General features: G+C 73.5%; 95 protein-coding genes and 2 pseudogenes (2 of these 97 running past the window's edge). 64 read left to right on the top strand and 33 right to left on the bottom strand.

Annotated elements, in window-relative coordinates; all coding sequences use genetic code 11:
* The 3 genes from HCN51_RS20295 to HCN51_RS20285 form a co-directional block, all read left to right on the top strand.
* Positions 1-863 carry the 3' portion of a LacI family DNA-binding transcriptional regulator gene (locus HCN51_RS20295; protein WP_080039100.1) on the top strand. 172 nt of this gene lie to the left of the window's left edge, so the window shows 863 of its 1,035 coding nt (coding positions 173-1,035); its start codon lies beyond the left edge, outside the window; the stop codon is at positions 861-863.
* Between the two features lie 8 nt (positions 864-871).
* Positions 872-1,867, top strand: coding sequence for a hydroxyacid dehydrogenase (locus HCN51_RS20290; RefSeq protein ID WP_346433719.1), 996 nt, complete (start codon positions 872-874; stop codon positions 1,865-1,867).
* 110 nt (positions 1,868-1,977) lie between these two features.
* Positions 1,978-3,564 (top strand): heparinase II/III domain-containing protein, encoded by a 1,587-nt coding sequence (locus HCN51_RS20285; protein ID WP_168011093.1) that lies wholly within the window; start codon positions 1,978-1,980, stop codon positions 3,562-3,564.
* Here the strand turns inward: HCN51_RS20285 and HCN51_RS20280 are convergent.
* Positions 3,554-5,014, bottom strand: coding sequence for an MFS transporter (locus HCN51_RS20280; RefSeq protein WP_346433718.1), 1,461 nt, complete (start codon positions 5,012-5,014; stop codon positions 3,554-3,556). The genes HCN51_RS20285 and HCN51_RS20280 overlap by 11 nt on opposite strands.
* Positions 5,015-5,141: 127 nt before the next feature.
* Between HCN51_RS20280 and HCN51_RS20275 the strand changes: the two genes are divergently transcribed.
* From HCN51_RS20275 to bla, 3 genes are all read left to right on the top strand, one after another.
* Positions 5,142-5,567: a MarR family winged helix-turn-helix transcriptional regulator gene (locus HCN51_RS20275; protein WP_168011092.1), complete on the top strand. Its 426-nt coding sequence runs from the start codon at positions 5,142-5,144 to the stop codon at positions 5,565-5,567.
* 30 nt (positions 5,568-5,597) lie between these two features.
* Positions 5,598-6,008: a hypothetical protein gene (locus tag HCN51_RS20270; protein ID WP_206067283.1), complete on the top strand. Its 411-nt coding sequence runs from the start codon at positions 5,598-5,600 to the stop codon at positions 6,006-6,008.
* A gap of 101 nt (positions 6,009-6,109) precedes the next feature.
* Positions 6,110-6,916: a class A beta-lactamase gene (bla, locus tag HCN51_RS20265; RefSeq protein ID WP_168011091.1), complete on the top strand. Its 807-nt coding sequence runs from the start codon at positions 6,110-6,112 to the stop codon at positions 6,914-6,916.
* Here bla and HCN51_RS20260 read toward each other — a convergent pair.
* Positions 6,900-7,886 (bottom strand): squalene cyclase, encoded by a 987-nt coding sequence (locus HCN51_RS20260; protein ID WP_168011090.1) that lies wholly within the window; start codon positions 7,884-7,886, stop codon positions 6,900-6,902. The genes bla and HCN51_RS20260 overlap by 17 nt on opposite strands.
* A gap of 10 nt (positions 7,887-7,896) precedes the next feature.
* On the opposite strand from HCN51_RS20260, the gene HCN51_RS20255 reads away from it, so the two are divergent.
* Positions 7,897-9,792, top strand: coding sequence for a hypothetical protein (locus HCN51_RS20255; protein WP_168011089.1), 1,896 nt, complete (start codon positions 7,897-7,899; stop codon positions 9,790-9,792).
* Positions 9,793-9,829: 37 nt separating this feature from the next.
* Here the strand turns inward: HCN51_RS20255 and HCN51_RS20250 are convergent, their stop codons facing one another.
* The 3 genes from HCN51_RS20250 to HCN51_RS20240 all read right to left on the bottom strand — a co-directional run bounded on the left by HCN51_RS20250 (position 9,830) and on the right by HCN51_RS20240 (position 13,383).
* Entirely contained in the window at positions 9,830-10,276 is a 447-nt protein-coding gene (locus HCN51_RS20250) for a MarR family winged helix-turn-helix transcriptional regulator (protein ID WP_080039088.1), read from the bottom strand.
* Positions 10,273-11,754, bottom strand: a complete 1,482-nt coding sequence (locus HCN51_RS20245; protein WP_168011088.1) for an MFS transporter — start codon at positions 11,752-11,754, stop codon at positions 10,273-10,275. The genes HCN51_RS20250 and HCN51_RS20245 overlap by 4 nt, the downstream gene beginning before the upstream one ends.
* Before the next feature lie 135 nt (positions 11,755-11,889).
* Positions 11,890-13,383, bottom strand: coding sequence for an alpha/beta fold hydrolase (locus tag HCN51_RS20240; RefSeq protein ID WP_168011087.1), 1,494 nt, complete (start codon positions 13,381-13,383; stop codon positions 11,890-11,892).
* A gap of 190 nt (positions 13,384-13,573) precedes the next feature.
* Here HCN51_RS20240 and HCN51_RS20235 point away from each other — a divergent pair, with 190 nt between their 5' ends.
* Positions 13,574-14,500 carry an NAD-dependent epimerase/dehydratase family protein gene (locus tag HCN51_RS20235; RefSeq protein WP_168011086.1) on the top strand — a complete coding sequence of 309 codons (927 nt, stop codon included), beginning with the start codon at positions 13,574-13,576 and terminating at the stop codon, positions 14,498-14,500.
* Between the two features lie 102 nt (positions 14,501-14,602).
* Here HCN51_RS20235 and HCN51_RS20230 read toward each other — a convergent pair whose 3' ends face one another.
* From HCN51_RS20230 to HCN51_RS20215, 5 genes are all read right to left on the bottom strand, one after another.
* Entirely contained in the window at positions 14,603-15,274 is a 672-nt protein-coding gene (locus HCN51_RS20230) for a hypothetical protein (protein ID WP_206067282.1), read from the bottom strand.
* A 137-nt stretch (positions 15,275-15,411) separates the two neighbouring features.
* Entirely contained in the window at positions 15,412-16,344 is a 933-nt protein-coding gene (locus HCN51_RS20225; protein WP_168011085.1) for a S66 peptidase family protein, read from the bottom strand.
* A complete protein-coding gene (locus HCN51_RS63005) occupies positions 16,341-16,532 on the bottom strand; it encodes an Lsr2 family DNA-binding protein (RefSeq protein ID WP_428981543.1) in 192 nt (63 codons plus the stop codon). The genes HCN51_RS20225 and HCN51_RS63005 overlap by 4 nt, the downstream gene beginning before the upstream one ends.
* 136 nt (positions 16,533-16,668) lie before the next feature.
* Positions 16,669-19,008, bottom strand: a complete 2,340-nt coding sequence (locus HCN51_RS20220) for a DUF4132 domain-containing protein (RefSeq protein ID WP_168011084.1) — start codon at positions 19,006-19,008, stop codon at positions 16,669-16,671.
* A 173-nt stretch (positions 19,009-19,181) separates the two neighbouring features.
* On the bottom strand, positions 19,182-19,586 hold the full coding sequence (locus HCN51_RS20215; protein ID WP_168011083.1) for a Rid family hydrolase: 405 nt from the start codon (positions 19,584-19,586) through the stop codon (positions 19,182-19,184).
* Positions 19,587-20,135: 549 nt separating this feature from the next.
* On the opposite strand from HCN51_RS20215, the pseudogene HCN51_RS20210 reads away from it, so the two are divergent.
* Positions 20,136-20,732, top strand: a pseudogene (locus tag HCN51_RS20210) (NmrA family NAD(P)-binding protein); the annotation flags it as partial.
* 251 nt (positions 20,733-20,983) lie between these two features.
* Here the strand turns inward: HCN51_RS20210 and HCN51_RS20205 are convergent.
* Complete coding sequence (locus HCN51_RS20205) at positions 20,984-21,865, bottom strand: SDR family oxidoreductase (protein ID WP_168011082.1); 882 nt, start codon at positions 21,863-21,865, stop codon at positions 20,984-20,986.
* An 84-nt stretch (positions 21,866-21,949) separates the two neighbouring features.
* Between HCN51_RS20205 and HCN51_RS20200 the strand changes: the two genes are divergently transcribed.
* Positions 21,950-22,528, top strand: coding sequence for a TetR/AcrR family transcriptional regulator (locus HCN51_RS20200; RefSeq protein ID WP_168011081.1), 579 nt, complete (start codon positions 21,950-21,952; stop codon positions 22,526-22,528).
* A gap of 86 nt (positions 22,529-22,614) precedes the next feature.
* Here HCN51_RS20200 and HCN51_RS20195 read toward each other — a convergent pair whose 3' ends face one another.
* The 6 genes from HCN51_RS20195 to HCN51_RS20170 form a co-directional block, all read right to left on the bottom strand.
* Positions 22,615-23,226 carry a hypothetical protein gene (locus tag HCN51_RS20195; protein WP_168011080.1) on the bottom strand — a complete coding sequence of 204 codons (612 nt, stop codon included), beginning with the start codon at positions 23,224-23,226 and terminating at the stop codon, positions 22,615-22,617.
* Between the two features lie 10 nt (positions 23,227-23,236).
* Positions 23,237-24,709, bottom strand: coding sequence for a multicopper oxidase family protein (locus HCN51_RS20190; protein WP_168011079.1), 1,473 nt, complete (start codon positions 24,707-24,709; stop codon positions 23,237-23,239).
* 7 nt (positions 24,710-24,716) lie between these two features.
* On the bottom strand, positions 24,717-25,181 hold the full coding sequence (locus HCN51_RS20185) for a COX15/CtaA family protein (protein WP_168011078.1): 465 nt from the start codon (positions 25,179-25,181) through the stop codon (positions 24,717-24,719).
* A 35-nt stretch (positions 25,182-25,216) separates the two neighbouring features.
* Positions 25,217-25,717, bottom strand: a complete 501-nt coding sequence (locus HCN51_RS20180; protein ID WP_168011077.1) for a hypothetical protein — start codon at positions 25,715-25,717, stop codon at positions 25,217-25,219.
* 257 nt (positions 25,718-25,974) lie between these two features.
* Positions 25,975-26,625, bottom strand: coding sequence for a response regulator (locus HCN51_RS20175; RefSeq protein WP_168011076.1), 651 nt, complete (start codon positions 26,623-26,625; stop codon positions 25,975-25,977).
* Positions 26,622-28,874, bottom strand: a complete 2,253-nt coding sequence (locus tag HCN51_RS20170) for a sensor histidine kinase (protein ID WP_168011075.1) — start codon at positions 28,872-28,874, stop codon at positions 26,622-26,624. The genes HCN51_RS20175 and HCN51_RS20170 overlap by 4 nt, the downstream gene beginning before the upstream one ends.
* Positions 28,875-29,301: 427 nt before the next feature.
* Here HCN51_RS20170 and HCN51_RS20165 point away from each other — a divergent pair, with 427 nt between their 5' ends.
* From HCN51_RS20165 to HCN51_RS20150, 4 genes are all read left to right on the top strand, one after another.
* Entirely contained in the window at positions 29,302-29,508 is a 207-nt protein-coding gene (locus tag HCN51_RS20165; protein WP_168011074.1) for a ferredoxin, read from the top strand.
* Positions 29,505-30,806, top strand: coding sequence for a cytochrome P450 (locus HCN51_RS20160; protein ID WP_168011073.1), 1,302 nt, complete (start codon positions 29,505-29,507; stop codon positions 30,804-30,806). The genes HCN51_RS20165 and HCN51_RS20160 overlap by 4 nt, the downstream gene beginning before the upstream one ends.
* Before the next feature lie 141 nt (positions 30,807-30,947).
* Positions 30,948-32,369, top strand: a complete 1,422-nt coding sequence (locus HCN51_RS20155) for an aldehyde dehydrogenase family protein (RefSeq protein WP_168011072.1) — start codon at positions 30,948-30,950, stop codon at positions 32,367-32,369.
* A gap of 18 nt (positions 32,370-32,387) precedes the next feature.
* Positions 32,388-33,455: a Zn-dependent alcohol dehydrogenase gene (locus HCN51_RS20150; RefSeq protein WP_168011071.1), complete on the top strand. Its 1,068-nt coding sequence runs from the start codon at positions 32,388-32,390 to the stop codon at positions 33,453-33,455.
* Positions 33,456-33,519: 64 nt separating this feature from the next.
* Here the strand turns inward: HCN51_RS20150 and HCN51_RS20145 are convergent, their stop codons facing one another.
* Together HCN51_RS20145 and HCN51_RS20140 are read right to left on the bottom strand one after the other, a co-directional pair.
* The gene (locus HCN51_RS20145; protein ID WP_168011070.1) at positions 33,520-33,783 is read right to left on the bottom strand and encodes a hypothetical protein; all 264 of its coding nucleotides are present in this window, start codon (positions 33,781-33,783) and stop codon (positions 33,520-33,522) included.
* 70 nt (positions 33,784-33,853) lie between these two features.
* Positions 33,854-34,552: a TetR/AcrR family transcriptional regulator gene (locus HCN51_RS20140; protein WP_168011069.1), complete on the bottom strand. Its 699-nt coding sequence runs from the start codon at positions 34,550-34,552 to the stop codon at positions 33,854-33,856.
* Positions 34,553-34,689: 137 nt separating this feature from the next.
* Here HCN51_RS20140 and HCN51_RS20135 point away from each other — a divergent pair, with 137 nt between their 5' ends.
* Positions 34,690-35,904, top strand: coding sequence for an oxygenase MpaB family protein (locus tag HCN51_RS20135; protein ID WP_168011068.1), 1,215 nt, complete (start codon positions 34,690-34,692; stop codon positions 35,902-35,904).
* 24 nt (positions 35,905-35,928) lie between these two features.
* On the opposite strand, the gene HCN51_RS20130 is transcribed toward HCN51_RS20135, so the two are convergent.
* Together HCN51_RS20130 and HCN51_RS20125 are read right to left on the bottom strand one after the other, a co-directional pair.
* Positions 35,929-37,131, bottom strand: a complete 1,203-nt coding sequence (locus HCN51_RS20130) for a cytochrome P450 (RefSeq protein WP_168011067.1) — start codon at positions 37,129-37,131, stop codon at positions 35,929-35,931.
* A gap of 66 nt (positions 37,132-37,197) precedes the next feature.
* Positions 37,198-37,752, bottom strand: coding sequence for a quercetin 2,3-dioxygenase (locus tag HCN51_RS20125; RefSeq protein WP_168011066.1), 555 nt, complete (start codon positions 37,750-37,752; stop codon positions 37,198-37,200).
* Positions 37,753-37,861: 109 nt separating this feature from the next.
* On the opposite strand from HCN51_RS20125, the gene HCN51_RS20120 reads away from it, so the two are divergent.
* The 5 genes from HCN51_RS20120 (at position 37,862) to HCN51_RS20100 (ending at position 45,020) form a co-directional block, all read left to right on the top strand.
* Entirely contained in the window at positions 37,862-38,323 is a 462-nt protein-coding gene (locus HCN51_RS20120) for a MarR family winged helix-turn-helix transcriptional regulator (protein WP_168011065.1), read from the top strand.
* 90 nt (positions 38,324-38,413) lie between these two features.
* Entirely contained in the window at positions 38,414-40,186 is a 1,773-nt protein-coding gene (locus HCN51_RS20115) for an ATP-binding protein (protein ID WP_346433717.1), read from the top strand.
* Positions 40,187-40,198: 12 nt separating this feature from the next.
* On the top strand, positions 40,199-41,350 hold the full coding sequence (locus tag HCN51_RS20110; RefSeq protein WP_168011064.1) for an exonuclease SbcCD subunit D: 1,152 nt from the start codon (positions 40,199-40,201) through the stop codon (positions 41,348-41,350).
* Complete coding sequence (locus HCN51_RS20105) at positions 41,350-44,037, top strand: AAA family ATPase (protein ID WP_168011063.1); 2,688 nt, start codon at positions 41,350-41,352, stop codon at positions 44,035-44,037. Before HCN51_RS20110 ends, HCN51_RS20105 begins: the two co-directional genes overlap by 1 nt.
* Complete coding sequence (locus HCN51_RS20100; RefSeq protein WP_168011062.1) at positions 44,034-45,020, top strand: hypothetical protein; 987 nt, start codon at positions 44,034-44,036, stop codon at positions 45,018-45,020. Before HCN51_RS20105 ends, HCN51_RS20100 begins: the two co-directional genes overlap by 4 nt.
* On the opposite strand, the gene HCN51_RS20095 is transcribed toward HCN51_RS20100, so the two are convergent.
* Positions 44,999-45,391 carry an STAS domain-containing protein gene (locus HCN51_RS20095; protein ID WP_168011061.1) on the bottom strand — a complete coding sequence of 131 codons (393 nt, stop codon included), beginning with the start codon at positions 45,389-45,391 and terminating at the stop codon, positions 44,999-45,001. The two genes, HCN51_RS20100 and HCN51_RS20095, sit on opposite strands and share 22 nt — an antisense overlap.
* A 104-nt stretch (positions 45,392-45,495) precedes the next feature.
* On the opposite strand from HCN51_RS20095, the gene HCN51_RS20090 reads away from it, so the two are divergent.
* From HCN51_RS20090 to HCN51_RS20025, 14 genes are all read left to right on the top strand, one after another.
* Positions 45,496-46,383 carry an SseB family protein gene (locus tag HCN51_RS20090; protein WP_168011060.1) on the top strand — a complete coding sequence of 296 codons (888 nt, stop codon included), beginning with the start codon at positions 45,496-45,498 and terminating at the stop codon, positions 46,381-46,383.
* On the top strand, positions 46,380-46,799 hold the full coding sequence (locus HCN51_RS20085; protein ID WP_168011059.1) for a hypothetical protein: 420 nt from the start codon (positions 46,380-46,382) through the stop codon (positions 46,797-46,799). The genes HCN51_RS20090 and HCN51_RS20085 overlap by 4 nt, the downstream gene beginning before the upstream one ends.
* A 123-nt stretch (positions 46,800-46,922) precedes the next feature.
* Positions 46,923-47,294 (top strand): YbaB/EbfC family nucleoid-associated protein, encoded by a 372-nt coding sequence (locus tag HCN51_RS20080; RefSeq protein WP_240973058.1) that lies wholly within the window; start codon positions 46,923-46,925, stop codon positions 47,292-47,294.
* On the top strand, positions 47,291-47,635 hold the full coding sequence (locus tag HCN51_RS20075; protein WP_080039059.1) for a hypothetical protein: 345 nt from the start codon (positions 47,291-47,293) through the stop codon (positions 47,633-47,635). The genes HCN51_RS20080 and HCN51_RS20075 overlap by 4 nt, the downstream gene beginning before the upstream one ends.
* Before the next feature lie 10 nt (positions 47,636-47,645).
* Entirely contained in the window at positions 47,646-57,887 is a 10,242-nt protein-coding gene (locus HCN51_RS20070; protein WP_168011057.1) for a WXG100-like domain-containing protein, read from the top strand.
* A gap of 27 nt (positions 57,888-57,914) precedes the next feature.
* Positions 57,915-58,439: a hypothetical protein gene (locus tag HCN51_RS20065; RefSeq protein WP_168011056.1), complete on the top strand. Its 525-nt coding sequence runs from the start codon at positions 57,915-57,917 to the stop codon at positions 58,437-58,439.
* Positions 58,432-58,983 (top strand): hypothetical protein, encoded by a 552-nt coding sequence (locus HCN51_RS20060; protein WP_168011055.1) that lies wholly within the window; start codon positions 58,432-58,434, stop codon positions 58,981-58,983. The genes HCN51_RS20065 and HCN51_RS20060 overlap by 8 nt, the downstream gene beginning before the upstream one ends.
* A 90-nt stretch (positions 58,984-59,073) precedes the next feature.
* Positions 59,074-59,958, top strand: a complete 885-nt coding sequence (locus HCN51_RS20055; protein ID WP_168011054.1) for an NfeD family protein — start codon at positions 59,074-59,076, stop codon at positions 59,956-59,958.
* Positions 59,955-60,707, top strand: a complete 753-nt coding sequence (locus HCN51_RS20050) for a vWA domain-containing protein (RefSeq protein ID WP_168011053.1) — start codon at positions 59,955-59,957, stop codon at positions 60,705-60,707. The genes HCN51_RS20055 and HCN51_RS20050 overlap by 4 nt, the downstream gene beginning before the upstream one ends.
* Complete coding sequence (locus HCN51_RS20045) at positions 60,700-61,503, top strand: PP2C family serine/threonine-protein phosphatase (RefSeq protein ID WP_168011052.1); 804 nt, start codon at positions 60,700-60,702, stop codon at positions 61,501-61,503. The genes HCN51_RS20050 and HCN51_RS20045 overlap by 8 nt, the downstream gene beginning before the upstream one ends.
* Positions 61,500-62,684: a protein kinase domain-containing protein gene (locus HCN51_RS20040; RefSeq protein WP_168011051.1), complete on the top strand. Its 1,185-nt coding sequence runs from the start codon at positions 61,500-61,502 to the stop codon at positions 62,682-62,684. Before HCN51_RS20045 ends, HCN51_RS20040 begins: the two co-directional genes overlap by 4 nt.
* 32 nt (positions 62,685-62,716) lie before the next feature.
* The gene (locus tag HCN51_RS20035) at positions 62,717-63,355 is read left to right on the top strand and encodes a 4Fe-4S cluster-binding domain-containing protein (RefSeq protein ID WP_168011050.1); all 639 of its coding nucleotides are present in this window, start codon (positions 62,717-62,719) and stop codon (positions 63,353-63,355) included.
* Positions 63,352-64,575, top strand: coding sequence for a hypothetical protein (locus HCN51_RS20030; RefSeq protein ID WP_168011049.1), 1,224 nt, complete (start codon positions 63,352-63,354; stop codon positions 64,573-64,575). The genes HCN51_RS20035 and HCN51_RS20030 overlap by 4 nt, the downstream gene beginning before the upstream one ends.
* On the top strand, positions 64,572-66,554 hold the full coding sequence (locus HCN51_RS20025) for an AAA family ATPase (protein WP_168011048.1): 1,983 nt from the start codon (positions 64,572-64,574) through the stop codon (positions 66,552-66,554). Before HCN51_RS20030 ends, HCN51_RS20025 begins: the two co-directional genes overlap by 4 nt.
* A 124-nt stretch (positions 66,555-66,678) precedes the next feature.
* Here the strand turns inward: HCN51_RS20025 and HCN51_RS20020 are convergent, their stop codons facing one another.
* Both HCN51_RS20020 and HCN51_RS20015 read right to left on the bottom strand, forming a co-directional pair.
* Positions 66,679-68,193 (bottom strand): hypothetical protein, encoded by a 1,515-nt coding sequence (locus HCN51_RS20020; RefSeq protein WP_168011047.1) that lies wholly within the window; start codon positions 68,191-68,193, stop codon positions 66,679-66,681.
* A gap of 122 nt (positions 68,194-68,315) precedes the next feature.
* Positions 68,316-69,380, bottom strand: a complete 1,065-nt coding sequence (locus HCN51_RS20015; protein ID WP_206067280.1) for a phosphotransferase family protein — start codon at positions 69,378-69,380, stop codon at positions 68,316-68,318.
* A 141-nt stretch (positions 69,381-69,521) separates the two neighbouring features.
* Here HCN51_RS20015 and HCN51_RS20010 point away from each other — a divergent pair, with 141 nt between their 5' ends.
* Positions 69,522-70,880, top strand: coding sequence for a lanthionine synthetase LanC family protein (locus HCN51_RS20010; protein ID WP_168011046.1), 1,359 nt, complete (start codon positions 69,522-69,524; stop codon positions 70,878-70,880).
* 18 nt (positions 70,881-70,898) lie between these two features.
* Here the strand turns inward: HCN51_RS20010 and HCN51_RS61410 are convergent, their stop codons facing one another.
* Positions 70,899-72,827: an Ig domain-containing protein gene (locus HCN51_RS61410; RefSeq protein ID WP_168011045.1), complete on the bottom strand. Its 1,929-nt coding sequence runs from the start codon at positions 72,825-72,827 to the stop codon at positions 70,899-70,901.
* 315 nt (positions 72,828-73,142) lie between these two features.
* On the opposite strand from HCN51_RS61410, the gene HCN51_RS20000 reads away from it, so the two are divergent.
* From HCN51_RS20000 to HCN51_RS19955, 9 genes and pseudogenes are all read left to right on the top strand, one after another.
* Positions 73,143-75,014, top strand: a complete 1,872-nt coding sequence (locus HCN51_RS20000; RefSeq protein ID WP_168011044.1) for a glycoside hydrolase family 127 protein — start codon at positions 73,143-73,145, stop codon at positions 75,012-75,014.
* A 39-nt stretch (positions 75,015-75,053) separates the two neighbouring features.
* Complete coding sequence (locus HCN51_RS19995) at positions 75,054-76,424, top strand: ABC transporter substrate-binding protein (RefSeq protein ID WP_168011043.1); 1,371 nt, start codon at positions 75,054-75,056, stop codon at positions 76,422-76,424.
* A gap of 1 nt (position 76,425) precedes the next feature.
* Complete coding sequence (locus tag HCN51_RS19990; RefSeq protein WP_168011042.1) at positions 76,426-77,349, top strand: carbohydrate ABC transporter permease; 924 nt, start codon at positions 76,426-76,428, stop codon at positions 77,347-77,349.
* Entirely contained in the window at positions 77,346-78,242 is an 897-nt protein-coding gene (locus HCN51_RS19985) for a carbohydrate ABC transporter permease (RefSeq protein WP_168011041.1), read from the top strand. The genes HCN51_RS19990 and HCN51_RS19985 overlap by 4 nt, the downstream gene beginning before the upstream one ends.
* 15 nt (positions 78,243-78,257) lie before the next feature.
* Positions 78,258-78,989, top strand: coding sequence for a methyltransferase domain-containing protein (locus HCN51_RS19980; RefSeq protein ID WP_168011040.1), 732 nt, complete (start codon positions 78,258-78,260; stop codon positions 78,987-78,989).
* A gap of 9 nt (positions 78,990-78,998) precedes the next feature.
* On the top strand, positions 78,999-79,718 hold the full coding sequence (locus tag HCN51_RS58135) for a hypothetical protein (protein WP_206067276.1): 720 nt from the start codon (positions 78,999-79,001) through the stop codon (positions 79,716-79,718).
* A 390-nt stretch (positions 79,719-80,108) separates the two neighbouring features.
* Positions 80,109-81,002 carry an SRPBCC family protein gene (locus tag HCN51_RS19965; protein WP_168011039.1) on the top strand — a complete coding sequence of 298 codons (894 nt, stop codon included), beginning with the start codon at positions 80,109-80,111 and terminating at the stop codon, positions 81,000-81,002.
* Positions 80,999-82,168 (top strand): zinc-dependent alcohol dehydrogenase, encoded by a 1,170-nt coding sequence (locus HCN51_RS19960; protein ID WP_168011164.1) that lies wholly within the window; start codon positions 80,999-81,001, stop codon positions 82,166-82,168. Before HCN51_RS19965 ends, HCN51_RS19960 begins: the two co-directional genes overlap by 4 nt.
* Before the next feature lie 60 nt (positions 82,169-82,228).
* Positions 82,229-82,477 (top strand): annotated as a pseudogene (locus HCN51_RS19955) (amidohydrolase family protein); the annotation flags it as partial.
* Here the strand turns inward: HCN51_RS19955 and HCN51_RS19950 are convergent.
* The 3 genes from HCN51_RS19950 to HCN51_RS19940 form a co-directional block, all read right to left on the bottom strand.
* Positions 82,457-84,322 (bottom strand): hypothetical protein, encoded by a 1,866-nt coding sequence (locus HCN51_RS19950; protein ID WP_168011038.1) that lies wholly within the window; start codon positions 84,320-84,322, stop codon positions 82,457-82,459. The pseudogene HCN51_RS19955 and the gene HCN51_RS19950 sit on opposite strands and share 21 nt — an antisense overlap.
* Positions 84,315-85,769, bottom strand: coding sequence for a hypothetical protein (locus tag HCN51_RS19945; RefSeq protein ID WP_168011037.1), 1,455 nt, complete (start codon positions 85,767-85,769; stop codon positions 84,315-84,317). Before HCN51_RS19945 ends, HCN51_RS19950 begins: the two co-directional genes overlap by 8 nt.
* Positions 85,770-85,958: 189 nt before the next feature.
* Positions 85,959-86,789, bottom strand: a complete 831-nt coding sequence (locus tag HCN51_RS19940) for a PaaX family transcriptional regulator C-terminal domain-containing protein (protein ID WP_168011036.1) — start codon at positions 86,787-86,789, stop codon at positions 85,959-85,961.
* A 196-nt stretch (positions 86,790-86,985) separates the two neighbouring features.
* Here HCN51_RS19940 and HCN51_RS19935 point away from each other — a divergent pair, with 196 nt between their 5' ends.
* From HCN51_RS19935 to HCN51_RS19865, 15 genes are all read left to right on the top strand, one after another.
* The gene (locus tag HCN51_RS19935) at positions 86,986-87,501 is read left to right on the top strand and encodes a flavin reductase family protein (RefSeq protein WP_168011035.1); all 516 of its coding nucleotides are present in this window, start codon (positions 86,986-86,988) and stop codon (positions 87,499-87,501) included.
* Positions 87,498-88,835, top strand: a complete 1,338-nt coding sequence (locus HCN51_RS19930) for an NtaA/DmoA family FMN-dependent monooxygenase (protein WP_168011034.1) — start codon at positions 87,498-87,500, stop codon at positions 88,833-88,835. The genes HCN51_RS19935 and HCN51_RS19930 overlap by 4 nt, the downstream gene beginning before the upstream one ends.
* Positions 88,832-90,007, top strand: coding sequence for an LLM class flavin-dependent oxidoreductase (locus HCN51_RS19925; protein ID WP_168011033.1), 1,176 nt, complete (start codon positions 88,832-88,834; stop codon positions 90,005-90,007). Before HCN51_RS19930 ends, HCN51_RS19925 begins: the two co-directional genes overlap by 4 nt.
* Entirely contained in the window at positions 90,004-91,041 is a 1,038-nt protein-coding gene (locus tag HCN51_RS19920) for an LLM class flavin-dependent oxidoreductase (RefSeq protein ID WP_168011032.1), read from the top strand. Before HCN51_RS19925 ends, HCN51_RS19920 begins: the two co-directional genes overlap by 4 nt.
* Positions 91,038-92,153: an LLM class flavin-dependent oxidoreductase gene (locus tag HCN51_RS19915; protein WP_168011031.1), complete on the top strand. Its 1,116-nt coding sequence runs from the start codon at positions 91,038-91,040 to the stop codon at positions 92,151-92,153. The genes HCN51_RS19920 and HCN51_RS19915 overlap by 4 nt, the downstream gene beginning before the upstream one ends.
* Positions 92,150-93,748: an ABC transporter substrate-binding protein gene (locus HCN51_RS19910; RefSeq protein WP_346433716.1), complete on the top strand. Its 1,599-nt coding sequence runs from the start codon at positions 92,150-92,152 to the stop codon at positions 93,746-93,748. Before HCN51_RS19915 ends, HCN51_RS19910 begins: the two co-directional genes overlap by 4 nt.
* Positions 93,745-94,701 (top strand): ABC transporter permease, encoded by a 957-nt coding sequence (locus HCN51_RS19905; protein ID WP_168011030.1) that lies wholly within the window; start codon positions 93,745-93,747, stop codon positions 94,699-94,701. The genes HCN51_RS19910 and HCN51_RS19905 overlap by 4 nt, the downstream gene beginning before the upstream one ends.
* 6 nt (positions 94,702-94,707) lie before the next feature.
* On the top strand, positions 94,708-95,490 hold the full coding sequence (locus HCN51_RS19900; RefSeq protein WP_168011029.1) for an ABC transporter permease: 783 nt from the start codon (positions 94,708-94,710) through the stop codon (positions 95,488-95,490).
* Positions 95,487-97,289, top strand: a complete 1,803-nt coding sequence (locus HCN51_RS19895; protein ID WP_168011028.1) for a dipeptide ABC transporter ATP-binding protein — start codon at positions 95,487-95,489, stop codon at positions 97,287-97,289. Before HCN51_RS19900 ends, HCN51_RS19895 begins: the two co-directional genes overlap by 4 nt.
* A gap of 67 nt (positions 97,290-97,356) precedes the next feature.
* Positions 97,357-98,118 carry a GntR family transcriptional regulator gene (locus HCN51_RS19890; protein WP_080039018.1) on the top strand — a complete coding sequence of 254 codons (762 nt, stop codon included), beginning with the start codon at positions 97,357-97,359 and terminating at the stop codon, positions 98,116-98,118.
* On the top strand, positions 98,109-98,336 hold the full coding sequence (locus HCN51_RS19885; RefSeq protein ID WP_080039017.1) for a 4Fe-4S dicluster domain-containing protein: 228 nt from the start codon (positions 98,109-98,111) through the stop codon (positions 98,334-98,336). Before HCN51_RS19890 ends, HCN51_RS19885 begins: the two co-directional genes overlap by 10 nt.
* A gap of 11 nt (positions 98,337-98,347) precedes the next feature.
* Positions 98,348-99,739, top strand: a complete 1,392-nt coding sequence (locus HCN51_RS19880) for an ABC transporter substrate-binding protein (RefSeq protein ID WP_206067275.1) — start codon at positions 98,348-98,350, stop codon at positions 99,737-99,739.
* Positions 99,736-100,638, top strand: coding sequence for an ABC transporter permease (locus HCN51_RS19875; protein ID WP_168011026.1), 903 nt, complete (start codon positions 99,736-99,738; stop codon positions 100,636-100,638). Before HCN51_RS19880 ends, HCN51_RS19875 begins: the two co-directional genes overlap by 4 nt.
* Positions 100,635-101,348, top strand: a complete 714-nt coding sequence (locus tag HCN51_RS19870) for an ATP-binding cassette domain-containing protein (protein ID WP_168011025.1) — start codon at positions 100,635-100,637, stop codon at positions 101,346-101,348. The genes HCN51_RS19875 and HCN51_RS19870 overlap by 4 nt, the downstream gene beginning before the upstream one ends.
* Positions 101,345-104,014: a fumarate reductase/succinate dehydrogenase flavoprotein subunit gene (locus HCN51_RS19865; protein WP_346433715.1), complete on the top strand. Its 2,670-nt coding sequence runs from the start codon at positions 101,345-101,347 to the stop codon at positions 104,012-104,014. Before HCN51_RS19870 ends, HCN51_RS19865 begins: the two co-directional genes overlap by 4 nt.
* Here the strand turns inward: HCN51_RS19865 and HCN51_RS19860 are convergent.
* From HCN51_RS19860 to HCN51_RS19850, 3 genes are all read right to left on the bottom strand, one after another.
* The gene (locus HCN51_RS19860) at positions 103,984-104,346 is read right to left on the bottom strand and encodes a hypothetical protein (RefSeq protein WP_168011024.1); all 363 of its coding nucleotides are present in this window, start codon (positions 104,344-104,346) and stop codon (positions 103,984-103,986) included. The genes HCN51_RS19865 and HCN51_RS19860 overlap by 31 nt on opposite strands.
* Positions 104,347-104,368: 22 nt before the next feature.
* Positions 104,369-104,668 (bottom strand): hypothetical protein, encoded by a 300-nt coding sequence (locus tag HCN51_RS19855; RefSeq protein WP_168011023.1) that lies wholly within the window; start codon positions 104,666-104,668, stop codon positions 104,369-104,371.
* Between the two features lie 445 nt (positions 104,669-105,113).
* The gene (locus HCN51_RS19850; protein ID WP_168011022.1) at positions 105,114-105,992 is read right to left on the bottom strand and encodes an alpha/beta fold hydrolase; all 879 of its coding nucleotides are present in this window, start codon (positions 105,990-105,992) and stop codon (positions 105,114-105,116) included.
* 57 nt (positions 105,993-106,049) lie between these two features.
* On the opposite strand from HCN51_RS19850, the gene HCN51_RS19845 reads away from it, so the two are divergent.
* The 3 genes from HCN51_RS19845 (at position 106,050) to HCN51_RS19835 (ending at position 108,514) form a co-directional block, all read left to right on the top strand.
* Positions 106,050-106,625, top strand: coding sequence for a CGNR zinc finger domain-containing protein (locus HCN51_RS19845; protein ID WP_168011021.1), 576 nt, complete (start codon positions 106,050-106,052; stop codon positions 106,623-106,625).
* Positions 106,626-106,766: 141 nt separating this feature from the next.
* Entirely contained in the window at positions 106,767-107,441 is a 675-nt protein-coding gene (locus HCN51_RS19840) for a ThuA domain-containing protein (protein WP_346433714.1), read from the top strand.
* The gene (locus HCN51_RS19835; RefSeq protein ID WP_168011020.1) at positions 107,426-108,514 is read left to right on the top strand and encodes a Gfo/Idh/MocA family protein; all 1,089 of its coding nucleotides are present in this window, start codon (positions 107,426-107,428) and stop codon (positions 108,512-108,514) included. The genes HCN51_RS19840 and HCN51_RS19835 overlap by 16 nt, the downstream gene beginning before the upstream one ends.
* A 189-nt stretch (positions 108,515-108,703) precedes the next feature.
* On the opposite strand, the gene HCN51_RS19830 is transcribed toward HCN51_RS19835, so the two are convergent.
* Both HCN51_RS19830 and HCN51_RS19825 read right to left on the bottom strand, forming a co-directional pair.
* A complete protein-coding gene (locus tag HCN51_RS19830; protein ID WP_168011019.1) occupies positions 108,704-110,314 on the bottom strand; it encodes an amidohydrolase in 1,611 nt (536 codons plus the stop codon).
* A gap of 36 nt (positions 110,315-110,350) precedes the next feature.
* The gene (locus tag HCN51_RS19825) at positions 110,351-111,628 is read right to left on the bottom strand and encodes an MFS transporter (protein ID WP_168011018.1); all 1,278 of its coding nucleotides are present in this window, start codon (positions 111,626-111,628) and stop codon (positions 110,351-110,353) included.
* 121 nt (positions 111,629-111,749) lie between these two features.
* Between HCN51_RS19825 and HCN51_RS19820 the strand changes: the two genes are divergently transcribed.
* Together HCN51_RS19820 and HCN51_RS19815 are read left to right on the top strand one after the other, a co-directional pair.
* Positions 111,750-113,348, top strand: a complete 1,599-nt coding sequence (locus HCN51_RS19820) for a PucR family transcriptional regulator ligand-binding domain-containing protein (RefSeq protein WP_168011017.1) — start codon at positions 111,750-111,752, stop codon at positions 113,346-113,348.
* Positions 113,349-113,392: 44 nt separating this feature from the next.
* A protein-coding gene (locus tag HCN51_RS19815; RefSeq protein ID WP_168011016.1) for a cytochrome P450 crosses the window boundary here: on the top strand, positions 113,393-114,099 show its 5' portion. 484 nt of this gene lie beyond the right edge of the window; the window shows 707 of its 1,191 coding nt (coding positions 1-707); its start codon is at positions 113,393-113,395; the stop codon falls past the right edge of the window.

Genomic DNA, 114,099 nt, shown 5'->3' with positions numbered 1-114,099 from the left:
CCCTGTCCGCGGCGCGGCCCGGCGCGATCGCGATCGTCGTCAACACCATCGCCGTCCCCTACTACGCGCTCATCGCCCAGGGCGTCGAGGACCAGGCCGCCCAGGAGGGCCGGCTGTCGCTCATCTGCACCACCGGCGGCGACAACGGCCGCGAGCTGTCCATCGTGCAGCTCCTGCGCGAGCAGCGCGCCGAGGCCGTCATCCTCGTCGGCAGCGTGATCGTGGACGAGGAGTACCGCAAGCGCATGACCGAGTACGCCCACGCGCTCGCCGCCGCCGGCTCCCGCCTCGTCCTGTGCGGCCGGCCGCCGCTGGGGGAGGGGGTGCCCGCCCTCGTCGTCGGCTTCGACAACACCGGCGGCGCGCACGCCGTCACCGCCCACCTGCTGTCGGCCGGCCACCGCAGGATCCTCTACCTCGGGGTACGTCCCGGCCACACCACCTCCGACACCCGCGTGGCCGGCTACCGCAGCGCCCTGGCCGAGCACGGCGTGGCGCTCGACCCGTCGCTGGAGGTCGAGGCCGAGTTCGACCGCGACGCCGGCTACGCCGCCATGAACCGCCGCCTGGCCGAGGGCCCGCCCGACTTCACCGCCGTCTTCGCCGGCAACGACCTCGTCGCAGCGGGAGCGATCCAATCGCTGCACGAGCACGGGCTGCGCGTCCCCCACGACATGTCGATCGTCGGCTACGACGACGTGCCGCCCGCCCAGGACCTGCACCTGACGACCGTGCACCTGCCGCACGACGAGCTGGGACGGGCGGCGGTACGGCTGGCGCTCGGCCGGGTCACGACCAGCCCGATGACGCTCGGCACCCATATCGTGGTCCGCGACTCGGTCAGGCCCCTCGGCCCCCGATGAGCCCACACGTGCTCCCCACGGTGGCTTTCGCCCTGCATCCGCCGCTGCTGCCCGAGCTGTTCCCCCTCGACCTGCGGCGCCGCCTGTCGCTGGTCGGACGGGTCCGCGAACGCGTGATCGACGCCTTCGACGGGCCCCTCGACGCCGACATCCTGATCACCGGATGGGGCTGCCCGCGCATCGACGCCGACGTCCTGGCCACCGCGCCCCGGCTGCGAGCGGTCGTCCACGCGGCAGGCAGCGTCAAGGGCCACCTGACGGCGGCGGTGTTCGAGCGCGGCATCGCGGTGTCGTCGGCCGCGCAGGCCAACGCGGTGCCGGTGGCCGAGTACGCGCTCGCCGTGCTGGTGCTGGCGGCCAAGCAGGCGTTCGCCCGGGCGCGGGCCTACTCGGCGGGCGCCTGGTCCGGCGACGCCCTGCCCGGCGTGGCCACCCCCGGCGAGCGCGTCGGGCTGGGCGGGGCGACCGTCGGGGTGATCGGGGCCTCGCGGGTGGGCCGTCTCGTCATCGGCGGGCTGCGCTCGTACGGGGCGCGGGTCCTGCTCAGCGACCCCTACGTGTCCGCCGAGGAGGCGGCGCGGCTGGGGGCGCGGGCCGTCCCGCTGGACGAGCTGTGCCGCGCGGCCGAGCTGGTCACCGTGCACGCGCCCGAGCTGCCGGAGACGCGCGGGCTGCTCGACGAGCGGCGGCTGGCGCTGCTGCGCGACGGGGCCGTGGTGGTCAACACCGCGCGCGGGGCGCTCATCGACACCGACGCGCTCGTGCGGCACTGCTCCGGCGGGCGCATCTCGGCCGTCCTCGACGTCACCGAGCCCGAGCCGCTGCCGGCCGGTCACCCGCTGCTCGGCCTGCCCAACGTGCTGGTCACCCCGCACATCAGCGGGGCCAGGGGGCGGGAGCTGCGGCGGCTGGGGGAGTTCGCGGTGGGGGAGGTCGAACGGCTCGCCCGCGGCCGGCCGCTGCGCGGCGCCGTCCGCGTCGCCGACCTCAACCGCATCGCCTGACCCCAGGAGCACGACCCATGTCCCCGTCCCATGCGCCGGTTCCCGAACACGAGGCTTGCGCCCCGTCTCGAGCGCGCCCGCCCGTTCCCGAGGAAGGCACGGAGCGGCTCGTGCGGGAGATCCGCGAGGAGGCCGAGCGGGCCCGCAGCACGCCCGCTCCCGAGCTGACCTTCACCCTGTGGCGGCGCTTCGCCGACACCGGCGACCGGCTGGCTCACGAGCGTGCCTACTTCGAGCGGCGCCGGCGCCTGGCCGCGTTGGCGCTCGCCCCCGGCCACACCCCCGACCCGGCATTGGACGACCTGCTGTGGTCCGTGTGCGACGAGTACACCTGGGTCCTGCCCGCGCACGAGCCGGACGACCGTCCCTTGGACACGTTCGTGGACCTGTTCGCCGCCGAGACCGCGCACGCCCTGGCCGAAATCGTCACCCTGCCGGGGCCGCGCATCGACGCGCGGGTCCGGGAGCGGGTGCGCGCGGAGGTGGACCGCCGGGTCCTGCGCCCCCTGTACGCGGGCGCGCCCCCGATGTGGTGGGAACGATCCGCTACGAACTGGGCGGCCGTCTGCGCGGGCGCCACCGGCATGGCCGCGCTCGCCCTGGACTCGCCCCACCTGCCCGAGCTGCTGTCCCGCCTGAGGGGCGCGATCGAGGCGTTCCTGGCGGGCACGGGCGCGGACGGCGCCTGCCTGGAGGGCCCCGACTACTGGTCCTACGGTTTCGGGTACTTCGTCTACTTCGCCGAAGCGCTGCGCGAGCGTACCGGCGAGGACCTGCTGGACGACCCGCACGTACGGGAGATGGCCGCCTACCCGGCCCGGGTCGATCTCGGCGGCGGCGCCCGCCCGGCGTTCGCCGACGCGCAGGGGCGCGGCGCGTACCCGGCCGGGCTGCTGTCCCGGCTGGCCGGCCGCCTCGGCGTCCCCGTCCCCGAGCCGGGGGTGCCGTCCTTCCACGACGACGCCTGCTACCGCTGGGCCCACCTGAGCCGCACGCTGCGGTGGTTCAGGGAGGTGCCGGGACGGCGGGCGGAGCCGTGCTCGTACCTGCCGGACGCCGCGATCGTCGTGGCCAGGGCGGGCACGACCGCGTTCGCCGCCAAGGGCGGCCACAACGACGAGCCGCACAACCACCTCGACCTCGGCCACTTCGTCCTGCACGCGCACGGCCGGACGGTGCTGGACGACCTCGGCGCCCCCGAGTACACCCGCGACTACTTCCGGGAGGGCCGCTACCGGGTGCCGCACGCCTCGGCGGAATGGCACTCGGTGCCGCTGATCGACGGCGCCGCCCAGCTGCCCGGCCGCGAGCGCCGCGCCGAGGTGCTGGCGTACGAGGAGAAGGGCGGGAACGTGACGTTCGCGCTGGACCTCACCGCCGCCTACGCCGGCCCGCACCGCTTCACCCGCACCTTCCACTGGCGGCCCGGCACGCTGGAGATCGTGGACGACTTCGGCCTCGCGGCCCCGGACGCGCTGGTGGAGGAGCTGTTCGTCTCGCGGGTGCGGCCCGTGACCGGCCTGGACACGGTCACCTGGGGGCCGGTCGAGCTGCGGGTGCCGCCTGGCTGGCGGGCGCGGGCCGAGGAGCGGCGGGTGCGCGGTCACGACGGCGCCGAGGAGAGCGTCCATCGGGTACGGCTGGCGGCCCGCGTCCCGCCGGGCGCGCACCGCTTCCGCTTCACCGTCAGGACGTGACCGCGTGCGGCGCCGGAGAGTCCGCGTGCTCGGGCCCCCTGCGGCGCCCCGGCAGGGCCATGGTGACCGCGGCGGCCATCAGCGCGGCGCCGCAGCCGATGAGCATCCCGGTGTGGAAGCCGGTCTCGGACGGCAGCGGATGCCCGCCGAAGTCGATGGTGAGCTGCGACAGCACGACGCCGATCACGGCGGCGGACGCGGTGGTGCCGATGGAGCGCATCAGCGTGTTGAAGCTGTTGGCCGCGCCGGTCTCCGACAGCGGCACGGCGCCCATGATGAGGGCGGGCATCGAGCCGTACGCGAAGCCGACGCCGACGCTGATGACGCACGTGATGACCAGCAGCCCCCACGGGGAGCCGAGCAGGATGAGGGACAGCCCGTACCCGAGCGCCATGACGAGGCTGCCGACGATGAGCGTGACCTTGGGACCACGCGCGGCCGACAGGCGGGCGCCGAGGGGCGAGCCGACCATCATCATCAGGCCGGACGGCGCCATCCACAGGCCCGCCGCCAGCATCGACTGGCCCAGGCCGTAGCCGGTGGCCGCCGGAAGCTGGAGGATCTGGATGACGATCAGCGCCTGGGCGTACATCGAGAAGCCGACCACGATCGAGGCCACGTTCGTCAGCAGCACCTGAGGCCGGGCGGTGACCCGCAGGTCCACCAGCGGGTCCCGCACCCGCAGCTCCCACCAGCCCCACGACGGCAGCAGGACGACCGCGGCGGCCAGCAGCCCGAGCGTGGTGCCGCTCGACCAGCCCCAGTCGGCGCCCTTGGAGACGCCGAGCAGCAGGCATACCAGGCCCGCGCCGAGGCCGAGCGCGCCGATGAGGTCGACGCGGCCCTTCGCCCTGGCCGGCGTGACCGGCACCAGCAGCCAGATCAGCACGGCCACGACCAGGCTCAGCGCCGCCGATCCCCAGAACAGCGCCCGCCAGCTCGCGTACTCGGCGACCGCCGCCGCCAGCGGCAGGCCGAGCGCGCCCCCGATGCCCATGGACGAGCTCATCAGCGCGATCGACGGGCCCAGCCGGTGCGGCGGCAGCACGTCCCGCAGGGCGCTGATGCCCAGCGGGATCATGCCCATGCCCATGCCCTGCAGCCCCCGCCCGATCACCATGGGGGCCAGGGAACCGGCGAAGGCGCAGATGACGCAGCCCACGACCAAGGGGAGCGAGCAGAGGAGCATCATGCGCCGCTTGCCGTACAGGTCGCCCAGCCGCCCCATCACGGGCGTCGTGACGGCTCCGGCGAGCAGCGTGACCGTGATCACCCAGGAGGCGTTCGAGGCCGTGGTGCCCAGCAGCGTGGGCAGCACACCGATCAGGGGCACGACCACGGTCTGCGACAGCGAGGCGACGATGCCCGCCACGGCCATCACGGTGACGATGCCGTGGGAACGGGTGCCGGATTCGCCGTCTGCGGCGCTGCCTGTGCCACTGTCTTCCACGCGGATCCCCCTCGACACTCTCGACGTTGGAAGCGCTGTGCACTCTACACATAATGTGTTACATGCACAGTTTGCGAGTTTGCGCCACATCGGCGGCACCCGCAACGGAGGGACAGAAGGACCCGGCATGGACAAGCCCACCCACCTGATCGAGTACGAGACGATGCTGCTCGGCCAGCACCGCCACCCCGACCGCAGCGCGTACATCCTGCTCAGCCGCATCCGGGTGGCGGGCATGATGTCGATCGGGCAGCTCAGCGAGGCCTTCCGCCTCGACGTGTCCACCCTCAACCGGCACACCTCCGCCCTGCTGCGCAAGGGCCTGGCCGAGCGCATCCCCGACCCCGACGGCGGGATCGCCCGCAAGTTCCGCCTCACCGAGGAGGGCGAGCGCTACCTCGACGCCGAACGCGCCAGGAACATCAACGGCCTGGAGAAGGTGCTGGCCGACTGGAGCGCCGAGGACGTGGCCGCCTTCGCCGCCTACCTCAGACGCTTCAACACCGACATCGAACGCCTCGCCGGCCACCCCTGGCCCCGCACCGACGTGTAGCACCCGGACCTGCGGGGTAGCCGTGGGCGCGTGACGCACGACTTCGGCTTCGCCTTCGAGGACCGCTACCGCCCGCTCCTCGCCGCACTCGGCATCCGCCCGTCCACCTGCCGCCTGACCCTGACGGACGAACTGCTGCGCGTCCGGTTCGGCCCCTGGCTGGTCCTCTCGCCCCGGCACAACGTCGCCGGCGCCGCCCTGTCCGGCCCGTACTCGCCGCTGAAGGCCATCGGCGTGCGCATCTCCCTGGCGGACGGCGGGCTGACGTTCGGCAGCAGCACGACGCAGGGGGTGTGCCTGCGCTTCCACCGCTCGGTGTCCGGCAGCGAACCCCTGGGCCTGCTCCGCCACCCGGCCCTGACCGTCACCGTCGAGGACCCGGCCCGCCTGATCGGCCTGCTCACCCAGGAGAGCCGCACCCCGTCCGACCAGCTCTCATAGGCGAACGGATATCGAGCGGCCGTCGATATCGCTATTGGACATGCTGGGATCATCTCTGCTTGAGTCCTGATCTTCGATTCCCGATGGACAGGACTTGTGACATGCCGGTGGTGGCCGTCGAGGAGGAGTTGCGGGCGCTGGAGGTGGCCTTCGAGGGGCGCATCGGTGCGTACGCCGTGGACACGGGCACCGGGAGGAGTGTGGCATACCGGGCGGGGGAGCGGTTTCCGTTGTTGTCCACGTTCAAGGCGCCCCTGTGCGCGGCGGTGCTGTGCCGGGCGCGTCGTGAGCGGGGCGGGTTGATGGGCAGGCGCCTGCGGTGGCGGGCCTGCGACATGACGCCCAACTCGCCGGTGACCGGGCGGCATCTTGAGGACGGGCTGACCGTGGCAGAGTTGTGTGCGGCGGCCGTCACGCGGAGCGATGGGACCGCGTCCAATCTGCTGATGGAGCTGATCGGCGGGCCTCGGGGGATGACGGCGTTCTTTCGCGGGCTGGGGGATCCGGTGTCGCGGGTGGATCGGTGGCATCCGGGGTTGAACGAGTGGGTGCCCGGGGATGAGCGTGACACCACCACGCCCGCGGCCATGGCGGGCGTGCTGCGGGCGCTCGCGGTCGGCGGTGCTCTGCATCCTGAGGATCGGGAGCGGCTGGTCGGGTGGCTGCTCGCGAGTCAGGTCGGGGCGGGGCGGGTGCCGGCCGGGTTGCCCGCGGCGTGGACGGTCGGGCACAAGACCGGGACGAACTCGGACGGGTTCGGGGGCGGTCATGATGTGGCGGTCGTCTGGACGGAGGCGGGCGCCGCACCGATCGTCATGGCCGTCTACACCAACCGCACGCCTGGGCTGCCGACCGATGACTCCGTTCTTGCCAGGACCGCGAAAGTGCTGGTCAGGGCTCTCGGCTAGCGTGCTTGTCCCACCAGTCGAGGACGCGGGTGCCGTACAGGGTGAGCCATTTCGAGGGCTCGCCCGCCGGTACGTCCACCTCGAACCACACCGTGCCGGGGAGCCTGCCGGCCTGTGTCCAGGTGCCGTCGGGGCGGCGGGCGGCGCGGACGAGGTCGATGGCCTCGGCCATGCGCGGGTCGGGTGGGGTGCCGTCGAGCAGGGACGCGCGGCGGAAGTAGTCGGCGGCGTTGAGGACGCTGTAGAACCAGCGGAACGGGTAGGCGAAGCGGTCCACCCACGGCGCCACCGGCTCGCCCGTGGACAGGCGGCGGAACAGGCCGCGGCGCAGCAGGTACTCCTCGCCGGAGCGGCGGGCGGCGCGCACCGCCTCCTCGCCGCCGCCGGTGGCGCTGTCGTAGGTGAGCAGGCCCTTGAGGGAGTTCAGTGTCGAGTGGAACGAGGAGCGGGTGGCGCCCTCCACCCATTCGCAGTTCCAGCCGCCGTCGGGCAGCTGGTGCTCGACGAACCAGCCGGGCAGGCGGGAGACGTCGGCGCCGAGCCACAGGCCGTTCTCCAGCGTCCAGGCGTTGATGCAGCAGTCGACCTCGCCGCCCCAGTACGGCAGGTCGTCGTACTCCCAGCGGCTGTTCTTGGCGAGCAGGTCGGCCGTGCCGCGCAGGGCGGAGGCGTCGAGGCCCCATTCGCGCAGGGTGTTGAGCGTCCACGTCGTCGCCGTCCAGGGCTGGGCGTTGTCCTGGGTGGCGGCCGGGTCGGCGAAGTCGAAGCCGGCGGGGAAGAACGCGCCGCCCGCCCACTGGCCGTCGGGGTCCTGGAGGGCGAGCAGGCGCGCGCCGAAGCCTTCGGTCGCGACCTTCGCCCGGGTCGCCTCCCACACCTGCGGCGGCTCGTGCAGCAGGTCACGCTCGACCTGCCAGCGCAGCGCCGGATCGGAGTCGCGAAGCCATGGGATCAGGGCGTCGGGGACCATGATGCGGAGTATGCCACCTTTCCGGGCCCGCGCCCCGGCCCAAGGCCGGGCGGCCTGCCCGGCCCCGGAGACCTCGTGGTCAACAGCCCGCGTGCTGCGCAAGCTGGAGATGATGGTGCCGCCCGACGTGGTCGCCACGCTCACGATCACGCCGCTGACCGCCAACGCGCTCGGCTCGCTCAGCCGGCTGATCGACATCGCCGTGGCGTTCGAGCACAACCCGACCGTCGCGATGCGCGCGGCCGACCTCATGATGGACGAGATCGGCGTCATCCTCGCCGCGGCCGGCAACTACACCCGCCCCGACTACCAGGACGCCATGCGGGCGATCCTGCTGGAGCGGGCGCCCAGCATCGCCAAGGACGCCGGCAAGCGCGTCCAGCTCGACAGCCACCTCATGACCAGCGGCATGGACGCCCTCGCCACGGCGCTGTCGATCGCACTGGGCACGCGCGACCGCGACCAGGTCTCCCGCCCCACCGAGAAGATCGACTATTTCGAGACCGGGCTGCTGCTCGGCAAGCTCAAGAAGGGCCAGACGGTCGCGCCGCGCGACGACGTCCTGGTCGCCGCGCTCAACCCGAGCACGCCGTTCAACACGCCCGACCCGGGCCGGCTCGTCGCCGACGTGCTCAAGGCCCTGCAGACCCGCGAGAAGGACGACCCGCCGTTCGCGCTGATCCTCGACAGCACCATCGAGACCGCCGCGCCCGGCGGCGGCACCCAGCTCGACACCGTGCTCGGCGGGCTGAAGGACGCCGTCGCCGACGGCCGGCTCGAGATCTTCCTGTGCAAGAGCTTCCAGAAGTACGCCTCGTTCGGCACCGGCAAGGTGGCCGCCGGGGATCTCACGCTGCTGTCGAAGCCGGGCGCCCGGCCGTCCGGGTCGACGCGCGCCCAGGCGATGCTGCACGAGGCCGACCTCGACCTCGCCCGCCACGACGAGGCGCAGCTCGTGGTGCACATGCTCAAGCACGGCCACCGCGACGAGCTGGCGCTGGTCGCCGACGCCGCCGAGAACGCCCGGTTCGTGGACGCGTTCTGCTGGCCGATCGACCCGTCGGATCCGGCCCAGGGATCCACGTACGTGGACGGCATCCCGCTGCTCCTGCGCTCGACGCCCACCGGCAAGGTGGACGCCCTGTTCAAGAACCTCGTCCAGATCGACCAGCGCGACAGCTTCTCGTTCCTGCGCACCTCCTACGTCGGCGGCATCCCCGGCCCCTGGGAGTCGCCGTCGCCGCAGGACGGGTGGTACGTGCGGATCAACCCCGGCCACGAGTCGAAGGAGAGCATGGTCGAGTGCTTCTACGCGTTCGGCCACCTGACGACCAGCACGCCGCCGGGCGCGAAGGGCCCGGTGCCGGCCGGGGCGGACCTCGGCAACCTGCAGCTCAAGTCCGTGCGCGAGCACCTGGCCGCGCTGAACGGCGTGGCCGACGGCGACGACCCGGACCTCGCGCGGTTCCGTACCAACGTCATCGCCTCCTACTGCGCGTTCGCCCTGCAGAACGTGCGGCCCAGGGCGAGCGTGCTGCCGCTGCTGCTCGCGTTCTTCGCCCGTCCCATGGACGGCGTCACGATCGAGACCCGCCGCTATCTCGCCGGCGAGCTGCTGTCGCTGGCGCAGGCCAAGGACCTCGACCCGAAGACGTTGGGGGAGTGGAGCAACGCGGCCCGGGCCGTCCCGATGCCCGGCGCGATCGCCGCCGACGGCACCGCCGCCCTGTCGGCGCTGCGCCGGGCGGCGGCGGTGCTCCCGGCCTGGCAGCTCAAGCCGCTCGCCGAGAAGCTGCGGCTCAAGCTCGACGGCGACACGGAGGAGGCGACCCGGCTGCGCGGGTCGGGCGACGGGGTGCGGCTGCTCGCCCTGGTGGGCCAGGCACTCCGCCCGGACGCGACCTGACCGGCCTCATCACGACCGGCCATCACGATCGGCCCTTTCACGATCGGCTCGCGGGCTCCTCCGGGGTGCGGAGCCTGGCGATGATGCGGTCGAGGGCGGCCAGGTCGGCGGGGTCGAGGGCGAGCAGCGAGCGGGGCGGCCGGGCCAGGATGCGCTCGGCCTCCTCGGCGACGGCCGTGCCCGCCGGCGTCAGGGCGACGATCTTGCTGCGGCGGTCGCCGGGGGAGACGCTGCGGGTGACGTAGCCGCGCTGCTCCAGGTCGTCCACCATGAGCGTCGTGTACGGCTTGTCGGTGGACAGCTCCGCGGTCAGCTCCCGCATGGTCATCGGCCCGGCCAGCAGGCGGCGCAGCGCCTTGACGCGGAAGAAGCTCATGCCGAGCGTCTCGGCCACCTCCTTGCGGCGATCCTCCTGCCGCAGGACGAGGTCGTACATGCCGGACCAGACGCGGGCCACCGCCGCCTGGTCGGGGCTGTCGGTCATGAGGCGTCCGCCATTCTGTCGGGAGCGGGGGCCAGCCGTTCGGCGGTACGGACGGCGCTGCGCCGGGCCCAGCCGGTCGTGGTCAGGATACCGAGCAGAACGATCACCAGGCCGCACCCGGCGATGATCCGCCAGCCGATGTGGCTGGCCGCCGGGAACCCGGCCGCGAACGGCCCCACGACGGCCGAGGTGACCAGCGAGCCGATGACCGCGACGCCGAGCGACTGGCCGATCTGGCGGCTGGTCGAGGCCACGGCCGCCGCCACGCCGGCCTGGGCGCGCGGCATGCCGGACACGGCGGTGTTGGTGATCGGCGCGTTCACCGTGCCGAAGCCGAGGCCGAACAGCACGTACGCGACCATGAGCAGCCACGTCGGCGTGTCCGCCGACAGCGTCGTCATGATCAGGCCGCTGGCCCCCATGGCGGTGCCGGCCACGAGCAGCGGGACGCGCGGCCCGGCGTTCCCGACGATCCGGCCGGACAGGGGCGCGCAGAGCACGGTCAGGCCCGCCATGGGCAGCGTGTAGAGGCCGGCGTGCAGGGCGGACAGGCCCAGCACGTCCTGGAGGTAGAGGGTGTTGACGAACAGGAAGCCGGCCAGCGCGGCGAAGGCGCACACGGCGATGACGGTCGCGCCGGCGAACGGGGCGCTGCGGAAGAAGCGCAGGTCGATCAGGGGTTCGGCGCGGCGCAGCTCGTACGGTGCGAGGACGGCCAGCGCCAGCGCGGCGACCGCGAAGCAGCCCAGCGTGCGCGGCGAGCCCCAGCCGGCGGCGGGGGCCTCGATGAAGGCGTAGGTCAGGGTGGCCAGCAGCACGATGACCAGCACCTGCCCGACCGGGTCCACCCGGCGCGGGCGCGGCGCCCGCGACTCCGGCACGAACAGCGCGCACAGCACGAACGCGGCCACCCCGACCGGGATGTTGATCCAGAAGATCGCCTGCCAGCCGACCGAGCCCACCAGCGACCCGCCGACCAGCGGGCCCAGCGCCATGCTGATGCCGACCACGCCGCCCCACACGCCGATGGCCCGCGCGCGCTCGCGCGGCTCGGTGAACGTGTTGGTGATGATGGACATGGCGACGGGGTTGAGCATGGAGCCGCCGACGGCCTGCAGCGCCCGCGCCGCGACCAGCCAGCCGAGGCTGGGGGCGAGCGAGCACATGAGCGAGCCGAGCGTGAACAGCGTCAGCCCGGTCTGGAAGGTGCGGCGGCGGCCGATCCGGTCGCCGGTCGAGCCGGCCAGCATGAGCAGGCTTGCCAGCACCACCGTGTAGGCGTCGATGATCCACTGCAGGCCGGAGAAGGAGGCGTTCAGGTCGTGGCGGATGGCGGGCAGCGCGATGTTCACGATCGTGTTGTCCAGGCCCACGATGAACAGGCTCATGCAGCAGATGGCCAGGACGAGCAGGCGCCGGCGGGGGCTCAGCGCGGGGGCGGCCGCGGGCGGCGCGGTCGTCCGGCTTGTTATAGGCATATAACGATTATATTCGCATAACTAATGTTTTGTCGCCGGGGGCCGGCGACGGAGCCCCGCTCCGGCGGGGTGCGGGCGATCAAGAAGCGGGGGCGGGCGGGCAGCGGACGCCCCGCTCCGGCACGGTGAGCGCGATCAGGGAGCGGGGGCGGGCGGGCAGCGGACGCCCCGCTCCGGCACGGTGAGCGCGATGAGGTACGCGTCGATCGCCGCCGTGACGCAGCCCGTCATGCCGTAGACGCCGTGGCCCCAGCCCTCGTAGGTGAGCAGCACCGCGTTGGGGCCGAGCAGGCGGGCCACGTTCGACGCCCACGCGTACGGGGTGTCCGGGTCGTGCAGGGAGTTGGCCAGCAGCAGGGGAGTGCGGCCCGCGTACCGGGGCCGGTGCTGCGGGTTGCTGACCGGGTGGCCCTGGCAGATCGGCAGGTCGCCCATCGGCATCGGGTTGTAGCCCAGGTCCGGGGCGCGCCGGCCGGCGGCGGCCAGCACCTCGGCGTACTCCTCATGGTCGCGCACCGACAGGTCGTGGTCCTCGCAGAGGGTCGCGGTCGGCAACTCGGCGACGTCCCCGCCCAGCAGCCGCTTCAGCCAGGCGCCCAGCACCCCGCCCGGCGGCGCGCCGCCCGGCTGCGGCGGCAGGTCCGGCGGCACCCGCCCGCCGTCCAGGGCGCCCAGCACCCCGGCCAGCCGCTGCCACTCGGGGCCCTCGGTGAGCACCACGCCCAGCCATCGCAGGTTGTGCGCGGTCAGCGGGCCGCCGCCCGGGTAGGTCAGCTCGCCGCGCTCCGCCCGCCCGATCAGTGACCGCCACAACGCGCGGACGTCCCGCCCGTGCAGGACGCACTGCGCGTCCCGCCCGCACCAGGCCACGAACGCGTCGAAGGCGTCCTGGACACCGGCCGCCTCGCTCTCCTGGAACTCCCGGACGCCCAGGGTGTGGTCCATGCTGCTGTCCAGCACCATGGCCCGGACCCGGCCGGGGAAGAGCTCGGCGTACATCTGCTGCGCCAGCGTCCCGTACGAGACGCCGTAGGAGGTCAGCTTCTCCTCGCCGAGGGCGGCGCGGATCGCGTCCATGTCGCGGGCCACGCTCACCGAGTCCACGTGGTCGTAGAGCGGGCCGGTGCGCTCACGGCAGTCGGCGCGCAGCCGCCGGGTGTAGGCCGTCCAGCGGTCGTGGTCGGCCTGGCCGGTCATGATCGGGGGCGGCATCTCCCGGTACAGCGACGCCGAGCAGATCACCGCGTTGCTGCGGGCGACGCCACGGGGGTCGTAGCCGACGATGTCGAAGCGGCGCTGCACCTCCTCGCTGAAACCGGAGGGACGCAGCAGGTCGTCCACGCCCGAACCGCCCGGCCCGCCCGGGTTCGCCAGCAGCGACCCGATTCGCGCGCGTGGATCTTTCGCCCTGCGGCGGGCCAGCGCCAGATCCACGGTCGGGCCGTCCGGGTCCGCCCAGTCGACCGGCACGGCCAGCCGGCCGCACTCCACCTCGGGATCCTCCCGGCACGGCACCCAGACGATGACATCCCGCCGTCCGCGCGGGACCGTCGCGACCGCCGTCGAGACGGGCAGAAGGACCACCATCACCATGAGGACGGCGGCGAGCCTGGACAATCCCCGACGCACCCTGCTCCAAGCCTCGCAACGTTCCCGATCTGCTGATGAACGAATGTAACAGGCGGCCCGGGCCGGGATTCACGCCACGGCGACGGCCACGGGGGCGTTTGCCGTTCCGGCAACGGAAACCGGGCCCGCGCCCGCCCGGCCACCACGATGGGCAGCCCGTACGCACGACCAAGCAGGAGCACCCACACCCATGCACGTCTTCGTCACCGGAGCGAGTGGCTACATCGGCGGCGCCGTCGCCACCCGCCTCCTCCAGGCCGGCCACACCGTCACCGGCCTCACCCGCGACGCGGCCCACGCTCACGCCCTCACCCGGCTCGGCGTCCAGCCCGTGATCGGAAGCCTGGACGACGCCGCCCTGCTCGCCCAGCACGCCCGCCACGCCGACGCGGTCGTCAACGCCGCCGACAGCGACCACCGCCAGGCGGCCGAAACCCTCGTCGCCGCCCTGGCCGGATCCGGCAAGCCGCTCGTCCACACCAGCGGTTCCAGCATCGTCGCCACCGGCACCACCGGCGACGCCACCGAAACGATCTTCGGGGACGACCTCCTCGACCCCGGCTCCACCTGGCAGCCAGGCCACCCCGTACGCCGGGCGCGCGTCGCCGTGGACCGCCTCGTCCTGGCCGCCGCGCGGCACGGCGTACGGACGGTGGTCCTGTGCCCCAGCCTGATCTACGGGGACGCGCGCGGCCTGCCCCGCGACAGCGTCCTGATCGCCGCCCTGGTCCGGCAGGCCCGCGCCGGCGGCGTGGTCCGGCACGTCGGCGCCGGGCGCAACATCTGGTCCACCGTGCACCTCGACGACGTCGCCGACCTGTACCTCCTCGCCCTGGAGCAGTCGCCGCCCGGCACGTTCTTCTTCGCCGAGAACGGCGAGGCGTCCTTCGCCGCGATCACCAGCGCCATCGCCCGCCGCCTCGGCCTGCCCGGCCCTCTTCCCTGGGAGCCGGGCTTGGCCGGCGACGTCTGGCACCCGGAGTTCGCCCGGCACGCCCTCGGCTCCAACAGCCGCGTCCGCGCCACCCGCGCCCGCGCCCTGCTCGGCTGGCGCCCCCGGCACCACTCGATCACCGACTGGCTCACCACCGCCGACCTGGGCGAGCGGGACCGGTGACGAGCGGGACCGATTCCCCGAGAGACCGGTGACGAGGCGAGCCGAGGCACGCTACCCGCGTCGCCATCGGCGTCACTCGTCGTTGTCGCTCATCCCTGTCGCTCATCCCTGCCGCTCATCGCTGTTGCTGTCGCCGTCGGGGCTCGCCGCCTCCCCGCCCCGCGTGATCTGCAGGGGCGCGGCGGCCGGCCCTCCAGTGAGCTCACGCCCCTGCCGCAGCGTGTATTCGAGCTGCCTGGCCAGCCGCGGCAGGCTCGCCGGCGGCAGGTACGCGTCCGCGCCCGCGTCGAGCAGCCGCCGGACCGGCCCGTGGTACTGGACGCCCAGCTCGTGATCCTCGATCTCGGTGATGACGACCCGCGCCTTCGGGAACATCGCCCGCAACGCCCCGATCAGCTGCGGGCTGCCCGGAGGCACCAGCAGCACGTCGGCCGTGGTGGGGGCGGCGTGCATGTCGAGCACCACGTAGTCCGCCCCGAGCTGGTCGGACAGCATGGTCCTGGCCGCGGCCGACAGCTCCATCGCGGTGGCCACCACCGTCACGCTGTCGTAGTCGACCGTCGGCTCATCGGTTTCCTCGTCCGCCGTGCCGGCCGTGGGATCGACGACGGTGCCCTGCACCACGGCGACCGTGCTGGAGATCGTCGCGATGGACGCGCCGTCCCGCGTGACGACCAGGCTCTCACCGGGCTCGAGGCCGTCGATGAGCTCCACGAGGTCCCCGGGAAGACCGGCGACGTCGAGATTCCGCGCCGCCCGCTTCCGGCTCACCACGCCGGGCACATCGGTCGCCCGCTGATCGCCCTGCTCGCGCGAAGCGTTCCGCTCAACAAGATGCCCCCATCAGCCCCGCCCTTCCTGACACCGTGATCCTGTTGGACGCTCCCGCACGATCATTGGTTCGAGCGCCGTCACCGCGCGGGCGGGCTCACCGTGAGGGTGCCGCTGCCGCTGCCGGTGTCGAGGTCGGCCATCGTCCCGAGAGCGACGGCGTGCGGATCCGGTCCGTGCCCGAACTCGAGACCGCCGAGCACGGGCACGCCGAGCGGAACGAGCCGGTCCCGCAGAACGTCGACGAGGTTCCACCCGCGATCGCTGTAGTCCGCGAACCCGGGAAACCGCCCCAGGACGACCCCCTGGAGACCGGCCAGGGCGCCGGCGCGGATGAGCTGGGTGAGCTGCCGGTCGATCACCCCCAGCCCCACCGTCCGCTCCGCCTCGACCAGCAGGATCGCCCCGGCGAGATCCGGCAGCCCGGCCCCGACCATCCCGGCCGTCGCCCCCAGCCACCCGCCCAGCAGCCGCCCCCGGGCCCGCCCAGGAACCTCGGCGGCGACCGAGAGCAGCCGCGGATTACGACGGTACGTGACAGGCTCGACGCCCGTGAGCACCTGCCGAACGGTCGCGATCGCATGAGGACCGACAAGACAGCCGTGGACGCCAGGCACCCGGCACCGACCCCAGATGGCCAGATGCAGGTACGTGATGTCACTGAACCCCACCAACGGCTTCGGATCCGCCCGGATGGCCTCGAAGTCGACCCCGTCCACGATTCGGTAGGCCCCCGCCCCGCCCCGCGTGGTGACGACCGCCCGCACCTCGGGATCGGCGAAGGCGGCATTGAGATCGGCCACCCGATCCGTGTCCCGCCCGGCCATGTAGCCGTGCCGGTCCAGGACATGCTCACCGACCTTGACCCGCAACCCCCAACCGCCCAGCAACCTGGTGAGGTCTTCGACATCGCGAGCGTCGGGAAAGCTGGCGGGGGAGACGAGCGCGACGTGGTCGCCGCTCTCCAGCCGCGGCCAGCGTGTCTCCGAGGGCTCGTGCCCTGCGCTCGTCATGGAAGCCCCACGATCATGTCTCCGACACGCCTCACGGCGATGATCTCCGGCCCTTCCGTCCGGAAGTGGTCCGCGGTCCCGAGCCGGCCACGCTCACTGGCCGGGTAGCCGTTGGCTTGCGCCCACTCCCGGACGGGGCCGTGCTTGGGGGAGGTCCCCCGGAGCGGGGTGAAATCGGCGCCGGACATGATCGGAAACTACCGTTGGAGGTGACGCCCTGTCTGCCCTGCGAGCGAGCCACCGTTCGTGCCGGAACCCCGCGAACCGTTCCCCCGAGGACTTCCGCGACATCACTGCTGATGAGACGGTGCCCGGGCGGGGCGTTCAGCCGAGCTGCCGGGTGATCGTCGGGTCGGTGATCGCCGTGTCGTCGGCCAGGAGGAACGCCTTCGACAGGATCACCGACAGGGTCCCGCCGTCGTCCTCGAACGGCAGGAACACCGATCCGGCCGCGCCGCCCCCGCCCGCCGGGACGATGCACAGGTAGGCATCGTTGGGCTCCATCAGGACGTTCGCCGACCCGAGATGGATTTTGTACGTCTTCAGATCCCCCCGGACGACAAGGAACCGGTCGGTCAGCTCCAGCCGGGAGGCGATCTTCAATCTCGGCAGCAGCCGCGCCAGCGCCTCGCGCCGGATCTTGGCCGTCCCCGTCAGCTCGCCGAAGCCGTGGGAGTGCCAATAACGTTCGTGGCCGACCAGCGCCTGCTCGTCGCGGGCGACCGAGGCCACGCCTACGGCGAGGTCGGCCTCGCGCAGGATCTCCGACAGCACCAGCGGCGGCAGATCGGCCATCGACGCCGGTCGCCCGTCGCGGTGGAAGGTGATGGCCTCAGTGGCGCACAGCAGGGGATCCCCGTACCCGGAGACGATGTGCAGGGCCCAGCGGGCCTGCCAGCCCGCCAGGTCGCGCACCACCTCCCCCTGGTCGCCGCCGTTGTCGTAGTCCCAGTCGCCGATGGAGCGGCCGGTCCAGCCGCGCTGGCCGAGCAGGGTCCGGGCCTGGCCGTAGCGCAGGACGTGGCCGGCGAAACGGTTGGAGAAGGTGCCGGTCCGCTGCTCGGCGGGGGTCAGCGGGTAGAGCTCGCGGAAGACCTGCTTGAACGGCTGGCGCACCCCGCTCTCGATGAGATGGTCGCGCCACGCCGCCACCTCGCCGGCGGTCGCGTGGATCGGGTGCCACAGCCCTGCCACGGCGTCGGGGGCGGGGCGGTGGCCGGCCAGTTCCCAGCCGCCGGCCGTCTTGACCGGCAGGGCAGCCGGGCCGCCGGCGATCTGCCAGACCAGGGCGCGGGCGTAGGGGCCGGTGACGGGATGGTCGAGGAAGTACTCGCTCACCTCGCGCCACTGCCACGTCCGTTCCTGGACGATCGCCTGCTCCAGGCGGAACCGCTCGGCCGCCTGCGCCAGCTTGAGCTCCTTCAGGACGGCCCGCAGGTCCGACAGCTCCGCCCGCAGCTCCTTCGGCAGCGACTTGACGGTCTTGCCCGCGGCGTTCACGTACCGCAGGGCAGGCACGCCGGCGCACAACCTGACCCGGTAGTCGCCGATCCGCTCCTCGCGGACGCCGTCGGCGTCCAGGCCGAAGGTGGGGACCGTCCGGTCGAGCAACTGCTCGCGGGTCAGCCCGTTCGCGGCGGCCACCGCGTCGAGGGCGAGGCTCAGATTCCTCTGTACGGACCTCGCGCGCACCTTCGCCTGGATCCTGGACAGCGGGACGATCACGTCGAGGCCGCCCCTGCGGGCCAGGACGCCGACGGCGGCGTTGGTGACGGGTTCGCAGCGGCAGGTGGAGCCCATCCCGTTGCTGCCGGTGCCGCACGTCATCGCGACGTCGGTGACGAGCGAGGTCACCCAGCGCTCGTCGATGACCTCGCAACTCCACAGGATGCCGCGCACCACGACGATGGTGTCCTCCCTGAGGAAGACCGTGTCCCGCCACTCGTTGTCGCCGTACCGGACGACCCAGTCTCCGCCCCGGTAGGCCGCCAGCCGCGTGAGCAGCTCACGGACCAGGGCGACCGCGCCGGGGGTGAGCATCCGCTCGGCGTTCCTGAGCCACCGGGCGCTGGGCCTGGTCGAGCGGGCGGTGTTCCAGTGGCGGAACAGCGGCAGCACCTCGGCCAGGCGCGCGCCGTACTCCTCGGCCAGCATGCGGGCGAAGGGGTCGGTGTCCCCGATCTCGGTCCGGACCACCCCGGCCGGGCCGTTCTCCGCGGGTTCGGTGAGCAGCTCGGTCACCTGCCCGGCCAGGAGCGCCCGCGCGTCCTTCAGCCCCGGCCCCGACGTCAGCCGGCGCAGCAGCTCGCGGCGCTGCCGGTGGTCGAACCGGCGGGCCGCCGCGAGCGGGATCCGGAACAGCTCCTCGTAGCGGGTGTGCCCCTGCCGCACCCAGTATCCTGCCCGCTCCATGAGGTGATGAGCTTCGAGGTAGGTGAAGTCGATGTCGCGCTCGGCCACCGACCGGACCATGCGCAGCACCCGCTCGTCGTAGTCGTGGCCGCCTTCCGGTCCCAGCCAGAGTCTCATCTGCGCGTACGTGCCGTAGACCCGCCAGTCGACGTCGGGACCGGGCTCGAGCCCCTGCTCGGTGAGCTCGTCGAACCGGAGGTAGGCGGCCCTCGTGGCCGGCTCCAGGTGGTCCCATCTGCCCGCTGACGTCATCACTCGGCTCCACTCATGATCGCAAACGCTGGGGGTGATCACGAATATCAGCCGGAACCGACAGTTCTCCCGTCACCGGCCGTCTGGGCGCGTCGAGGACGACAGCGAGCCGCGGTCCGCTCCCCACAAGAGCTTGGGACGGCCGGGCCCGGGTCTTGTGGGGAGCGGGCGGCTCAGTCGATGATCGCCGTGACTTCGGCCTCGACCAGGATGCCGGGTTCGAAGAGCACGTCCACCCCGATCAGCGCGGCCGGCGGCGTGGCGATGTCGAACTCGCGGGCCGCCTGCTCGACGCCCGCGTTGAAGGCGTCGTACATCTCCCTCTTCCAGCCCGCGGCGTACCAGGTGAAGCGGACGACGTCGTGGAACGTCGCCCCGGCCGCGTCCAGCGCCGCGGCGACGTTGCGGTAGACCTGGGCCACCTGGCCGGCGAGATCGCCCGGCGCCACCAGCTCGCCGTTCCCGTCCCAGGCGACCTGCCCCGCGATGTGGACCTGCCTGCTCCCGCTCGCAACCGCGACGTGGTGGTAGAGCGGAACCTGGACGTGCCCGTCAGGGTTGATGAGCGAAACAGCCACGAGAACTCCCGATCAGTCAGTTGGCGGAGGCCCCGGAAACGGCCTCCGTACTCTCTTGTGGTTACTGGGAAACCATAGGAGAGCGAACGCTGACGTGGAAGAACGCACTTTTCCGAAACCGGGGAACCTCATGGTGACCAAGCAGCTCGGCGGCCCGTATGCATTGAGCGCCGCGTATTCCCCAGGCGCGCGCTCTGCGGCGCTCCAGCCCGTGAGCAGGGCAGGGTAGGCGGTCGTCGCTCAGCCGTTGTGCAGCGGCCGCCCGCTCATCCGCCGCCATGGGGTGCTCTCAGACGGGCGCGATCGGGGAGGAAGACGAGCGTGGTCCGCACCTGCTGGAGAAGGTCGCCTGACGTGGTGATCGCTAGCCGGCGAGGCGGCGTGGTAGGCGCGCTGGCCGCAGGCGGGGCCGCAGGAGCGGGGTGGCCGCCCGGTGGCCCGCACCGGCAGCGGTGCGCCGCACTCGCCGCAGTGCCGCGGGGTTTCGTGACGCGGTGAGGAAGACGGGTCACGGAACGGGTCGGGTTTCGTGACGGTGCGGGCGTCGAGCAGGTCGTCTTCAGCATCGTCGCCTCCCTGTCCACCCCCACGCCCGCCTCCACCTCTTGCCCCGCACGGAGCGGGCGGGGCAAGAGGCTGATCGAGGAATACCTGCATGACCATGTGGCGCTGCCGACCGTGCTGCGCCCGGTCCGGTTCATGACGAACCATCTGGGCGTCGGCGCCGTCGCCATCGACGGCCTCTCGCCTGACGGCGTGCATCGCCACCTGTTCCCGCCGCACGAGCCCATGCAGGTCATCGCGCTGGAGGACATCGCCGAGTTCGCCGCGCTCGCCTTCGCGGACCCGGCCGGGTTCGCCGGGCGCACCCTGGAGCTCGCGGGTGACGAGCCGACCCCGGTCGAGGCCGCCGCCGCGATCGTCGCGGCCACCGGCCTGCCGATCCGGTACGAACAGATCACCGGCGACGACGCCGCCCGGCTCGGGCCGGAGGTCGCCGACACCATGAGGCACTGGCAGGCCGGTCACCGCTGGCACGCCGGCCTCGAGGCGCTGCGCGTCATCCATCCCGGCCTGCGCGCCGTGTCCGACTGGCTCGCCGAATCGGGCGCTTCCGCCATCCGCGCCCACCTTGCGGGGACCTGAGCCGCCCCGGGCCGCCATCCCGGCGCACCCCACAAGCGCTTGTCTCGCATACCCGGACGACCTGGTTCCACGGCCGCCGCGCGGTGGCGACCGGGGCACGATGAGGGCGTGGTGCCGGCCATCCCCGGACACGCCCCCATCCCCCCTGGCTTCTGATGGAGATCAGCCGCTGTGCCGCCGCACACGCGCGTCCTGACGGCTCCGATGGCCTACCACCAGACCGCGCCGGCCGCTCGGAGAGAATGCCCTGTTCAGGGCTGGATGTTCGCCAGATCCTCCAGGAGGCTGGGGTGTGTGGGTCGCCACCCGAGGGCCTGGCGGGTGTGGGCGCTGGAGGCGGGTTGGTCCATGGCGAAGATCGGGCCGAACGGGCCGAAGTTCTCCTGCGGCACCTGCTCGACCGGTAGTCCCAGTTGCCGGCCGATGACGGTCGCGATGTCGCGCACCGCGTCGCCCTCGTCGGCCACGGCGTGCCAGGTCGTTCCGGCGGGTGCCGACTCCAGAGCCAGGCGGAACACAACCGCCGCGTCGAGCGCGTGCACGGCGGGCCAGCGCTGGGTGCCGTCGCCGGGGTAGCCGGCGACGCCGGTGCGGCGCGCCTGGTCCGTCAGCAGGCCGGCGAATCCGCCCTTGCCCTGGTTGTGCACCGTGCGCGGCATGCGGACCGCCGTGGCGCGCACGCCGCGCGAGGCCAGATCCAGCAGTGCGTTGACCGAACGGCCGCGACCACCCACCGGTCCGTCGGTCGGCGCGGGATCGGCCTCGGTGGAGGGGCGGCCCGGCACCCAGGGCGTACCCGAGACCGTGACGATCGGGCGGTCGCTGCCGAGCAGTTCCTCACCCAGGACGGCCAGTGCGGCGCCCTCCTCGGCGATCGACCGCGCGAGGGCCTCGTCGGTGCTGTAGTCGCTGCCGAAGGCCAGGCTGATCACGCCGTCGGACTGCGCGGCGCCGGCGCGCAGGACGTCGAGGTCGGCCAGCTGCCCGCGCAGCACCTGGGCGCCGGCGTCGGTGAGGGCTTGCGCGGACTTGTCCGAACGGGCCAGCGCGAGGACGGTGTGGCCATGGGCGAGGAGTTCGGCGACGACGGCGGAGCCGATCGTGCCGGTGCCGCCGGTGACGAAAACGTGCATGAGTATCTCCCGGAGTGACGAGACCTTTGTCCCATCACCATACACAGTGACGGGACGCTTGTCCCATCACCTATGATGGGGTGCATGGCGCGATGGCAACCGGAGACGACCCAGCGACTCATCGTCGCGGCCGTGGACCTGTTCACCGAGCAGGGGTACGACGCCACCACGGTGGCGCAGATCGCCGAGCGCGCCGGCGTCACCAAGAGCACCTTCTTCCGGCACTTCTCGGACAAGCGCGAGCTGCTGGTCGCTGGCCAGGAGACCCTGAGCCGCCTGCTCGCCGAGGGAATCGCTGAGGCGCCCGCCGACGCCAGCCCCCTGCAGGCGGTCGCGGCCGGTCTCGAACGCGCATCCAGCGCCATGGGGCCGGCGAACCGCGAGCTCGGCCCCCGGCTGAGGGCGGCCATCGCGGCCAGCACCGAGCTCCAGGAGCGAGACGCGCTCAAGAGCGTCGGCCTGGCCGCCGCCATGACCGCCGCACTCGTCGCCCGCGGCGTCGCGGACCCTACCGCCCATCTCGCGGCCGAGCTGGGCGTCCTCGCCTTCAAGCGAGGTTACGCCCAGTGGTCGGAAAGCGACCGCGATGACCCGCGCGGGCTCGCCCACCACGCGCTGTCCGCCCTGCGGGACCTGCGTGCGGCAACGGCGTCGCTGGGCTGACCGGCCGCAGCCGACGATCACGTGCCATGGACGCGCGTCGGCGGGTGGAGGGCGAACGTCTCACGAGACACGGCGCTTGATCAGATTCACCTCTTCACGCCGAGCACCAGAACCCAGGCGGGGAACGCGGTCCAGACCACGACGCCAGGAACCGCACCGGCGGCCCAGGCCCAGGGCACGTCGAAGAGGCCGGTGACGAGGACGCCGGCTCCGTATGCGGCGACGGCGATCGGCAGCGCGATCACGATGGCGCGGCCGAGGCGGGTCACGGTCGGATGCAGGACGTGGGCGCGCGCGCCCACCACGCTGACCGCGCCGGCCCAGCACATGCTGACGACGCCGCTCACGCTCACGGGGACGACCACGGACTCGAATGCCAGCCTCTCGGCGACCAGCAGGACTTGCAGGACGACGATGGTGACGGCGGCGGCGAGGCCGATCCAGGTCCACGCGCGGACGCGCGCGTGGACGGGCATGAGGCGTCCCAGGGCCAGGATCACCGGCACGAGCGCGGCGTACTGGACTGCGACGAGCACGTCGTTGGCCAGGCCGAACCAGCCCTCGCCGGGGGTGTCGCCCCAGGGTCGCGCGGTGACGAAGAAGAGGATCAGGAAGGCGTTCGCCAGCAGGCCGATGACGCCGCCGGCCGCCGCCCATCCCCGCACCGGCGTGGGCAAGTGGAGAGTGACGCTGTTCATGGGGTGTCCTTCATTCTCGGGAGTTGCCGAGGGGGCCGCCGATGAGGAACGGCGTCGTGACGTTCTCGTACATGAGGTGGACGAGGAGCCCTTCCCGGGCGTGTGGCAGGTTGTGGCAGTGGTCGACCCAGATGCCGGGGTTGCCGGCGCGGAAGGCGATGTCGTAGGACTCGCCGTCCTCGACGTTCAGCGAGTCGATCCACCACGGGCTCCCGGTGGCGGGCACGCCGTCGCGGGACAGGACCAGGGCGTGGTGGCCGTGCAGGTGCATGGGGTGGACCTCGCCGCTGTCGTTGACGATCGTCATGCGGACCACGTCGCCCTCGGCGACCATGAACATCGGCACGTCCGGGTAGAGGCGGCCGTTGACGGTCCAGTAGAGGCCGGGGAGACCGTCGACGAAGCCCGGCCGGCGGCCCATCTCGTAGCGGAAGACGCGGTCCGGGCGGGCTGCGTCGAAGGTGACGGGGGCAGGGGTGCCGTAGGTGAGGAGGTCCAGCGTCACGGGCGGGCGTGCACGCGGCGGCACGGCGGGCACGCTGCCCGGGTGTGCGGCCAGAACCACCGACAGGGGGCCGCCGATCTGCATGCGGACGGGGGTGCCGACGGAGGGCATGGTCACCTCGACGTCGGCCCGGCCTCCGGACGTCACGAGGATCGCGGCCCGCCCGATCGGCCCAGGCCCGTGCAGGTCGGTGCCGTCGACGGCGACCAAGCGCGGCATGGCACCCGTGACCCACACCGGGATCGGCCCGTTGTCGGTGTTGATCACGCGTACCCGGGCCTTCGTGCCGGGCGGCGCCGGCACGGTGAGGTCGGACTCCGAGCCGTTGAGCGTGCGGATGCCGTTGTAGAGGTGGGTGAGCGCGACGACGTCCACGGTGGCGTCGGGCGCGCGCGCCGGCCGGATGATCAGGGCGCCGAGGAGCCCGCCGGCGACCTGCTCGTGGGAGAGCTGGTGGGAGTGGTACCAGAACGTTCCGATCTGGCGGGCGACGAACCGGTAGACGAACTCCTGGCCGACGCCGACCGCGTCCTGGGTGACACCGGCGACGCCGTCCTCGCCGCCCGGCACGTCGACGCCGTGCCAGTGCAGCGTGACCCCGCCGGGCACCGACTCGTTGATCAGCCTGACCTGGATGAGCTGCCCGGCCTCGGCCTGGATCTCGGGGCCGGGGGAACGGCCGTTGAGCGTGTAGCCGCCGACCTCGCGGCCCGACGCCAGCCGGACGCGTTGCTTGCGGGCGGTCAGCGTCACGTCGACGTCCGGCTCGCGCTGCCGCTCGGTGACCAGGGACGTGACGCTGCGGGTGCCGCCCTCGTGGTGGCCGTGCGCCTGCCCGCCGCTGTCCCGGTACCCCATCTCCATGATCGAGTACGCCGCCGGTAGCAGGCTGGCCCGCCACATCCAGGCGAGAGGGGCGACGACGGCCAGCGTCGCGGCGACCGCCGCGACGAGCCGCAGCCGGCGGGGGCGCGCCATGACCCGCTCAGGCCCGCTTCGCGGCGGGCGCGTCGGCGGGCGCGTCGGCGGCGGCGGGCCGCGCGCGGCGGGCGGCGTGCAGGCAGGCGGCGAACAGCAGCAGCGCGTTGAGCCCGTGCAGCGCGCCCATCCAGGGCAGGTCATGCCCCGAATAGCCCAGCATGGCCTGGACGGCGACCAGGCCCAGCACCAGCGCGGCGAACTTCACCCCGCCCGCCACTCGGGCGAAGAACGAGACGATCAGCAGGACGAGAGCGAGAACCGGGATCACCAGGCCCCCGTTGACGCCGTGCACGATGATGCCGATGACCTCCGGGAAGGCGAACTCCTCGCTCTCCATGACGGACTTGTCGAACACGTTGCCTTCCGTGACCCACTTGCCGAGTCCCGCGATGGCCAGAACGATCGCCATCGCCTGGATGGCGACCTCGGCCGCGATGACGTATGCGAGGATCTTGTACACGGTTCTCATGACGCGTGTCCCTTCGACGCGCAGGATCGGATCGCTCAGGTGACAGCTCGGGTGACAGCTCTGGTGACCAGGGCGGCGCCGAGCGGACCGGCGCCGAGGACGTAGGGAGCGCCCGGGTCGGCGGTGAGCGTGCCGAGCAGCGCGGCGACCGCGGCGATCAGGCTGATCGCCGGCGGCACCAGCCCGGCCCGCCCGGTCACGTACGCCAGTCCCGCCAGGCCAGCGGCGGCGCCGCAGACCAGGGCCAGGAGCAGGAGGGGGTGCGCCGCGAGCCATCGGCCGCCGGCCGCCCTGAGCGCCGCCTCCACTGTCCCCGCGGACGCGACGACGCCCAGCAGGGCCATGGCGGCGGCGGCCGATGGCTCGCGGCGGGCATGACCGGCGATGTCGCGGTAGACCAGGGCGGTCGCGACGACGGTGAGCCAGGCGCCGGCGCTCCAGATCAGGTCGCAGGACGGCGAACGCGTCAGGGACCCGATGAGGCAGGTCGCCGCCGCCGCCATCAGGCCGAGTCCGCTGGTCAGCTGCGTGCTCATGGCGGCCAGGATGGGCGGGCCCGCGTCCCGGCGTCACGGGACGGCCGTCCCAGCCGGTCCGGGAAACCGTGCCGGGACGAGGCGACCTGGCCGCCCCCAGGGGCCGGGGCACCCTGAGGGCTGGGCATCGCGAAGGGGAAGCGTGGAGGCGGCTGGTACAGGGAGCGCTACGGGGACAGGGAGTGCTACGGGGACAGGGAGCGCTACGGGGACAGGGAGTGCTACGGGGACAGGGAGTGCTACGGGGACAGGGAGTGCTACAGGGAATCGGCCGGGCCGCCGCCGAGCCCCGCCTCACGTGCCCGGACGATCGCGGCGGACCGGTCGGCCACGTGCAGCTTCGTCAGGACGTTGGAGACGTGGTTGCGCACGGTCTTGCCGCTCACGCCGAGGCGATGTGCGATCGCCGCGTTGCCCAGACCCCGGGCGACGAGCTCGAGCACCTCGTGCTCGCGCTCGGTGAGCTGCGGGAACGGCGACGCCGTCGCGGCACGCGCGAAATGGGCGAGCAACTGCGCGGCCACGCCGGCCCCGAAGACCGCCTCCCCACGGGCGACGGCGCGCACCGCGGCGACGATCTCCTCTCCGCCGGCGCCTTTGAGCGCGTACCCGTGGGCGCCCGCGCGCAGGGCGGCCAGCACGTTCGCGTCATCGTCGTACATCGTGAGGATCAGCGCGCGACTGGGCAGCCCGACGGCGCGCATGCGGGCGGTGACCGTGAGACCGTCGCCGCCGGGCATGTTGACGTCGAGCACGGCGACGTCGGGCCGGTGCTCGACGGCCAGGCTCAAGGCGTCCGCGCCGGTGGTGGCGACGCCCGCCACGGTCATGCCTGGCTCGGCGTCCAGCACCGCGCGCAGGCCGGAGACGAAGATGGGGTGGTCGTCGGCGAGAATCAGCCGGATCATCGGGCCCCTCCCGGAGTCGTCGGCAGAACGGCGTGCACGTGGGTGCCTCCGCCGGCCGGGGAGCGCGCCGACCAGGTCCCGCCCACCTCGGCGGCCCGTTCCCGCATGGATCGGAACCCGACACCGGGCGGCCGGTCGGGATCGAGCCCGCGGCCGTCGTCGCGCACCGTCACCTCGACGCCGCGCTCCGTCAGGGCGATCGTCGCGACGCAGCGGGCCGCCCCGCTGTGGCGCGCCGCGTTGGTGATCGCCTCGACGGCGATCCGGTACGCCGCCGTCTCCACCGCGGCGGGCAGCGCCGGCATCTCCTCGGGGCCGGCCACCTCGATCGACATGTCGCCCGCCAGGGGAGCCGCGCGGGCCCGGACCGCGCCGACGACGCCGAGCTCGTCCAGGGCCGGCGGGCGCAGTGCCTCGGCCAGCCGGCGCACGTCGGTCAGCGACGCGGCCGCCTCCGCTGAGATCTCGTCGAGGAGGTGACGCGCCACCGATCCGGGCGGCACGTCGCGGGCCGCGAGCCCGGCCTTGAGCCCGATCGCGGCGAGGGCCGGCCCCAGCCCGTCGTGGAGATCGCGGCGCAGCCGGCGGCGCTCGTCCTCCCGCGAGGCCACCACATCGGCACGGGAACGGACCAGATCCTCGTGCAGCCGTACCGCCTGGACCGCGGTTCCCACCTGCTGGGCCAGCGACCCGACCAGGTCGAGATCGAGGGGATCGAGAGGATCGTCGCGGTCGCGCGCCGAGATCCGCAGCCGCCCGATGAGCGTCCCGTGGTGACGCAGCGGCTCGGCGTGCACCGGACCGGCCGCCACGCCGTGCTGGGCGGCCGGGTGGCAGGTGCCCGCGGCGTCCACCAGGTCGATCGCCACGTACGGCACCCGCAGCGACCGGGCCACGGTCTCGACGATCGCGGGAAGCACATCGGCGGGCAACAGCACCGCCTGTAGCCGGGTGCCCAGGCGGGTCAGCGCCCCGGCGGGGTCGTGCCGGTCGCCGTACATCACCCGGTTGACCGTGCTCTGCGCCAGGTTGCGCAGCGGCGCCAGCGCGAGCGCCGCCCCGGCCGCGGTGAGCGCGGCGGCCACCGTGTGCGACAGCTTCAGACCGCCGGCCAGCAGCGCCACGACGGCCGCGTACCCGGCGGCCAGGATCGCGACCACGCTGGCGTAGACGAGGGACCGGTTCGCCAGCCGCTCGATGTCGAACAGCCGGTGCCGGCGCAACGCGACCCCGATGCCGGCCACGAACGGCAGCCCCGACAGCCCGAGCGCGCCCCACGGCAGCGGGTGCGCGTCGGCGATGAGTTGCGGCAGATGCCAGCCGGCGAGCCCGAGCGCGGTCGCGACGGCGCCGCCGCCCAGCAGCCAGCGCATCCGGCCGCGCATCAGCGGATCCGAGTTGCCGCGGTAGCTGAGGAACCCCCACACCGTGCCGGTGACCAGGGTCGCCGCCACGATCGCCGTCTGGCCGGTGTGGAGCAGGCCGAGCCAGGCGAGCGCGTCGGGCGCCGGCAGCGCGGCGACCCCGCACCACAGGGCCATCGCGGACGGCGGTGCGGCGTACGCGACGGCGATCGCCTTGCGGGTGCGAGCCGAATGGGGCCGGCAGGCCGCGAACGCGATCGCGAAGGCCGGCAGTGCTCCCCAGGAGATCGAGTACACCCCGATGGTGTTGAGGTGGAACAGCCACAGCTGGGGGCCGCCGGTGGCCAGGGCCAGGGCCGGGAGCCCCGCGACGACGGTGAGCGTGCTGCCCAGCAGGCCGGCGGCGAGCACGAGCAGCGGGGCGGTGGCGGGCTCGTCGGGCCGGCGGAGGTACAGCGCGGCGGCGAGCCCCGCGAGCGCGACGACGAAGAGGAGGTCGCCCCAGCCTTGCAGGATGAGCGGGTACGGGTCCGGGAGCGCCACCCGGACGGCCACGACGGTCGCCTCGTTCTCGCGTACGACGTCGTACAGGAGCGTCGTCCCCGGCAGCGGGCGGGCGACGGCACCGGGGCCGCCCGCGAGAGGACGCCCGGCGACGCCGGTGACCAGGTCGCCGGACCGCAGCCCGGATCCGGCGGCCGCGGCCGGGACGTCCACCGCCACGGCGCCGGGCCGCCAGCCCAGCAGCACCACGCTGCCGTCCGACGGCGCGTCCAGCCGGACCGCCGTCGCCATGACGCCCAGCACGACCAGGACGATCGCGACCGCCGCCGGAGCCGCGCGCCGGCGCCGCGCCGGAATCGTCCCTGATCGCCAGGCGGACATGAACTCATCGTCACCGACGTTCACACAGAACGCCATCACTCTGACGCCTACGGTTCTTGACCCTATGGCGGAGACGGCCGGGCGCCGGCTCCGGGCGGAGGGCCGGTGTCCGGACGCGGCGACGATGACAGTGTGTCCTGTTCCTGACCAGGACACGACGGACTGACTGTTTGCCGCCCGCGCGGACGCCTGCGAGATCCAGGATCGTGACGACGCCGGATGCCGGTGAACGCACAGCGCTCGACGCGGGTGCATCCAGCCCGGCTGTCGTCCTCAAGCCCCTCGGACACCGGCGATCGCGCCTCGGGGGACCCTTGACGGGACAAATGAACGCTTTTTTAATTCCTTCAGGGACGGAACCCAACCCCCCGAACGCTTGATCCCCGCCCTCGACCACCCAACCCCCAGTACAGACGGGAACGAGGCAATGAAGATCCGGATCGACTCCGAGCGTTGCCAAGGGCACGGCCGCTGTTACGACCTCGCCCCTGACCTGTTCGGCGAGGACGACGAAGGCTACGGCACCGTGCTGGGCAGCGGCGAGGTGGCCGCCGGCCAGGAGGGGGAGGCGCGCCTGGCGGTGGCCAACTGCCCTGAGAGGGCCGTCGAGGCCGAGAACGGAGCGGCTCTATGAGCGTGGACGACGGGCGGATCCGCCCGGCGGGCGTGGACGACCGCTTCGGCCCCGATCTCGACGAGGCGCGCAGGAACCGCCCGATCCCGGTGGCCAGCGAGATCGTCACCGACCCGGTCTCCGACTGGGCCGCCGACTTCTCCCACGTGGACCCGGTGTGGGCGGCGGACCCGTACCCGATCCAGGACGAGCTGCGGCAGCGCTGCCCGATCGCGCACACCGAGCGGTTCGGCGGCGTGTGGCTGCCGACCCGGTACGAGGACGTGGCGGCCATCGCCTACGACACCGACCGGTTCTCCTCGCGGGGGATCATCGTCAGCAACGTCCGGCCGCCGCGGGAGCTGGCGCCCATGGGCAGCGTGCCGCCGATCTCGTCCGATCCGCCGTTCCATCACGACGCCCGCAAGCTGCTGCTGCCCGCGTTCACCAAGAGCGCGGTGCGCAAGCAGGAGGAGGCGACGCGCGCGTACTGTCACGAGCTGATCGACGCGTTAGAGGGCCGGGACGTCGTGGACGGCGCGGGCGAGTACGCCCAGCACATCCCGGTACGGGTGATTGCGAACCTGCTGGGGCTGCCGGCGGAGGACGGGCCGCTGTTCCGCCGGTTCATCGAGACGTCGCTGGAGAGTGTGAACAAGCGGCCGGAGGAGCGCGCCGAGGGGTTCGCGGCGCTGGCGGACTACCTGCTGGCGCAGATCCGCGAGCACGTGGACCAGCCGCGCGACGACCTGATCACGTACCTGATCGACGCGGAGCTGCACGGGCGCAAGCTCGACCCCGACCACGTGCTGGGCACGATCATCCTGCTGCTCATCGCGGGCATCGACACGACGTGGAGCGCCATCGGCGCGTCGCTGTGGCACCTGGCCAGGACGCCGCGCGATCGGGAGCGGCTGGTGGCCGAGCCGGAGCTGCTGCCGACCGCGATGGAGGAGCTGCTGCGGGCGTACGCGCCGGTCACGATGGCGCGGCTGGTCAGGCAGGACATGCAGTGGAACGGCGTGGAGATGAAGGCCGACGACTGGGTGCTGCTGTCGTTCCCGGCGGCGAACCGGGATCCGGAGCACTTCGAGCGGGCCGATGAGGTGGTCATCGACCGGGAGGTCAACCGGCACGCGGCGTTCGGGCTGGGCATCCATCGTTGTGTGGGCTCGCATCTGGCGCGCATGGAGCTGAGGGTGGCGCTGGAGGTGTGGCTGGAGCGGGTGCCCGTCTTCTCCCTGGCGGATCCGGCGGCGGTGACGTGGGCGGCCAGCCAGGTCCGTGGCCCGCGCACGCTGCCCCTGCGCATCGGCTGACAGCAGCGGGATCCGCCGCCCCGCGCCCGGCCGACGCGGCGGGCGCGGCGGGGCCCTCAAGGTTCCGCGACTGGACGGTGCTGCGGCGTGGCTTCTAGAATCAAAATCTAGAATAATGCTCCTCCAAGCCGAGGGTGGGCCATGCCGCAGCGGATCTATGTCGATGGTGAGTGGGTGCCGGCGAGCGGCGGCGCCCCCATACCGGTGGTGAACCCCGCCACCGAGGAGCCCTTCGACGAGGTGCCGCGCGGCGGCCCCAAGGACGTCGCGCGCGCCGTCGAGGCCGCCGCCGCCGCGCTGCCCGCCTGGTCGGCCCGCCCCGCCGCCGAGCGGGCCGGGCTGTGCGCCGCCGTGGCCGCCGCGCTCGGGGAGCGCGCCGACGAGCTCACCGAGACGATCGTGAACGAGCTCGGCATGCCGATCAAGCTGACCCGGGCCATCCAGGTCGGCTCGCCGATCCGCACGTTCCTGTCGATGCCGGAGGTCGCCGCGGGCATCGCGTTCGAGGAGCCGATGGGCAACTCGGTCGTGTACCGCGACCCGGTCGGCGTCGTCGGCGCGATCACCCCCTGGAACTACCCGCTGCACCAGATCGCCGCCAAGGTGGCGCCCGCGCTGACCGCGGGCTGCACGGTGGTGCTCAAGCCCAGCGAGGTGACGCCGCTCGACGCGTTCGTGCTGGCCGAGGTGATGCACGACGTCGGCATCCCGGCCGGGGTGTTCAACGTCGTCTCCGGCACCGGGCCGGAGGCGGGGGAGGCGCTGGCGGCGCACCCGCTCGTGGACATGGTCTCGTTCACCGGCTCCACCCGCGCCGGGCGGCGGGTGGCCGAGCTGGCCGCCGCCGGGGTCCGGCGCACGGCGCTGGAGCTGGGCGGCAAGTCCGCCAACGTGCTCCTCGACGACCTCGACGACGCCGCGTTCGAGGACGCCGTGCGCAAGGGCGTGGCCGCCTGCTACCTGAACTCCGGCCAGACCTGCTCGGCCCTGACCCGGCTGCTGGTGCCGCGCGAGCGGCTGCACGACGCCGAGCGCGTCGCCGCCGGCGAGGCCGCCACGTACACGCCGGGCGACCCGCGCGACCCGGCCACCCGGCTCGGCCCGCTGGTCTCGGCCGTGCAGCGCGAGCGCGTCCGCGCGCACCTGCGCTCGGCCGCCGAGGACGGCGCGACCCTCCTCACCGGCGGCCCCGACGCGCCCGACGGGCTGGAACGCGGCTACTACGTGCGGCCCACCGTGATCACCGGCGTCGCCCCCGAGTCGCGCATCGCCCAGGAGGAGATCTTCGGCCCGGTCCTGGTCGTGCTGCCGTACGACGGGGAGGACGAGGCCGTGCGCATCGCCAACGGCACCGCGTACGGGCTGGCCGCCGGCGTGCGCGCCGCCGACCCCGGACGCGCCCGCCGCTTCGCCAGGCGGCTGCGGGCCGGGCAGATCCGGATCAACGACGGCGCCCACAACGGGCTGGCTCCGTTCGGCGGCTACAAGCACTCCGGGTACGGCCGCGAGTACGGCCGCTTCGGCCTGGAGGAGTTCCTGACCACCACGTCCGTCCAGCTCTGAGCCGGGGGAGAGCGACACATGCGAGGCGTCATCCTGCGTGAGACGGGCAAGCCCGTCGAGGTCACCGACGAGCTGGCCGTGCGCCCGCCGGGCCCGGGGGAGGTGCGGGTGCGGCTGCGCGCCGCCGGCGTCTGCCACTCCGACCTGTCGATGTGCGAGGGCCGCCTGCCCGCCCGGCTGCCGCTGGTGCCCGGGCACGAGGGCGCCGGGGTGGTGGTCGAGCTCGGCCCCGGCGTGAGCGGCCCGCCGGTCGGGACGCACGTCATCCTGTCGTGGATCCCGCCCTGCGGCGGCTGCGCCCTGTGCCTGGGCGGCCGGCCGAACCTGTGCGTCAGCGTCCGCCCGCCGTCGTCCACCGTGACGGTCGAAGGCGAGCCCGCCCACGCCGGCCTCGGCGTGGGCTGCTTCGCCGAGGAGACGGTGGTGGACGCGCGCGCCGCCATCCCGATCCCGGACGACGTGCCGTTCGACGTGGCCGCCGTGGTCGGCTGCGCGGTGCTGACCGGCGTCGGGGCCGTGATCAACACCGCGGAGGTACGTCCCGGCTCGTCGGTCCTGGTGATCGGCTGCGGCGGCGTCGGGATCAACGTCATCCAGGGCGCCCGGCTGGCCGCCGCCGCCCCCGTCCTGGCCGTGGACCAGGTGCCGGAGAAGCTGGAGGCCGCCCGGGCGTTCGGCGCCACGCACGTGGCCACACCGGACGAGCTCGGCGACGCGGTCCGCGAGCTCACCGGCGGGCTCGGGTTCGACTACGCCTTCGAGGTCGTGGGCCGCCCGGCGACGATCCGGCAGGCGTGGCAGGCCACCCGGCGCGGCGGCACCACCGTCGTGGTGGGCGCGGGCAGCCGCGACGACCTGGTCACCTTCAACGCGGCCGAGCTGTTCGCGACCGAGCGGCGGCTGACGGGCTGCCTGTACGGCTCCGGCGACGTCCGCACCGACTTCGGCCGCCTGCTGCGCCTGTGGCGGGCCGGCCGGCTCGACCTGGAGGGCCTGATCAGCCGCCGCATCACGCTGGACGAGGTGGGCGAGGCGTTCACGGCGATGGGCTCGGGCGACGTGATCCGGTCCCTGGTCATGTTCTGACCTGCGCCGTCGGGGGCCGGCATCGTCGGGGGCCGGCGCCGTCGGGGGCGGGCGCCGTCGCGGGCTACGAGGGCAGCCACGACGGCCACCACGGCAGGACGCAGTCGCCGGGCGTGCCCTCGGTGGCCACGTCGTACAGCACCATCGCCACCGGCCCGGCGACCGAGACGGTCACGCTGAGCGCCACCAGGACGGGCACCGGCCACACCCGCCCGGCCAGCGGCGGCAGCCGGGCCAGCAGGTGGAACGGCAGCGCGACGACCGCCGAGAGGCCGCAGCCGAACGTCCAGGAGGCGTCGCCCGCCCTCGGCAGTCGTCGAAGGATCACGGCGCCATCGAAGCAGACGCGTGTGGTGGCGCGGTGCGGCGCGGGTGCGGGTTGTGTGCAGATCGGCCGGTCAGTCCTCCGCGTGCAGCATCGGTACGAGGAAGCGGCGGGCGACAGCGGCGAGCTGGGTGTCGTCGTCGAGGTCGACGACCTGGCTGGGAATGGCCAGGAAGGAGGCGGAGACCCGGACCATCATCTCGGCCACCAGGTCGGTGTCGAGGCCGGCGGGCACGTGGCCGGCGCGTTGCTCGCGGCGGAGCTGGCCGGCGACGAACCGGCGGACGGTGGCGAGCGTCCGGCCGCCGTCGTTGATCATGGAGGGGACGAGGAGGTCCGGCTCCGCGGCGATGAGGCCGCCGATGAGCGGGTTGGAGCGGATCGCCCGCAGTGAGCTGACGAAGCCCAGCACCACCCGGTCGGCCGCGGTGCGGGCCTGCTCGATGTCGATGAGGAACCGGTCGAAGTAGCGGCGGAACTCCCGGCGGACGACCTGCTCGACCAGCAGGTCCTTGGTGGCGAAGCGGCGGTAGACGGTGATGCGGGAGACGCGCGCCCGCCGGGCGACGTCCTCCATGGTCGAGCGGCGGATCCCCATGCGGCAGAACTGCTCGTAGGCGGCGTCGAGGATGCGCGAGCGGGCCTCGTCGGCGTCGTCGACGCGCTCCACGGCGTCGAGGTACGCGCGATCCAGAAGGGATCCCGGGCCTGGCTCCGAGGGTGACATGAGCATGGACAGCGCGGAATCCACGACCACCTCCTGTGTCTTCATTCTGCCCCAGTCACCTCACGACGGCCGCTCCGTCTTGTGATGGGCGTCACGTTGTGCTCTCATGATACGCAGATGCACTTAGCGTTCCACCGTATCAAGCACGTGTTCCCGGCCTCGACCAGAGGAGGAGCGAAGGCATGGGCGAACTCAGCAGGCGCAACATGTTGAAGGCGGGCGGAGCGCTGGGCGCACTCGGTGCGCTGAGCATCGCGACTCCCGCGCACGCGTGGACGTGGTCGCCCACCGGCTCGGTGGCGGGCACCGGGGCCGGCCTCGACCCGCGCTGGGTGTGGGACGAGGAGGCCGACCCGCTGGTGGCCGCGCTGCTCGACAACGGCGACGTCCCCCGCGTCAACGAGCTGTTACGCGCCTGGACCAAGAACGGCCAGCCGCTGCCCGCCGGGCTGCCGGAGGACCTGCGCGCCTTCATGGAGCGCGCCCGTCAGCTGCCCGCCTGGGCCGACCAGGGCAAGCTGTCGCTCGCCGTCGAGTTCAACAAGAAGCGCGGCCTGTACCTCGGCCTCCTGTACGGGCTGGCCAGCGGCATGATGAGCACGGTCATCCCCAAGGAGGCCCGCGCCGTCTACTACTCGCAGGGCGGCGCGGACATGAAGGACCGCATCTCCAAGACCGCCAAGCTCGGCTACGACATCATGTCGCAGAACGCCTACCGCCCCGACGGCGAGATGATCGTCACCTGCGTCAAGACCCGGCTCGTGCACGCCGCCGTGCGGCACCTGCTGCCGCAGTCGCCGCACTGGCCGGACGTCGCCGACGAGGACATCCCGATCAGCCAGCGCGACATGATGGTGACCTGGCACAGCCTGCCCACGACCGTCATGCAGAAGCTGGCCGCGTGGAAGGTGCCCATCCCGGCGGGGGAGTCGGAGGCGTTCCTGCACTCCTGGCAGCTGTGCGCGCACATGCTCGGCATCAAGGACGAGTACATCCCCGCCTCCTGGGCCGAGGCGAACAGCCAGGCCGAGCAGGTGCTGACCCCCGTGCTGGCCCCGACGCCTGAGGGCGTCAAGCTCGCCGACATCCTGCTCGGCCTCGGCTCCTCCGTCGACGCCGGCATCCTCAGCAAGCCGATACTCGGCGCGTTCACCCGCTTCATGCTCGGCGACGAGATCGCCGGCTGGCTGAAGATCCCCCGGGAGCCGGTGTGGGACCCGCTGCTGCGGCTGTCCTGGAAGCCCTTCATCGCGGTCCGCGAGGGGCTGCTGCCCTTCCCGCTGGCGCCGGAGGCGTACTGGCTCTTCGACGAGTTCCTGCGCAAGGCGACCCTGCTCTTCCTGTCGGAGGCGCGGCCGATCAGCATCGAGATCCCGCAGACCAACCGGCCGTCCTGAGCCGCGCGCCGGACGACGGCGGGCTCACCAGGTGACCCAGACGTCCTCCAGCCCGCCCGACAGCAGGCCCTTGCGCAGGCGCAGGCCGTCCACACCGTCGCGCAGGGCGAGCGTGGGCAGGCGGCGGGTGAGCGTGCCGAGCACGACCTGCAGCTCCAGGCGGGCCAGCGGCTGGCCCAGGCAGTAGTGCGCGCCCGCGCCGAAGCTCAGGTGCTGGGCGGCGTTGGGCCGGCGCGGGTCGAACCGTTCGGGGTCCTCGAACCGGCGCGGGTCCCGGTTGGCGGCGGGCCGGCACGGGATGACGGTGGCGCCCGCCCGCACGGGGGCGCCGCCGAGTTCGAGGTCCTCGGCCGCGACGCGCGGAAAGCCGATCACGCTGAGCGTGGTGTCGAGGCGCAGGACCTCCTCCACGGTGCCCTGGATGAGCGCCGGGTCGTCGATCACCGCCTGGTAGCGCTCGCGCTCCGACAGGAGCATGGCCGCCATGATGGCGATCATGTTGGACGTCGTCTCGTGCCCGGCCAGCAGCAGCGCCCGCACGGTGGCGATGAGCTCCTGGTGGCTGAGCCGGCCGTCCTCGCTGTCGGAGATCTGGGTCAGCTCGCTCAGCAGGTCGTCGCCGGGGTCGGCGCGCCGGGCGTCCACGAGGTCGGAGACGTAGGAGTCGAACTCCTGGTAGGCCTGCTCCACCTCCTCCTGGCTGTAGCGGGTCAGCGTGAGCATGACCTGCGACCAGTGGGCGAACCGGTCCTGGTCGCGGCTCGGCGCGCCGACCAGGGCGCAGATGACGCGCACCGGCAGCGGCAGGGCGAGCTGGGCGGACAGGTTGGCCGGCGAGCCGGACTTGAGCAGGTCGTCCACGAGCTCGTCGGCCATCGCCTGCACGCGCGGGCGCCAGGTCTCCATCTTCTTGACGGTGAAGGAGCGCGTGAGCAGCCGCCGCCACCGCAGGTGCCCCTCGCCCTCGCGCATGTCGGTGCCGGACGCGGCGCGGTTGAAGATGCCGCCGTCGCGCGTGGTGGAGATGCGGGCGGCGTCGGGGCCGCCGCGGCGGAAGCGCTGGTCGGTCAGCGCGGTGCGCACGTCGTCGTAGCCGGTGAGCAGCTGCGCGGTGTCGCCGCTGGGCAGCCGCACGTGCGCGACCGGGCACTGCTCGCGCAGCTCGGCCCACTCGCGCGGCGGCTCCAGCGTGGCGTCACGGTCGAAGGGATAGTTCGGCGTGGTCATCGCGGCCCCCATGTCGTTGACAGCTCGGACCAACTTTAAGGCGCTTGCCTTAGTTAAGCCAGGGTTTCAGGTGTGCCACTCGTGATCGGGCAGGAAGCGCACGTCGTACCGCTGCGGGACGGTGCCGAACCGCTCCGGCGCGGGCACGTACGGCGTGGCGGGCAGGCCGTGCTCGTCGGTGGGCGTGCCGAGCGATTCGAAGAAGCGCTCGAACGTGCCGCCGGGCCCGGCGGCCACGCCGACGATCTGGCTGTGGTGACGCTCGATGCGGTAGGCGTGCGGGCAGTTCTTGGGGACGAAGCCGAAGTCGCCCGCGGTCAGCAGCTTCTCCTGCTGCGCCCCCTCCAGGTCCTCGACGAAGAGCCGCACCGCGCCCTGCGTGACGTAGAAGACCTCGTAGGTGCCGGCGTGCAGGTGCGCGGGGATGATCGTGCCTTTGGGGCCCTCGCAGGTGAAGAAGTTGAACGTGTTCTCGGTCTGCTCGCCGCCCGCGTAGATCGTGATCAGGTCGCCGAACAGGTGGGCGCGGTCGCCCATGCCCTTCTCGACGAAGTACGGCCGGCCGGGGCCGGGCGGCAGGTGGGAGCGGGTGCGGTAGGGGGTGGCGAATTCCATGGTCATGGGCGGGTGCTCTCCAGCCGGGATCGGGTTGTCAGGTAGCCTGACATTAGGAGGGATGGGAGACTCTGGCAAGACGCCGTACCGACGAGAGCCTGGAACGCACACCGACATGACGCAGCCGGCCCGCAACCTGCCGCAGCGCCTGGCCGAGGCCAGGCGCTGGTTCGACGACGGGCTCCTGGCCAGCATGGAGCGGGCCGGCGAGCGCCCGCTGACCATCGCGCAGGCGTGGGTGTTCGCCACCCTCGACGACACCGGCACCACCGTGTCCGAGCTGGCCCGGCGCATGGGCGTCACCCGGCAGAGCGCCCACCAGGCCGTGCACGGCCTCATCGCCGCGGGGCTCATGGAGCAGGTGCCCGACCCGTCCTCCGCCCGCGCCCGGCTGATCCGCACCACCGAAGAGGGACGGCGGGCGCACGAGCTGGCGCAGCGCTGCATCGCCGTCATGGAGGGCGTCCTGGCGAGCCGCCTCGGCGAGCAGGCGGCGGCGGCCCTGCGCGCGGCGCTCGAAACACCGTGGGGTGACCCGCCGCTCGTGACCGTCCCGCCCGACGGGCAAAAGCCTTAAATGATCAAATGAATGGGCGAAAGAACAATTTCCCGATAGTTAGGATTCAGCGGAAGGACGACGAGAAACCCCTGGGGCGGGAGCGCACTTGTGATCGAAAAGGCGGAGCCGGAGACTGACGGGGCCACCGCGTCGGGAGACGCGATCGGCCGGGTCCTCGGCACCCAGGCCGCCTCGCCGCTGTCGTTCTGGGTCGGCCTCAAGCCCGGCCGCGTCGTCCAGCTCGACGACGTCGTGGTCACCAGGCGCGACGCGCCCGGCTTCGGGCAGGTGCTGGTCGCCGGGGTGGTCTCCGCGGTCGAGGCCCGGCACGAGGGCGCCGCCTTCGCCTCCGACGTGTTCCTCATCGCCGACGGCGCGCTGCCCGCCGCCGTCGTCGAATGCGCCGAGGTCCGGGTCACCAGGGTCGAGCCCGAGGTGTTCGTCCCGCCGCTGCCCGGCGCGCCCGCCTACCGCGCCCAGGCCGGCGACCGCGACCAGGCGCTCTATTTCGACGTCATGGACCGGCGCGTCCCCATCGGGCTCGGGCGCGACGGCCGCCCGATGTACGTCAATTTCGATTTCCTCGACGGCACCCGCGGCGCGCACGTGTCGATCTCCGGCGTTTCCGGAGTGGCGACGAAGACGTCGTTCGCCACATTCCTGGTGTATTCCATTTTCCAGTCGGGCGTGCTCGGCGCGGAGGCCGCCAACACCAAAGCGCTGATCTTCTCCGTCAAAGGCGAGGACCTGCTCTTCCTCGACCACCCCAACACGCGCCTCGACGCCGCCGCCCGCGCCCAGTACGACCGGCTCGGCCTGCCCGCGGCCCCCTTCGGCAGCGTCCACGTCTTCGCCCCGCCCCGCCCCGGCGACCCCAACGCCGTCCCCGACGTGCAGGCCAGGACGCGGGCGGTCAGCGCCTACTACTGGACGCTGGCCGAGTTCTGCGCCGAGGAGCTGCTGCGGTTCGTCTTCACCGACGCCGACGACGAGCGGGCCCAGTACTCCCTGCTCGTCGGCCAGGTGGCGGCCCGCCTGCAGTCGTGGGCCGAGCCCGTCGGCGACGGCGGCGCCGTCCGTGTGCGCCGCCCCGACGGTGACGCCGGGCCGGTCTGCCGCACGTTCGCCGACCTCGTCGACTTCCTCGCCGGACAGCTCGCCGACGAGGGCAGCCGCGCCGCGTGGACCGGCGCCCCCACCCCGCTCGGCACCGTGAACGCGTTCCTGCGCCGGCTGCGCGCCGCCGTCCGGCCGCTGGCGCCGATCGTCCGCGGCGACCTGCCCGCCGGCCGGCCGCACGCGATCGGCACCTCCGGCGCCCAGGTCACGATCGTGGACCTGCACAACCTGCCCGACCGCGCCCAGCGGTTCGTGGTCGGCGTGACCCTGCGCGGCGAGTTCGCCCGCAAGGAGAGCGCCGGCACGGCCCGGCCGCTGCTGTTCGTCGTGCTGGACGAGCTGAACAAGTACGCGCCCCGCGAGGGCGAGTCGCCCATCAAGGAGATCCTGCTGGACGTCGCCGAGCGCGGCCGCTCCCTGGGCGTCATCCTCATCGGCGCCCAGCAGACCGCCTCCGAGGTGGAGCGGCGCATCGTGGCCAACTGCGCCGTCCGCGTCGCCGGCCGCCTCGACCCCGCCGAGGCCACCCGCCCCGAGTACGGCTGGCTGCCCGCCACCTCCAGGGAACGCGCCACGATCGCCCGGCCCGGCACCATGTTCGTCACCCAGCCGGAGATCCCCGTGCCGCTCGCGATCACCTTCCCGTTCCCCGCGTGGGCCACCCGCCCCGCCGAGGCCGGGCAGCGCCACCCCGTCACGACGGGGATCACCGACCCGTTCGCCGGGCTGCCCGGCGCCGACGACGACATCCCACCCTTCTAGAGGTCACCCCGCATGAAGATCCTGCACACCGCCGACTGGCACGTCGGCAAGGTACTCAAGGGCCGCCACCGCACCGACGAGCACCACGCGGTGCTGCGCGAGCTCGTCACGCTGGCCCGCGAGGAGGACGTGGACGCCGTCATCGTCGCCGGAGACCTCTTCGACACCTCCGCCCCCACCCCCGAGGCGCAGGCGCTCGTCCTCAACGCCGTGCTCGCCCTGCGCGAAGGCGGCCGCGACGTCGTGCTGCTCGCCGGCAACCACGACAACCCGCAACTCCTTGAGGTGTACCGGCCGGTGCTCGGCCGGCTCGGCATCCACGTCGTCGGCGCGTTCCGCCGCCCCGACCAGGGCGGCACGCTGTCCTTCACGGCCCGCTCCGGCGAGCCGGTCCGCCTGGCCGCCCTGCCGTTCCTGTCGCACCGGTACGTCGTCCGCGCCGCCGACGTGCTCACCGGCACCCCCGCCGAGCACAACCGCGACTACGCCGCCCGCGTCGCCGAGCTCGTCCAGGCGCTCACCGCCGGCTTCGACACCGGCACCGTCAACCTCGTCACCACGCACGGCACGCTGCCCAGCGGCCGGTTCGGCGGCGGCGAGCGCCGCGCCCAGTCCATCTTCTCCTACTACTTCGAGCCCACCGCGTTCCCCGCCACCACCCAGTACGCCGCCCTCGGCCACCTGCACCGGCGCCAGCAGATCCCCGGCCCCTGCCCCATCTGGTACAGCGGCTCCCCTCTCGCCGTCGACTTCGGCGAGGAGGACAACGCGCCCGGCGCGCTGCTCGTCACGGTCGAGCCGGGCCGGCCCGCCGCCGTCCGCGAGGCCACCATCTCCTCGGCCCGCGCGCTCGCCACCAGGACCGGCACCCTGGAGGAGCTGGAGGCCATGGCCGCCGACCTCGGCGACACCTGGCTGCGGGTGATCGTGGCCGAGAAACCGCGGCCCGGCCTGGCCGAGACCGTCCGCGAGATCCTGCCCACGGCGCTGGAGGTCAGCGTGCACGAGCGCTTCCAGCCCGTCCGCGACCCCCGCAGCACCGGGCCGGCCGGGGCCGCGCGCGGCCCGCGCGAGCTGTTCCGCGACTACCTGTCCGGCGCCGGACGCGACAACGCCCAGGTCGCCGCCCTGTTCGACCGGCTCTACGAGGAGGTGGGCGGCTGATGCGGCCGCTGCGCCTGCACCTCGACGACTTCGGCAGCTTCCGTGAGCCCGCCACCGTCGACTTCGCCGACGTCGACTACTTCGTCCTCGTCGGGCCGACCGGCGCCGGCAAGAGCACGCTCATCGACGCCATCTGCTTCGCCCTCTACGGCACCGTGCCGCGCTGGGGCAAGGAGAACGTCATCGCCCACGCCCTCGCCCCGTCCGCCGTCGCCGCCAAGGTGGCGCTCGTCTTCGAGACCGCCGGCCGCCGCTACGCCGTCGTCCGCGCGCTCAAACGGGACGCCAAGGGCAAGGTGCACACCGCCGAGGCCCGCCTGGAGGAGCTGCTGACCTCCGTGCCGGCGACGGCCGGCCTCGACGAGCTGATGAGCGCCGTCGCCCGGCCCCTCGCCGAAGGCGCCGCCGTCACCGCCGAGATCCAGCGGATCACCGGCCTCGAGTACAAGTTCTTCACCCAGTGCGTGGTGCTGCCGCAGGGCCGCTTCGCCGAGTTCCTGCACGCCCAGCCGCGCGAACGGCAGGACCTGCTGGTGCAGCTCCTCGACGCCGACGTCTACGAACGCGTCCGGCAGCGCGCCGTCCAGGAGGAGAGCGCCGCCGCGCAGGCCGCCGCGTTCGCCCGGGCACGGCTGGCCCGCCTCACCGACGCCGACGAGCCCGCCCAGCAGGCCGCCGAGGCCCGCCTCTCCTCGCTGCGCACCCTCGACGACCAGGTCAGAGGCTCCCTCGACACCCTCAGGAACGCGGCCGGCGAGATCCGCCGCCTCGCCGCCGAACGGGAGACCGCCCGCGAACGCGTCGCCGCCCTGGCCGCCCTCGCCCTGCCGCCCGAGGTGCCCACCCTCGCCGAGACCGTCCGCGCGGCGGCGTCGCAGGTGCGCGAGCACGCCGCCGGCGCCGAACGCGCCGAGGCGGCGGAGCGGCGGGCCGAGGACACGCTGGCCGCCCTCGACGATCCCGGCCTGCTGATGAGCCTGCTCAGCACCCTCGACGACCACGAACGCGCCGCCGCCGACCTGCGGGCCGTCGAGGAACGCGCCGCCCGGGCGCGCGCCGGCCTCCCGCCGCTCGCCGAACGCGCCCGCGCCGCCGAAACCGCGCTCGCCGAGGCCGAGCAGGCCAGAGACCGGCTGCGCGACGCCCACGCCGGCGCCGACCTGGCCCGCCGCCTGGTGGTCGGCCAGGACTGCCCCACCTGCCTGCGCCCCGTCGAACGGCTGCCCCACCACCCGGCCACGGCCGACCTGCGGGCCGCCGAACGGCACGTGAAAGCGTGCCGGGCCGAGGCCGACCAGGCCCGCGCCCGCCGCACGGAGGCGGACACCGAACTCCGCCACCTCGAACGCACGGCCGGAGAACTGGCCGAACGCGTCACCCGCACCGCCCACGACTTGGCCGCCCAGGCCGCCCCGCTCGTCACCGCCACGCAGCCGAACGGGGCCGGGCGGCGGGTTGATGCGGCGTTCGCGGATGGCGGCGCGGGTGGCCGGGGCGTTCCGTCTCCTGGTGTCGAGCGTGACGAGCTGGAGGGGCGGCTTGCGAGCGTGCGGGCGGCCGAGCGGCGGGCCGCCGAGCTGCGGCAGGCCGCCCGGGACGCGCGGGCGCGGCTTGCCGCCGCCACGCGGCGTGCCGAGGAGCTGGCCGGGAAGGCTGATCGGCTCTGGCGCGACCTGGAGGCGGCGCGGGACACCGTGGTGCCGCTCGGCGCGCCGCCCCTGGAGCGCGACGACCTCCACGACGCCTGGACGAGCCTGCTCGCCTGGCGCGACGAGGCCGCCGTCCGGGAGCGGGCCGCGCTGGAGGAGCGGGCCGGGCGCGTCGCCGAGGCCGAACGCCAGGCCCGCGCCCAGTGGTCCGAGGTGGTCGCCCGCCTGACGGCCCACGGCGTCCCGATCCCCGAAACGGCCGCCCACCCGGCCGGCCCGGCACACGGCGGCACCGCTGCCCCGCGCGGGCGCTCAAACGAGGGCGCGACCGGCCTCTCAAGCGAGGGCGCGAGCGGCCTCGGCGAGACGGCGAGCGGTGGGGCTCCTGATGAGGCGGCGGTCGCGCGGCTCGGGGAGGCGGTGGTGGCGGCGGTCGCGCGGGCGCAGGCACATCTCGCGAGGGTGCGGGAGAACCGGGCCGCCGCCAGGGAGCTGGACGAGCGGGCCAGGGCCGAGGAGGAGCGGGCCAGGGTGGCGAAGGAGCTGGCCCAGTGCCTGCGCGCGGACGCGTTCGAGCGCTGGCTGTGCACCGAGGCACTCGACCTGCTCGTCACCGCCGCCTCCGAGACCCTGCGCGAGCTGTCCGACGGCCAGTACGAGCTGGCACTCGGCGCGAGGAACGAGATCGAGGTCATCGACCACGCCGAGGCGGGCCTGCGCCGCAACGCCCGCACCCTGTCGGGCGGCGAGACGTTCCAGGCCGCGCTGGCCCTCGCCCTGGCCCTGTCGGACCAGGTGGCGGGGCTGTCGGCGACGGCGGCGCGCAGCCTCGACTCGCTCTTCCTGGACGAGGGCTTCGGCAGCCTCGACCCGGCCACCCTGGACACGGTCGCCACCACGCTCGAACGCCTGGCCGGCGGGCGCGAGCGCATGGTGGGCGTGGTGACGCACGTGCCGGCGCTGGCCGACCGCATCCCGGTCCGCTTCGAGGTCCGGCGCGATGCGAAGGGATCACACTTGCACAGGGCGACGGCATGACAACTCCTTTCACCGTTGATCCGTGGGACCCGGGTTACACGGCGGCTCTGAACGCGGAGGCGCTGGCCGAGCTGGACGCCACGAGCGCTCAGCTCGACCTGGACGTCGAGCTGCCCGCCGCCGCCTGGCGCCCGATTACCCCCGACCCGGCCACCGCACCGCCCAAGGTGCTGCTGATCAGCGACGGCGTGCGCCGCATCGAGGCCCGCCTGTGGACGCATGAGCCCGGCGCGGGCGGGGAGGCGGTGCCGGGGATCGCCGCGTCCTGCGCCGCCGGCATCGTCCGCTGCGTGCAAGGCGCCCCCGCCGAGGTCGTCGCCGTGGACGTGAGCCGTTCCCTGGTCACCGCGAACCCGTACGTGACGGACATCCTGACGACCGCCGGCCGCTACCGCGCCCGCCGCGCCCCGCGCTCGGGCATGGACGATCTGGTCCTGGCCCTGCAGAGCCATCTGACCCAGCTGGAGGTGGACCTCGCGATCCGGCACCGGGCCGAGGCGGGCGAGGAGGAGCTGCTGCTGGTGGACGGCCCGTTGCGGGGACGGACGCAGCTGCCCCGCACGGTCGGCTACATCAAGACGCACCACACGGCCTACCTCCCGGCCGCCCAGGCGGCGACGGTGGCGGGGCTGCGGCCCGGCCAGCGCACGCCGGTGTTCCTCATGGGGACGAGCTGGCGCCGCCACGCCTGGTACGTGCGGCTGCCCGCGCCGTCCGGCGTGCCGTGGGCGGGGGTGGTGCGCTGCGAGGCGGGCGCCGACCTGGGGCTCGACGCGCTGGTACGCCTGGCGGACTCGGTCACGCACGCCCTTCCGCCGCTGGCGGGCGTCGACTACAAGGACCCGCGGGCGCCGCAGAACCTCGTCCCGATCGGCGGCCTGGAGCGGCTGCTGCGTCACCGGCTGGGCGATGCCCGGCTGCTCTACCGGGCCCTGCGCGCCGCCGCCACCCGCGGGGAGCGTCACCCCGTGCCGGTGACGTGACCGGGCCCGGCCGCCTGGATGGCCGCCTCCACGGACGGCTCGACGTGGAAGAACCCGCGCAGCCCGGTGATCGCCAGGATGCGCTCGACGCGGGCGGGCAGGCTCGACAGGACGAGCGGGGAGCGCTGGGCGCGGCTCTGGTGCAGGAGGAGCACGAGCGCGCCGACGCCCATGGAGTCGCAGAACGTGAGCCCGCCCAGGTCGAGCACCACTCCCACGGTGGGGACGTCCTGCCAGGCGTCGCCGATCTGCCGGTGCAGCAGGTCGGCGCACCGGTAGTCGAGGTCGCCGCTGGCGTGGGCCACGAGCAGGCTCCCGTGCAGCCCGATCGAGATGGTGAGGCGCCGGGCGGGGTCGCTCTGTCCGGTCATGTGGCCTCCATCGTCGGTCCGATGGGAACGGGGAGCAACCCCTCCACGTCGCTCCGTACGTCATGAAGTCGCTACGTACCTGACGAAGGGGACAAAATGGGCGGATGACTGCCGATGATCAACCACCGGCCGGCCCGTTCGAGGAGCGGCTGTGGGCCGCGCACGAGGAGGGGCGGCAGGCGTTGTGCCTGAGCCTGCTGCGTGAGGCCGACCTGGCGCTGCCGATCAGCGCCGCCGCGGCGGCCGGTCTGGAGCCGCCCGCGTGGGCGACCGCCGACGGCGACGGGCGCACCTGGCTGCTCGCCTTCACCTCCGTCGAGGCCATGACGCTGGCCTCCGGCGGGGCCGCGACGCACTGCCGGGTCGCCTCGCTGACCGAGCTGGCCGCCGGCTGGCCCGACCTGCGATGGGGGCTGGCGGTCAACCCGGGGCTGCGGGTGTCGTTCCTGCTGGAGCCCGGCACGGTGGCGCGGCTCGCCGTGCCGACCATGGTGCAGGACCTCCGGATCGCGCCCGGCTCGGGCGTGCCGGTGGTGCAGAAGCTGATCGCCGCCGCCGACCTGCCGGAGCTGCTGGCCGCGAGCGAGCCGAGGGTGTCCGGCTACTGCCACCACGCGCTCGACGTCTCGCACATCGCCACCCCGGCGGTGCTCGCCGCCGTCCTGAACCAGCGCGAGCTGCTGACCGAGAGCGGGTCGCTGAACATCCTGCGCTGGCGTCCCGTCGGGCTGGAGCTCTACCGCACGCCGTACGGGGGCGCCGACGAGGAGGGCCGGGCGGCCGTGGCCGGCTGGGTCGTCGAGGAGCCGCCGTTCGTCGGCATGGGCCTGGTGCCCAGCGTCGACAACATCATCCGCGAGTACAAGGTGTACGGGGTCGGCCTGCCCCACGGCGCCGAGATCTGGGAGCTGACGATCGAGGGCACCGAGCACCGCCGCGCCATGTACCACGGCGACCTGCGCCGCTGGCTGCTCGTCGGGAGGCGGCCGTGACCTCCTGGCCATCCTCCTGGCACTCCTACCGTGCCCGCTGGCGCGGCGCCGACTATCCCGCCAGCCCCGAGCCGCACGCCCTGGAGCTGTGGGTACGGCTGCGCTCCGCCGAACCGCTCGACGGCTTCGAGGAGGTCGAGCCGGGCTGCCACGTCCGGACCGTCCCGGTGACCGAGTGCGAGTGGCTGCGATTCGTGACCGTCGTGTGCCGCTGGCGCGGCGAGCCGTTCCAGGTGCACGCCGAGCGGGACGGCCTGCTGCTGCTCGAATACCTCGGCGCGTCCGTGCACACCGCCCGCGAGCTGGGGCTGGAACGCGTGGAACGCGGCGTGTGGCGGGCCTGGGCGCCCAGGGGAGAGGTGGCGGAGCTCCGGGAGGAGGCCGTGCCCATCACCGCCGAAAATCATCACTTTTAGGCCAAGACCTTGTTTCCTGGTGTTCATGTGACGGAAACTGGCGCGTAAGGCCCATGTGGCGTAACAAGACGCGAATGTCGCGAGGGGGTTATGGGGGCAACGGAGCGTCCAGACGTGGCGGCGATGCGGGCGTACGCGGACGAGCTGCGCCAGATGTTCACCCGGCTGCAGGACGAGGGGCTGGAGCTGCACGCCAAGGCGAAGGCCGTCCAGGTCACCGAGACCTCGCCCGACGGCCTGGTCTCCGTCACCGTGGGGGCGCGCGGCGAGCTGATCCGCCTCGACCTCGACCCGCGCATCTACCGCCGCCCCGACGCCCGGGCCCTGGCCGACACCATCGCGGACACCGCGCGCAAGGCCGCCGCGAAGGCACAGGAGAACGTCATGCGGATCTTGGAGCCGGTGATCCCCGCCGACCAGTTCAAGGCGCACCTGGACGGTGACGTCGAGACCGTCCTGGCCCGGCTCGCCGACGACATGGGAGGCGGCCGGTGAAGGAGCCCTGGGACGGCACGTACGTCGCGCACACGATCGTCGACCGCGGCATGTCCGCGTGGTCGGCGACCGCCGACGAGGTCAGCAGGACGCTGCCCCGGCTGGCCGGCGAGGTCGAGACGCACCTGGCCGCGGCGCCCTGGGGCGGCGGCGCGGAGGGCCAGGCCTTCTACCAGGCGCACTTCCGCGAAGGCGGGCCCACCGAGATGATCAACCAGTGCAAGCGGCTGGCCGAGGAGATCGTGGACGCCGGCGACCGGCTGCGCAAGGCCATCGACAACACCCGGCAGACCGACGCCGACATCAGTTACGACGTCGCGCGCATGACGCGCGAGGTCTGAGAACGGGCCCATGGCGCATTCGGGGGACATCGGCGTCCGTACCAACGTCGCGGTGTCGGCGCAGCAGGAAGTCGTCGTCATCGACAGCGACGTGCAGCCCGTCTGGGAGACCGAGGCGCTGCCCGACTGGGTCGTCTACTGGCTGATCCCCATGCTGTCCGCCGGGCAGAAGTGGCCGGACGCCAGCGAGAGCGGCCTGTCCGGGCTGGCCCGCGCGTACGCCGTGCTGTGCGACGACTGCATCAAGTCCGCCGAGCCCGCCGGATCGGCCGCCCGCGTCATCGTGGCCGGCTGGGCCGCCCCCGCCACCACCGAATTCGTCAACCGGGCCCGCCAGCTCTACGGCACCGAAAGCGGCATCGTCGGCGTCAGCAGGAACGCCAGGGCCTACGCGCAGCAGGCCAACACCTTCGCCGTGGAGACGCAGTACTCCAAGCTCTCCATCAACGTGGCGTTCTGGGTGACCGTCGTCGCCATCGCGATCGCCATCATCGTCGCGTTCTTCAGCGCCGGCGCCTCCGCCGCGCTCATCGGCCCGTACGCCGCCGGGGCCCGCACCGCCATCAGCCGCATCCTCGTCCGGCTCGCCACGCTGGCCGGCCGGGAGATGGGCGCGGCCCGGCTGGCCAGGGTCGCCGCGCTGAGCGGCGCCACCGGGCGCGGGCTGCTCGTGCGGCTGATGGCCTCCCCGTTCGGCCGGGAGCTCGTCGAGGAGATCGGCGAGGAGTTCTTCATCGACTTCTGGGCGCAGAAGCAGCAGAAGGACATGGGCACGCGCGAGGACTTCGACTGGCGGCAGCTCGCCGCCACGAGCATCGGGGCCGCCGGCGGCGCGGGCGCCGGCACCGTGCTGGCCGGGCCCGTCTCGCGGGTCACCCGCGTCGTGCCCGGCTTCACCGGCCGCGCGCTGACGACGGGCCTGACGAACGTGTTCGCCTCGCCGGCGGGCAGCTTCCTCGGCAACGGCCTGGTGTACGGGCAGTGGCAGAACCCGTTCACGGCCGAGTCCATGATGGGCGCCTTCATGGGCGGCGTGGGGCGTACCGGGAGCATCAGCCCGTTCAACCCCGAGGTGGTCTCGGCGCTGGCGCATCCGCTGAGCACGCTCGCCGCCGCGCACGACGCCGCCGCCCGCTCCGACGCGGCCCGCGCCGGCGGCTCCGGCCCGTCCACGGGGCCCGCCGGGCCCGCCACGCCGGACGGCTCGCCCACCGGCCCGGACGGCAACCAGCCCGGCAGCGGGGTCCGCACCCCTGACCGGGTGATCATCCCGTCGCCGCGCACGTCCGGCACCCCGGCGCTCGCGGGGGCCGGCTCGCAGAGCGCGTCCGGCCGTCCCGGCGGGCTGCCGGACGGCGACCTGTCCACCCGCCGCCGCACCTCCTCCCCGGACCAGCCCGCCGCCACACCGGACCAGGACCAGGACCGGACCCAGGACGAGGAGACCCCGGCCGCCCGGCCCGCCGCCGCCACCGGCCCCGACCCGGCCGCTCCGTCCACCCGCCAGGCCCCGTCGGACACCACCGCCCGGACGGACGAGGACGGCACGACGGCGCAGCTCCCGGACTCCGACGACCAGGACACGACCGCCACGCCGCCGCAGGCCGCCACCACGCCGCAGGGCGACACATCACAGGGCAACGGGACCCAGGGCAACGGGATCCAGGACAACGGGACCCAGGACAACGCGTCTCAGGGCGACACGACGCCTCAGGGTGACGCGACGTCGCAGGGTGACGCGACGCAGAATGACGCGCCTCAGGGCGATCCGGCTCAGGGCGAGGCGACCCAGAGCGACGCGACGCCGCAGGCCGGGAACGACACTCGGAACCAGGCGTCCAGCCCCACCGCCGACACCACCACCGACACCACCACCGAGCCCGCCCAGACCACGAGCACCCAGGACGCCGCCCCGTCCCCGACCACGCCGACGGTCACGGCGGCCACGGGCCCGGCGCCGCTCAGGGCGCGCGCCGCGCTGCTGGAGGCGCTCGGCACGACCTTCCCCGACGCCGTGATCAGCCCCACCGGAGAGGTGCTCATCCCGCGCCCCGGCGGCCACCGCGTCCTGTCGAACGCGACCATGACCCGCATCCGCCGCACGCTGGACGCCCGCGCCGCCCGGACCGGCGCCCAGCCGGAGCTGGTGGTGGACGCGTCCGCGCTGCTGCTGCTCGCCGCCTCGGACGACACGCTGTCGTCCGACGCCCCCATCACGGAGCCCCCGGCCGCGCACACCAGCAAGCCGGGCACCGTCACCTCCCCGCCGATCGCCGGCACCCGGTACGTCACCGACAGCGGCCGCCCCACCGACGTCACCCTGGACGAGATCAAGCAGGCCACGGCCGACCTGCTCACCGACCACTTCCAGCACGCCGGCGAGCGGGTGGTGGCGCTGTCCTGGGCCGGTGACGTGCTGACGGTCACCACCGAGAACGGCACCCACCACTTCCGCCCCGTCCTGGGCGACCGCGGCCAGAAGGTGATGGCGGAGACGACGCTCAAGGCGGGCACGTCCACCGAGCCGCACGAGGTGAGCTTCGCCCCCCGCATCGCCACCGACCAGCTCCCCAGGGTCTGGCTGCACGAGATCACCGACACGATGCAGCACCGGGCGGCCGAGGGCCGGGGCCGCAGGCAGGGTGTGCTGCGCCGGATGCTGCCCGGCGGCACCACCCACCCGACCGGCGACGAGTGCGTGCCCGCCCGCCTCAACGAGCTGGCGTACCTGACGGACAAGTGGGAGCAGGCTCAGACGGTGCCGGAGCAGCGCCTGCTCGCCCTGGACATCGACGGCGTGCTGCACGACCTGCGCGCCCGCGGCGCCACGCCGCCGCCACCGCCCTGGGCGAACGGCCCGCAGAGCGAGCGGACCGGCCTGCGGACGGTCGCGCTCGGCCAGGACCCGAGCCCCGAGGACGCGCGGGAGCTCGCCAGGCGGCTGGAAGCCGCGCAGAAGGCTCTGAAGAAGCTGGCGGACAGCAAGAGGGCGAGCGCGAAGCAGGCCGGCAAGGAGGCCCGCGAGGCCAGGAAGGAGGCCGAGAAGGCGGGCAAGGAGCACGACAGCGGCGCCGCGCTGCGCGCCGACACGGCCGAGGCGAAGGCCCGCAGCCTGCGGGACAAGCAGGCCAGGCACAAGAGGATCGCCGCCGCGTACTCGGCCGCCCACAAGGCGGCGTCGCAGGCGAGGCAGGCGCACGAGCGGTACGCGCGGCTGCTGGCGGCGCTGCCGCAGGCTCCCGCGCAGGCCCCGCCAGGCCAGCTCGCCGTGGCCGCCCTCGCCGAGCGGGCCGCGGACGAGGCGGCCGCCGCGCACCGCCAGTACCTGGAGGCGCTGGACAGGGCGCTGCCCGACACCTTCTCCCTGCCCGAGTCGATGCCGACGGGCCGCCTGGCCCACCTGGACAGGCTCACCGACGCGGTCAACGAGGCCCTGAAGGGCAAGAACGTCGCCAAGCGGTTCACCCCGGACGAGCTGGAGAACTTCATCCGCGGCGACTTCCACAAGGTCGTCTCCGGCGACGGCCTGGTGCTGAACGTCGGCCATGGCAAGACCGCGGCCGAGCTGCGGCTCAAGCTCACCCTCGCCGACCTGGTCGAGGTGGCCGACCCGGCGGTGAAGGCGTCCCAGGTCACGGTCGGCATGTTCTACCAGACCGGGCAGACGTACACGGCGACGCAGTCGGGCAGCGCCGGCACCTCCGGCGACTTCAACAGCGGCGTGCTGGCGCCGCTCGTGCCGGACGGCACCTGGGCCAGGGCGGCGGCCGACACGGTCGCGGTCGGGGTCGGCGCGAGCGCCGGGCGTTCCTGGTCGGCCTCCGGCGGGTCCAGCATGTTCGAGCAGGGTGGCTCGGTCGCCGACAACCGCAGCGAGTCGCTGCTGTTCGACGCCACCGCCACGTGGACGGTGGAGCTGCGCACCGGAAAGGCGGGGCAGTGGCAGCACGCCGCCACCGTCGACTCCGGCAGCCCCGGCGACACCGCCACGCAGCGGATCTGGGTGTGGCACTCCTACGCCGACCGGACCTCGCGCGACCCGATCCGGATCGACGCGGGCAAGGAGAGCCCGAAGCCGCCCAACCAGGAGGTCATCAGCATGACCGGCCTGGAGGAGGCCCTCGACGCGATCGCCGCCGAGCTCGGCGGCGACTACACCAGGATCGGCACCAACGCCCGCCGGGACCTGCGCAAGTTCGTCACCCACGAGGTGCAGGCGCGCTTCCGGCGGACGCTGGAGGACGGCCTGCCGGTCACCCTGGCCGTGGACGGCGAGCCCGACGTGCGGATCACCGCCACCAGCGAGATCGTGCACGGCGAGACCAGGATGGTGGGCGCCGTGACGCCGGAGGCGCTGGAGGAGGAGGTGCTCACCGAGACCGCCACCTCGCCCAGCAGGACCGAGCACGGCGGGTCGATCGAGGGCAAGGTGTCGGCCGGCTTCAACGTCGAGTCGCTGCAGGGCGCCGACATCTTCGGCCCCCTGGGCGACTACCACCCCGACAGCGTCCGGCCCGAGGTCAAGGGCAGCCGGCCGGTGGCGCAGTCGTCGTCGTCCACGGCCAACGAGGCGGCCGTGCACCCGCAGGTGGACAAGCGGACCGGGCTGTCGCAGGCGTACCAGAAGGTGGCCAAGGTCACCTTCACGGTGGAGCGGCCGGGCAAGAAGCCGAAGAAGCTGGGGCCGTTCGACACCGAGCTGCTGCTGCGCCAGCAGGTGCTGGACGCCTTCCACGCCGGCGACCCCGTGCCGAAGAGCGCGCTGGTCCTGGTGAACGGCAAGCCGAAGCTCGACGCCGACGGCAACCCCGTGCTGAACGACGTCCCCCGGCGCAAGCCGGTCAAGGGGCGCAAGATGGAGCTGCCGCAGTGGCTCGGCGACGGCGCCCAGCAGATGCGCGGCGCCGGCCCGACCGACGTGCGCGAGGTCACGGGGCTGGAGGGGCTCAAGGAGCACGTCCTCGACAAGCTGGCCCACCATGGGCTGGTCGCCAAGAGCGTGGACGGGGTGCGCCGGTACTCCCGCAACCCGCTCATCCACGCCGCCCAGCTCTTCAACGAGGAAGAGGTCGAGGCGCACCTGGTCGAGAGCGCGATCCGCAGCGGCCTCGACCAGATGGCGCAGAGCGGTGTCCTCATCCCGCTCCAGATGCACGGCGTCAACGCCACCCCCGACGTGTACGCCCTGCAGATCGTCGTCCGGCAGGACTTCAGCGGCCGGGGCACCCCCAAGGGGCTGGTCAACAAGGTGCGCACGCACCTCGACATCGCCAGCGACACCTCAGGCCGGGGCATCAACCGGTCCAGGACGTACGGCGGCGGCGGCTCGGCCGTCAAGACCGACGGCCCGGGGGAGGGGCACGACGGCGTCTCGCACAAGGCGGGCCCGAACGCCGGCGGCGACCGGACGTACTCGGCCGGCACCAGCACCTCCAGCATGGTCAACAAGGTCGGCATGGAGGAGGACGGCAAGGAGAAGGTCACCGCCGGCCTGGAGACCAAGGCCACGGTCGAGGTCAACCTGGTGCACAACGGCAAGGTCCAGAAGCTCGTCAAGCCGCGCTCCGTCAGGGTGCTGATGATGGTGCCCGGCGACATGCTGCCGCGCGACGGCGGGCCCGACTTCACCGGCCCGATGGGCAGGCCGTCGAAGCGGCTCATGGAGGCCGCCACGCTGGAGCACTTCGACGGCGGCCGCGAGCTGGGCGACATCAAGGGCATCTGGCGGCTGCTGCCGCGCTCCCTGCGCGGCAAGGTGGCCCCGCTGGTGCAGCTCTGGCCCGTGCTGAGCCGCCACTTCCTCGCCTCCCACCTGTTCGAGGGCCCGATCACGCACGACCTCGTGCTCGACCCCAACGGCCCGGTGCCCGCGCGTACCTCGCTGGAGGTGCGCGGCGAGCTCGGCGAGGCCACCTTCGTCGACGTCGTGGACTCGGTGACCGGCCGCATCATGCTGGCCCTGCGCAGCGCGGGCATCTCCTGGGGCGGCTCGAACAACATCGCGTTCGGCCTGATGAACAGCCTCGCCGACGCCGACGACGGCGGCACCACCAGCGACTCCGGCTCGCTCTCGCTGCCGTCCCGCTCCCGCGTCAGGGCCCTGGCGACCGCGCTGCTGGCCATCTGGGGCACCGAGTTCCTGGGCATCTCGGTCGCCAGGAAGTACCGCTTCCAGGTGCCGGTGGACGTTCTCGTGAAGCTGCGCGCCAGCCGTGCCACCCCGATCGGGCAGCAGCTCGACGGGTGGAAGGGCGGCCAGCTGCGCAGCCACGGCAACGGGCTGTTCACCGTCCCCGAGCACGACGCGCTGCGCCTGTACGCCGAGGGCGACGTGACCCTGCCCGTGCCCGTGGTGGCCGACGCGGTCGAGCGTTTCCTCAACGGCGCCATGAAACTGCACCGCACCCTCGCGGTGCCGCTGGTCATGCGCTACGTCCAGGCCCGCGCCGAGGCGCTGGCCCGCGGCGAGAACGTCGGCATCGGCCGGGAGCACACCCCCGACAAGCTGCTCCAAGCGCTCGGTAAGGTCGCCGACCTCGGCCCGGCCGTCGCGCCCGCCGTCGCCGCCGCCACGGCCGCCCCCGACACCGCCGGAGCGCGCCTCGACGAGGCGCTCGACGCGGCCACGGCCCTGAACGAGCAGCTCAACGACGTCGTGATCGCCCCCCAGTACGAGCACGGCATGGGCACGAGCATGCCGCAGTCGTTCGTCGTGACCGACGGGCAGGGCAACGAGGTCGACGTCATGGAGGAGGTGCTCAGCGCGATCGACACCGCCGTGCCGGGCGCCGAGGACGGCACCCCGAACCTGCGCCGCCAGATCAGGGCCGACCTCAACGGCACCCGGCCGCAGGTCCACATCGACGAGATGTGGTCGCGGCGCGGGCTCGAGCGCGAGTACGACGTGCAGACCGGGCCGGACGTGGACTCCGTCCAGGTGGTCACCGTCCGGGTGCGGCTGGAGCACGCCCCCGGCGCCGACCCGCGCCGGGCCAGGCTGGTCGACCACACCGACGAGAACGGCGTCATCATCCAGCGCTACCGCGCCAAGGAGGCCTCGCACACCGAGTCGTACTCCGGCGCGTACTCCGCCGGCCTCGACTTCAGCGACGACAGCGGCGAGGAGACCAAGGGCGGCCTGTCCACCAAGCGCACCCGCTCCTTCTCCAGCAGCGTCAACGAGAACCGGATGCGGCTGCAGCGCATGGCCAGGTTCAAGGGCGAGAGCACGGTCGAGCAGGACATGCGGCTCGTCATCGAGATCGAGACCAGGCCCGCCCGGGTCCGGCCGGTGCCGTTCGAGCGGCGGGTCCCCGGAGCCGCCGCCAAGGTCAGGTCGGCCACCGCGTGGATGCGGCGCAGGCGCACGCCGGCGGTCACCCGCGAGTACGACGTCAAGCTGCGCCGCGGCCTGCCCGGCGACATGGTGCGCAGCGCGGCCGAGGACCCGGGCCCCGTGCCCGCCGTGACCGACCCGCGCCAGGCGGAGTTCGAGCCGGGCCACTTCCCCGAGGTGCTGATCGAGGACGAGACCAGGCCCACCCTGTTCGACGCCATCAGCCGGCAGCTGTCCAGGATGATCGGCCACGCCGCGGTCGCCGAGCGGGCCGGGGCGCTGTCGGCGTGGCTGTCGCACTCCGGCCTCATCACCGGCCTGGAGCGGTCGGCCGGGCGTGACGGCGACGTCGTGCCGCACACCGTCCAGCCGGCGTTCCGCAACCAGGGCGTGGACGTCACCGTCAAGGCCCGCATGTCGGACCTCACGGTCGTGGCCGGGCCGTACGAGGGCGAGAAGGGCGAGGTGGACCGGCGGGCCGACGCCCAGAACCTGTCCGTCTCGCGCGGGCACGTCCAGCCCGTCGGCATGTCCGCCGGCTCCGGGTTCAAGGCGCTCGGGTTCAGCTTCAGCTCGTGGTTCGGCGCGCAGTCGTCGCAGAGCGCCGGAGCCCACCAGGGCGCGCGGCGCGAGCGCAGCATGTTCGAGACCGGCAAGCTCTACACCGTGCGCGTCAGGGTGGACTACGACCTGACCTTCGAACGGGTGAAGCGGCACCGCGGCGGCGACGTCCGCCCCCGCAAGGAGGTCGTGCGCGTGCCCGGCGCGAGCGGCGGCACGGCCATGATCGCGCTGTTCGGCGAGGAGCTGGAGGAGCTGCACGCCAGGATGGAGGCGGGCGTGCACATCGCGCCGCCCCTGGAGGGCCTGCCCACCTTCGCCTTCCACCCCCAGCCGGGCCGCAGCAGCTTCGTCCAGGTCATGCAGGACGCCCGCGTCGCCGCCCGCGAGCGCCGCGAGGTCGCCAGGTTCCACCTGTACGAGGAGGGGCCGAACGGCGAGCCCGTCCTGCACCGCTACCTGGCCACCCCCGACGGGTTCGTGCACAGCGTGACCCCCGACGGCGGCTTCGCCCAGGCGTTCGCCACGCTGCCGCCCCCCATCCTGGAGGCGGCCGACCAGCACGACCTGAACCTGCGCGACATCTTCATGAACTCCCCCGTCGCCGGCACCTTCACCCAGCAGGTCGCCGCCGAGCTGGAGGACAGGAACGCCCTCCCGCCGCCGCAGGAGCCGATCTGGCAGGTGGCCGAGGAGAGCGCGGCGAACGCCTCCCCCGGCAGCAGCACCTTCCAGGGGACGGGCTCGGGCACCGGGCAGGGCACCGGCCCGGCGACCGGCCAGGGCTCCGGCGCGCCGTCGGTGACCGCCCCCGAGCTGCCCGGCAGTCCGCTCGCCGCCTCCGCCCGTCCCGACGGCATGCCCGACCTGACGACGGACGAGCTGCGCGCCCAGGACGTGTCGCCCGCCGACTTCGGCGGCGCCGTCGCGAGCCTGCGCTGGAGCGGCGACGACCGGCTCGTCATCCAGCTCCCGGGAGCGGCCGACCAGCACGTGCGGGTCCTGCCGGAGGACCCGGGCGCCGGGCTCGTCGGCCGCACCGAGCTGAACGCCGGCACCCCGGAGAACCCGCACGTCATGCGGATCGGGCCGCGCGTGGACCCGCACGTCGTGTCGTCCGTGCTGGTGCACGAGATCTCGCACATCGCCCAGGAGCACGCCGCGCAGGCGGCCGGGGTGCGGCAGGGCCTGGTCAGGGAGTCGCTCTCGCCGGCCAGGGAAGGGACCGACCACTGCCTCACGCCCCGCCTGGACGAGCACGCCCACCTGGCGCGCAAGTGGCGGGCGAGCACGGACCCGCAGGCGCGGGAGCGGATCGCGGCGGCCATCGACGCCGTCGCCGCCGACATCCCCCGCCGCGGTCACACCCCGCCGGCGCCGCCCTGGCACGCCCGCCCGCCCGCGTCACCCGCGCCCGCACCGGCCGCCCGGTCCATGCCGGGCCTGCCGGATCCGGCGACGGTCGCCCGGCTGCGCGGCCTCATCGACGCCCTCAACGGGGACGGGGCCGCACCGAGGTCGGCCGCGCCGGGGTCGCTGGCCGCGGCGCTCAACGGCGGGCCCGTCGGCACCCGGGACCTCACCGCCGCCATCCGGGCCGAGGCCGAGAAGGCGGGGCTCGCGCCCGGCCGGCCGGGCGCGGCGGCGAGGATCGTGGCGCTGGCCAGGGCGGGCGAGCTGGCGCCCGAGCACGTCGCCGCCCTGCGCGGCAGGCCGGCGCTGCCCGAGGTGGCCGCCGCCGACGCCGTCGCCCGCACGGCCGCCCTCATGGGGGCGCGCGCCCGCACGTACGGGCCCGGCCTGCTCGACATCGAGATTCCGGGCCGCGCGCCCATCCCGGTCGAGATCCGCCCCGCCCACCGGACGGGTCAGCCGGATGGGGGGATGCTGACGTACCGGGTGGACGAGACGCGCACGATCGGCGCGAACGAGCGGGCCGCCGCCGCCACCGCCGCGGCCGGGCTGGCGGCGGCGGTCGGCCTGCCGCCCGCCGAGCACGCGGCCGTCGCCGGCCTGTTCGAGGCCGTCCGGCAGGTCCGCGCCGCCACGCCCGCGCAGCACCCCGCCCGCCTGGCGGTCCTGTACGACGTGGCCGCCGCCGTCCCGCGCCGGCTCGTCCCCGCCCCGCTGGCCGCCGACCTGTCCAGGCTGCTGGCCGAGCCGAGGCCGGGCCGCCGGCACGCGTACTGGACCCGCGCCCGCAAGCTGGCCGACGGCACCGGCTGGCAGCCGCCCGAGGACGACGAGGAGTGCGGGTGCCCCGAGGACGGGCCGTGCGTCTGCGGCCGCCGCCGTGCCGCGGACCCCGGCCGCGACCCGTCGGCGGACGCCGGCCGGCACGTGTTCCAGGCATGATAGGAACTTCCGGAGGAGAGGACGGTCATGACCTTCGCGGTAGCACGGACGAGGGACGAGGCGCATCTCTACCTTGACCTGCACCCCTGCGCGTGTGGCTCGGTGGAGACCAGCTGGGACAGCGGCCTGGTCAGCGCCGGCGGCGGCCTGGCCAACCGCTACTCGGGCACCTGCGAGAGCTGCGGCAGGCCGCGCGAATACCTGTTCGGGCTGCCGGAGCGGCCGGTCATGCCGGCGGGCTACCCGACGTTCGGCGGCGCGGAGCCGTCGCAGCTGCTCGACGCGGGGGAGTGGCTGTGGGTGGCCGACCTGACGGCGGGCAACGTGCCGGCGGACGACGCGGCCGAGGCGCACCGCACGCTGTCGGTGGCGACGGCGGCCGTGGAGGAGGTCGTGAAGTTCATCCCGCCGGGCGCCGACGAGGTGCCCGACGACGGGTTCTGGTCGCAGCGGGGCCGCGAGATGCGCGCGGCCGAGCCCGGCCGGTTCCAGCTCGACCGGCTGCTCATCGTCCGCGACAGCTACCGGGACCTCGCGGCGCGGCATGCCTGAGAGCGCCCGGGCGCGCTCGCTCGCGGAGGCGCGCGTCTACCTCGACCTGGTCGTTCCTGGCGGGTCGGCGCAGGCGTCGGTGGACGAGGTGCCGGGCGGGCGGGTGGTGCGGGCCGGCGGGGTGGAGGTGCTGGTCCCGGACGAGGCGGAGCAGGCGGGCACGGCGTTCGGGGCGGGCGTGTCCGAGCTGCTGGACGCCGGCCAATGGGTGATGGTCGGCGCCACGTACGCGAGCAGGGCCCTGGAGAGCGGCCTGTACTACACCGCGGACCTGTCGCCGGATCCGGAGCGGTTCCGTGCCGTGGTCGCGGAGTGGAGCCTCGCCGCCGACGCGGTGTCCGAGGCGTTGAAGTTCCTCCCGGACGGCGCCGAGGAGCTGCCGCGGGAGGCGTTCTGGACGGAGATGGGCCGCTCGGCCCGCGACGCCGAACCGGGCCGTTTCACCCGGGCGAAACTGGAGAGCGACCTGGCCTTCTTCCGCCAGAGCCTGGCCGACTTCCGCCGCCTGCACCCCGGGAACGCCGGAAAGCGGCCGGCCGAATAGGGACTTCCCTAGGTCGTACCCCGATGCGGACCTGCCGCACGCGCGGCTAGCTTGGGCGCGGCCAACCCCCGACCCCCGGACGTCCCCGCCATGACGCAACGTCTGCTCATCCTCGCCGGCCTGCTCCTCGCTCTCGCGTTCATGCCGCTGCTGGCGGGCGGCCTGTTCACGCCGGACACCGCACGCGCGCACGTGTTCGACCTGAGGCACGCCACCGAGACGACCCCCGCCGAGCTGGGCAAGAGGATGAACGCCCGGAACCTGGGCGAGCGCGACCTGATCGTCGTCGTCGACACGAGCCCGGACTGCCACGCCCAACTGGGCCGGCTCTGCGACGAGGTCGACACGCGCAGGGAGATCATCCGGGTCGACCCGCAGCAGGCGGACCGGCTGCTGCGGACCCTCTTCGCCTACCCGGATCTGGACAAGGAGCCGGACGCCGTGCGTACCGTCGAGATGGAGCGGGACTTCCGCAGCGGGGTGGCGTTCGCCGTCGCCCTGCTGCTGCTCCCGGTGGCGCTGATCTACGCGGTCCGGCTCGCCCTGCGCAGGCGCGAGGCGTCCACCGGCCACCCGGGCGCCCAGTACGCGGCGGCTGCCGTGCGGCGCTTGCGCGCCCAATCCCCGGAGCTCCCGAACCCCGGCTACAAGCATCCGGCAGAAACCCCGCCCGCCCAGGTGCTGGACGAGTGCCGCACGCTGGAGCGGCCCGCCCCCGGAACGCTCCAGGCGGTCGCGGCCCGGCAGGCGGACGGCGGCACCGCGACCGTGCGCACCCGGTTCGGCCCCGACGGCGGCTACGTCGAGCTGGACGACGCGATCGTGTGGGCCCGGCTGGCGGGCGCCGCGAGCGACGGCGTCCACCGGGGCCAGACGGTCCGCGTCGTCGGGCTCGACGCCGACGGCGAGGCGTTGCGCGTGCTGCCCGGCTCCCCGACCCGCGAACGACCCGCGAACGAAAGGTGTGACCCATGAGCGGCCCCGTGGACGCCCTGCCCCCGGCACAACCGGCCAAGAGCCGCATCCTCATCACGCTCGTCGTCGACACCTCCAGCTCCATGAGCCATCTCGGCCGCATCGACGAGCTGAACGCGGCCCTGCACGGCTGGCGCCGCCAGATCTCCGCCTACACGCACGTGATGCGCATGGGGGAGATCGCGCTGGTCACGTTCGGCAACGGGCACGTGCGGGTGATCGATCCGCGCGGCAAGGAGAGCGGCGCGGTGGGGCAGCCGTTCGTGCCGATGACCGACTTCGACCCGCCCCGGCTGGAGGCCGGCGGCGTGACGCCGATGGTGGAGGGCATCCAGCAGGCGCTGGACATCCTGGGCACCCGCAAGCAGCAGCTGCGCTCGTCCGGCATCCCGCTGGCGAACCGGCCGCTGATGTACCTGATCACCGACGGGGCGCCCACCGACGACCAGGGGCGGCTCACCGACCGGTGGCGGGACCTCGCGCCGGTGCTGCGCAAGCAGGAGGAGGGCCGGCACCTGCTGTTCTTCGCCCTCGGGGTGCGCGAGGCCGACCAGGAGGTGCTGCGCGGCCTGGCTCCCGAGTCGGCCTACAACCTGGGCGAGATGGAGTTCTCCAAGGTGTTGCAGCTCGTGTCGGCCAGCACGGAGAAGGTGGCCGCGGGCACGGCGCGCAACCAGGGCGCCAGCGAGATCTACCAGCAGGTGGACCAGCACATGCAGATGCGCGAGTGGCTGGGCCACCATGGGTGAGCCGGCCTGGCGGTTCCTGTCGGCGAGCGTCACGGGCCCCAGCCACGTCCTGGAGGGGCGGCCCAACCAGGACGCGGCGCTGTCGGCCGGCATCGACGGGCGCGCGCACTTCCTGGCGGTGGCCGACGGCGCCGGGTCGCGGCCCCGGTCGCGAGAGGGCGCGCAGCAGCTCGTCAAGTCGGCGTACGCGGCGGCCAGGGCGCAGCTCGGCCAGGGGCATCCGGCGACGCCGCACGAGTGGAAGCGGCTGATGCGGGTGCTGGCGGGGGACTGCCTGCGCCGCTTCGACGACTGGCTGGCCCGGCGGGTCAGGGAGCTGCCGGCACGCGGGCGGGGCGACCCGGTGGTGCTGCGCTCGCAGTTCGCGGCCACGCTGCTGGCCGCCGTGATCGCGCCCCCGTTCGTGAGCTACCTGAACATCGGGGACGGGTTCCTCATCGTCGAGCGGGCAGGGGGCGGCGCGCAGCTCGTCCTGCCGCCGCCGACGAACCGCTCCGACGCGGGCGAGACGGTGTTCGCCACCTCGCTGCGGCGCGCGGAGGCATTGGAGGTGGGCGTGGTCCTGGACGGGCGGGTCAACGGGGTGGCGTTGTGCACCGACGGGCTCACCGAGGCGCTGCTGGCCGGTGACGGCAGCGCCGGCTACGACGCCCCCGACACGCTGGGCGCCTACTTCAGCTACTTCGCCGACCCGGCCGTGCCGCCGGAGCAGCTCGCCAAGCAGCTCGGGTCGGAGGACTTCGCGGGCACGTCCGGCGACGACAAGACGATGGCACTGGCGGTCAGGTTGAGGTGAACGGATATCGCATTCCCGGCAGGCGCGCCGTCGAGATCGTCAAGGACGAGCTGCTCGGCGACGGGATGGAAGGGGAGGTCTATCCCATCGCGGACAACAGCGCCGTCTGCGCCAAGATCTACACCTCCCCGCACGACGACGTGATCGACCGGGTCGCGGCGCTCGTCGGGCTCCCGCCCGCGCGGTGGGATGGCGACCACCCGGCCCACTTCCACGTGGCCTGGCCGCAGGCGCCGCTGGTGGACGAGCGGGGCCGGCCGTGCGGGTTCGTCATGCCGCGCATCGCCGGCCTGCCCCTGGAGATGCTGGGCGACGCGCGCGGCCGGCACCAGGCGCTGCTGGAGCCGACCTGGCGGGAGCTGCTGGTCATCGCGGCGCGGGTGGCGCACCTGTTCGACATGCTGCACGACGTGGGCGTCGTCGTCGGCGACGTCAGCCTGAAGAACGTCATGGTCACGCCGACCGGGCACGTCACGCTCGTCGACTGCGACACCGTGCAGTTCACCGCGCCCGGCGGGCGGCTGTTCCGCACGCCGAAGTTCACCCCCGAGTACGCCCCGCCGGAGGCCGACCAGCTCGTGCACCGGCCCTCCACCCCCGCCCAGGACAGCTTCGGCCTGGCGATCATGATCTGCTGGCTGCTCATGGAGGGCCAGAACCCGTTCGCCGGCGTGCTGACCGACGCCTCCCTGCCCGACGACGTGCAGCAGAACGTCATGTCGCAGAACAACCGCCTGCTGTGGCCGGACCGGTTCGTGCCCATGGAGGGCGAGCTGCCCGTCGAGGTGCTGCCGCCCGAGATCCTGGCCCTGGCCCGGCGGTGCTTCGCCGAGGGGCACCACGACCCCGCCGCCCGCCCCCGGCCCGGCGAATGGGTGGCCGCGCTCAACCGGGCCCAGTACCGGCTCATGGGCTGCCGGGAGAACCCCATGCACTTCTACAGCGCGAGCCTGCCGTCGTGCGTGTGGTGCGCCAGGATCGCCGGCGGGCTCCTGGACGAGTATCCGCCCAGGTCGCCGCTGGTGCCGCCGGGGCCGGCCGCCCCGGTGCCGCAGCAGCCGGCCGGCGTGCCGGCGCAGCCCCAGCCCGAGCAGCCCGGCATCGGCGCCGCCCGGGTCGTCGCGATCGCCCTGCTGCTGGTGCTCGTCGTGGCGATCATCCTGGCGGTGATGAGCGGATGAACGCGACCGTCCCTTCTGGCGGTGATGAGCCTGTGAGCGGGTCCGTCGTCATGGTCGCCGACACCCATCCGGCCTGCGAGGTGCTGGGGCCGGGCGTGCGGTACTGCGTGTGGGTGCAGGGCTGCCCGCTGCGCTGCCGGGGCTGCGTCAGCCCGGAGTGGATCCCGTTCGAGGGCGGGACGGCCGTGCCCGTCGCCGATCTCGCCGACGAGATCGTCCGCACCGCCGCCGACGGGCTCACCCTGTCGGGCGGGGAGCCGTTCGCGCAGGCGCAAGCCCTGGCCGAGCTGGTCACCCGCGTCCGCGCCCGCCGCGACCTGTCGGTGATGAGCTACAGCGGCCACACCCTGGAGTGGCTGCGCCGCCACGGCGACGAGCACCAGCGGCGCCTGCTGTCCCTGCTCGACCTGCTCGTGGACGGCCCGTACGTCGCCGGGCGGCACGCCGCGCTGCGCTGGCGCGGCTCGGCCAACCAGCGCCTGCACCGGCTCACCGACCGGCACCGCGACCTGCCCGGCCCGGACGAGAGCGCCGGGCTGCGCATCGAGATCACGCCGGACCGGCGCGTCCACTGGCTCGGCGTGCCGCCCGTCCCCGGCTTCGGCCCCGCTTTCTCCCGGGCCTTCTCCCGGGCCTTCTCCGAGCGGCCGGTGGAAGGGCGGCGGGAATGAGCAAGTCGCCGAAGTTCGCCTGGGGCCGCGCGGGCGACGAGGCCAGGCGGCAGCGCGAGGCCGAGCAGGAGGAACGCCGCCGGCACCGGCAGGAGGAGGCCGGGCGGCGGCGGATGGCCGCGCTGGAGACGGTCCGGCACGCCGAGCAGCGCCGCCTCGCCGACCTGCGCCACCGCTACGCCGCCCTCCCGCTCCGCCCCGACACCTCCCGGTCCCAGGACGCGCTCGACGCCCTCAACGCCGAGCTGGCCGCGGCCACCACCGCCAGGCACGTGGACCGGCTCGCCGAAGAGCTCGACGAGCTGGCGCGCCGCTACCTCGACACCGCCGCGCACCTGGCCACCGGCCGCCCGCACGCCCACGAGGTGGTGGCGGCCCTGCGCGCGCTGGCCGCCGAGCCCGACCTGCGCGACCGCCTGCGCTTCGACGAGCCCGGCGCCCAGCTCGTCTCGGCGCTGCTGGCCGAGCTGAGCGCCGGCGACGACGCGTACGTGCGCGCCCACGCGGACGAGGCCGCCACCGCCATCCGCGCGCACGTCGAGAAGGTGACCCTGGCCAGGGCCCGGCATGAGCGCGACCGGGCGGCGGCCATGCTCGCCGCCGCCGACGTCACCGCCCGCCTCGCCGCCCTGGAGGCCGAGGCCGAGCTGGCCCAGGTGCCGCTCAAGGACGCCCCGCTCGCCCACGTCGCGCTCGAGATGATCAGCCGCGAGTCGCTGGCCGGGCGGTACGGCGAGGTGCGGGTGCTGTGCGGGCAGGTCGACGCCAAGCTCGACGACATGGAACGCGAGCTGGACGCCGACATCGACCGCTTCACCGAGCGTCGCCAGATGCTGGCCGCCGTGGTGGACATCCTGCCCGAGCTGGGCCTCGTGATGGACGCCGGCTCGCTCGACGAGTCGCCCGACGGCACGCTCACCCTCCAGGTCCACCGGCTGACCGGCAGCGACGTCACCGTCGTCCTGGAGGACGACGAGGAGGGTGACCACCGCATCCTTTACCTGTCCGACGACATGCGGCGGGCACAGGAGCAGGGCGGCCAGGCCCGGCAGAGCGCCGCCTGCGCCGCGCTGCTGGAGGTGGCAGAGCTCGCCGGCGACTCCATGCGGCAGGAGGGCTTCACCATCGGCGAGGTCGACTGGGAGGGCAGCGCCGAGACGCGCCGGCCGGTCACGCAATGGGCGCAGGCCGACCGCAAACGAGGCAGGAACGCGCCATGACAGCACACCCGAGCGGGCACGCGGCCCGGCATACGAGCGGGCACCCGGCCGAAGGTTCTGCGGGGCAGGCCGACGCGGAGGCGGCCTTCAGCGCCGCGCCCTGGCTGGCGCGCGCCTACATGGAGATCCACCGCCGCCGGCACCTCATCCTCTACGGCAACGTCGAGGACCGCATCCTGTGGGACAACGACCACGTCCCGTTCCGCCACGCCGTCCGCGCGCTGCTGGTCACGGCCGGATTCCTGGCCATCGGCGAGTACGACCTGGTCGACGGCCTCACCTTCCCCGACCCCCGCAGCGAGCAGCTCCTGCGCAGGCACCTCGGCGGCCGGGCCGACCCCGCCGCCCAGGACGCGCCCGACCCGCCCAGGGGCAGCCGCGCGGGCGGCTCGGTGGACCGGCTGCGCCGCCGCGTCCAGAACGCCCAGGACGTCCGCGTCCGCGCCCCCGCCGAGATGCTGGCCGTCGCCCTGCCCATGCTGACCCAGCACGAGGCCGCCACCGCGCTCGTCATGCACGCCGCCGACCTCGTCATCGGCACCGGCCTGCCCGCGGGCGACGAGTACCGCTCCCACCTGGCGCACCTGCGCCGCCTGTTCGCCGAGGCCGCCATGGCCACGGCCGCCACGGGCGAGGAGCTGCACAACACCGTGATCCTGGTCTGCCACGACATCGTGACGCTGCCGGAGGCGCTGTGCCACCGCAACCCGCACGTCGCCGCCGTCCAGGTCGGCCTGCCCGACTCAGCCGAACGCGTGAACTACCTCGTCAAGACGCTGCCGCGCTTCCACGGCGGCGACACGCTGGCCCCGGAGGCGCTGCACGGCGTCGCCGCCACGATCGGCAACCTCACCGAAGGCATGTCGATCACCGAGATCGACGCGCTGCGGGCGACCTCGCTGACCGCCCGGCTGCCCGTCTCCTCGGCGAAGGAGCTCATCGTCCGGCACCGGTTCGGCCTGCGCGAGGACCCGTGGGAGCGGCTCGACCAGGACAAGGTGGCCGGCGCCGAGAAGATACTCGGGGCGCGCGTCATCGGCCAGCCCGCCGCCGTCCGGGCCGTCGCCGACGTCCTGTGCAACGCCCGCGTCGGCATCGGCTTCACCGACGAGGACTCGCCCGCGACCCGGCCCACCGGCGTGTTCTTCTTCGTCGGGCCCACCGGGGTCGGCAAGACGGAGCTGGCCAAGGCGCTGGCCTCGCTCGTGTTCGACGACGAGGCCGCGCTGCGGCGCTTCGACATGAGCGAGTTCAGCCAGGAGCACGCCAGCGAGCGGCTGACCGGCGCGCCGCCCGGCTACGTGGGGCACGAGCAGGGCGGGGTGCTGACGAACTGGGTGCGGGAGCGGCCGTTCAGCGTGATCCTGTTCGACGAGATCGAGAAGGCCAACCCGAAGATCTTCGACAAGTTCCTGCAGATCATCGACGACGGGCGGCTGACCGACGGGCAGGGGCGCACGGCGTACTTCTCCCACTCGATCGTGATCTTCACCTCCAACGTGGGCGCCGGCGACCTGCGGCCCGGCATCGTGGGGCCCGCCCCGGCGGCGCAACCGTCGTACCAGCAGGTCGAGGCGCACTTCCGGGAGGCGGTCGAGACCTATCTGACGCGCGAGCTGCGCCGGCCCGAGCTGCTCGGGCGGCTCGGCAACGGCGTCGTCGTCTTCGACATCCTGCGGCCCGAGATGATCGGGGAGATCGTCGACAAGTTCCTCGACCAGCTCGCCGACTCGGCGCGGCGCAAGGGGTTCGAGGTGGTGTTCCAGCGCGGGCTGATCAAGCGCGAGGTGGTGGCCGCCGTCATGAAGGACGGGGCGGTGCTCGGCGCCCGGCAGATCCGCAGCCCGCTGCTGGAGAGGTGGGTCCGCACGCCGCTCACGCGGTGGATCATCGACAACGCGCCCGAGCCCGGCACCCGGCTGTGGGTGCACGGCGACGCCTCCGCCCCGCCCTTCACCGTCCACCCGGTCGTGGAGTGACGACCGGGAAGGACGGTCACCGTCGGAGGCGGCGCGCGGCCTGACGGCGGTCGCGGGGTCTTACAACGCGCGGCCTGGGGGCGGTCCCCGGGTCTTACGGCGGCCGGGAGGGCGGTCGCCGGGATCAGGAACCGAGGCCGGTCTTGATGACGGCCTCCACCGCCGTCTGGCCGAGCAGCCGCGCCGTCTCCAGCGCCCACTCGCCGGCCGCCGCCAGGTGCCGGCGCACCCGCGACTCGTCCTCCACCTGGGCCGCCTCCTCCGCCCGCGCCACCTCCGCCACGACCGCCTGCTGGGCGGGTGTCCTGGCCAGGTCGGCCAGCGCCTCGCGCAGGTCGGCCAGCTCGGCGCGGACGGCGGCCAGGTCGAGCGAGCCGGTCGAGGGCTGGGCGATGTTGACGGTCTCCGCCGACGCCCTGGCGTGGCTGCCGATGCCGGTCACCCCGGTCACGGGGCCGTTGACGTTGATGGTCTCGTGGTGGTCTCCGCCGGCCATCGCCGTGCCTCCTTGGGTCCAGATGTGGGTCTGCCTGAGCCGGCCCAGCTCCTCCTCGAGCCGGGCGATCTGCTTCTGGTGGCGTTCCTCGCTGTCGCGCCGGCGCCGGGTGCCCTGCAACATCATGTCGAGGGTGTCGAGCTGGGGGCGCAGGGACGCCGCGCCGACGTCCTCGTTGAGCAGGCTGTCGTACACCGACTCGCGCCACGTGCGGTGTGCCTCGGCGATCAGCTCGTCGCACAGCCGCCAGTCCCGGTCCTCGACGGCCTTCTCGGCCCGGCACCACATGAGCAGCCCGAGCACGTACTTGTGCTCCATGCCGCGCAGGTTGCGCACCACCTTCGGCACGCCGGGGGCCCGCGCGGCGGCGGCCAGCCGCTCGTAGTACTTGACCGCCTCCTCGCCGGTGCGGATGGCCAGGGCGTACTCGCCGGCCTTGGTCTCCCTCAGGAACTCCGTGTGCCGTTGCAGCGCGCGGGCGCGGTCGGCCAGGTCGTGCAGCTCGCGCACGTCGCCGTGGGCCGCCGCCCGCTCGGGGTCGTCCAGCAGCCGGGCGAAGCCGATGTGCGCCCGCGCGAACCGCTCGGTCGCGTCGGTGGTGTCGCCGGACTGGAGCTTGGCGATGCCCTTGCTGAGCTGCAGGTGCGCGCCGGCCAGTGCGTGCCGGAACGCGCCCGCCTCCGCCAGCGGGCCCGGCCCCCGGGTGCGCAGCCGCTCGAAGTTGGCGCGGGCACCGGACAGGAGCCGCTCGGCGTCGCGGACGTGGCCCTTCAGCGTGTGCTCCTGGGCCCGGAACATCGCCTTCATGCCCTCGATGAGCAGGATGACCCCGTCGGCCTCGTCCCGCCACCCGCCGAGCTCGGCCCTGGCGCGCCGGTCGTCCTCGTGCAGCGGCAGCGCGTCGTCGATCTTCCTGCGCAGCGTCTGGTTGAACGCCAGCACCTGGTCCAGCAGCCGGCAGGCGCCCTCGATGTCGTAGAAGCTGCTCAGCCGCTCGGCCACCCGCATGAGGTGGTTCTCCAGGCGGCCTTCCGCGCGGACGTAGCGGTCGAAGTCCGCCAGGTCCTTGAGGTCGGCGAGCTCGTAGCGCATGACGATCCGGCCGAGCTCGCTGATGTCGGCCGCGTCGGATTCTGCGCTCACGGCCGCAGGATAGGTACGGCGGGGGCCCGCTCTCGTCCGGGACGGACCAAGGGATGTCCCTAGTCCCCGCCGTTCCGGTCCTGGGCGGCGCGGTCTTGGGCGGCGCGGTCAGGGGCGGGGCGTCAGGGGCGGCGGGGTGTGTACGGGGCCAGGGCGGTCACGTCGAGGTCGGCGTCCGGCCAGCGCAGGCGCAGGGCGTCGGCCAGGTGGCGGCACCATCCGGCCAGCCGGGGCAGCGCCCGGCAGGCGTCGGCGGTGCGCGCCGCCGCCTCCAGGGTGGCCACGAGCTGGGCCCGGCCGGCGTCGCCGGCGGGGCGGGTGTCGAGCGCGGGCAGCCGCCGCAGCCGGGCCAGCGCCCAGGCCACGCACGCGGCCGTCAGTCCGAGGCCGTACCGTCGCTCGTCCTCGGCCTGCGGCACCCCGGCGGCCAGCGCCCGCCGGTAGACGTTGCCCAGCTCGCCGAGCGCGTCCCCCGTCACCCACATCCACGCCGGCCCCGGCACGTGCAGGGGCACCGCGTCGTGCAGGGCGTGCCGGAACGCGGCGAACTCGAAGTCGATCAAGCGCGCGTCGACCGGCCCGCGTTCGTGCACGAGGACGTTGTTGGCCTCCGGGTCGCCGTTGCTGAGCACGAGGAACGGCCCGGGATCGGCCAGCTCGTCCAGCGCGGTCGCCAGCTCCCGCTCGGCCCCGCCCCGGAGCGGCACCCCGAGCCGTCCGGCCTCCGGCACGCCGGACGCGCGGATCGGCGCGGCGTGCCCGAGCAGGTCGGCGGCGGCGTCGATGGGGCCGAGCGCGCGGCGCCGCCGCTCGTACCGGCTCGCGTGACCCGCCGTGACCGCGCCCAGCTCGCCCCGGATCCGGGCGAACGCGGTCAGCCGCGCCAGGTGCGCGGCGGCGCCGTCGCGGCGCAGCAGCCCGTCGAGCGCGGTGCGCGGCGCGAGGTCCTCCAGCACCACCTGCCCCGCGGTCAGGTCCTCGGCCAGCACCCGGGGCGCCAGCCGCACCCCCAGGTCGTCCGCGAGGAAGCGGAGCGCGGCCACTTCCGTGCGCAGCCGCCACTGCTCGCTGTACCGGCGGTCGGGGTGCGGGCCCGCCCACTTGACGATCACGCTCTCGCCCCGGTCGGTGCGGGCGCGGGCCACCCGCCAGGGCTCCAGCCGGGTCCACTCCACCATGGTGATCACCGGCACAGCGTACGGAATCGTGCCGCGCCTGCCACGCGCCCTGGGGCTCGCGATGCCGTCATACTGGAGCGGCGGAAATTCGGCGGATTTGATGTGGCCAGATTCAGAGTATTCCTACCAAACGTATGGGAAAATGGCGGCATGAGCCTGGACGAGATGCGCGCGTCGAGCGCGCGTGCCGACTCCCCGCTGACCGCCGCCATCCTGGCCGGCCGGTGGATCCGATCGGCCGCGATCGACGACGAGCACGGACGCCGCTGGCAGGCCAACCCCGACGCGCGCGGCACGTCGGCGGTCACCGCCGAGCCCTGGTCCCTCTACTCGGGCGCGGCCGGCGTCGTGCTGTTCTTCCTGGAGCTGGCCGCCGCCACCGGGCACGAGGCGTACCTGGAGGATGCCAGGGCGGGCGCCCGCCGCCTGGCCGCCACCTGGCGCGAGCAGGACGACCTGTCGCTCTACCACGGGCTGACCGGCGTGATGATCGCCCTCATGGAGGCCGGCTGGACACTCGGTGAGGCCGGGTTCGAGGCCGAGGCCGCCGCCATCGCCGACCTGATCGTCGCGCGCGGCCGGGCCGGGGGCGACGGCGTGACGTGGTCGCGCGACCCGGCCCAGCGCGGCGAGGGCGGCATCATCCTCGGGCTGCTGCGCGCCGCCGCCCACCTTGGCGCGCCGGCCTACGAGGAGGCCGCGATCGAGGCGGGGCTGCGCATCGCCCGCCTGCCCGTGCCAGGTCACCGCTTCGGCGACTGCGCCGACCTGCCGGTGGACGCCGTCACCCCCGGCTTCCTCGCCGGCACGGCCGGCACCGCGTTCCTGCTGGCCCGCCTGTACGGCGTGAGCGGCGACAAGCAGTTCCTGAGCGCCGCCCGCAGCGGCGCCGCCTTCGTCCGCGAGATCAGCGTCGTCACCGGCGCCTGCGCGGTCGTCCCGCATCACGTGCCGCACGCGCGCGGCCTGCACTACCTCGGCTTCTGCTCCGGCTCCGCGGGCGTGGCCCGGATGTTCTACGAGCTGCACCGGGTGGCGGGCGACCCCGGCGACCTGGAGTGGGTGGAGCGGCTGGCGCACGGCATCGTCCGCAGCGGCGTGCCGCGCCACCGCACCGCCGGCTACTGGAACGTCGCCTGCCAGTGCTGCGGCGCGGCCGGCCTGGTCGAGCTGTTCGTCGGCCTGTGGGCGGCGACCGGCGACCGCTCCCACCTCGACTACGCCCGCACGCTGGCCACCGACCTCATCGGCCGCGCCACCGACCCCGACAGCCGGGGCTACCGCTGGTATCAGGCGTACCGGCGGCTGCGGCCCGGCGAGGTGACGGCCGACACCGGCTACATGGTGGGCGCGGCCGGCATCGGCGCCGCCCTGCTCCACCTCGACGCCGCCACCCAGGCCAAGCAGCCGCGCCGGGTCATTCTGCTGCCCGACAACCCGTTCCCCGCCATCCCCCTGCCGTCCTCGGCGGTCGGCGGAGGGACGGGCGGGGACGCCGGTGCGGGCTGACGCCGCCGCCCTGGGGCATCAGGCGTACGCCTTCACCTCCAGCAGCCCGACCGATCCGGCCCCGCTCTGCAGCGAGACCCTGAGCCTGGTGGTGCTCACCGCGCCGAACGTCACGCGGTTGTAGGCGTTCAGCGCCGTCGGGTACGTGCCGGGCACGTCCGCGTACGCGCTGCCGTTCCAGTACTGCAGCTTCCACGACGCCGGCACCCGCACCCCGTCGTCGTCGTCGAAGAAGTACACCTCGGCCGAGCGCAGCGTCTGCGCCGACGGCCAGGTCAGCTCGGCCCACTGCGTGCCGGTCTGCGGCCAGGTGCCCCAGCGGCGGTTGACGGTGTCGTTCGAGGCGGGCGGGTCGATGCCGTCGTTGAGTGCCGCGACGCTCTCCCAGGGGGAGGTGTAGGAGGCCGACGGGGTGGCGGAGGTGGCCAGGTTCGTGATGGGGGTGCCGCCGCCGACGGTGAGGGTGAAGGTCCTGGTCACGGGGGTGCTGAGCCGGTCGTAGTCCCTGAGCTGGACGGTGAAGGCAGACGTGCCGGCCGTCGTGGGGGTGCCGGTGATGGCGCCGGTGAAGCGGTCGAGGGTGAGCCCGGCGGGCAGCGAGCCGCCAGTGACCTGCCAGTCGTAGAACGGCACGCCGCCCCTGGCGGCCAGCGTCTGCCGGTAGGCGGTGCCGGGCGTGGCCTGCGGCAGCGAGGTGGTGGTGATGGACGGCTTGAGGAACGGGGTGAGCTCGCGGTTCAGCTTCCACCCGGCGTTCTCGGCGATGAGCAGGGACAGCTTGGTGAGCATCCACCGGCGGGTGGGGAACAGGTGGGTCCAGCCGCCGCTCTGGCCGCTGATGCGGTCCCAGTTCGGCTGGTCGCCGGGGATGTGGTAGCTGCTGTCCAGGGGGACGGCGCGGCCCTGGTACTCGACCACGTCGGGGTCGGTGCCGCCGCCGGAGACGTAGGAGCGCATGCCGGCCCAGTCGCTGTGGAAGGCGACGGCGTGGCCGTACTCGTGCATGACGAGGCCGTGCACGTCGAGCACCGAGCCGGCGATGTCGGTCTTGTACCAGTCCTCGTCGGCGAGCGAGGTGAACAGCTGCTTGTTCGCCTCGTCGTACTCGAGGATCATCGCGGTGGAGCGGTGCAGCGGGCCGGGCACCTGCTGGCCGCCGCGGGTGCTGTAGCGGCCGTTGTTCGCGGGGTAGCCCGTCGAGTAGGGGGTCTGGATGCCGCGGAAGAAGACGTACATGCCGTTGTAGGCGGTCTGGTTCGTGACGTTGATCGTGTTCTGCCAGTCGTTGCCCGGCAGGTGGTTCGGCTCGGCGCCGGCCGCGACGGTGTCGAACGGCTGCAGGTCGAAGAAGCGGAACCAGTCCTTGACCGCCTCCTCGGCGGCGGTGCGCACGCCGGGGTCGGAGAAGTAGCCGGTGATCGTGTCGTAGCGGTAGTCGAAGGTGATCGGGATGGTGGGCTGCAGCGCGGTCTTCTCGTCCTGCTGCACGTAGATGGGCAGGCTGTGCTGGTACGTGGCGCCGCCCGCGTCCCTGATGGAGAGCCGCAGCGTGTGCTGCTCGTCGTCGCCGGGGCCGCGCTTGGAGTGGATGGCCAGGCGGAAGTTCTTCTGCTCGGAGGCGCTGGCGAACGTCAGGGTCTTGGTGGCGCCGGTCGCGGTGAGCTGACTGGGCAGGTCCATCATCAGCCGGGACGTGCCCTCGGCCTTCAGGTCGACGGTGAGCGGGAAGCGCATGTCGGCCGGCGGCTTGACGGTGAGCTCGACGTACGGGTTGGCGAGGTAGCCCTGCCAGTCGACGAGCTTGACGCCGTAGGAGTTGACGGTCCTGCCGAACATGTCGATGAGCTGGGCGGGCCCGGCGGCGTACGCGGGGGCGGACGGGCCCGTGAGCAGGGAGGTGAGTAAGGACGTGAGGAGGAGGGCGGCCAGGATGGCCAGTCGGCGCATGGCGGAAACCTTTCGCTTGGGGGTGCGCGGGGCCCGCCCGGAGGCGGGATGGCGAAAGAGCTAAAAGGTTTTCGGAAGCAAAACGCAGCCGTCGGCTTCTGTCAAGGGCGTGCTGCTCGGCTTGCAGCAATGCAACGTTCCGATAACGAAGAAAAGGTTTTCGGTCTGCGGAGGTGCGAGCCGGCGTGTCGTGGGGGAGCAAGGGAGGGCAACCGTTTGCCGGGGCGTTCGCGCACCTGCCGGTCCCTTGACGAGTGCTGTATCACATCTTACATTGCGGGCGAGGAAAACCTATTCCCGATCCCAGGGAGCACGATGTCTGACCTCACGGGCCGCGTCCGCGGCCCGCTGGCGCCCTCCACCGCCGTCCAGCGGCCACTGAGCATCGACGACGTCGAGATCCACGGAGGCCCCCTCGGGCGGTGGCAGCGGATCAACCGCGAGGCGAGCATCCCGCTCGGCCTCGAGCAGATGGAGAAGTCGGGCGCGCTGCCCAACCTGAGGCTGGCGGCGGGGGAGGGCGAGGGGTCCTTCCAGGGCTACCGGTTCCAGGACTCCGACCTGTACAAGCAGCTCGAGGCGGTCGCCTGGGAGCACTGCCGGCACCCGGAGCCCGAGGGCGCCCACCGGGCGTTCGTGGCGGAGTCGGCCGCGTTGCTGGCCCGCGCGCAACGCCCCGACGGATACCTGAACGCGCACTACCAGGTCGTCAAGCCGGACCGCGTCTTCGCCGAGCTGGAGTACAGCCACGAGATGTACTGCGCCGGCCACCTCTTCCAGGCGGCCGTGGCCGCGGCCCGCGCCGGCCTGGGCGAGGACCTGCTCGCCGTCGCCCGCCGCTTCGCCGACCTGCTCGTCCGGCGCTTCCTCGTGGACGGCGACGACGGCATCGACGGCCACGCGGAAGTGGAGACGGCCCTGGTCGAGCTGTACCGGCTCACCGGCGAACGCCCCTACCTCGACCTGGCCCGCAAGCTGATCGACAACCGGGGCAAGGGCCTGATCAAGAGCACCGGCATGGGCCCCCTGTACGCCCAGGACCACCTGCCCGTCCGCGAGGCCGACACCGCCGTCGGGCACGCCGTCCGCCAGCTCTACCTGGAGGCGGGCGTCGTGGACGTCGCCGTCGAGACCGGCGACGCGGACCTGCTCGCCTCCTCCGTCCGCCGCTGGGAGGACCTGGTCGCCACCAAGACCTCCATCACCGGCGGCCACGGCTCGCGCCACGACGGCGAGGCGTTCGGCGAGCGGTACGAGCTGCCGCCCGACCGCGCCTACAACGAGAGCTGCGCGGCCATCGCCAGCATCCACTGGAACTGGCGGCTGCTGCTGGCCACCGGGCACGGCCGCTACGCCGACCTCATCGAGCGCACCCTCTACAACGCCTTCGCCGCCTCCACCAGCGCCGACGGCACCCGCTTCTTCTACGTCAACCCGCTGCAGCGCCGCGCCGACCTGTTCGAGGACGCCTACCTGGGCCGGCGGCGCGAATGGTTCGCCTGCGCCTGCTGCCCGCCGAACATCATGCGCCTGGTCTCCTCGCTCGGCCACTACGTCGCCACCACCGACGACGAGGGCGTCTCGGTGCACCAGTACGTGCCGGGCGTGATCCGCGCGGGCGGCGTCGTCCTCGACGTCGAGACCGGCTACCCGTGGGACGGCCGGGTGCGCTTCACCGTCCGCTCGGCGCCGGGCGGCCCGTGGACGCTCAAGCTGCGCATCCCCGCCTGGAGCAGCACCACCACGCATGATCCCGGCCCCGACGGCTATGCCGCGATCCGCCGCGAGTGGCGGGCGGGCGACACGTTCACCCTCGGCCTCGACCTGACCCCGCGCATCGTCCGCCCGCACCGCAGGATCGACGCGCTGCGCGGCTGCGCGGCGATCGAGCGCGGCCCGCTCGTCTACTGCTTCGAGCAGGTCGACCAGGACGCCGGCCTCGACGACCTGGCCCTCGTGCCCGGCGCCGCGCTCCGCACGGTCGAGCGCGACCTGCCCGGCATCGGCACGACCGTGCTCATCGAGGCCGACGCCGTCCGCCTGCCGCCCGCGCCGGCGCACGGGCTGCCGTACACGACCGGCGCGGACCCGGCCCCGGTCGCCCCCGCGACCCTCACCGCCGTCCCCTACTACCAGTGGGACAACCGCGACGGCGGCGTCATGCGGGTCTGGATCCCGCTCGCCTGACGAAGCACGCCTGAGTCCTTCGAGTAAGGAACACCCCCCATGAAGAGAAGAGACCTGTTCAGGATGGGCGGCCTGGCCGCGCTGGGCGCGGCCGGGGCGGCCTGCGGCTCGGGCGCCGGGACGGGCGCCGCCGGCACCACCGCGCTGCAGTTCATGTACTGGGGCTCGACGTTCGAGAAGGCCGCGATCGAGAAGATGCTCAGGGCCTTCGAGCAGAAGAACCCCGACATCAAGGTGAAACCCGTCTTCACCCCCGACGAGTACGACGTCAAGCTCAACAGCCTCGTGGCCGGCGGCCGCACCCCCGACCTCGGCTACGTGCCGATGTCGATGTCGTTCCGCCTGGCCGAGCAGGGCAACCTCGTCAACCTCTTCCCCTACCTCCAGAAGTACCCGCAGCTCGCCGGCTACCTGCCGGACGCCTACCTCTGGTACGGCAAGGACAAGCTGCACGGCGTCTCCACCGCCAACGAGATCGAGCTGCTGTGGTACAGCAGGTCCGCCATCGCCGCCGCCGGCATCTCGCCGCCCCCGGCGGTGGCCGCCTCGGCCTGGTCGTGGGACCAGCTCGTCGAGAACGCGTACAAGCTGACCGTGGACCAGAACGGCAGGCACCCCGACGAGCCCGGCTTCGACCCCGGGCAGGTCCGCCAGTTCGGCGTCTCGATCAGCCTCACCTACGCCGCCGCCTGGTACGGCTTCCTGCGCAGCAACGGCGCCGACTTCGCCGACGAGACCGGCAGGAGGTGCCTGCTGGACACCCCCGAGGCCGTCCAGGTGTTCCAGAACCTCCAGGACCTCATCTACAAGCACCGCGTCGCCCCCGGCCCCGGCCAGCTCGCCGCCACCGGCGACGACGTGCCGGGCACCAACATCCTGCTCAAGACCAAGCGGGTGGCGATGGTGGTGGACGGCCACTGGGCGCTGCTCGACATGAACGAGAGCAAGGTCGACTACGGCATCGGCGTGCTGCCCAAGTACGGCGAGCCGTTCACCACCTCCCAGGTCGCCGGCGCCTCCTCGGTGTTCGCCGGGACCAGGCACGTGGAGGAGGCGGTGGAGCTGTTCGCCTTCCACATCGACCCGCGCTACGTCGACCTCTACCGGCAGGGGTTGTGGATGCCGCAGGAGAAGAAGTACTACGAGGACCAGGCCGCGATCGACTCCTGGACGAAGAACGACGCCCACCCGCCCGAGTTCCGCACCGCGGTCGTCGACTACGGCCGCGACCACGGCGTCCCCGACCTGCGCAACCGCGTCAAGAACCTGTCCGCCATCTCCAGCGACGTGCTCACCCCCGCGTTGCAGGAGCTGGAGTCCGGCAAGCGGCCCGCCGCCGAGATCCTCAAGGCGGTCACCCCCAAGATCACCGGCATGCTGCAGGGGTGGCAGCACACGCAGGAGCCGTGACATGCCCGCCCGCAAGACCGGGCTGCCGGGCCGACTGTCCGGGCAGCGCCGCATGGAGCGGCGCTGGGGCCTGCTCATGGCGCTCCCGGCCGTCCTCGGGTTCGTGATCTTCACGGCGGGGCCCATGGTGGCCTCGTTCGTGTTCAGCCTGACCGACTGGCAGGTAGGCGGCACGCCCGCGTACATCGGGCTCGGCAACTACGCGGAGCTGGCCCGCGACGAGCTGTTCTGGACGTCGCTGAGCGCCACCACCTACTACACCCTCGGCGCGGTGCCGCTGGTGCTGATCGTGTCGTTCGCGGTGGCCATGCTGCTCAACCAGAAAGTGCGCGGCCTGGCGGTCTGGCGCACCATCTTCTACCTGCCGACGCTCGTGCCGGCCATCGCGAACGTGGTGCTCTGGATCTGGATCTTCAACCCCGACTTCGGGCTGCTCAACTCGCTGCTGCGCCAGGCCGGGCTCCCGGCCGGGCAGTGGATCTACGACGAGTCGACGGCCATCCCCTCGCTGATCGTGATGAGCACCTGGGGCTTCGGCAACACCATGGTGATCTTCCTGGCGGGGCTGCAGGGGGTGCCGCGGCACCTGTACGAGGCGGTCTCCATCGACGGCGGCGGCCCGTGGCGGCGCTTCTGGCACGTGACGCTGCCGATGATGACGCCGACCATCTTCTACAACCTGGTGGTGGGCGTGGTCGGCACGTTCCAGGTGTTCAACCAGGCGTACGTGATGACCGAGGGCGGGCCCAACAACGCCACGCTGTTCTACGTCTACTACCTGTTCCGGATGGCGTTCAGGGAGAGCGAGATGGGTTATGCCAGCGCGCTCGCCTGGGTCCTGTTCATGATCATCGTGGTGGTCACGTTCCTGCTGTTCAGGAACGCCCGCCGCTGGGTCTACTACGAGATGGCAGGTGCGCGATGACCGTGACCGAGGCGCCGCCGCGCACGGGACGGGTGGCCCCGACAGCCGGCCCGCGCAGACCCCGCCGCTACGGCAAGGCCCTGGTCTACCTGGCGCTGGCCGCCGGAGCGGTGCCGACGCTGCTGCCCTTCGTGTGGCTCGTGCGCAGCGCGCTCATGCGGGACGCGCAGATGTTCGTCGCGCCGCCCGAATGGATCCCCTCGCCCTTCCAGTGGTCGAACTTCACCGAGGCGCTCACCGCCCAGCCGTTCTGGCTGTACTTCGTCAACACCGTCGTCATCGCGGTGATCAGCGTGCTGGGCACCGTCCTGACCTGCTCGATCGCCGCCTTCAGCTTCTCCCGCCTGCGCTGGCGCGGCCGGAACCTCACCTTCGCGGTGCTGCTCAGCGCCGTCATGCTGCCGTACGCGGTGACGCTCATCCCCACCTTCGTCATGTGGCAGGAGCTGGGCGCGCTCGACACGTTCCTCCCGCTCACCGTGCCGAGCTGGTTCGCCGGCGCGGGCGGCGGGGTGTTCAACGTGTTCCTGCTGCGGCAGTTCTTCCTGACGATCCCGTTCGAGCTGGACGAGGCCGCCTACATCGACGGCGCCTCACCGTGGCGGGTGTTCTGGACCATCGTCATGCCGCTGTCGAAGCCCGCCGTCGTGGTCGTCACCATCTTCACCTTCATCGGCACCTGGAACGACTTCCTCGGCCCGCTGCTCTACCTCAACGACGAGGAGAAGTACACCCTCTCCCTCGGCCTGGCCTCCTTCCAGAGCGTCTACCTCACCCAATGGGGCTACCTGATGGCCGCCTCCGCCGCCGTCATCGCCCCGATCATCGCCCTGTTCTTCTTCCTGCAGCGCTACTTCATCGAGGGGGTCACGCTCACCGGCATCAAGAACTGACCGTACGCTGGGCTGGTGTTCTCGCCCCAAGGCCCGTCGCTGCGGGAGCTGGCCGTCCAGGCGCTGTCGTCGGTCGAGCGCGGCTACGACCTGCTCGCCCCCAAGTTCGACCACACGCCCTTCCGCACGCCGGCCGCCCTGCTCGACGCGACCGCAGAAGCGCTGCGCCCGCTCGGCCCGTTCGGCCGCGGCCTCGACGTGTGCTGCGGCACCGGCGCCGGCCTGCGCGTCCTCGGCCCGCTGTGCCGCGAGCAGGTCACGGGGGTCGACTTCAGCGCGGGCATGCTGGAGCAGGCGCGCCGGGCGCACCCGCACGCCGAGTGGGTACGCGCCGACGCGCGCGCCCTGCCGGTCGCTGGGCCGTTCACCGAGTCCTTCGACCTCGCGGTCACCTTCGGCGCCCTCGGCCACTTCCTGCCCGCCGAGCGTCCCGCCCTGTTCGCCGGCGTGCGCCGCGCCCTGCGGCCCGGCGGCCTGTTCGCCTTCCCGCTCATCACCCCGCCGCCCGTCGGGTCGGCCTGGTACTGGGCGCTGTCCGGCTTCGACCTGGTCATGCGGGTACGCAACGCCGTGTGGCGCCCGCCGTTCGTCATGTACTACGGCACCAGCCGGCTGGGCGCGCTGCGCGAGGAACTGACCGCGGCCGGCTTCACCATGACCACGGTGCCGCTGACGGCGCTGGGCCGCCGCGCCGACGGCCTTGCGCGCGGCCGGCTCGTCCTGGCCCGTCGCCCGGGGCGGTCGTGAGCCGCGCCGATGCCGGGCGGCGCCATCATGACGGCGCCGGCGCCCACGTCGTCGCGGACGGCGCCGTCGGCCACGGCGGCGCCGATCAAGCTCGGTGACGGCCTGCTCCAGCGCCCGGCCGCCCTCGGCCGGCGCCTCGCGGGTGGGGACGTGGCGGTAGAGCGTGCCGACACCCACGCCGGCGAGGCGGGCGCAGTCGTCGAAGCGCAGGTCGAAGAAGTCTCCGGCGTCGAAGAGCTCGCGGGCCTTGGCGAGCAGGGCGTCACGGTTGCGCCGGGCGTCGGCGCGCAGCGGCTTCTCGGCGGTCACGGGCACCGCGTCGCCCGCTCGTGGCCGGTGCGCTACCGCGAGACGCTGCCACCCGGCCACGACTTCGACCTCATCGTGCTGAGCGTGCCGCACCACCGCCTCCCGGAGGCGGCGGCCTTCCTCGCGCCACGCGTCGGCGACGCCACCGTCCTGGTCTTCGGCACCCTCGGCCGGCCTCCGTCCGGACGCGAGACGCCTGGCGCGCGGCCCGCTTCCGCCAGGCCGGCTTCCGGCTCAAGGAACGACCCGACTTCCGCGTCCGGCTGCGGCTGCACTTCGTGGCGAACGCCGGCCTGCACGCGCAGGGCCTGCGGCTGGGCTCGCTGGCCGACATGGTGGGCGCGACGGGCGACCTGCGCGAGGCGTTCCGGGCCACCCGCGAGCTCCTCCCGCTCGTCGAGGCGCGCGGCGTCGACCTGAGCCGGCACCGCGGCAGCGTGCTGCCCTTCCGCGCGCCCACCTGCCTGACGGCGCCCGCCCTCGCGGGGCTGCCCGCCCATGTCACGCCGGTACGCGCGAACTTCCCGGCCCACCCCGACCCCGAGGCCCAGGAGCCGCGCGAGATCTGCCGGGACGCCCTGGCCGAAGCCCGCCGGCTGGGCGTCGCGGCACCACGGCTGGAGGCGGCCGAACCGTACATCGCGCGAGGAGCCGGGCCCGGCCTGAACCGGGCGGACGTTCCGCGCGGTCCCAGGGCGCCGGGATCCGCTGGTGTCATCCGTCGTGTCAGGGGCAAGGGACGCGGGACGCGGGGGCGTCAGCAGATCGCAGGCCGCCCGCGGCGCACGCACACCTCACCGATTAGGACGCATGATGACCGACAAACTCGCCCGCGCGCTCGGGTGGACCAGCCTCGCGCTGGGCATGGCGCAACTGGCGGCACCACGGGCCGTGACCCGCCTGTGCGGCGTCGACGACGCGCCCGGGGCCACGGCCGTCGCCCGGCTCGTCGGCGGGCGCGAGCTCCTGCACGCCGCGCTGCTGCTCGGCGCCAAGAACCCGGCCCCGTGGGCGTGGACCAGGGTCGCCGGCGACACGATGGACCTCGGCGTCCTGGGCCGGGCCGCCGCCCACCGCACCGGCGCCCGCCGCGCCCGCGCGCTGGCCGCGCTCGGCGCCGTCGCCGGGATCGCCGCGCTCGACGCCGCCTGCGCCCGGCGCGGCACCGCCAAGGCCAAGGGCCCGCTGCAGGTGCGCGCCACCATCACCGTCAACAAGCCGCGCGAGGAGGTCTACCGCTTCTGGCGCGACCTGGAGAACCTGCCCTCCTTCATGGTCCACCTGGACTCGGTCCGCACCCTCGACCAGCGCCGCTCCCGCTGGAAGGCCAAGGGCCCGATCGCCGACCTGGAGTGGGAGGCCGAGATCATCGACGAGCAGGCGGGCGACCTCATCGCCTGGCGCTCCGTGCCCGGCACCGGCGTCCCCACCGCCGGCCTGGTCGGCTTCACCGACGGCCCCGGCGGGCGCGGCACCGTCGTCGACGTCTCCCTGGAGTACGGCGCGCCCGGCCGCAAGCTCGCCGCCGCCGTCGCCCGGATCTTCGGCGAGCACCCCGAGCAGCAGGTCCGCGACGACCTGCGCCGCTTCAAGCAGGTCATGGAGACCGGCGAGGTGGTCCGCTCCGAGGGCAGCCCCGAGGGCCACCGCGCCCTGCGCCAGCTCCACCAGCGTCCCGCGCAACCGATCGGAGGACGGGCATGAAGGCCGTCGTGTGGGCGGGCCGCAACCGCCTCGAGGTCCAGGACGTCCCCGACCCGCGCATCCTCAACGCCCGCGACGCGATCGTCCGCGTCACCTCCACCGCGATCTGCGGCTCCGACCTGCACCTCGTGGACGGCTACATCCCCACCGTCAAGAAGGGCGACGTGCTCGGCCACGAGTTCATGGGCGAGGTCGTCGAGGCCGGCCCCGGCGTGCGCGACCTGCGCCCCGGCGACCGCGTCGTGGTGCCGTTCCCGATCGCCTGCGGCGCCTGCTTCGCGTGCGAGGACGGCCTGTACTCGCTGTGCGAGAACTCCAACCCCAACGCCGGGATGGCCGAGAAACTGATGGGCCACGCGCCCGCCGGCATCTTCGGCTACTCCCACATGCTCGGCGGCTTCCCCGGCGGGCAGGCCGAGTACGTGCGCGTCCCGTTCGCCGACGTCGGCCCCGTCAAGGTCGACGACGACCTGACCGACGAGCAGGTGCTGTTCCTGTCCGACATCTTCCCCACCGGCTTCATGGGCGCCGAGATGTGCGACATCAAGCCGGGCCAGACGATCGCGATCTGGGGCGCGGGGCCGGTCGGGCAGCTCGCCGCGGCCAGCGCGTTCCTGCTCGGCGCCGACCGGGTCATCGTCATCGACCGCTACCCGTACCGGCTCGAGCGGGCCCGGCGCACCGGCGCGGAGATCCTCGACTACGGGGAGGTGAACGTGCTGGACGCGCTGCGCGACATGACCGGCGGGCGCGGCCCCGACGCCTGCATCGACGCCGTCGGCATGGAGGCCCACCACCCGACCCCGGCCATGTACGCCTACGACCGCACCAAGCAGGCCGCCCGGATGGAGACCGAGCGCCCCTACGCGCTGCGCGAGGCCATCATGGCCTGCCGCAACGGCGGCGTGGTGTCCGTCATCGGCGTCTACGGCGGGTTCGTCGACAAGTTCCCGATGGGCACCGTCATGAACCGGTCCCTGACCATCCGCACCGGCCAGTGCCACGTGCAGCGGTACACCGAGCCGCTGCTTGGGCGGATCCGCGCGGGCGAGATCGACCCCAGCTTCGTCATCTCGCACCGGATGCCGCTCAGCGAGGCGCCGCACGCGTTCGACCTGTTCAAGCACAAGCAGGACGAGTGCAACAAGGTCGTCCTCACTCCGTGACGCCGGCCTTCGCGGCGGGGAGCCGGCGCCACCCGGCCTGAGCAGCGCCCCGCCGGCTCCACGCTCCGATGCCGTCGCCACCGAGCGCCCGGCGCCGAGGCGCTGCGCGCCGCCACCTCCCTGGCGGCCGAGGTGTGCGGGCTCGGCGACCGGAAGGGGCGGCTGGCTCCCGGGTACGACGCGGACGTGCTCGCCGTGGACGGGAACCCGCTGGAAGATCCCGCAGCCCTGCACCGCATCCGCGCCGTCTACGTCCGAGGGCACCGCCTGCCCGGCGTGGGCGCCGGGTCACCGGAGCTCCAGGGGTGAGGGGCGCCGGTGGTCGTCGAGCGGGTCCCGCCCCTCGTCCGGGGCCGCGTCGGCGGCGGGCCACTCGAAGGTGGGGTCGGGGTCGGGTGAGCGGGGCAGGAGGCGGCAGTCGGCGGCGAGGAGGTAGACGACCCGCGGGTCCGACGACGTGATGGCGACGGGCCCGTAGGTGACCCACCGGATGCTCAGGTCGCTGTCGAAGTCGGTCACCTGCACCTTGGCGTGGTGCCCGGCCCGCGTGCGGACCGCGAAGCACGTGCCCGGGGTGAGCCGGTTGTCGCTGGACGGGCCGGCGGGCAGGAAGTCCTCGCCGTAGCGCAGGCCGTGCAGGTCCATGGCGCCCAGGGCGTCGAAGTCGCCGGGGCCGAGCAGTTGCAGGCCGGCGGTGCCGCAGCGGGCCAGCCGCCACTTCGACAGGTCGCTCTGGTCCCAGCGGACGTCGGCGTCCTCGGCAGCGCAGGCGGTGCCGAGGTCGAAGCTGAAGGCGGCCTGGTAGCCGAGGGTCGCCGCGCCGGCGGAGACGACGTTGAGGTCGACGTCCGGGTCACGCGGCGCCGGCTCATCCATGGCGACGGTGAACGCGGTGTCGGGCAGGCGGAGCCGGTGGCGGACGTCGGCGGCGGTGACGGGCTCCAGCGGCCCGAGGTGCGTCGGCGCCGGCAGGGCGGCTCCCGCCGACAGGGCCTCGATGACCCTGCGGATCACCCGCACGTCGCGGGCCAGCACGATCCGCTCCACGTACGCGGTGCACCGCCCCTCGGGCGGGTCGGCGCCGTCGCTCAGCGGCGGCTCGGCGCCGGCGAAGCGCCACGCCCTGCTGCCGAACAGGTCCATGGGCGACTCGAACCACGGCCGCACCACCTGGACCACGCAGTAGTCGAAGGTGACGGCCGTGACGGAGGAGTCGAGCCCGGTGGGCAGGTCGCGCGGCAGGGTCCGGCCGCCGTCCCGCTCGGCCAGCTCCATGAGGACGTCGCGGGGCAGCCGCACGCGCCGCCACGTGCCGTCGAGCGCCGTTGCCGGGCGGTAGTAGGTGGGGACGTACCGTTCGCCGTTCGGCGAGGTGCGCCAGTGGTCCGCGCGCCGGGGGTCGAACGAGCGCCGGAACTCCGCCCACACCCGGGCGGGCAGGCGGGCGCCGAGCCGGTCCTTGGTGTCCAGGGCCCGCTCCACCTCGTCCTTGTGGCCCTGGCTCTCCCAGGTGTGGCGGGCCGCGCGGCAGGCGGCGGCCAGCTCGGGCTCCTCGCGCTCCCAGCGCCGCCGCTCCTCGGGGTCGTGCGACAGCTCGGCGGTGTGGCGGAGCTGGTCGTAGTGCGCCTGCGCGGCGTGGTACGCCTGCGCGGCGGTGAGATAGTCCTGGTAGATCCTGCTGTACGCCAGCGGCCCGCCGCCGGAGGCGTCCTCGAACAGCAGGGCGCGGGCCTCCTTGTAGCGGCGCCGCTCCGGCTCCGGCAGGTCGTCCACGGCGAGCTCGGCCCCCTGGACCCACCGGCAGACCTCCCACAGCGGCGTCTGCCCGGGCCAGCCCCACCGGCTGCCGCTCATGACGCCGTTGGCCAGCACGGAGAAGTCCGCCAGCGTGGCACTCCGCTCCGCGTCCATGCCGCCGTCCATGCCGCCGTCCATGGCGCTGTCCACGTCGCCGTCCATGGCGCCGTCCATGCCGCCGGAGAAGCGCAGCCCGTGCGCGGTGTAGGTGATGGGGCTCAGCGGCACCTCGATGAGGTGGCCGTCCTGGGCGAGCATCGCGCGCAGCTTGGCCGCGACGCCCGCGACGATCACGGCGTCCAGCGCGCGGGGAGGGCGGCTCTCGCCGCCCTCCCCGCCCGGCGCTCGCTCAGCCAAGCTGGTCTTCCTTGATGCCGGGGAGCAGGTCGGGCGTCTTGCCGAACAGGTGGTTGCGGAACGCGATGACCTGCATGCCGGGCACCTTGATGGTGGCGCCGTCATGCTCGTAGCGGTACTTGCGGCCGCTGCTGCTGGAGCCGTAGCTGCCGCCGAGCGTCAGCGGCCCGATGCCGAAGCTGTCGGCTCCGCCGACCTCCTTGCTGAAGGTGTCGAGGGCCTTGGCCAGGTCTTCCGACTCGATGACGAGGTTGCGGACGAGCAGCATCTGCAGGCCGTACCCGACGAGCTTGCCCTGCGGGGGCCGCTCGCCGTCGGACGGCGGCTCGCCCCACCTCCAGCCCGCGCCGGCGGGCAGGTCCCAGCCGCGGTTGGTGAGGAACTCCGGCGAGAACCAGGGGCGGACGATCTGCACCTGCGTCATCTCGAACGACAGGTCGAAGCTGTCGAGGTGGTGGTCCTTGTGGAACTCCGTGGAGCTGGAGTGGTGCCCGCCGGAGACGGACCACAGGCCGCTGTCGAACTGCCCGCCGGCGTCCCAGCTGTCGCTCTCCTTGACCTTGTCGGTGTCGGTCATCTCGTGGTACAGGCTGTAGCCGGTCCAGCCGTCGGAAGTGGCGAACCCGGCCGGCACCACCGTCGTGTACGGGAACTCGATGCCCTCGGGCGAGCTGAGGATCGCGTGCCGGTAGGCGTTCTGCAGATCGCCCTTCCAGTGGATCATCGAGCGCTGGGTGATCTGCTCGATCCGGTCGCGGATCTCCTGGATGTCCTCGCGGTAGCCGGTGGCCCCCCACGAGGCCCAGGCGTCGTCGACGTCCTGCCGGTAGATCGCGCCGTTGAGCTCCCAGTCCTGGACGGCGACGTTGCCCTTCTCGCCGGTGGCGGCCTGGGCGGCGATGCGCTTGGCGTTGTAGGTCAGGACGGCGTGCTCGTACCTCTGCTTGGCCTCGTTGTAGGCGCGCACGGCCGGGGAGTCCTCGGTGACCTCCTTCTCCCGGCCGAGCAGGTCCTTCTGCGTCACCGTGACGGTGAGCATGCCGCGCAGCCGCTTCAGCTCCTCCTGCTCGGCGTCGGTCAGCGACTGCTTGATCACCTTGGACTGCTTGAGGATCTCGTCGTACATGACGCTCATGCGCGAGCCGTCGCGGTTCTCCCAGATGGCCTGCTGCTCCTCGCCGTCGAGGGGCTGCTGCGGGTCGGGGAGGTAGTCGACGGCCATGGCGAAGTTGAACGCCTGCTGGTAGCGCTGCCTGCTCTCCTCGGCGGTCCTGCCGCTCAGGCCCCCGGCCGCGAAGTCGAAGTCCCCCTCCTCGAAGGGCAGGCCGGGCATGCACCAGGTCAGGAACGCGTCGGCGGGCGGCTTGACGCTCGCGTCTCCGCCCATGAGCACGTGGTACATCTGCGTACGCAGCGCCCTGGCCAGCGATTCGATCGTGTACGACATGGTGCGACTCCTCTCGGCCGGCAGCCGGAGCAGGTGCCTGGCGCACCTTCCGAGCCTTGCCGTCCATGACTGTGCAGCACCGACGATAGCCGTGCGTGATCGATTCATCGCGCAAGGTGATGATGAACGGGTGCGCGCCGCCGCGAAAGCCCACAACTGCGGGGTGCGGCGTCGGCCGGTCGTGGAGCGTCAGCCGGCGTCCATGGCGTCGTACGCGGCCTGCGCCCGCCGGTGCCACCGGTTGCGCAGGTCGTGGAAGACGGCCGCGGCGCGCGGCCCCGGCCAGCCCGGCCGCAGCAGCTCGGCGGGCAGGTCGGGGTCGAGGAACGGGAAGCGCCGCCACTCCTGGATGAGCAGCACCTGGGACGCGAACGCGTCGAGGTCGGAGCCCGGGGTGACGCGCTCGAAGCGCTCGATGAACCGCAGGTAACGCCTCTCGACGTCGCCGAGGTCCCACGCGGCCATGATCAGCTCGCCGGTGTCGCCGATGTCTGCGGCGGGGCCCGTCCAGGCGAAGGCCCGGCCGTCGAGGTGCAGCTCGCGCAGCACGTCGCGGACGGCGGCGGCCTTGGAGGCGTCGGGGATCACCCACAGGCCGGGGGCGGGGGAGCCGAGGCCGAGCCAGGTGAGCCGGGTGCGCAGGCGGTGGCGCAGCCGGCGCTGGGTCTCCGGCACGCCGGCGGTGAGCACCAGCCAGCGGCCGTCCCAGTCGTGCGGCCCGCGCATGAACCCGTAGATGCGCTCGGTGCCCTCGCGCAGCAGCCGGTCGCCTGCGCCGGTCAGGCTCCAGCGCACGCGGCGGCCGTGCCGGGCGGGCTCCAGCAGGCCCTCGGCGGCGGTGCGCGACAGCGCCTGGCGGGCCGACTTCTCCTCCACGCCGAGCGTGCCGAGCGCGGTGACCAGGGTGCCGGTCCACACCTGGCCGCCGCGCGGGAGCACGAACTCGCCGAGGATGGTCAGCAGCAGCGAGCGGGCCCCGGCGCCCGGCTTCTCGCGCGGGCGCGGCGCGTCGGCGGCCACGGCGGCACCTTCCTCTACAGACCTGCGACGGCGACGAGGCCAGTGTAGAAGGTCATGCCCGGCGACGAGACAATAACCCCAATAACAAGTAGGAAATATTGACTTAAGTGAATCGTCGGCTTAGCGTCATGACCATGAGCCAGGGCCTCCCCCGCACCACTCGCCATCACCAGCCCAGCCATGGAAGGAGCGCGGCATGACCGAGACGCTGCCCGGCCGCGCCGTCGGCGCCGACCACTTCCGCCGCGCCCTCGCCGTGCACGCCAGCGGCGTCGTGGTGATCACCGCGCAGAGCGGCGGCGTCCCCGTCGGGCTGACCGCCACGTCGTTCTCCTCGGTCAGCCTCGAACCGCCGCTGGTCTCCTTCTACGTGGACCGTTCCTCGACCACCTGGCCGCTGCTCGGCGCCGCCGACCACTTCGCGGTCAACATCCTGGCCAGCGACCAGGCCGAGGTGGCCGCCCGCTTCGCCCGCAAGGGCGCCGACCGGTTCGCGCCGCCCACCCGCTGGCGGCCCGGGCCGCTCGGCGCGCCGCTGCTGCTCGGCGTCTCCGCGCACCTGGTGTGCCTGCCGTACGAGCGGGCCGAGGTCGGCGACCACATCCTGGTCGTCGGGCAGGTCGCCGAGGTCGCGACCCACCACACCGGCCGCCCCCTCCTGTACCACCAGGGCCGCTTTGGCCGCTTCCTGCCGCACCCGGAGAACCGATGAGCGCGCGTCCCGGGCGGCCCCGCAAGCAGGTCCATCTCGCCGCCCACTTCCCTGGAGTGAACAACACCACCGTCTGGACCGACCCCCGCTCGGGCAGCCAGATCGACTTCGCCTCCTTCACCCACCTGGCCAGGACCGCCGAGCGCGGCAAGCTCGACTTCTTCTTCCTGGCCGAGGGGCTGCGGCTGCGCGAGCTCAAGGGCCGCATCCACGACCTCGACGTGGTCGGCCGCCCCGAGTCGCTGACCGTGCTCAGCGCGCTGGCCGCCGTGACCCACCGCCTCGGCCTGGCCGGCACCGTCAACGCCACCTTCAACGAGCCGTACGAGCTGGCCCGGCGCCTGTCCACGCTCGACCACCTCAGCGGCGGCCGGGCCGCCTGGAACGTGGTGACCACCTCCGACGCCTTCACCGGCGCGAACTTCCGGCGCGGCGGCTTTCTCGACCGCGCCGACCGCTACGAGCGGGCCGCCGAGTTCGTCCGCCTGTCGCGCGAGCTGTGGGACTCCTGGCGGCCGGACGCGATCGTCGGCGACCAGGCGGACGGCCGCTTCCTGCGCCCCGGCGCCATCGGCCATGTCGAGCACCACGGCCGGCACTTCTCCGTCGAGGGCCGCTTCACGCTGCCCCGCAGCCCGCAGGGGCATCCAGTCATCATCCAGGCCGGCGACTCCGCCGAGGGCAGGGAGTTCGCCGCCGCCCACGCCGACGTCATCTTCACCGGCCACGGCTCCCTGGAGGACGGCAAGCGCTTCTACGCCGACGTCAAGGGCCGCCTGGCCAGGTACGGCCGCGAACCCCACCAGCTCAAGATCATGCCCGGAGTGACATTCGCGCTGGGCGACACCGAGGAGGAGGCCGCCGAGAACGCCGCCGACATCCGCCGCCGCCAGGTCGGCCCCCAGACCGCGATCGCGTTCCTGGAGCAGGTGTGGGGCCGCGACCTGTCCGCCTACGACCCCAAAGGCCCGCTGCCCGACCTCGAACCCGACCTGTCCGGCGACCTCTCCCAGGGCCGCGTCCCGATCAAGGACCGGGCCGCGGTGGCCGCCAAGTGGCGCGCCCTGGCCGCGGAGAAGGGGCTGTCCATCCGCGAGCTGGTCATCGAGGTGACCGGGCGGCAGACGTTCGTCGGCACGCCCGGCACGGTGGCGCGGCTCATCGACGAGCACGTCCAGGCGGACGCCGCCGACGGGTTCATCCTCGTCCCGCACCTGACGCCCGGCGGCCTCGACGAGTTCGTGGACCGGGTCGTGCCGCTGCTGCAGGAGCGCGGCGCCTTCCGCGCCGACTACACCGGCACCACGCTTCGTGACCATCTGGAGCTGGCATGACGCTGCACCTCGCCGTCGCGCTCGACGGCGCCGGCTGGCACCCCGCCGCCTGGCGGGAGCCGGCCGCCGCCCCGCGCGCCCTGTTCTCCGCCCGCTACTGGGCCGGCCTCGTCACCGAGGCCGAGCGCGGGCTGCTCGACTTCGTCACCATCGAGGACGCGCTCGGCCCGCAGTCCACCCGGCCCGACGGGCCCGACGACCGCACCGACCAGGTACGGGGCCGCTTCGACGCCGTGCTCCTGGCCGCCCGGCTGGCCCCGCTCACCCACCACATCGGCCTGGTGCCGACCGCGACCACCACGCACACCGAGCCGTTCCACGTCGCCATCGGCATCGCCACGCTCGACCACGTCAGCGGCGGCCGGGCCGGCTGGCGGCCGCAGATCTCCGTGCGCGCCTTCGAGGCCCGCCACTTCGGCCGCAGGAACTTCCCGCCGCTCGACCAGGTGCTCACCAGGCCGGGCGGGGCGGACCTGTCCGCCGACCCGCACGTGCGCGACCTGTTCGAGGAGGCGGGCGACGCGGTCGAGGTGGCCCGCCGGCTCTGGGACAGCTGGGAGGACGACGCCGAGATCCGCGACGTCGCCACCGGCCGCTTCATCGACCGCGGCAAGCTGCACTACATCGACTTCGCCGGGCGCTTCTTCTCCGTCAAGGGCCCGTCCATCACCCCCCGCTCACCCCAGGGGCAGCCCGTCGTGGCCGCGCTGGCGCACGCCCGGCTCCCGTACGAGTTCGCCGCCGCCCACGCCGACGTCGTCTTCGTCACCCCGCACTCGGCCGCGGACGCCCGCGCCATCGTCGCCGAGATCCGGCGGCTGAACGCGGACGTGCGGATCTTCGCCGACCTCGTCGTGTTCCTCGGCGACGACGCGGCCGGGCGCAAGGCCCGCCTGGACGAGCTCGACGGCACCGAGCTCGTCTCCGACGCCGCGATCTTCACCGGGCACGTGCGGGAGCTGGCCGGGCTGCTGCTGGAGTGGCGGGACGCCGGGATCCAGGGGTTCCGGCTGCGGCCCGGCGCGCTGCCGTACGACCTGTGGCAGATCACCTCCGGCCTGACGGCCGAGCTGCGCGCCCGGCAGGCGTTCCGGAGCAGGTACGAGGCCGGGACGCTGCGCAGGCTGCTCGGCCTGCCCCGCCCGGTGAGCCGCTACGCGGAGGCCCGATGAAGTTCCTGCTCATCACGCTGATCACGCACACCGGCGGCGCGACCACCGAGCGGTTCCGCGAGGTCGTCGGCAACGCGGTGCTGGCCGAGGAGCTCGGCTTCGACGGGTTCGGGGTGGGGGAGCGGCACGAGCGGCCGTTCATCTCCTCCTCGCCGCCGGTCGTGCTCAGCCACATCGCGGCCAGGACGTCCAGGATCCGCCTGTTCACCGCCGTGACCACGCTCAGCCTGCTCGACCCCGTGCGCGCCTACGAGGACTACGCCACGCTCGACCACCTGTCCGGCGGCCGGCTGGAGCTGATCATCGGCAAGGGGAACGGTGCGGCGCAGGCCAAGCTGTTCCACGTCACCGCCGAGGACCAGTGGGAGCGCAACCGCGAGTCCTACGAGCTGTTCCGTCGCCTGTGGCGCGAGGACCGGGTCACCTGGACGGGCCGGTTCAGGCCGCCGCTGGTCGAGGCCGAGACCTGGCCGCGCCCGCTGCAACGCCCGATCAGGGTCTGGCACGGCAGCGCCACCAGCAAGGAGTCGGTGGACCTGGCCGCCCGCTACGGCGACCCGCTGTTCTCCGCGAACGTCACCAACCCCATCGACCCCTACGCCGAGCTGATCGACCACTACCGGGAACGCTGGGCCCACTACGGGCACGACCCCGCCGACGCGCTGGTCGGAGCCGGGAGCGCCGGCTTCTACGCGGCCAGGACCTCCCAGGAGGCCATCGCCACCTACCGGCCGATCTTCGAGGCCCGCGTGGCCTTCCAGCGCGAGCTCGGCCTGCCGATCGTCTTCCCCACCCTGGAGGACGCCATCGAGCGCAGCTCCCTCCTCGTCGGCAGCCCGCAGCAGATCATCGACAAGGTGCTGCGCTACCACAAGCGGTTCGGCCACGAGGTGATGCACCTGCACGCCGACGCCGACGGGCTCACCCCCGCCCAGCACCGGTCGGCACTGGAGCTGTTCCAGGCCGAGATCGCGCCCGTGCTGCGGGCCGAGATCCCCAGCCGGCCGTTCCCCTCCCCAGGAGGTGACTCATGACCCTGCCCCCGCAGGCACCCCTGTCCATCCTCGACCTGAGCCCCGTCCCCTCCGGCGGCACCGCCGGCGACGCGCTGCGCAACACCCTCGACCTGGCCCGGCAGGCCGAACGCCTCGGCTACCGCCGCTACTGGGTGGCCGAGCACCACTTCGCGCCCGGCGTGGCCTCCTCGGCGCCCGCCGTGCTCATCGGCCTCATCGCGGCGGCAACCGCCACCATCCGGGTCGGCTCCGGGGCCGTGCAGCTCGGCCACCAGACGCCGCTGTCGGTCGTCGAGCAGTTCGGGCTCATCGACGCGCTCCACCCGGGCCGCCTCGATCTCGGCATCGGCCGCTCCGGCCAGCGCCGCGCCGAGCTGGCCCAGCAAACGGCACCTCCCGCCCACCCGCCCCAGGAGCGGGTCGTGGACGGGCTGCTCATCCCGAAACCGTTTGACTTCTCCACGCTCGTCACCCACCCGCAGCTCGCCCACCACGCCACCCTGCTCCAGCAGCCCGGCGCCCACACCCCCGACTTCGCCGCCCAGATCGACGACGTGCTCGCCTTCCTCGCCGGCACCCACGAGGCGCACGCCGTGCCCGGCGAGGGCGCCGACCTGCAAGTGTGGATCCTCGGCAGCAGCGGCGGGCAGAGCGCCCAGGTGGCCGGGGAGCGCGGGCTGCCGTTCGCGGCCAACTACCACGTCAGCCCCGCGAGCGTGCTGGAAGCCGTCGAAGCCTACCGGGAGGCCTTCAAACCCTCCGCCGAGCTGGCCGAGCCGTACGTGCTCGTCTCCGCCGACGCCGTCGTCGCCCAGGACGAGACCACCGCGCGCGAGCTGGCCTCCCCCTACGCCCTGTGGGTGCGCAGCATCAGGACGGGCGCCGGCGCCATGCCGTTCCCCACGCCCGCCGAAGCCGCCGCCCACACCTGGACCGGCGCCGACCGGGAGCTCGTCCGCGACCGCGTCGACACCCAGTTCGTCGGCACCCCCGAGCAGGTCGCCGAGCGGCTGCGCGTGCTGCGCCGCGTCACCGGGGCCGACGAACTGCTCGTCACCACCATCACCCACGACCACGCCGACCGCGTGCGCTCGTACGAACTGCTCGCAGAAGCCTGGAACCGCACGTGAAGCGCCTGATTCCCGTACTCCTGCTCGCCCTGGCGGCCTGCGGCGCCCAGCCCGCCGCGCGGCAGGCCGCCCCCACCGGCCTGACCTGGGCCGTCGAGACCCAGCCCATCACGCTCAACCCGCAGCAGTGGTCGCAGAACAAGGCCAGGCTGCTCGTGTTCAACCAGTTCGACGCCCTGCTCACGAGGAACAAGGACGGCTCGTTCGGGCCGTGGCTGGCCAAGGCGTGGAAGGTGTCCGGCGACGAGCTGACCTACACCCTCACCCTCAGGGACGACGTCACCTTCCACGACGGCACCAGGTTCGACGCCGCCTCCGTCAAGGCCAACCTCGACCAGTTCTTCGTCGAGGGCTACAACGCGGCCGTGGCCGGCATCCAGCTCCGGGCGTTCAAGGAGGCGAAGGTGCTCTCGGCGACCACGCTGGAGATCACCCTCAAGGAGCCGGACGCCCTCTTCCTCGACTTCCTCGCCTCCCCTTACGCCGGCCAGATCTCCCCGAAGTCGCTCAAGAGCGCCAAGGACCTCAAGTTCGGCGGCACCGAGCTGGCCGGCACCGGGCCGTTCATCCTCGACCGGTACGTGCCGGGCCAGGAGCTCCACTACCGCCGCAACCCCGCCTACACGTGGCCGCCCGCCGGGGCCGCGCACCAGGGCCCCGCCGACCTGGCGGAGATCACCTACCGGTTCCTGCCCGAGGCCGCCGTCCGCGTCGGCGCGCTCACCTCCGGCCAGGTGCAGGTCATCGAGGGCGTGCCCGCCACCGAGGCCGGCCTCATCAAGAACGACCCCGGCCTGACCCTGCAGACCGCGCTCAACTCCGGCACCTCCTTCTCCTACTACTTCAACACCTCCCGCGCCCCCTTCGACGACCAGCGCGTACGGGAGGCCTTCCGCGCCGCCGTGGACGTGGACGCCGTGCTCAAGGCCGTCTACCAGGGCACCGCCACCAGGGCGTGGAGCATCGTCGGCAAGGCGAGCCCGTTCTACGACGCCTCCCTGGAGAACACCTTCGGCGGCGACGTCGCCCAGGCCAACAGGCTGCTCGACGAGGCGGGCTGGAAGCAGCGCGACGCCCAGGGGTACCGCGTCAAGGACGGCAAGCGGCTCAGCGTGCGCACGATCGCGTCGGCCGCGTTCATCCGCGACCGGCGCGACATCCTCGCCCAGGCCATCCAGGCGCAGGTCAAGCAGAACGCCGGCATCGACTTCCAGGTCAAGATCGTGGACCAGGGCACCGCGCAGAAGGCCCTCGACGACAACGACTACGAGGTGTTCGAGAACTCCCGCGGCGACTCCGACGCCGGCGCCGCGCTCAACCTGCTCCTGCCGGGCAAGGGCGCGCTCAACCGCACCCACTTCTCCGACCCGGACGTGGAGAAGTGGATCGCCGAAGCCTCGCGGACCTCCGACCAGGCGCGGCGCAAGGAGCTGTACGCCAAGGTGCAGCGGGTGGTGGTGCGGGACAAGGCCATCGTGTTCCCGCTCTACGTTCCCGCCGACCAGATCGCCGCGCAGAAGAGCGTCCAGGGGCTCGGCTTCCACCCCGCCTCCGGCACCCCCGCGAGCGCCTACGACGTGCGGATCGGCACATGACCGGCCGGCTCGCCGCGCTGGCCCGGCTCGGGGCCGTCAGGCTCGGGGTCGTGCGGCGGCTCGGGACGGGGTTGGCCGTGCTGTGGGCCGCCGCCACCGCCTCGTACGTCGCGCTGCAGATCGCGCCGGGCGACACCGTGGACATCCTGGTCGGCGACGGGGCCGACACGCCGGAGATCCGGGCCGCGATCATCAAGGAGTGGGGGCTCGACCGGCCCGAGATCGTCCAGTACCTCGCCTACCTGTGGCGGCTGCTGCACGGCGACCTGGGCCGCTCCTACCAGTTGCAGCGCGGCGTCGGCGAGGTGCTGGCCACCCAGATCGCGCCGACCGTCCAGCTCACCCTCGCCGCGGCGGCCACCGGGGTGACGCTGGCCGTCGTCATCGCGCTCGCCACCGCCGGGCGCGGGCGGGCGGCGCGCGGCGTCGCCTCGGCGGCGGAGCTGGTGGCGGTGTCGGTGCCACCGTTCCTCATCGGGATCGTGCTGCTGGCCGTCTTCTCGTTCACGCTCGGCTGGTTCCCCGTCTCCGGCGCGCAGGGGCCGCCGGCGCTCGTGCTGCCCGCGCTCGCGCTCGGGCTGCCCATCGCGGGGGTGCTCGGGCAGGTGCTGCGGGGCGGGCTGGAGCGGGCGCTGGAGCAGCCGTTCGCGGTCACCGCGCGGGCGCGCGGGCTCACCGAGCGGGCGCTGGTCGCCCGGCACGCGCTGCGGCACGCGCTCATCCCCGCCGTGACGCTGGCCGGCTGGTTCACCGGCACCCTGCTCGGCGGGGCCGTCATCACCGAGGCGCTGTTCGGGCGGCCCGGGCTCGGCCGCGTCGCCATGGAGGCCGTCACCGGGCGCGACATGCCGGTGGTCATGGCCGTCGTGCTGCTGTCGGCCCTCGTGCACGTCACCATCAGCACCCTCCTCGACCTGGCCTACCGCGCCATCGACCCGCGAATCCGAGGCTGAAGCCGCATGCCCCTCGCGTTCCTCCTGCTGCTCGCCCTGGCGGTTGCCGCGCCGGGCCTGCTGACCGGCGCGGACCCGCTCGCCGCCGACCCGCTCGCCGCGCTCGCGCCGCCCGGGCCCGGGCACTGGCTCGGCAGCGACCACCTCGGGCGCGACGTGCTGGCCAGGGTCGTGTACGGCGCCCGCCACTCCGTCAGCATCGGCGCCGCCGCCACCGCCCTGGCCGTCACCGCGGGCGTGCTGCTCGGCCTGGCCGCCGGCCTGTCGCCCAAGTGGCTGGACGAGGCGCTGGCGCGTGCGTTCGACGTGCTGTCCACCCTGCCCGAGCTGCTGCTCGCCCTCCTCGTCGTCGCGATCACCGGCCCCGGCACCGGGAACGTCATCTTCGCCATCGCCGTCGCCCAGATCCCGAACTACGCCCGCGTGATCCGCGCCCAGACCTTCGTCGTCCGCCGCTCCGGCTACGTCGAGCAGGCCGTCACGTTCGGCCGCCCCCGCCTGGCGATCACCGCCGGTCACGTGCTCCCGAACGTGCTCGGCCCCATCCCCGTGCTGGCCACGATCGGGATCGGGCAGGCCGTCATCGCCGGCTCCGGGCTCAGCTTCCTCGGCATGGGGCCGCAGCCGCCGGCCGCCGAGTGGGGCGCGATGCTCTCCGAGGCCCGCAACTACCTGCGGGTGGCCTGGTGGGAGGCGCTGTTCCCGGGCCTGGCGATCACGCTGACCGTCGTCTGCCTGACCGTCGTCGGCCGCCGCCTCCAACGCCGCTTCGAGGGAAGGACCCCATGACCACCACCCACGACGAGAACTCCGCACCCCTGGTCGCCGTGCGGGACCTGCGGGTCGCCTTCAAGGGGACGGACGTCGTGCGGGGCGTCTCGCTGTCCGTCGCGCCCGGCGAGTGCGTGGCCGTCGTGGGCGAGTCCGGGTCCGGCAAGAGCGTCACGGCCCGGACCCTGCTCGGGCTCGCCGGTCCGGGCGCGGCGGTGCGCGCCTCCGCGTTCACGATCGGCGGACGCGACGCCCTGGCGTTCGGGGAGCGGGAGTGGCGCAGCCTGCGCGGCAGGTTCGCCGGGCTCGTGCTGCAGGACGCGCTCGTCTCCCTCGACCCGCTGCGGACCGTCGGCGCGGAGATCGGCGAGGTGCTGGCCACCCATGACGTGGTGCCGCGCAAGTGGCGGCGCAGCCGGGTGCTGGAGCTGCTGGAGTCGGCCGGGGTGCCGGAGCCGGAGGCGCGGGCCGGGCAGTACCCGCACGAGCTGTCGGGCGGGCTGCGGCAGCGCGTCCTCATCGCCTCCGCCCTCGCCGCCGAGCCCGAGCTGATCATCGCGGACGAGCCCACGACCGCGCTCGACGTCACCGTGCAGGCCCAGATCCTGCGGCTGCTCGCCGCCCGCAAGGCCGCGGGCACCGCGCTGCTGCTGATCAGCCACGACCTCGCCGTCGTCGCATCGATCGCCGACCGCATCCTCGTCATGCGCGAGGGCCGCGTCGTCGAGCAGGGCCCCGCCCTGGACGTGCTGGGGGCGCCCGCGCACCCGTACACGCGGGCCCTGCTGGCGGCGGTCCCGTCGGCCGCCTCCCGCGGCACCCGCCTCACGGACGGCACCCCTCTTACGGCGGGCACCCCTCTTACGGCGGGCACCCCTCTTACGGCGGGTACTCCTTCCACGGAGGGCGCCGGGCTTCCTGCGCGCCCCGCCGCCCCCGGACAGGTGGTGCTCGCCGGGTCCGGGCTGGTCCGCTCCTTCGGCCCCCGCCGCGTCGTGCGGGACGTCTCCTTCACCCTCCGGCGTGGCGAGACGCTGGGCATCGTCGGCGAGTCCGGGTCGGGCAAGACCACGGTGGCCCGCCTGGTCATGGCCCTGCTCGACCCCGACCACGGCGAGGTCGCCCTGCACGGCGTGCCCTGGAGCGGCCTGCCCGAGCGGCTGCGCCGCCCCCGCCGCCCCACGATCCAGCTCATCTCCCAGAACCCCCTGGACTCCTTCGACCCCCGCCACACCGTCGCCCGCCTGATCGCCGAGCCGCTGCGGCTGCCGAGGGCCGAGCGGCGGGCGCGGGTGCTGGAGCTGCTGGCCCGCGTCGGCCTCCCGCCGGAGACGGCCGGACGGCATCCGCGCGAGCTGTCCGGCGGCCAGCGGCAGCGCGTCGCGATCGCCCGCGCGATCGGCCCCCGCCCCGACGTGCTGGTCTGCGACGAGCCCGTCTCCGCCCTGGACGTCTCGGTGCAGGCGCAGGTGCTGGACCTGCTGGCGGAGCTGCGGGCCGAGTACGGCACCGCGATGCTGTTCATCTCCCACGACCTGGGTGTCGTCCACCACGTCGCCGACCGGGTGCTCGTCATGAAGGACGGCCGGGTGGTGGAGGAGGGGGAGGTGGACGAGGTGTTCACGGCGCCGCGCCACCCGTACACGAGGGATCTCGTGGCGGCGGTGCCCAGGTTGCCCGTCGGCGGGGTGGCCACAGAGCCCGGGTTGCCCGGCGGCAGGGTGGTCGCGGTGCCTGGGGTGGCCGCCGACGCCGCCGACGGGGTGGCGGAACGGGCGGGGTCGGCGGCAGAACCGCAGGTGAGCGCGGGGATGTGAGCCGCGGGGAGGTGGCGCAACCTCCCCGTTATCCCCTTTTTCCTACTCATTTAGTAGGTTGAGGGGTATGGAACGGGTGGCCCTCGACGATCGGCGGCGCCGGGCGGATCGTGCCCGGCAGATCGCCGACCTGCTGAGAAGACAGATCATCCACGGCGGCTTCCCCGGCGGGCAGCTCCCGCTGGAGGCGGCGCTGGCACGCGAGTTCGACACCTCGCGCAACACCGTCCGGCAGGCACTGGACCTGCTGCGCGAGGAAGGGCTGGTCGACCGGTGCCCCGGGGTGGGCACCACGGTGGCGGCCGAGAAGTACCCCCACGGCCTGCACCGCCTGCTCGGCCTGGCCGAGACGCTGCACGAGCACGGCCAGGTCGTCAACCAGGTGCGCACGATGACCCTCATCGAGCCGCCCGCCCCGGTCAGCCACCGCCTCGGCCTGGAGCCCGGCGAGCAGGTCGTCTACCTCGAGCGGCTGCGCAGCCTCAACGGCCTGCCGCTCTCGCTCGACCTGACGTACCTGGTGCGCGACGTGGGCGAGCCGCTGTTCGACGAAGACCTGGCGGGCAACGACATCTTCGTCCTGCTGGAGACGATCGCCCGGCAGCCCCTCGGCATGGCCGAGCTGACCCTGGAGGCGGTCAACGCCGACCCGCACACCGCCGCCGCGCTCGGCACGCCGCGCGGAGCCGCGCTGCTGATGGTCGAGCGGCTGACCCACCTGGCCGACGGCCGGCCGGTGGATCTGGAGTTCATCCGTTTCCGCGGTGACCGGCTCACCATGCGCGGACACCTGCGGCGTACCGAGAAAGAGGAGCACGCATGGCCCTGATCGAGCAGCGGGTCGAGGTGCCCGTGACGATCGACGAATCCCTGTGCATCGACGGCTGCACCCTCTGCGTGGAGGCGTGCCCGCTCGACTCACTGGCGATCAGCGACGAGACCGGCAAGGCGTACATGTACGTGGACGAGTGCTGGTACTGCGGCCCCTGCGCGGCCCGCTGCCCGGTCGACGCGGTCACCATCAACATCCCCTACCTGCTGCGATGAAGGAAAGCGCCATGCGCACAGCTCTGACGGCGGCCGCCCTGCTCCTGGCGGCGACGGCCTGCTCGGTCTCGGGGGCGGCGGGCGACGGCGGCGGGAAGACCAGGCTCGTCGTCGGCTACCAGTCCAAGACCATCAACACGGTCACGGCGGGCACGTTGCTGCGCTCGCTGGGCTACCTGGAGAAGCGGCTCGGCGACCGGTACACGGTCGAGTGGCAGGACTACGAGACCGGCGCGCCGATCACCGCCAAGATGGTGGCCGGGAAGATCGACATCGGCTCCATGGGCGACTACCCGCTGCTGATCAACGCCGCGCGGACCCAGCCGGTCCCGGCCGCCCGTACCGAGCTGATCTCCGTCACCGGCTACAACCTGCGCGGCGGCCTCAACATGGTGCTCGTCCCGCCCGCCTCCAAGGCGCGCACGCTGGCCGACCTGGCCGGGACCAGGATCTCCGCCAGCGTCGGCTCGGCCGGGCACGGCACCCTCGTCCAGGCCATGGAACGCGCGAAGATCACCGCCGAGGTGGTCAACCACCAGCCCGCCGTCGGCGCCGCACAGCTCGAGTCGGGCGGCGTGCAGGGGTACGCGCAGTTCGTCGCCTGGCCCGGCCTGCTGGCCTTCCAGGGCAAGGGCCGCCTGGTGTACGACGGGTCCGCGCTCGGCGTGCCGACCTTCCACGGCGTGGTGACCCGGCAGGCGTACGCCAAGGAGCACCCCGAGGTCGTGGACGCCTTCCTCAAGGCCCAGCTCGACGCCACCCGCTACCTGCACGAGCACCCCCTGGAGGCGGCCGAGTCGGTCGCGAAGGACACCGGGCTGCCCGCCGAGGTCGTCTACCTCTACAACGGCCGCGACGGCATCTCGACCTTCGACGTCACGCTGAAGGAGCCGCTGCTCAAGGCGCACCAGCGCGACGTCGCCTACCTCAAGCGGATCAGCCCCGACTTCTCCGGCGTGGACCTGACGTCGTTCGTCAACGACGGCTACCTGCGCAAGGCGTACGGGGCCGCGTACGACAAGGACCGGGCCTCGACCGCGAACCCCGCCGCCACCACCGGCACCGACCCCGTCTGCGGCAAGCCGGTCACCGACCCGGCGACCGCCTCCGAGCTGTGGCTGTCCGGTGAGAACACCACCCGGCCCGCCGCCACCCCCACGTGCCTGCTGCGGCAGGTCGCCGCCGCCGCAGGGAAGGTGCGGGCCGCCTACGTGCCCGACACTGTGACCGGCACCCGGTGGCTCGCCGACCAGTCGGTGTGGCTGAAGGGGCCCGGCGGCACGTTCCTGCCGTTCACCACGCAGGAGGGCGCGGACGCCTACCGCGAGCGGCACCCGGAGACCGAGCCGATCACCTACGCGGAGGCGCTCAGGTCGGCGGCGGAAGGAGGCGACGCCCGATGACCACCGAGACCCGCACCGACCCCGCCCCGCCGACCGCGACCCTGCCGGACACGATCAGGGCGGCCGAGCCGCCACCGGACGTGGCACAGGCGGGCGCCGTCGGCCGGCGTCCCAGGGCAGGCGGCAAGGGGCGGCGGCGGCTCGTCAGGGCCGGGTCGCTGCTGGCCGCCGCCGCCCTCTGGCAGCTGCTCACCGTCACCGATGCCCACCTGTGGCTGCGCTTCGACCGGCTGCCCACGCTGGGCGAGATCGGCGCCCGCGCCGCGAGCCGGGTCACCACCCCGCTCTACTGGCTCGACCTGCTGCAGAGCCTGATCAGGATCCTCACCGGTTTCGGCCTGGCCGCGGTCGCGGGGGTGGCCGCGGGCGTGCTGGTGGCCAGGTCCGCCAGGGCGGGGGACGTGCTGACGCCGCTGTTCGAGGCCGCGCGGCCCATCCCGGCGATCGCGCTGGTGCCGGTGGCCATCCTGCTGTTCCCGGCGGACGAGCAGGGCATCGTGTTCATCACGTTCGCCGCCGCGTTCTTCCCGATCATGGTGAGCACCCGGCACGCCGTCCGGGCCCTGCCCACGCTGTGGGAGGACGCGGTCAGGACGCTGGGCGGCGGCCGGCGGCACGTGTTGTGGCACGTGGTGCTGCCGGGGATCCTGCCGGGCGTGTTCGGCGGCCTGTCGGTAGGCATGGGCGTGTCGTGGATCTGCGTCATCTCGGCGGAGATGATCTCGGGGGAGCTGGGGGTCGGCTACCGGACGTGGATGTCGTACACGATCGTCGACTATCCCGCCGTGATCGTCGGCATGCTCACCATCGGCCTGCTCGGCTGGCTGACCTCGGCCGCCGTGGAGCTGGCGGGCCGCCGCGTGACGCGCTGGCTGCCCAGGGCGGAGGAGGCGTCGTGACGCTGGGCATCACGCTGGAGTCGCTGTCACTCGGGTACGCGCGCGGCCCCGTACTGAACGGGATCGACCTGACGATCCGGCCAGGAGAGGTGCTGGTGATCGTCGGCGCGTCGGGGTCCGGCAAGTCGACGCTGCTGCGGGCGCTGGCCGGGCTGCTGCCCGTGCACGGCGGCCGGGCCCTGGCCGGCGACGAGGAGATCACCGGCGCGTCGCGGGAGCGGGCGATGGTCTTCCAGGACGACGGGCTGCTGCCGTGGCGCACGGTGCGGCGCAACGTCGAGCTGCCGCTGCGCCTGCGCGGCCTGCCCCGGGGCGAGCGGAAGGCGGTGGCGCGGGAGTGGCTGGCCCGCGTCGGCCTGGAGGGGCACGAGGACCGGCTGCCGCGCGAGCTGTCCGGCGGCATGCGGCAGCGCGTCCAGCTCGCCCGCGCCCTGGCGGGGGCGCCGCGCGCGGTGCTGATGGACGAGCCGTTCGGCGCGCTCGACGCGCAGACCCGCGCCGGCATGCAGGCCCTGCTGCTCGACGTGCTGCGCGACACGCGGGCGACGGTCGTCTTCGTCACCCACGACGTGGACGAGGCGCTGCTGCTCGCCGACCGGGTGGTGGTGCTGGGGCACGGCGGCATCCGCACCATCGTGGACGTGCCCGGCCCCCGCGACTCCGCCGCCGACCGTACCGCGCTGCGCGCCCAGATTCTCGAGGAGTTGTGAACGTGGAGATCCCCGCGATCGAGGACCGCCTGCACCTGGAGTGCGAGGTGCTGGTCGTCGGCGGCGGCACCGCCGGGACGATGGCCGCCATCACGGCCGCCGAGCACGGCGCCCGGGTGCTGCTGCTGGAGAAGGCGCACGTGCGCCACAGCGGCGCGCTGGCCATGGGCATGGACGGCGTCAACAACGCCGTCATCCCCGGCAAGGCGACACCCGAGGGCTACGTCGCCGAGATCACCCGCGCCAACGACGGCGTCGTCAACCAGAAGACGATCTACCAGACCGCGACCAGGGGCCACGACATGGTGCGCCGCCTGGAGCGTTACGGCGTGAAGTTCGAGAAGGACGAGCACGGCGAGTACGCCGTGCGCCGGGTGCACCGCTCCGGCAGCTACGTGCTGCCGATGCCGGAGGGCAAGGACGTCAAGAAGGTCCTCTACCGGGTGCTGCGGCAGCGCCACCTGCGGGAGAAGGTCCGCATCGAGAACCGCGTCATGCCGGTCAGGGTGCTCACCTCCGGCGGCCGGGCGGTCGGCGTGGCCGGCTTCGACTCGCGCTCTGGCCGGTTCGTGACGGTCGCCGCCGGCGCGGTGATCCTCGCGACCGGCGCGTGCGGCCGGCTCGGGCTGCCCGCCTCTGGCTACCTGTACGGCACGTACGAGAACCCGGCGAACGCCGGCGACGGCTACGCCATGGCCTACCACGCCGGCGCCGAGCTCAGCGGCATCGAGTGCTTCCAGATCAACCCGCTGATCAAGGACTACAACGGCCCGGCCTGCGCGTACGTGGCCAACCCGTTCGGCGGCTACCAGGTCAACAACAAGGGGGAGCGGTTCGTCGACTCCGACTACTGGTCGGGGCAGATGATGGCCGAGGTGTCGGCCGAGATCGGCTCAGCGCGCGGCCCCATCTACCTGAAGCTGTCGCACCTGCCCGACGAGACCGTCACCGCCATCGAGAACATCCTGCACACCACCGAACGCCCGACCCGGGGCACGTTCCACGCCGGGCGCGGCCACGACTACCGCACCCACGACGTGGAGATGCACATCTCGGAGATCGGCCTGTGCGGCGGTCACTCCGCCTCGGGCGTGTGGGTGGACGAGCACGGCGCCACCACCGTGCCCGGCCTGTACGCGGCGGGCGACCTGGCGTGCGTGCCGCACAACTACATGATCGGCGCGTTCGTCTTCGGCGACCTCGCCGGCGCGCACGCCGCCGCCCACCACCGCCCGCCCGGCGCGCTGCCGGAGGACCAGATCGCCGCCGCGCAGGAGCTCGTCTACCGGCCGCTGCGCCACCCGGACGGGCCGCCGCAGCAGCAGGTGGAGTACAAGCTGCGCCGCTTCGTCAACGACTACGTGGCGCCGCCGAAGACCGGGGCCAAGCTGGAGATCGCGCTGGAGTCGTTCGAGCGGATGCGGGAGGAGATCGCCGCCATGGGCGCGCGGACGCCGCACGAGCTGATGCGCTGCGCCGAGGTGCACTTCATCCGCGACTGCGCCGAGATGGCGGCCCGCTCGTCGCTGGCCCGCACCGAGAGCCGGTGGGGCCTCTACCACGAGCGGGCCGACCTGCCGGGCCGCGACGACGCCGAGTGGCTGTTCCACCTCAACCTGCGCAAGCGGGCCGACGGGGCGATGGAGTTCGTCAAGCGGCCGGTGGAGCCGTACCTGGTGCCCGTCGAGGAGTTCACGCCGGTCGCCGCCGAGCCGGTGGTGCTCGGGACGCGGGGCAGCGTGGCGGTCGCGCGGCGCCAGACCGGCGAGCGGGTGCGGCACGCCGCCGTGGGCCGCTCGCCGCGCATCCTGGAGCTGCACCGGCTGGCCGAGCAGCAGCCCGCCGTCGCCGACCTGGCCCCCTACCTCGCCGACCCCGACCCGAAGGTGCGCCGCGCCGCCATCGCCACCCTCACCGAGACCGTCCCACAGGGCACCGGCCTGGCGCTGGCGGCGGCGCTCGACGACGCGCACGGCACCGTCCGGCGGGCCGCCGCCACCGGCCTGATCGAGCTGGTCGAGGTCCTGCCCGCCACCGATGAGCTGGCCACCGCGCTGGCCGCGCGGCTGGCCGGCGGCGACGCCACCGTACGGGCGGCGGTCCTGGACGTGCTGCGCGCCCTGCGGCTGGGCGGCATCGAACGGTTCCGCCCCGCCCTCGCCGACCCCGACCACCGGGTGCGGATCGCCGCCATCAGGGGGCTGGTCTCCCTCGACGCCGCCGCCGAGGTGGCCGACGCGGCCGGGGACCCGTCGCGGGAGGTCCGGGTGTGGACCGCCAAGGGCCTCGGCCTCGTCGGCAAGCCGTCGCCCGCCCTGGCCGTCCTCGCCGCCGACGCCGACCCCCTCGTCAGGGCCGCCGCGCTGGAGTCGTCGGCCGCCACCGGCGACCCGCTGGTGGCGCCGGCCCTCGACGGGCTGCGGGACCCCGCGTGGGAGGTGCGGGTGGGGGCGGCGCGCTGCCTGGCCGCCGCCGACCCCGCCACGGCGGCGCCGCCGCTGGCCGCGGCCCTGTCGGACCCCAACCTCGACGTCCGCAAGGCCGCGGTGGTGGCGCTCGGCTCGTGGGCGGCCCTGCCCGAGGTGGAACGGGCGTTGCGGGGCGCGCTCGACGACACGGACGCCGACGTCCGCGCCTACGCCCGCCGCGCCCTCCCCCCGTCCTGACCTCCCGCCCCGTCCACAGGGCCGTAGTACTTGACGCTGCTCAGGTACACGGGCGCCTGGGGCTGCACGACGACATTGCCGTCACCGTGCACGTTCACCTGCGAGGCCGGCACGGCGGCCTCGGGCGGCGGGTCAGGAGTGGCCTGGTGCTGCCGGATCATGGACACGACGGTCAGCACCAGGCCCGCCGCGCCGATCGCCAGGCTGCCGACGCTGGCGTAGCGGTCGGCGTCCTCCAGGCTCTGCCCGTACAGGAAGGCTCCCGCGCCGAGGACGGCGGCGGACAGCAACAGCGCGCCGGACCAGCGCAACCACCGGGGAAAGGTACGCATCACACTCCCATCGGGACGGCACTCACCAGGACCAGAAACGTTCGACCGGTTCGTCAACCGGCTCCTCTTCGAGGACGGGCGGCGCCGGCGCGCAGGCAGGCTCCTCCTCCGCCTTGGGGAGCAGGTCGTCCAACTCCGGCGGTTTCACGCCGAGGTCCTCGCACGTCAGCTCCGCCACCGCGGCCAGCTCGACGCGGGCCGGCTCGGCGCACACCTTCTCGCGGACGCGCAGATCCTCGCCGACGGCGGCCAGGGCGACGCCCTTCACCGCCAGCTCGTGCCCCGCCACCCGGATCTCGGCCGCGACGTCGGGGAACGACACCGCTGGACGAGATCAAGGGGCGGCAGCTCCCGCACGCGCGTCGCCCGTCCTCCGGCTCGGCACCTCGCGGCGTGTCCGCCACCCGCAGGTGGCCGATCGGCTCCGCCGCGCGGCCGCTCTCGTCCAGCTCCCGATGCGGCTCCAGGACGATCGTGATGGGCACGGTCCTGGCCGGGACGGCGGGCTCCGCCGGCTCCGGGACGGCGGGCACGAGGGCCGGCTCAGGAAGGACGGGCGCGAGGGCCGGCCCGGGAAGGGGGGACGGAGATGGACGGCTGTCCACGACCTCGTCCGGCGGCGGGAGCGGCGGGGCGAGGAGACGGGCCCGCCGCCGCAGGCGGTGCCGCACCAGCCACCACCTGTCCGTTCGTCGTGTCCCGAGTGCGCGAGAAGCGCAGGCGTCCATCCTTCAGTGACCGCGGCGGGAACGGGATGACCGCGACGGCTAGAGAGCGGTGATCGCCCCGATGGCGGCGCCGCCGGGCAGAAAGTCCCGCAGGTGGGCGAGGAGGGCGTCGGGGCGTTCCTCGGGGATGAAGTGGCCGCATGCGGGGATCTCGGCGCCGCGCACGTCCTCGGCGTACTCGCGCCAGATCTCCAGCGTGGGCAGCCGCGCGGGCAGCCCCGCCGACCCCCACAGGGCCAGCAGCGGCATCGTCAGGCGGCGGCCGGCGGCGGCGTCCTCGTCGTCGAGGGCGAGGTCCAGCTCGTGGGCGCGGTAGTCGTCGAAGCCGGCCCGCAGCGCGCCGGGCCGCGAGAAGGCCCGCACGTAGGCGTCCACCGCCTCGGGGGAGAGGCCGTGCCGGTTGTAGGTCCAGCGTTCGAAGAAGAACTCCAGGTAGCCGCGCACGTCGTGCCCCACGAGCCGTTCGGGCAGGTCGGGCTGGAGGTGGAAGAGCCAGTGCCAGTACGACGAGGCCACGGACGCGTCCAGGCGGCGGAACATCTCGCGGGTCGGCACCACGTCCAGCACGGCCAGCCGCTCCACCTGGTCGGGGCGGTCCAGCGCCCACCGGTGGGCCACGCGGGCGCCCCGGTCGTGGCCCACGACGGAGGCCCGGTCGAAGCCGAGGGAGGTCACCAGCTCCGCGATGTCGGCCGCCATCCGCCGCTTGTCGTAGCCGGTGGCCGGTTTGTCGCTCAGGCCGTACCCGCGCAGGTCGGGGGCGACCACGGTGTGGCCGGCGGCGAGCGGGGCGAGCACCGGCTCCCAGCACAGGCCGGTCTGCGGCCAGCCGTGCAGCAGGACCAGCAGCGGGCCCGAGCCGGCGCGGGTGTAGTGCAGGCGGATCCCGCCGACCCGGGCCACTCCTGTCGTCTTCATGGACGTCCTCCCTTAACCTCTTCATGGGGTTAGTAACAGGTGCAGGACAATGGTGGCATGACGGCGGACGACGAGTGGATCCGGGACGGCGGCCGGGTGTGCCTCGACTTCGTGAACACCCTGCGCGACCGCTGGGCCGTGCCCCGGGAGACCCTCCAGGAGCCGGACGACCTGCTGCGCTGGCTGCGCGGAGCCGGGCTGGTCACTCAAGAGGCCGATGCGGCCGCCGACGCGCTCGCCCCGGCCAGGTCGCTGCGCGAGGCGATCGACCGGGCCGTGCTGAGCGTGGCCGGGGGCGGCCTGCCCGGCCCGGCGGACGTGCGCACGATCAACGAGGCGGTGCGGGCGGCCCCCCGCCCGCTGCTCCAGCTCCTCGTCCGGGACGGCCGGCTGGAGGCGGCGAGCGCGCCGGACCTGGCCGATGACGTGGCGGCCGGGCTCGGGCTGGTCGCCCGCGACGCGGCCGAGCTGCTGCTGTCGCCGGAGGTGCGGCGGGTGCGGGTGTGCGGGTCCGACCGGTGCGGCCTGCGGTTCGTGGACCGCTCCCAGGCGGGCCGGCGCCGCTGGTGCTCGATGAGCCGGTGCGGCAACCGGACGAAGGTGCGACGGCACCAGCGGCGCGTCCAGAAATAGCACTGGGCGTTATGGCCCTCACTCGGCCACAATTAGCGGAGTGTGCCTCTTTTGGGACTTAAGTGGCGCACGGCCTTTTTTGTGGTTCATCGAGTGATTGGCGAATGCATGGCGGGCGAGCACAAACGTACGGTCCTCGTGGTGCGAGGCGGATGGGAAGGGCACGTCCCGGTGGTGGCCACCGACCTGTTCGTCCCCTTCCTGGAGAAGAACGGGTTCGAGGTGCGGCTGGCGGACAGCCCGGCGCCCTACGCGGACCCCGCGTTCATGTCCGAGATCGACCTCATCGTGCAGTGCTACACGATGGGCACCATCGAGCAGGACCAGCTCAAGGGCCTGCGGGCGGCCATCGAGGCCGGCACCGGCATGGCCGGCTGGCACGGCGGCATCGCCGACTCCTACCGCAACTCCTCCGACTACCTGCACCTCATCGGCGGCCAGTTCGCCTGCCACCCCGGCAAGCACCCCGACGACGAGGACGCGGGCACCGAGCGGCACAACTTCGTCCCCTACACCGTGAACATGCTGCCCGAGGCGGCCACGCACCCCATCACCCAGGGCATCGGCGACTTCGACCTGGTCACCGAGCAGTACTGGGTGCTGGCCGACGACTACAACGACGTGCTGGCGACCACGACGCAGAAGGTGCGCCCGTGGGACCCCTGGCACCGGGAGGTGACCTCGCCGGCGATCTGGACGCGCCGCTGGGGCAAGGGCCGCATCTTCGTCGCGACCCCGGGGCACAGCCTCGACGTCCTCCAGCACGACAGCGTGCGCACCATCATCGAGAGGGGAATGTTGTGGGCCAGCCGCTGAACCTCGGCATCGTCGGTCTCGGAGCCATCTCGGCCCAGTACCTGCGCACCATCGACCGGCTGCCGCAGGTCCGACTGGTGGCCGTGGCCGACCTCGACCTCGAACGCGCGCGGGAGGCGGTCGCGGCGTACCCGGGCGTGGACGTGCTGAGCGTCGCGGAGCTGCTGGCCGACCCGCGCATCGGCGCCGTGCTCAACCTGACCATCCCCGCCGCGCACGCCGAGATCGCCCTCCAGGCGATCGCGGCGGGCAAGGACGTCTACTGCGAGAAGCCGCTCGCCGCGACCGGCCAGGACGCGCGCCGCGTCCTGGAAGCGGCGCAGGCGGCGGGGGTACGAGTGGGCTGCGCGCCCGACACGGTGCTCGGCACCGGCACGCAGACCGCCCGCCAGGCCATCGACGACGGCCTCATCGGCCGGCCGATCGCCGCCACGGCGACGATGGTGACGCCGGGGCACGAGCGCTGGCACCCCAACCCCGACTTCTACTACGTGCCCGGCGGCGGCCCGCTCCTGGACATGGGCCCGTACTACGTCAGCAGCCTGGTGACGCTGCTCGGGCCCGTGGCGAAGGTGATCGGCGCGGCCAGCCGCACCCGGGCCAAGCGCACGATCGGCTCCGGGCCGCGCCAGGGCGAGGAGATCCCCGTCACCGTGGACACGCACGTCACGGGCGTGCTCGTGCACGAGTCCGGCGCGCTGTCCACGCTGGTCATGAGCTTCGACGCGGTGGCCACCAAGGCCCCCAACATCGAGGTGCACGGCGAGCGCGGCTCCCTCGTGGTGCCCGACCCCAACCACTTCGACGGCGAGGTGCTGCTGACCCGGCTCGGCGACGACGGCCCGCGCCCGCTCCCGGTGTCGGCCGGCTACGCCGACGCCGGCCGCGGGGTCGGCCTGATCGACCTCGCCGAGGGCCGCGAACCCCGCGCGGGCGGCACGCTGGCCTTCCACGTGCTCGACGTCATGGAGTCCCTGCTCGCCTCGGCGCACGAGGACCGGGCGGTGAACGTGGAGAGCACGTGCGAACGTCCCAAGCCGGTCGCCCTGGGCGGGTTCGGCACTCAGGACTGACCCTCGTGAGAACCGCCCCGGCCTGGGCTCACCCTGGCCGGGGCGCCACCGCGTTCCAGGCGCCGGAGCGGCCCGCATGGGCGGTCGTGCCGGTGGCGGTGAGGTCGCGGCGGTAGGACTCCGCACCACCTCGGGGGCCGGTGCACGACGCCACGCCGCAGCGTGTCGCTGAGCGGCCGCGCGCCCGGGTCAGGCCTGGTGGACGATGTCCCCGTCCAGCATGGTCAGCCACGCGTCCACCCCCGAAAGCCTCTCGGCCGGCAGGGCGGTCACGTCGGCGTCCAGGACGACCACGTCCCCGAGCTTGCCCACCGACAGCGACCCGATCCGGTCCTCCATGCGCAGCGCGTACGCGGCGTCGATGGTGTGCGCCCGCAGCGCCTCCTCCAGCGTGATCGCCTGCTCGGCCCCGATGGGCCCGCCCTCGCGGGTCCGCCGCCGGACCGCGTTGGAGATGGTCTCCATGGGCCGCAGCGACGACACGAACGAGTCGCTGGACAGCACCGGCCGCAGCCCGGCGTCCAGCTCCTCGCGCATCGGCTGCAGCCGGTGCGCCCGCCGCTCGCCGAGCCGGCGCACGAAGTCGGTGCCGCTGTCGTACAGGAAATTGGGCTGGTTGACGGGGATCACCCCGAGCGCCGCGAACTCCCTGACCTGCGCCGGAGTCGGGTGCCCGCAGTGCTCGACGCGCGGCCTGGCGTCGTCGCCCGACACGGCCACGGCGGCCTTGATCGCGTCGAGGGAGTAGCCCATGGCGCGGTCGCCCTGCGTGTGGATGCCGACCTGCCAGCCGGCGGAGGCCGCCTTGCGGACCAGCTCCACGAGCTGGGCGGGCTCGTGGTAGAGGGAGCCGGTGAAGCCGTCCCCGTACGGCTCCTCGAACATGGCGGTGCCGCCGAGCAGCGTCCCGTCGCAGTAGAACTTCATCGCGCCGAACCGCAGCCGGTCATCGCCGAACGGCCCGGCCAGCCCGATCGAGGTCAGCTCGTCCAGCATGTGCGACAGCGGCATGACGGCGGTGCGCACGGGCAGCGTGCCCGCCTCCCACGCCGACCGGTACACCCGCAGCTCCCGCCGCGACACCTGCGGGTCGCACACGGTGGTGACGCCAGCCCGCAGGTACGTCCCGCCGGCCAGCTCCAGCCACGACCGCAGCTGCTCCAGCGGCAGGTCGACGTGGAAGTTGGGGCCGTGGCAGCCGATGTCCACGGCGACGGGCAGCAGCAGCTCCATGGCGGAGTCCAGCACCATGCCGGTCAGCCGGCCGCCCTCGTCGCGCACGAACGCGCCGCCGGCCGGGTCGGGCACGTCCTCGCCGATGCCGCGCCAGGCGAGCGCGGCGGAGTTCACCACGGCCTGGTGCCCCGACACGTGGTAGACGATCACGGGGTGGTCGGTGGTGGCCTCGTCGAGCTGGCGCCGCGTCGGCCGGCCGCCGGGGAACTTGGCGTCGTCCATCCCGTACGCCCTGATCCACTGGCCGGCGGGCGTCCTGGCGGCCTCGGCGGCGATGGCGGCGACCAGGTCGGCGGCGCTGCCGACGGCCGGGTAGCGGGCGTCCACCGCCACCAGCGTCTCGGCCGTGGACAGCAGGTGGTTGTGCGGGTCGATGAAGCCCGGCAGGACGCTGCGCCCGCCCGCGTCGACCAGGCGCGCGCCGGGGCCGGCGGCGGCCAGCACGTCCGGCTCGCGGCCGACGGCCAGGATCCGGCCGTCGCGCACCGCCACGGCGTGGGCGTGCGGGTTCGCCGGGTCCATGGTGATGACCTTGCCGCCGGTGATGACGGTCGTGGTGGACATGAGAGGACTCTCCTGTTCGCTGACGAGCTGTTCGGTCTATTCGGCGATGGTCGAGGGGACGGGCTTGCGGTCGCGGTGGCGCGGCGCCACGGCCAGGCAGATGACGCTGAGCACGCACATGCCGACGAGCAGCGCCACGGCCGGCCAGGCGGCGCCGCCGTACGCGCCGACGAGCGCGGTGGCGGCCAGCGGCGACAGGCCGCCGAAGATCGCGCCGGCGCCCTGGTAGGCGAGCGAGATCCCGGTGTAGCGGACCTGCGGCGGGAACATCTCGGCCAGGATCGCGGCCATCGGCCCGTACGTGCCGGACGTGGCCAGCCGCATCAGCCCGAGCAACGCGAAGATCAGCACCGCGTTCCCGGAGCCGAGCACCGCGAACTGCGGCACGGCCAGCAACGCCGTCAGCACCAGGAACCAGACGGCGACCTTGCGGGCGCCGAACCGGTCGCCCAGCCAGGCGATGCCGAGCGTGGCGACCAGCTCGACGAACGAGGCGAAGCTCAGGCCGTTCAGGATGAGCTGCTCGGACGCGCCGACGGACGGCCCGGTCGCGTACGACAGCAGGAACGTGGTCAGCAGGTAGTAGCCGCCGATCGCGACCGGCAGCGTGCCGACGCCGAGCAGCACCGACCGCCACGACGTGCGGAACACCTCCTTGATCGGCACCCCGGTCCGCTCGGCCGCCTCGAAGACGGGCGACTCCTCCACCCGCAGCCGGATGAACAGGCCGACCAGCACCAGCACGGCCGAGACGATGAACGGCACCCGCCAGCCCCACGCCTGCATGGCCTGCTCGCCGGACAGGCTCATGAGGCTGAACGCGCCGGTCGCGAGCAGCGCGCCCGCCGGGTTGCCGAGCTGCGCGAACCCGCCGTAGAACGTCTTCCTGCCCGCCGGCGCGTGTTCGACGGCCATGAGCGCCGCGCCGCCCCACTCGCCGCCGACCGCGAGCCCCTGCACGAAGCGCAGCAGCACCAGCAGCACCGGCGCGAGCGCGCTGATGGAGTCGTACGTGGGCAGCAGGCCGACCAGGAACGTGGCGCCGCCCATCATGAGCAGCGTCACCACCAGCGCCGACTTGCGGCCGACCCGGTCGCCGAAGTGGCCGAACACGATGCCGCCGAGCGGCCTGGCGAAGAAGCCGACCGCGTAGGTGGCGAAGGACGCCATGAGCGCCACCGTGGGGCTGGAGGCGTTGGGGAAGAACAGGTCGTCGAAGAGCAGGGCGGCCGCGGTGGCGTAGACGTAGAAGTCGTACCACTCGATCGTGGTCCCGACGAAGGCGGCGCCGGCCGCCCGGGTGGCGCGGTTCATGGATCCTCCGGTTGTAGGGGGTGCGACGACGATAAGCGCAGCTCAGGGGGAGGAGAGCCGGGACGAAACGCACCACCGGCGGTGAATTAGAGTGCGGTATGCACACTCGTGAGGTGGCGCCGTGGCGTTGAGCGTGGCCCAGGTGATGACCCTGCCGGCCATGGAGATGCGGCTGCTGGCCGGGCGCGCGGGGCTGACGCGGATGGTGCGGTGGGCGCACGTGTCGGAGCTGACCGACCCGGTGCCGTGGCTGCTGGGCGGCGAGCTGGTGATGACGATCGGCCTCGGCCTGCCCGCCGACGCGGCCGGGCGGCGCGCGTACGTCGAGCGGCTGGTCGGCGCGGGCTGCGCGGCGCTCGCCTTCGCCCTCGGGGAGGCGCTGACCTCGGTGCCCGGCGAGGTGCTGGCCGCCGCCGACGACTGCGGCCTGCCGGTGCTGGAGATCCTGACGCCGTTCATCGCGGTGACGGAGGCGGTCGCCCGCTGGCACGCCGACGAGCGGGTACGCGGCGAGCGGCGCGTCGTGGCCGCCCAGGAGGCGATGGCGCGGGCGGCGCTGCACGCGGGCAGCACGGGCATCGTGCGGGCCCTGGCCGAGCACACGGGCGGCGAGGCCCTGCTGCTGGGCCCGCACGGGACGCCCCGCGCGTCCGCTTCCTCCGCTTCCTCCGCCTCGTCCGGCTCGTCGGGCTCGTCCGGCTCGTCCCGGGGAACGTCCTGGCATGCCAGGGCGGTCGCGGCGGCCCGGGGCATGGCGCGGCGCGGCGCCACCGTGCTCGACGACGGCCTGCACGCCGTCCAGGTGCAGAGCCTCGGCTTCACCGGCCCGCCGAGCGGCTGGCTGGCGATCCGCACCGCCGCACCCCTGGAGTGGCACACCAGGATGCTCGCCAACCAGGCGGCCTGCCTGCTGGCGATGGGGCTGGCGGGCGCGCGGGCGGGCCGGGCCAGGGCGCACGCGCAGCGGGCCGCGCTGCTGTCGGCCGTGCTCGACGGCACCCTGACGCCGCGCCAGCTCGGCGAGCTGTGCCCGGCGGCGCCGCCGTACGAGGTGATCGCGGTGCGGGCGGCGATCCCGGCGGAGACGGCGATGGAGGCGCTGGAGGACGTGCTGGCCGGCCCGGACGCGGAGGAACACGCGTTCGTCTGCGTCCGCCCCGACGGAACGACCCTCTTCGTGCTCCCCGAAGACCCGCTCCCCGAAGACCTGCTGCCGGAGGGTCCCCAGGCCCGGGACGGCCGGTCGCGGGGCGCGCGGCTGTGCGCCAGGCTGGGCGCCCCGGGCGGCGGCTGCCGGGCACACGACCTGGACGAGCTGCCCGCCGCCGCCCGCCACGCCACCGCCCTGGCCGGCCGCGGCCCCGGCTACACGCACGTGGACGAGCTGGAGGCCGCCGCCCTGCTCAGGGACGCCTTCGTCCCGGAGGCCGCCCGCCGCTTCTCCGCCGCCGTGCTGCGCCCGCTGGTCGAGCACGAGGCCCGGCACGGCGGCGACCTGGTGGCCACGGTCCGGGCGTACCTGGAGGCGGGGGAGAACCTGGAGCTGGCGGCCAGGCGCCTGGGCGTGCACCGCAACACGCTGCGCCGCCGCCTGACCACCGCGGAACGCGTCTCGGGCCGCCCGTTCTCGGACCCCGGCCACCGCCTGCACCTGTGGCTGGCCCTGTCGCTCGGCGATCTCGTGCCGCCGGGCCGCTCACGGGCGGACGGGAGCGCCTAGCATCGGGAGGTGCGGTCAGCGCAGATCCCCCGTAGGGAGACGACATGAGCGATTCCGCGGCTCTACCGCTCTACATGCGCCGTTCGTTGTTCGACCCGGATCCGGAGCTCGTCACGGTGCGCGAGCGGGAGGGCGTGCGGTGCGTCCCCACCCCGTTCGGGCTGGACATCTGGGTGGTGACCCGGTTCGCCGACGTCCGTGAGGTGCTGGGCGACCCGGTGCGGTTCAGCAACGCCCGGCAGCCGCGCCCGCCGGGCGCGCCGCCGCTGTCGCAGGAGCAGCTCGCGGCGGTGCGGGCGGGCAACCTGCTGATGTACGACCCGCCGGAGCACACGCGGTTGCGCCGAATGCTGACGCCGGAGTTCACGATGCGCCGCATCCGGCGGCTGGAGCCGCGCGTCAAGGAGATCGTGGCCGACCACCTCGACGCGATGGAGGCGGCGGGCCCTCCGGCGGACCTGGTGGCCTCGTTCGCGCTGCCGATCCCGTCGCTGGTGATCTGCGAGCTGCTCGGCGTGCCGTACGCGGACCGGGAGGAGTTCCAGCGGCGCACGACGAGGCTGCTCGACCTGTCGTTGCCCATGAAGGAGCGGGCCGAGGCGCGTGACGGCGCCCGCGCGTACATGGGGGAGCTGGTCGCCAGGTCGAGGAAGGAGCCGGGCGACGACCTGCTCGGCATGCTGGTGCGCGAGCACGGCGACGAGCTGACCGCCGGCGAGCTGGCCGGCATCGGCGACCTGCTGCTGCTCGC

Source organism: Nonomuraea composti, assembly GCF_012034275.1.
Lineage (GTDB): Bacteria > Actinomycetota > Actinomycetes > Streptosporangiales > Streptosporangiaceae > Nonomuraea > Nonomuraea composti.
Note: the sequence above shows the minus strand (reverse complement) of the source record. Positions and strands in the feature narration are given on the sequence as shown.

Excerpts from the sequence above, each read along its gene's own strand:
- HCN51_RS19825 (WP_168011018.1), bottom strand. The coding sequence starts at position 111,628 with ATGAACCGCGCCACCCGGGCGGCCGGCGCCGCCTTCGTCGGGACCACG.
- HCN51_RS19945 (WP_168011037.1), bottom strand. The coding sequence starts at position 85,769 with ATGTCGTACACGATCGAATCGCTGGCCAGGGCGCTGCGTACGCAGATG.
- HCN51_RS20235 (WP_168011086.1), top strand. The coding sequence starts at position 13,574 with ATGCACGTCTTCGTCACCGGAGCGAGTGGCTACATCGGCGGCGCCGTC.
- HCN51_RS20150 (WP_168011071.1), top strand. The coding sequence starts at position 32,388 with ATGCGAGGCGTCATCCTGCGTGAGACGGGCAAGCCCGTCGAGGTCACC.
- HCN51_RS19830 (WP_168011019.1), bottom strand. The coding sequence starts at position 110,314 with ATGTCCACCACGACCGTCATCACCGGCGGCAAGGTCATCACCATGGAC.
- HCN51_RS20055 (WP_168011054.1), top strand. The coding sequence starts at position 59,074 with ATGACGCAACGTCTGCTCATCCTCGCCGGCCTGCTCCTCGCTCTCGCG.
- HCN51_RS20120 (WP_168011065.1), top strand. The coding sequence starts at position 37,862 with ATGACGCAGCCGGCCCGCAACCTGCCGCAGCGCCTGGCCGAGGCCAGG.
- HCN51_RS20160 (WP_168011073.1), top strand. The coding sequence starts at position 29,505 with ATGAGCGTGGACGACGGGCGGATCCGCCCGGCGGGCGTGGACGACCGC.
- HCN51_RS19965 (WP_168011039.1), top strand. The coding sequence starts at position 80,109 with ATGATGACCGACAAACTCGCCCGCGCGCTCGGGTGGACCAGCCTCGCG.
- HCN51_RS20135 (WP_168011068.1), top strand. The coding sequence starts at position 34,690 with ATGGGCGAACTCAGCAGGCGCAACATGTTGAAGGCGGGCGGAGCGCTG.
- HCN51_RS19925 (WP_168011033.1), top strand. The coding sequence starts at position 88,832 with ATGACGCTGCACCTCGCCGTCGCGCTCGACGGCGCCGGCTGGCACCCC.
- HCN51_RS20105 (WP_168011063.1), top strand. The coding sequence starts at position 41,350 with ATGCGGCCGCTGCGCCTGCACCTCGACGACTTCGGCAGCTTCCGTGAG.
- HCN51_RS20070 (WP_168011057.1), top strand. The coding sequence starts at position 47,646 with ATGGCGCATTCGGGGGACATCGGCGTCCGTACCAACGTCGCGGTGTCG.
- HCN51_RS19845 (WP_168011021.1), top strand. The coding sequence starts at position 106,050 with ATGACGGCGGACGACGAGTGGATCCGGGACGGCGGCCGGGTGTGCCTC.
- HCN51_RS20025 (WP_168011048.1), top strand. The coding sequence starts at position 64,572 with ATGACAGCACACCCGAGCGGGCACGCGGCCCGGCATACGAGCGGGCAC.
- HCN51_RS20165 (WP_168011074.1), top strand. The coding sequence starts at position 29,302 with ATGAAGATCCGGATCGACTCCGAGCGTTGCCAAGGGCACGGCCGCTGT.
- HCN51_RS20170 (WP_168011075.1), bottom strand. The coding sequence starts at position 28,874 with ATGTCCGCCTGGCGATCAGGGACGATTCCGGCGCGGCGCCGGCGCGCG.
- HCN51_RS19890 (WP_080039018.1), top strand. The coding sequence starts at position 97,357 with ATGGAACGGGTGGCCCTCGACGATCGGCGGCGCCGGGCGGATCGTGCC.
- HCN51_RS20205 (WP_168011082.1), bottom strand. The coding sequence starts at position 21,865 with ATGCACGTTTTCGTCACCGGCGGCACCGGCACGATCGGCTCCGCCGTC.
- HCN51_RS20175 (WP_168011076.1), bottom strand. The coding sequence starts at position 26,625 with ATGATCCGGCTGATTCTCGCCGACGACCACCCCATCTTCGTCTCCGGC.
- HCN51_RS58135 (WP_206067276.1), top strand. The coding sequence starts at position 78,999 with ATGCCGGGCGGCGCCATCATGACGGCGCCGGCGCCCACGTCGTCGCGG.
- HCN51_RS20245 (WP_168011088.1), bottom strand. The coding sequence starts at position 11,754 with ATGCCTATAACAAGCCGGACGACCGCGCCGCCCGCGGCCGCCCCCGCG.
- HCN51_RS20185 (WP_168011078.1), bottom strand. The coding sequence starts at position 25,181 with ATGAGAACCGTGTACAAGATCCTCGCATACGTCATCGCGGCCGAGGTC.
- HCN51_RS19860 (WP_168011024.1), bottom strand. The coding sequence starts at position 104,346 with ATGCGTACCTTTCCCCGGTGGTTGCGCTGGTCCGGCGCGCTGTTGCTG.
- HCN51_RS20275 (WP_168011092.1), top strand. The coding sequence starts at position 5,142 with ATGGACAAGCCCACCCACCTGATCGAGTACGAGACGATGCTGCTCGGC.
- HCN51_RS19895 (WP_168011028.1), top strand. The coding sequence starts at position 95,487 with ATGACCACCACCCACGACGAGAACTCCGCACCCCTGGTCGCCGTGCGG.
- HCN51_RS20090 (WP_168011060.1), top strand. The coding sequence starts at position 45,496 with ATGACTGCCGATGATCAACCACCGGCCGGCCCGTTCGAGGAGCGGCTG.
- HCN51_RS19900 (WP_168011029.1), top strand. The coding sequence starts at position 94,708 with ATGCCCCTCGCGTTCCTCCTGCTGCTCGCCCTGGCGGTTGCCGCGCCG.
- HCN51_RS19960 (WP_168011164.1), top strand. The coding sequence starts at position 80,999 with ATGAAGGCCGTCGTGTGGGCGGGCCGCAACCGCCTCGAGGTCCAGGAC.
- HCN51_RS20190 (WP_168011079.1), bottom strand. The coding sequence starts at position 24,709 with ATGGCGCGCCCCCGCCGGCTGCGGCTCGTCGCGGCGGTCGCCGCGACG.
- HCN51_RS19880 (WP_206067275.1), top strand. The coding sequence starts at position 98,348 with ATGCGCACAGCTCTGACGGCGGCCGCCCTGCTCCTGGCGGCGACGGCC.
- HCN51_RS20260 (WP_168011090.1), bottom strand. The coding sequence starts at position 7,886 with ATGGTCCCCGACGCCCTGATCCCATGGCTTCGCGACTCCGATCCGGCG.
- HCN51_RS19930 (WP_168011034.1), top strand. The coding sequence starts at position 87,498 with ATGAGCGCGCGTCCCGGGCGGCCCCGCAAGCAGGTCCATCTCGCCGCC.
- HCN51_RS20080 (WP_240973058.1), top strand. The coding sequence starts at position 46,923 with ATGCGGGCGTACGCGGACGAGCTGCGCCAGATGTTCACCCGGCTGCAG.
- HCN51_RS20000 (WP_168011044.1), top strand. The coding sequence starts at position 73,143 with ATGTCTGACCTCACGGGCCGCGTCCGCGGCCCGCTGGCGCCCTCCACC.
- HCN51_RS20225 (WP_168011085.1), bottom strand. The coding sequence starts at position 16,344 with ATGACGAGCGCAGGGCACGAGCCCTCGGAGACACGCTGGCCGCGGCTG.
- HCN51_RS20050 (WP_168011053.1), top strand. The coding sequence starts at position 59,955 with ATGAGCGGCCCCGTGGACGCCCTGCCCCCGGCACAACCGGCCAAGAGC.
- HCN51_RS61410 (WP_168011045.1), bottom strand. The coding sequence starts at position 72,827 with ATGCGCCGACTGGCCATCCTGGCCGCCCTCCTCCTCACGTCCTTACTC.
- HCN51_RS19920 (WP_168011032.1), top strand. The coding sequence starts at position 90,004 with ATGAAGTTCCTGCTCATCACGCTGATCACGCACACCGGCGGCGCGACC.
- HCN51_RS20130 (WP_168011067.1), bottom strand. The coding sequence starts at position 37,131 with ATGACCACGCCGAACTATCCCTTCGACCGTGACGCCACGCTGGAGCCG.
- HCN51_RS20155 (WP_168011072.1), top strand. The coding sequence starts at position 30,948 with ATGCCGCAGCGGATCTATGTCGATGGTGAGTGGGTGCCGGCGAGCGGC.
- HCN51_RS20220 (WP_168011084.1), bottom strand. The coding sequence starts at position 19,008 with ATGACGTCAGCGGGCAGATGGGACCACCTGGAGCCGGCCACGAGGGCC.
- HCN51_RS20255 (WP_168011089.1), top strand. The coding sequence starts at position 7,897 with ATGCCACCTTTCCGGGCCCGCGCCCCGGCCCAAGGCCGGGCGGCCTGC.
- HCN51_RS19885 (WP_080039017.1), top strand. The coding sequence starts at position 98,109 with ATGGCCCTGATCGAGCAGCGGGTCGAGGTGCCCGTGACGATCGACGAA.
- HCN51_RS20095 (WP_168011061.1), bottom strand. The coding sequence starts at position 45,391 with ATGACCGGACAGAGCGACCCCGCCCGGCGCCTCACCATCTCGATCGGG.
- bla (WP_168011091.1), top strand. The coding sequence starts at position 6,110 with ATGCCGGTGGTGGCCGTCGAGGAGGAGTTGCGGGCGCTGGAGGTGGCC.
- HCN51_RS20030 (WP_168011049.1), top strand. The coding sequence starts at position 63,352 with ATGAGCAAGTCGCCGAAGTTCGCCTGGGGCCGCGCGGGCGACGAGGCC.
- HCN51_RS19905 (WP_168011030.1), top strand. The coding sequence starts at position 93,745 with ATGACCGGCCGGCTCGCCGCGCTGGCCCGGCTCGGGGCCGTCAGGCTC.
- HCN51_RS20010 (WP_168011046.1), top strand. The coding sequence starts at position 69,522 with ATGAGCCTGGACGAGATGCGCGCGTCGAGCGCGCGTGCCGACTCCCCG.
- HCN51_RS19875 (WP_168011026.1), top strand. The coding sequence starts at position 99,736 with ATGACCACCGAGACCCGCACCGACCCCGCCCCGCCGACCGCGACCCTG.
- HCN51_RS19995 (WP_168011043.1), top strand. The coding sequence starts at position 75,054 with ATGAAGAGAAGAGACCTGTTCAGGATGGGCGGCCTGGCCGCGCTGGGC.
- HCN51_RS20110 (WP_168011064.1), top strand. The coding sequence starts at position 40,199 with ATGAAGATCCTGCACACCGCCGACTGGCACGTCGGCAAGGTACTCAAG.
- HCN51_RS20250 (WP_080039088.1), bottom strand. The coding sequence starts at position 10,276 with ATGACCGACAGCCCCGACCAGGCGGCGGTGGCCCGCGTCTGGTCCGGC.
- HCN51_RS20060 (WP_168011055.1), top strand. The coding sequence starts at position 58,432 with ATGCCTGAGAGCGCCCGGGCGCGCTCGCTCGCGGAGGCGCGCGTCTAC.
- HCN51_RS20065 (WP_168011056.1), top strand. The coding sequence starts at position 57,915 with ATGACCTTCGCGGTAGCACGGACGAGGGACGAGGCGCATCTCTACCTT.
- HCN51_RS19985 (WP_168011041.1), top strand. The coding sequence starts at position 77,346 with ATGACCGTGACCGAGGCGCCGCCGCGCACGGGACGGGTGGCCCCGACA.
- HCN51_RS20195 (WP_168011080.1), bottom strand. The coding sequence starts at position 23,226 with ATGAACAGCGTCACTCTCCACTTGCCCACGCCGGTGCGGGGATGGGCG.
- HCN51_RS20045 (WP_168011052.1), top strand. The coding sequence starts at position 60,700 with ATGGGTGAGCCGGCCTGGCGGTTCCTGTCGGCGAGCGTCACGGGCCCC.
- HCN51_RS19850 (WP_168011022.1), bottom strand. The coding sequence starts at position 105,992 with ATGAAGACGACAGGAGTGGCCCGGGTCGGCGGGATCCGCCTGCACTAC.
- HCN51_RS20140 (WP_168011069.1), bottom strand. The coding sequence starts at position 34,552 with ATGAAGACACAGGAGGTGGTCGTGGATTCCGCGCTGTCCATGCTCATG.
- HCN51_RS19915 (WP_168011031.1), top strand. The coding sequence starts at position 91,038 with ATGACCCTGCCCCCGCAGGCACCCCTGTCCATCCTCGACCTGAGCCCC.
- HCN51_RS19935 (WP_168011035.1), top strand. The coding sequence starts at position 86,986 with ATGACCGAGACGCTGCCCGGCCGCGCCGTCGGCGCCGACCACTTCCGC.
- HCN51_RS20200 (WP_168011081.1), top strand. The coding sequence starts at position 21,950 with ATGGCGCGATGGCAACCGGAGACGACCCAGCGACTCATCGTCGCGGCC.
- HCN51_RS20100 (WP_168011062.1), top strand. The coding sequence starts at position 44,034 with ATGACAACTCCTTTCACCGTTGATCCGTGGGACCCGGGTTACACGGCG.
- HCN51_RS20180 (WP_168011077.1), bottom strand. The coding sequence starts at position 25,717 with ATGAGCACGCAGCTGACCAGCGGACTCGGCCTGATGGCGGCGGCGGCG.
- HCN51_RS63005 (WP_428981543.1), bottom strand. The coding sequence starts at position 16,532 with ATGTCCGGCGCCGATTTCACCCCGCTCCGGGGGACCTCCCCCAAGCAC.
- HCN51_RS20125 (WP_168011066.1), bottom strand. The coding sequence starts at position 37,752 with ATGACCATGGAATTCGCCACCCCCTACCGCACCCGCTCCCACCTGCCG.
- HCN51_RS19990 (WP_168011042.1), top strand. The coding sequence starts at position 76,426 with ATGCCCGCCCGCAAGACCGGGCTGCCGGGCCGACTGTCCGGGCAGCGC.